Genomic DNA, 84220 nt, shown 5'->3' on the forward strand with positions numbered 1-84220 from the left:
CGGGGCGCCAGCTGGGCTGCACCCAGCCGGCCGTCAGCCAGCAGATGAAGGCCCTGGAAACCTCCGTCGGCACCCCGCTGCTCGTCCGCGCGGGCCGCGAGATGCGCCTCACCCAGGCGGGCGAGGCCCTGGTGCGGCACGCCTCCGGCATCCTCGCCGGGCTCACCGCGGCCGAGGAGGAGGTCGCCGCCATCGCCGGTCTGCGCGCGGGCCGGGTCCGGCTGGTCTCCTTCCCCAGCGGCAGCTCCACACTGGTCCCCACCGCCCTGGCCGCCCTGCGCGCCGCCCATCCCGGCACCCGCGTCTCCCTGGAGGAGGCGGAACCCCCGAAATCCGTCGAACTGCTGCGCGAGGGCGACTGCGACCTGGCCCTGGCCTTCCGCTACGAGGGCGCGGCGGTCGCGGAGGACTGGGACGACCTCGTCGTACGGCCCCTGCTGACGGACCGCCTGGTCGCCCTGGTGCCCGAGCGGCACCGGCTCGCGCGCGCGGAGGACGTCGCGATCGGAGAGCTGGCCGCCGAACCGTGGATCGCGGGCTGCCCGCGCTGCCGGGGCCAGCTGGTCGAGGTGTGCGAGAAGGCGGGCTTCACTCCGCGCATCGACTTCGCCACCGACGACTATCCGGCGGTGGTCGGCCTGGTCGGCGCGGGTCTGGGGGTCGCCGTGCTGCCGCAGCTGGCGGTGGAGTCGGTACGGCCGAGGGGTGCGCGGACGGTACGGCTGGAACCGGCGGTACGGCGGGAGATCGTCGCCCTCACCCTGCCCGACCTGGCACAGGTGCCGGCCGTGGCGGCGACGCTGGAACAACTGGCCCGCACGGCGCAGGCGGCGGCCGCACGCAGCTAGCGCGGCCGGTCACGTGCACGCGCGCGCTGTCCGCTGAGGGGTGGGTCGCCGCGATCCTTACAGAAACGTTCCTTCAGTGCTCGGTGCTCAGTGCTCGGGGGCGGTGTCGCCGTGGGTGGTCGACGCCGACACCAGGCGGTTGCGGGCCCGCCCCATCAACTCTTCGCGCTCGTCCTCGGTCAGGCCGCCCCAGACGCCGTACGGCTCGCGCACCGCCAGTGCGTGCGCGGCGCACTGGGCACGGACCGGGCATCTCATGCAGACCTCCTTGGCCGAGTTCTCGCGAGCACTCCGAGCCGCCCCGCGCTCGCCCTCGGGGTGGAAGAAGAGCGAGCTGTCCACGCCGCGACAGGCAGCCAGCAGCTGCCAGTCCCATAGGTCCGCGTTCGGTCCGGGAAGGCGGGAGAAATCTGCCATTACGTGACCCCTTGTAGCCGTTCTGGGCGGAAGCGGTGCCGACGACCGTACGTCTCCGGTCTAAGGAGATGAAAATATGACTCATTGCGAATCTAGTACCGGACACTGCGAAACGGGAAGAAAAGGGGCTGAATGGGTCATAGGTTGTGATGAAAACTTGAGAGTCCGACGGGCATGTCTGCACCGTGTCGATGCCCTCACATAGAGTGCCGAAGACGGCACGCGGCCCCGTAACTCTTTCGAGTGACCGTCGTTGAGAGTGCGGAGGCGGTTGAAAAAACAAGCGCTCGGGCAGGCGTCCGAGACGGTCGACCGCACAGGTGACGATTCCGTACCAGCCTGGAGGCTCAAGGTGACGCGCATCAGCTGCGGAGGGCGGTCATGACATCCGTCCTCGTCTGCGACGACTCCCCGCTTGCCCGAGAGGCGCTCCGCCGCGCGGTCGCGACCGTGCCCGGTGTCGAGCGCGTGACGACGGCGGCCAACGGCGAGGAAGTCCTCCGCCGCTGGGGCGCCGACCGCTCCGATCTCATCCTCATGGATGTGCGCATGCCCGGCCTGGGCGGCGTAGAGACCGTGCGCCGGCTGCTGTCCGCCGACCCGGGCGCGCGCATCATCATGCTCACCGTCGCCGAGGACCTCGACGGTGTGGCCCTGGCGGTCGCCGCGGGCGCGCGGGGCTACCTGCACAAGGACGCGTCCCGCGCGGAACTGCGGGCCACGGTCACCCAGGCCCTCGCCGACCCCACCTGGCGACTCGCCCCGCGCCGCCTGCGCTCGGCCGAGATGGGCGCCGCGCCCACCCTCACCGCGCGCGAGATCCAGGTGCTGGAGGGCATGAGCCACGGCCGGTCCAACGCCGAGATCGGCCGCGAGCTGTTCCTCTCCGAGGACACCGTGAAGACGCACGCCCGGCGCCTGTTCAAGAAGCTCGGCGCCTCCGACCGGGCCCACGCGGTGGCCCTCGGCTTCCGCTGGGGACTGGTCCGGTAGCGGGTGAGCGGCCCCGCGGGGCACCTCCTGCCGGGTCCCGCCCGGCAGCGCCCCGCCCCCGCCCCGCTCTCCGTTCCCCTTCCGGCTCCCTCGCCGCCGACCGGCCGACCCGACGGCGGAGGGGCCCCCGGGGAAGCGGAACCGGTGCCGCCCGGGTGCCGGACCGGTGCCGTCAGGTCGCCGGGCGTGCGGTGGAACGCCGGAGGCTGCGTCCGGCCGCCGCGCGTCGCTCCGGGCCGCCGTGAGTTCCTTCGCGGTGTTCCTTCGCGGTGCGGTGGGGGACGGGGGCGCCGTGCGGCGTCGGCGGGCCCGGCGCACACCGTGGTCCCCGGTCACCCGGATGCCGGGTCGGCGCGGCCGCTCCGGGCACCCGCGCCGCGCGGTCCGTACGGCGGGAACGCTTCCCGCGCCCACCGCGGGACCGCGTGCCGATCCCGTCCCGGGTGGGCGCCCGGTGTCCGGGCCCGTATGGTTTCCCGAGGTAAGGGCGGTCGGTGCGGTCGCTTCCGGCGTCCGGCCGGGGCACGCCCCGCGGCGCCCGTGGCCGTACCGGACGCGTGGGCGGCAACCGTCCGCGGCGCGCGCCGTGGGGCCGCGCGCTCCGGGCGTGCGCGCCCCGGAACACCAACCCGCCCCACCTCCCGACAGGCGAGGTGCAAGGCGGCCCGCCGGACGCGCGCTGCCCGTTTCGGCGCGGATGCCGCATCCTTGAGGGTGTGGAGTCTCTCGGGGACGAGTCGGTCGAGCGGAAGGGGAGGGCGCAGGGAATGAGTGCCGGCGCACCTGCTCATAACGCTTCGGTGCACAACCACGGACACGATGCGACGGACCGGACGGCCGCAAGGCACCATGGACCGATGCGCGACGACGAGGCGGGCACGGCCCACGGGGGGATCGGCGCGCTCGTGCACCGGGCCGTCGACGGCGACGCGCAGGCCACGCACGATCTCCTCGCCCATGTGCACCCGCTGGCGCTGCGCTACTGCCGCACCCGGCTGTCCCGGCTCCCCGGCGACGCGCGCCACTTCGTGGAGGACCTCGCCCAGGAGGTCTGCGTCGCCGTGCTCCTCGCCCTGCCCCGCTACCGCGACACCGGCCGCCCCTTCGAGGCGTTCGTCTTCGCCATCGCCTCCCACAAGGTCGCCGACCTCCAGCGGGCGGCCATGCGCCATCCCGGGTCGACCGCGGTGCCGTCCGACGAGATGCCCGAGCGGCCCGACGACTCCCTCGGCCCCGAGGAGCGCGCCCTGCTCAGCAGCGACGCCGAGTGGGCCAAGAAACTGCTGGCCAACCTCCCCGAGAACCAGCGCGAACTGCTGCTGCTGCGCATCGCCGTGGGCTTGACCGCGGAGGAGACGGGGCAGATGTTGGGAATGTCACCCGGTGCGGTCCGTGTGGCCCAGCACCGGGCCCTGAGCCGCCTGCGGGCGCTCGCCGAACAGTAATCCCCCCTGTGCGGGGCCCCCGTGGCCCGCCGCTGAACGGGCGCGCCGCCGATTCCGTACGAACGTACGAAGCCTGAAGCGACCCCGTACCGTGGAATTTGCTGACGATGCTTCCCGTTAGCATGGACATCCGCACCGAGCAAGGCCATTTGGGGAGGGTGTCATGACTGCCAACATCGACGGAGTGCCCGGAAAATTCGCGACACTCGGGCTGACCTACGACGACGTGCTGCTGCTGCCGGGCTCGTCGGACATGGCACCCGACGAGATCGACACCGCCTCGTACGTCTCCAAGAACGTGCGGGTCAACATCCCGCTGCTGTCCGCCGCCATGGACAAGGTGACCGAGGCCCGCATGGCGATCGCGATGGCCCGCCAGGGCGGCGTCGGTGTCCTGCACCGCAACCTCTCCATCGAGGACCAGGCCAACCAGGTCGACCTGGTGAAGCGCTCCGAGTCCGGCATGGTCACCGACCCGATCACCATCCACCCGGAGGCGACCCTCGCCGAGGCGGACGCGCTGTGCGCGAAGTTCCGCATCAGCGGTGTGCCGGTGACCGGCGGGGACAAGAAGCTCCTCGGCATCGTCACCAACCGCGACATGGCGTTCGAGAGCGACCGCAGCCGCCGCGTGCACGAGGTCATGACCCCGATGCCGCTGGTCACCGGCAAGGTCGGCATCTCCGGCCCCGAGGCCATGGAGCTGCTGCGCAAGCACAAGATCGAGAAGCTGCCGCTGGTCGACGACGAGGGCGTCCTCAAGGGCCTGATCACGGTCAAGGACTTCGTCAAGGCGGAGAAGTACCCGAACGCCGCCAAGGACGGCGAGGGCCGTCTGCTCGTCGGTGCGGCGGTCGGCGTGGCCGGTGACGCCTACGAGCGCGCCCAGGCCCTGGTCGAGGCGGGTGCCGACTTCATCGTCGTGGACACCGCGCACGGTCACTCCCGGCTGGTCGGCGACATGATCGCCAAGATCAAGTCCAACGCCGCCGGTGTCGACGTGATCGGCGGCAACGTCGCCACGCGCGACGGCGCGCAGGCCCTGGTCGACGCGGGCGCCGACGGCATCAAGGTCGGCGTCGGCCCCGGCTCCATCTGTACGACCCGCGTGGTCGCCGGCGTCGGCGTCCCGCAGGTCACCGCCATCTACGAGGCCGCGCTGGCCGCCAAGGACGCCGGTGTCCCGGTGATCGGCGACGGCGGCCTCCAGTACTCCGGCGACATCGCCAAGGCCCTGGTCGCGGGCGCCGACACGGTCATGCTCGGCTCGCTCCTCGCGGGCTGCGAGGAGTCCCCGGGCGAGCTGCTGTTCATCAACGGCAAGCAGTTCAAGTCGTACCGCGGCATGGGCTCGCTCGGTGCCATGCAGACCCGTGGCGAGCGCAGGTCGTTCTCCAAGGATCGCTACTTCCAGGAGGGCGTCGCCTCCGACGAGCAGCTGATCCCCGAGGGCATCGAGGGCCAGGTGCCCTACCGCGGCCCGCTGTCCTCCGTCGTCCACCAGCTGGTCGGTGGTCTGCGCCAGTCGATGTTCTACGTCGGCGGCCGGACCGTGCCCGAGCTCCAGGCGGGCGGCCGGTTCGTGCGGATCACCTCGGCGGGTCTGAAGGAGAGCCACCCGCACGACATCCAGATGACGGTCGAGGCGCCGAACTACAGCAGCAAGAGGTAGCTCTCCGGCAGTACGCACGCGCCTCCACGCGCGCGTGCCGACCGTCGACGGCGGCCCCGCGGCACGCGGGGCCGCCGTTGCCGTGCCCGTCGGCGATACTGGAAGACGCTGAAACGCATCAGGGAAAGGCCCAAGACGTGACTGAGATCGAGATCGGGCGCGGCAAGCGCGGCCGCCGGGCGTACGCCTTCGACGACATCGCCGTCGTCCCCAGCCGCCGTACGCGGGACCCGAAGGAGGTCTCGATCGCCTGGCAGATCGACGCCTACCGCTTCGAGCTGCCGTTCCTGGCCGCCCCGATGGACTCCGTGGTCTCCCCGGCCACCGCGATCCGCATCGGTGAGCTGGGCGGCCTCGGCGTGCTGAACCTCGAGGGTCTGTGGACCCGGTACGAGGACCCGCAGCCGCTGCTGGACGAGATCGCCGAGCTGGACGCCGAGACGGCCACCCGCCGTCTCCAGGAGGTCTACTCCGCCCCCATCAAGGAGGAGCTGATCGGCGCCCGCATCAAGGAGGTGCGCGACTCCGGTGTGGTCACCGCCGCCGCGCTCTCCCCGCAGCGCACCGCCCAGTTCTCCAAGGCGGTCGTGGACGCGGGCGTGGACATCTTCGTCATCCGCGGTACGACGGTGTCGGCGGAGCACGTGTCGTCCTCGCACGAGCCGCTGAACCTAAAGCAGTTCATCTACGAGCTGGACGTGCCGGTCATCGTCGGCGGCTGCGCCACGTACACCGCCGCGCTGCACCTGATGCGCACCGGCGCGGCCGGTGTACTGGTCGGCTTCGGCGGCGGCGCCGCGCACACCACGCGCAACGTCCTCGGCATCCAGGTCCCGATGGCCACCGCCGTCGCCGACGTGGCCGCGGCCCGCCGTGACTACATGGACGAGTCCGGCGGCCGGTACGTGCACGTGATCGCGGACGGCGGTGTCGGCTGGTCCGGCGACCTGCCCAAGGCGATCGCCTGCGGCGCCGACGCGGTGATGATGGGCTCCCCGCTGGCCCGGGGCACCGACGCGCCCGGCAAGGGTCACCACTGGGGCATGGAGGCCGTCAACGAGGAGCTGCCCCGCGGCAAGAAGGTCGACCTCGGCACGGTCGGCACGATCGAGGAGGTCCTCACCGGCCCGTCCCGGATCCCCGACGGCTCGATGAACTTCTTCGGCGCCCTGCGCCGCGCCATGGCCACCACCGGCTACAGCGAGCTGAAGGAGTTCCAGCGGGTCGAGGTCACGGTGGCGGACTCCCAGCACCGCCGCTAGTTCCCACGACGTTCCAGGGGCCGGTCACCCGATGGGGGGACCGGCCCCTCGCGTACGCCCGGACCGGCTCGGGTGCCGGTCGCCGGGTTCACAGCCGGTGCGCCGCACCCGTGGGCGTCGCGCCCCGCGTGTCCAGCAGCAGCTGCGCCTTCACCGACAGGCCCTGGAGGTCGTAGGTGCGGTGCTGCTGGAGCAGGATCGTGAGGTCGGCGTCGGCGGCGGCCTCGTAGAAGGAGTCCACCCGCGGGACCGGGCGGTCCAGGACGCTCCACGCGGGCACGTACGGGTCGTGGTAGCTGACGGCCGCGCCCAGCTCCATCAGCCGTACGGCGATCTCCTGGGCCGGTGTGCCCTGCTGGTCGGCGAGGTCGGGCTTGTAGGTGACGCCGAGGAGCAGGACGCGGGCGCCGCGCGCCGACTTGCCGTGCTCGTTGAGGAGGGTGGCGGCGCGCCGGACGACGTACCGGGGCATCCGGTTGTTGACCTGCTGGGCCAGTTCGACCATGCGCAGGGTGCGGGTCGCGTGGCCGGTCAGGTCCTGGGGGACGCCGTGCCCGCCGACGCCCGGACCGGGCCGGAACGCCTGGAAGCCGAAGGGCTTGGTCTCCGCGCAGCGGATGACGTCCCACAGGTCCACGCCCAGCTCGTGGCAGAGGACGGCCATCTCGTTGACGAGCGCGATGTTGACGTGCCGGTAGTTGGTCTCCAGCAGCTGCACGGTCTCCGCCTCGCGCAGCCCACGGGCGCGGACGACCTTGTCGGTGAGCCGGCCGTAGAACGCGGCGGCCGACTCGGTGCAGGCGGGGGTGAGGCCGCCGATGACCTTCGGCGTGCCGGCGGGGGTGTGGTCGCGGCTGCCGGGGTCGACCCGGCTGGGGGAGTAGGCGAGGTGGAAGTCGCGGCCGGCGCGCAGGCCCGAGCCCTTCTCCAGCAGCGGGCGCAGGAACTCTTCCGTGGTGCCCGGCAGCACGGGTGACTCCAGGATGACCGTGGTGTGCGGGCGGAGCCGCTCGGCCAGGGTGCGGGCCGCCCCCTCGACCTGGCCGAGGTCGAGCCCCCCGTCGGCGCCGCGCGGGGTGGGCGCGCAGATCACCGCGGTGCGCACCCGGCCGAGCTGGGCCGGGTCGGTGCCGGGCCGGAAGCCCGAGGCGTGCATCCGGCGCAGCTCGGCCGGGCTGAGCGAGCCGGCCTCGGGGCCGGTGGCGTAGCCGATGGTGGCGATGCCGGCGGCGACAGCGGCCTGGGCGAGCGGCAAACCGTAGGGGCCGAGTCCGATGACGGCGAGGTCTGCGGGCATGGCGTTGGCCGTCCTTCCCAGTAGCCGAAGCGGAACAGGTGCGCAACCGCTGTGGACAAGACGAGCGAGTGCAGTGTCAGACTAGGTACACATATGACCGTTATGTGTGATTGTGTTCGTGTGTCTTCCGGGGGTTCTGCGTGAGTTGTCCACAGGGTGTCAGCACGTGGTGGCCGAAGTCGGACGACGCGGAGAGAATTTGGGCATGAGGAGGGGATGAACCGGGCTTCGCCCACCGGGTGCGGCCGACGTGAGCACGTCTTGCGACTTCGGGAGGCAGCGGTGAGGACAGCGACTCTGGGGCCGGCGCAGCGCGCCGAGGCACTGGCGGCGATGGCGGAGCGCGAGCTGGACGTCCTGGTGATCGGCGGCGGAGTGGTCGGCGCCGGCACCGCACTGGACGCCGTCACCCGCGGCCTGTCCACCGGCCTGGTCGAGGCCCGCGACTGGGCGTCCGGCACGTCCAGCCGGTCCAGCAAGCTGATCCACGGCGGCCTGCGCTATCTGGAGATGCTCGACTTCGCGCTCGTCCGCGAGGCCCTCAAGGAGCGCGGCCTGCTCCTGGAGCGGCTCGCCCCGCACCTGGTCAAGCCGGTGCCGTTCCTCTACCCGCTCCAGCACAAGGGCTGGGAGCGGCTGTACGCCGGCTCGGGCGTCGCGCTCTACGACGCGATGTCCATGGCCCGCGGCCACGGCCGGGGCCTGCCCATGCACCGCCACCTGACCCGCCGTCACGCCCTGCGCGTCGCCCCCTGCCTGCGCAAGGACGCCCTCGTCGGCGCCCTCCAGTACTACGACGCCCAGGTCGACGACGCCCGCTTCGTGGCCACCCTGGTGCGCACGGCGGCGTCGTACGGCGCGAAGGTGGCCAACCGCGCGCGCGTGACCGGCTTCCTGCGCGAGGGCGAGCGGGTCGTCGGCGCCCGGGTCCGGGACGTGGAGGCCGGCGGGGAGTACGAGATCCGGGCCCGGCAGGTCGTCAACGCCACGGGCGTGTGGACCGACGACACCCAGGCCATGGTGGGCGAGCGGGGCCAGTTCCACGTCCGCGCCTCCAAGGGCATCCACCTGGTCGTCCCCAAGGACCGCATCCACTCCACCACCGGCCTGATCCTGCGCACCGAGAAGTCCGTCCTGTTCGTCATCCCCTGGGGCCGGCACTGGATCGTCGGCACCACCGACACCGGCTGGGACCTGGACAAGGCCCACCCGGCCGCGTCCAGCGCCGACATCGACTACCTCCTGGAACACGTCAACTCGGTGCTCGCGGTGCCGCTGTCCCGTGACGACGTGCAGGGCGTGTACGCCGGGCTGCGCCCGCTGCTGGCCGGCGAGTCCGACGCCACCAGCAAGCTGTCCCGCGAGCACACGGTCGCCCATCCGGCGCCGGGACTCGTGGTCGTGGCGGGCGGCAAGTACACGACGTACCGGGTGATGGCGAAGGACGCCGTCGACGAGGCCGTGCACGGTCTCGACGCGCGTGTCGCCGACTGCGTGACGGAGGAGACCCCGCTGCTCGGCGCGGAGGGCTACCAGGCGCTGTGGAACGCGCGAGCGCGGATCGCCGCCCGCGCCGGACTGCACGTGGTCCGCGTGGAACACCTGCTGAACCGTTACGGCTCGATGGCCGAGGAGGTCCTGGACCTCATCACCGCCGACCCGGCGCTCGGCGAGCCGCTGCGGGCCGCCGACGACTACCTGCGCGCCGAGGTGGTGTACGCCGCCTCGCACGAGGGCGCCCGGCACCTGGACGACGTCCTCACCCGCCGCACCCGCATCTCCATCGAGACGTTCGACCGGGGCACGCGCAGCGCCCGGGAGGCGGCCGAGCTGATGGCGCCGGTCCTCGGCTGGGACCAGGACCGGGTCGAGCGCGAGGTCGAGCACTACGAGAAGCGCGTGGAGGCCGAGCGGGAGTCCCAGCTCCAGCCGGACGACCAGACGGCGGACGCGGCCCGGCTGGGAGCGCCGGACATCGTGCCGCTCACCTGACCCCAGCCCCGTCACCGCCCTCGGCCGGGGAGTTTTCACCCGAACGAGTGTCACGAACGGGGATCTTCGTTCGGAACTGGCTCGTTTCACCGGGTGCGAGGGAGGAACTCGGACGTGTGCAGGGCCGTACGGGCGGAGCCGTACGGACAGGGCCGTATACACAGGGCCGTATGGAAGCGGTCCGGGCCGGCCGGAGCGGTGAGCGGCACGGGCGGCCGGGGAGGGGAGCGTGATGTGTGTGGCCTGAGGCGGGGTCAGCGGCGGTGTGGCTCCGCCGACTTCCGGGAGCCGGTCCGCCCGTCGGTGCGGGGGAGAGGACCGGGTTCGATGCGTCGCCGTCGGTGACATGGCGGTGGCGCAGTCCGGGCGGGCGCCGGTATGGCCGGGAGTGTCCGAAGCGTCGGCATCCCGGTTTCTCCCCTCTTGCGACTCATCATCCCGGTAAGCGGAACACCCGCTTCACCCGGGCCTCGAGGGCGCGGAGGGCGGACTTCGGCCACGGGCACCCTGGGCATCGGCCACTTGCGGGGTAAGAGACAATGGAGGCTCTGTCAGGGCGGGTTGTATGAGGGGACGCATGTCGGAGACGGAGCGGGCGGGAACATCCCGTCAGGAGACTCGTCAGGGCAATGGCGAGCGGCGTCTCCTCGCCGGGCGGTACCGGCTGGGAGACGTGCTGGGCCGCGGCGGCATGGGAACGGTCTGGCGCGCCGAGGACGAGACCCTCGGCCGGACGGTCGCCGTCAAGGAACTGCGGTTCCCGACGAACATCGACGAGGAGGAGAAGCGGCGCCTGATCACGCGCACCCTGCGCGAGGCCAAGGCGATCGCCCGGATCCGCAACAACAGCGCGGTGACGGTCTTCGACGTGGTCGACGAGGACGACCGGCCGTGGATCGTCATGGAGTTGGTGGAGGGCAAGTCCCTCGCCGAGGTCATCCGCGAGGACGGCCTGCTGAAGCCGAAGCGCGCCGCCGAGGTCGGGCTCGCCGTCCTCGACGTGCTGCGCTCCGCACACCGCCAGGGCATCCTGCACCGGGACGTGAAGCCGTCCAACGTGCTCATCGCCGAGGACGGCCGGGTCGTGCTCACCGACTTCGGCATCGCCCAGGTCGAGGGCGACCCGTCCATCACCTCCACCGGCATGCTGGTCGGCGCCCCCTCCTACATCTCCCCGGAGCGCGCCCGCGGCCACAAGCCCGGACCGGCGGCCGACCTGTGGTCGCTCGGCGGCCTGCTGTACGCGGCGGTCGAAGGCGTGCCGCCCTACGACAAGGGCTCGGCGATCGCCACGCTCACCGCCGTGATGACCGAGAACCTGGACGAGCCGAAGCACGCGGGACCCCTGCGGGACGTCATCTACGGCCTGCTCACCAAGGACCCGGCCCAGCGGCTCGACGACGCCGGGGCCCGGGCCATGCTCAACGCGGTGATCCACGCGCCCGAGCAGGAGCCGATGGACGCCACCCGCGTGGTCCCGCTGCCGGCGCAGCCGGGTCCGGCCGAGGGCAAGCGCGGTGAGGAGGCCGGGGAGAAGCTGCGCGGCGCACTGCGTTCGGTCCGCAAGGCGGCCGGGGCGGCGGGCGCGGCGGCGTCGCGGCCGAGAACCACGAGCGAGACGGCGGCCCCGGCCGCCGGTGGCGCGGCCACCGGAGCGCGGTCCGCCTCCACCGGACCCGCCTCCACCGGACCCGCCTCCACCGGACCCGCCTCCACCGGACCCGCGGGCACCGGCCCGGCCGGGAGGCCGGCCGTCCCGGCACAGGATTCCGGATCCGTCCCGGACTCCGGTCCGGCCAAGCGCAGTTCCGGCTGGCCCGTGGTGCCGCCGCCGGACCTGGACCTGCCGCCGCGGCCGGTCCCCAGGGCGCCGCTGACCGACGTGGTGCCCAGGCGCACGCTCGTCATCATCGCCGTGGTCGTCGCTCTCGCCGTGCTCGGCACCGTGCTCGCCCTCACACTGAGCGGCGACGACAAGAACGGCAGGAACAGCGGGAACGGCGGCACCAGGGCCGCCGCCAGCACCGGCGCCTCCACCAGGGAGGACAAGAAGACGGACGGCGGCACGGCCACCGGGAGGAAGACGGACGGCGCGACCGCGGCACCGACCGGCAGCGGTTCCGCGTCGGCCACCGTGCCGGACTCCGGCGCGAGCCCGTCCGCCGACGACTCCGGCACGTCCGGCGGGAAGGGCGGCGACAAGGACGGCGGGAGCGCTCCGGCGGTCACGACCCGCAAGAGCGGCCAGGGGTACTCGATCGGGCTGCCGAAGGGATGGCAGTACCGGTCCACCGGAGCCGCCGGAGACCGCTACACCGGGCCCGCCGGGCAGAAGCTGCTCGTCGCCTGGACCGACACGCCCAAGGGTGACCCGGTGGCGGACTGGAAGAACCAGGAGCGCTACATGGTGCGCTCCCACTACCACAGGATACGCATCGAGAAGGTCGACTACCGCCACTGGAACACGGCCGACTGGGAATTCACCTACGACGAGGGCGGCACCGGGTACCGGACGATCGACCGGGGCTTCGTGGTGAACGACCACCAGGGTTACGGGCTGATGTACACGGCGAAGGGCGCCGACTGGCACGGCGATCTGCGCAAGGACACCTGGAAGACACTCACGAAGTCGTTCACGCCCAAGTCGTAGGCGGGGCACGCCGGTTTGGTGCGCCGGAATCCGTCATCCGCTCGGTGCGGGTTGCCTCCGGCACGTATCGTGAATGGTCGCGGACCGTACGCAGCCGCATGCGTGTGCGAAACGGGTCGTACGACGAACGGAAGTGACGGATCTCGGGCGGCCGGGGGAGGCCAAGTGGACGACTACGCGGGTCGGGTGCTCGCCGACCGCTACCGCCTGCCACTGCCGCCGTCCGACGCCTACGAACTCACCGAGACCCGGGCCTTCGACACCTACAGCGGTCAGGAAGTACTGGTCCGGCAGGTCCCGTTGCCGGAGGTCGTCGAGGCCGAGGTCCTCGACGCGGAGGGGCTGCCCGAGGGGTTCACCGCACGGGAACGCGTGTCCCGCCGTACACCGGGAGCCGGAACCGCCACCCGTCGGCCCGCCGACCCGGCGGTGCGGCGCGCCGTCGAGGCCGCGCAGGCCGCGGCCCGTATCCCCGACCACCCGCGCCTCGACCAGGTCTTCGACGTGTTCGCCGAGGGCGGCTCACTGTGGATCGTCAGCGAGCTGGTGGCCGCGCGCCCGCTGGCGGCCCTGCTCACCGAGGCACCGCTGTCGCCGTACCGGGCGGCCGAGGTCGCCTCCGACGTCCTCATGGCGCTCCGGGTGCTGCACGCCCACGGCTGGGTGCACCGCAACCTCACCGCCCGCACGGTCCTCGTCTGCGACGACGGCCGGGTGATGCTGACCGGCCTCGCGGTCGGCGCGGCGGAGGAGGCACTGAGCGGGTACGACCCGGTGCCGGCTCCGGAGGGGCCCACGGGGGACACGACGGACGCGGGGGACACGGCGGACGCACGTGCGGGTGATCCTCCGGGAGGCCGGCCGGGTGTGGGAACCCCCGGCGCACCCGGTGTACCCGGCACGTCCGGCAGGCCCGAGGTCTTCGGCAGGACCGGGGTGTCCGGCGTTCCCGGGGCCTCCGGTGTGCCCGTGGTCCCCGGTGGTGCCGGGGGCTTCACCGGGGCCGGTCCGGGCGGTGGGCCGGCCGCGGGGACCGATCCCGAGGCCGCGCGCCGGGCCGCGATCCAGGCACGGGCGGCCGGCGGACTGCCGGCTGCGGGGACGGGAGAAGCGACCGGTGCCGGGGTGTCCGGGCCGGCGGGGCAGCGGGCCCTGGAGAGCGGGGCGGACGTCCGCGCCGCCCGGGCCGGGGCCGTCGCCGCGTACCGCGCGGGCGCCCGGGCCGCCGCCCGGGTGCAGGAGGCCCAGCAGAAGGGGCGCGCCGCCCTGCCGGCGGCCCGTCCACCGGCCGAGGACGAGGCTGGGGCCGGGGCCGGTGGCGACACCGGCCGAGGCGATGTCACGGCACCCTCGCCGTACGGCCCGCAGACGCGCGACGCGACACCGTCCGAGCGGGTGGCCGACCCGTACGGGCTGCGCGGCGCCCCGTGGCACGGTGCCGCACCGCGTACCGGACCGGACGGCACGGCACCGGCCCCGGACGGCGGAGCACCGGGACACGGCGCCGGTCGCCACGGGGAGCACCCCGCTGTTGCCGACCGGACGGGAGAGTCCGCCGGCGTGCCCGCGCCGTCGGCCGCCCGGTGGGACGAGGGCGGCACGGCGCGGCGGGGGCCAGGTACGGCGTTGGCCGCGGAGCGGGCCCGGCAGGTGCGGATGACCGTCGTCGGGCCGGTGACCGAGCGGTGGGCGCCGGAACAGGCCGGCCCCGTGCACGAGAACTGGCAGCTGGCGGCGCCGATCGGTCCGGCCACCGATCTCTGGGCGTTGGGCGCGCTGCTGTTCCGGGCGGTGCAGGGACACGCGCCGTACCCGGAGGAGTCGACGGCCGAGCTGGTCCAGCTGGTCTGCGCCGAGCCGCCCGCCTTCGCCGAGGAGTGCGGCCCGCTGCGGCCGGTCGTGGAGTCGCTGCTGCGTCAGGACCCCACCGAGCGGCCCCAGCCGGAGGAACTGAGCGGCTGGCTGCGGTCGCTGGTGCGCTCCGCGCCCGAACCGGACGCCGGCACCCACGTCGTGCCCGTGCCGCCCGCCGACCCGCGCCGGCTGCCGATCGTCCGGCGCCGCGGCGAGCTGGTGCGCCGGCGCCGCGCCGGACTGCCCGCGGCCCATCCGCACGGCCGGCACAAGCGGGCCCGGGAGGACGCCGGTTCGCCGCGCAGCCTGGGCCGCACCCTGCTCCTGCTGATCCTGCTCCTGCTGGCCGGCGCGGTCGCCTACGCGCTGCTCTTCATGCCGGAACAGGGCGAGAGCGGCGCGGCGGATCGTGGCCGTACCGGGGCGGCCGGGCGGACCGGCCCCGCGCCGTCCCACTCCGCGGCGGCGTCGGACGGGCAGGGCGCACCGGAGGACGACGCCTCCGCATCCGCCTCCGCGCCCGCGACCGAGACACAGACCGGCGGCGACCCCGCCGTCGCCGACGGTTTCACCCTGCGCAAGGACCCGGACGGCTTCCAGGTCGCCGTCGCCGAGGGCTGGCACCGCACCCCGAAGAACGGCAGCGGCCAAGTGGTCTATGCGCACGGGAACTTCGAGCTGATCGTCGTACCGGGACGCGACGGCACCGCGGCGTTCGGCAGCGATCCGATGGTCTACCAGCGGGACAAGGAGCGCGAACTCCAGCCGTACCGGGACTCCAGCTGGGCCACGGCGACCGGGCTGCGGACCATCGAGGTGGGCGGACGGACCATGGCGGAGGGGCAGTTCACCTGGACCGACGGGCAGGGGCGGGACCTGTTCGTGCGGAACATGGCGCTGCTGCTGAACGGGCGTTACCACGTCATCCAGGTGCGCGGCCCGGAGGCCGAGCGCGACGAGGTGACCCGGCTGTACGAGCAGGCGACCGCGACCTACCGGCTCCGCGGTTGAGCAGGTCACAGGGGCCTGCCGGCGTGACGGTGGAGCGGGTCCCGGGCGCCGCACGCGCCGTAGCCGGTGCGTCGCCGGGCGGGCCACCGCCACGTACCGCCACCGCGGTTGAGCGGTCCGTGTGACGGCCGGGCGGTGCGGAGCGGTTCGCGCACGCGTGCGGGGTCGTCAACCGTCACAGTGCTGTCACCTTGGCACCCCGCCGGTTCCCTGGGGGCAGACCGGTCCTTAGTCTGAGCCTGTCAAGAGCATTGCGGGGCAACGTGAATCAGATGCAGGGCCTGCTCATAGCGGGCCGCTATCGGCTCGCCGACTCCATCGGCAGAGGCGGCATGGGCCGGGTGTGGCGCGCCCACGACGAGGTGCTGCACCGGCAGGTCGCCGTCAAGGAGTTGACCGCCGCGCTCTACGTCTCCGACAGCGACCGGGCCGTCCTGCTCGCCCGTACCCGGGCCGAGGCGCGTGCCGCCGCGCGCATCAACCACTCCGCCGTCGTCACCGTGCACGACGTCCTGGAACACGACGGCCGCCCGTGGATCGTGATGGAGCTGGTCGAGGGCAGCTCGCTGGCCGACGCGGTCAAGGAACGGGGGCGCATCGAGCCGGCGGAGACCGCGCGGATCGGGCTGTGGGTGCTGCGCGCGCTGGGCGCCGCGCACTCCGCCGGAGTACTGCACCGGGACGTCAAGCCGGGCAACGTCCTGCTCGGCGAGGACGGCCGGGTCCTGCTCACCGACTTCGGCATCGCCCAGATCGAGGGCGACTCCACCATCACGCGCACCGGAGAGGTCGTCGGCTCGGTCGACTACCTCGCGCCCGAGCGGGTCCGCGGCCACGATCCCGGCCCGTCCTCGGACCTGTGGGCGCTCGGCGCCACCCTGTACACGGCCGTCGAGGGCCGCTCGCCGTTCCGGCGCACCTCGCCGCTGAGCACCATGCAGGCGGTCGTCGAGGAGGAGGTCGACGAGCCGCGCCACGCCGGTCCGCTCGGGCCGGTCATCGCCGCGCTGCTGCGCAAGGACCCGGCGCGGCGCCCGGGCGCGGGGGAGGCGGAGCAGATGCTCGTCGAGGCGGCGGAGGGCCGTCGGCCGCGCTCGGCACAGGCGTTCGTCCCGACCCAGGGCTCGGGCGTGCGCCCGGACGGCGGTCACGGCCCGGGCGGGCCTTACGACTCCGGTACCCCTGCGGGCGGCTACGGTCCCGCACCGACAGGTCCCGGCCACGGCTCCGGGGCGGGCCGTCCCGGCTACGGCCCGGGCGCGGACGCGGGCCGTTCCGTGACCGGCCCGACGGCGACGGCACCCACCACCGGCACACCCCTGTCCGCCGCGTCCACGGGCGGCACCACCACGCCCGGCGGGCCGACGGCGGGCGCGGTCACCATGGTGGGGCCCGCCGGAGGGGGCCGGGCGGGCGGCCGGCCCCGCCGCCGGCTGCGCACCCTCGCGCTGGTCGTGGCCGTCGCGGCGGTGCTCGGGGGTGGCGCGGCGGCGGGCATCCAGTGGTGGAACGGGCTGGAACAGGACAGCGGGACGGGCGACGACTCCGGCCCGGACCCGCGGCCGGCGGTGAGCGGCAGCGGCGCGCCCGGCTCCACCGGCACGGTCCCCGCCGGCTGGCGGACGTACCACGACCCGCTGGGCTTCAGCCTCTCCCTGCCCAAGGGCTGGACACGCAAGGTGTACGGCATCCAGGGCGACCTCAAGCAGATCGACTACACGCCCGACGGCGGCAGGCACTTCGTCCGCATCGCCATCGACACCGCGTCGGACTACGTCAAGCCCCTCTCCCATCAGGAGGACCTCGAGCGGCAGCTCCAGCGGCTGGTCGACTACCGGCGCGTCACCATGAAGGAGAACCTCTACCGCGACCGCGACGGCGCGTTGTGGGAGTACACCTGGACGGCGCTGAAGAAGGACCCGCCCTACGTCGCCGGGCCGCGCCACGCCGTGGAGGAGACGTACTTCTCGCCCAAGGGCACCGAATACGCGATCTACATGTCGTCGCCGGCCGCCGACTGGGCGAGGACCGCCAAGCAGTTCACGTGGGTACTGCGGAGCTGGCAGCAGCCGAACGAGGGTTGATCCGGGCGCGGCGGACGGCACAGACGGCCGAAACAGGCAGGTTGTGCGGGGTGGCTTGGCCGGTCGGCGCCCCGGAGGCCAGGCCCGTGGTGCGGCATGATGGGGCTCATGGGGACCGAGGGAGCCGGCTTCCGGCTGATCGCGGGCCGTTACCGCCTGGAGGAACGCATCGGGCGCGGCGGCATGGGCGTCGTCTGGCGGGCGAGCGACCGGGTGCTGGGCCGTCACGTGGCGGTCAAGGAACTCCTGCCGGACGACGCGCTCCCGGACGACGACGCGCGCCGCCGCCGGGACCGTACGTTCCGGGAGGCCCGCGCGGTCTGTCAGCTGCGGCACCCGCACATCATCGTGGTGCACGACGTGGTGGAGCAGGACGAACGGCCCTACCTGGTCATGGAGTTGATCGACGGCGGTTCGCTCGCCGACCGGATCGCCCGGCACGGCCCGGTCGACGCCGCCGAGGCCGCGCGGATCGGCATCGCCCTGCTCAGCGCGGTGCGTACGGCACACGAGGCGGGGGTGCTGCACCGGGACATCAAGCCCGCGAACGTCCTGCTCGAGTCCGGCACCGACCGGGTCGTCCTCACCGACTTCGGCATCGCCCAGGTCGAGGGCGCCACGACGCTCACCGAGACCGGCTCCTTCGTCGGCTCGCCCGAGTACACCGCGCCGGAACGGATGTCCGGGCTGCGCACCGGCCCGGAGTCCGACCTGTGGTCGCTGGGCGCGCTGCTGTGCACGGTCCTCAGCGGCGAGTCGCCGTTCCGGCGCGACTCGCTCGGCGGCATCCTGCACGCCGTCGTCACCGACGACATCCGGCCGCCGGCCCAGGCCGGACCGCTGCTGCCGGTCGTGCTGGGCCTGCTGGAGCGGGACCCCGACCGGCGGCTGGGCGCGGCGGACGCCGAGCAGATGCTGGCCGCGTACCTGGAGACGGGCCGCACGCCGGCCGCGCCGGGCGGCCAGGGGGCGGTGGGGAGCACGCACGGCAGCGGGCGGCTGCACCGCCTCGGCGGCGGCCGGACGCCGAAGCCCTCCGCGCACCACCCGCCGCCCCACTGGGACCTCCCGCACGGCGGGTCGCCGCCGTACGCCTCGCCCCGGCCGCCGGGGGAGGCGCTCCCGGCCCGGTCCTCGCCGCGCGGTGTGCTGGTCGCGGCGCTGCTCGTCGCCGCGCTGGCCGGCGCCGGCGTGTCGGCCGCGGCGCTGCTGCTGCACCGGGACGGGGGCGGGGGCGGCGGCACCCCGGGCGGTACGGCGACGAGCCCGGCCACCCGGACCGGTACGGGAGGCACGGGGCTGTCCCCGTCCCCGCCCGCCACCCGGCCGACACCGTCACCCACTCCCTCCCCCACCCCGTCGCACGCCCCGACGACCGCCTCCACCCCGCCCCGCCCGACCGCCGCCGGCTCGCACACCGCGCCCTCCGGTTACCGCGCGGCCCGGGACCCGGCCGGCTTCTCCCTCGCCGTACCGGAGGACTTCACCCGCAGCCCCGAGGGCGAGCGGGTCTTCTACCTCTCACCGGGAGACACCTTCCGCCTGGGCGTCAAGGTCGGCGCACCCCAGCCGGGCGGTCCCGCCGGGGTGATGAACCGGTCGGCCGCCGACGGCGCCTCCAGCAACCCCGGTTACCGCGACGGCCGGGTCACGCGCACCCGGCACGCCGGACACCCGGCCGCGCTCTGGGAGTTCACCTGGGACGGCTTCAGCGCGGCGGAGGGCCCGCGGCACACCTACGACCTGTGCTGGGAGGAGGACGGGCGGCTGTACGACGTGTGGGTGTCGGCGCCGGTCGGCAAGGTGCGGGAGGCGCGGGAGTACTTCGACGTGGCCGTCGACACCTTCTCGGTCACGGGCGCGTGAGCGCTCCGCGGTCGGGCTGCCGGCAGGGAACGCCGGACGCGCGGTTCCGGCCGCCCGCTTCGACAACGGCCTGGTGCGCACGGTACTCATGTGCCATGACCGAAGACGGCGAACTCCCGCTCGACGCACGCCTGATCGGCGGTCGCTACCGGCTGGCCGGACGTCTCGGCTCCGGACCGGCCGGCACCGTCTGGCGCGCCCGGGACGAACAGGACGAGCGCCTGGTGGCCGTCAAGGAACCGTTGCTGCCCGGCGATCCGGCCACCGACGAGGAGAGCCGGCGTGTCGCGCACCGGCTCCACCACGAGGCCCGGGCCGCCACCCGGGTGCGGCACCCCTCCGCCGTGACGGTGTACGACGTCGTCACCGAGGACGGCATCCCCTGGATCGTGATGGAACTGGTGGCGGGCGAGTCCCTGCGCGAGGTGCTGTGCCGTGGCCCCGTGCCGCCGCCCGAGGCCGCCCGCATCGGACTCGCCGTGCTCGGCGCGCTGCGCGCCGCCCACGCCGTCGGCATCGTGCACCGGGACATCAAACCGGCCAACGTGCTGCTGGAGTCCGGTACCGGGCGGGTCGTCCTCACCGACTTCGGCATCGGGGACGGGCACGCGGACGAGTCGCCCGCCGGGTTCGTCGCCCCCGAGCGGGCGGCGGGACCCGGCGCCGGCCCGGCCTCCGACCTGTGGTCCCTGGGCGCGCTGCTGCGCGCCGCCGTCGGGGACACGGACCCCGGACCGCTGGGGCCGCTGGGCCCGCTGCTGGACCGCCTGCACGCCGGTGAGCCGGCGTCACGGCCGGACGCCGAGGAGGTCGCCGCCGTACTCCACGACTACCTCGGCCTGCCCCCCGTACCGGAGCCCGCTCTGGCACCCCACGCCCCGGACCCGACCTCCGCCCCTGACCCGGCCCCTGAACCGGCCCCGGCCCCCGGCCCCGCCACCGACCCGGCCCCCGCGCCCGCTCCGTGGCGCGCGCCGCTGTCCGCGCTGGGGCTCCTCCTCGCGAAGAAGACCGGGACCGACTGAAGAGGACCGGGACCGACTGAAGAAGACCGGGACGGACCGAGGAGGGTCCGCTCCACGCCCTGATCAGTGCATTCGCTGCCACCGATCACTGGCAGGATGTGTGTACCGCGTGAATCCCCGTTACCGACGGGTACACAAAGCCGCCGCCGCGGCATACCCTGCGCGTCATGACGGACACGCAGGCCCCGGACATCGCCGGTACCAACCCGCTCGCGCCCGCTCCCGAAGGCGCCCGCACGGCCGCCGACGTGGTCACCCCGGAGCTGGTCGCCCAGCTCGTCAAGGGAGTCGCCGGCAGCGGCCGTACCGCCAACCACAGCCCCCTCACCGGCGAGAAACTGGCCGACCTGCCCGAGTCCGGCCCGGACGACGTCCGCGGGGCCTTCGAGGCGGCCCGTGCCGCGCAGGCCGTGTGGGCGAAGGTCCCGGTACGGCAGCGGGCCGCCGTCCTGCTCCGCTTCCACGACCTGGTGCTGGAGCGGCAGGCCGAGGTCCTCGACCTGATCCAGCTGGAGACCGGCAAGGCCCGCCTGCACGCACACGAGGAGGTGCAGGCCGTCGCCGTCGCCGCCCGCCACTACGGCCGCCGGGCCGCCGCCTACCTGCGCCCCAAACGGCACGCGGGTGCCGTGCCGGCCCTGACGCAGGTCACCGAACTCCGGCACCCTCGCGGCGTGGTGGGCCAGATCGCCCCCTGGAACTACCCGCTGGAACTGTCCGTCGGCGACGCCCTGCCCGCCTTCGCCGCAGGCAACGCCGTGGTGATGAAGCCGGACACGGAGACCTGCCTCACCGCCCTGTGGGCGCGTGACCTGCTCGTCGAGGCCGGGCTGCCCGACGGCGTCTTCCAGGTCGTCCTCGGCGAGGGCCCGGTTGTCGGACCGGAGCTGGTCCGGCACGCCGACTACGTCTCCTTCACCGGCTCCACCCGCACCGGCCGAGAGGTCGCCGTCGGCGCCGCCGCCCGCCTGGTCGGCGTCTCCCTCGAACTGGGCGGCAAGAACGCCATGCTGGTGCTGGACGACGCCGACATCGAGAAGGCCGCCGCCGGAGCCGTCCGCGCCTGCTTCTCCTCCGCCGGCCAGCTGTGCATCTCCATCGAGCGGCTGTACGTCCACGACTCCGTCGCCGACGCCTTCCTGGAGCGTTTCGCCGCCCGCACCCGGGCCATGCGGCTGGGCAGCTCGCTCGCCTACGGCGCCGACATGGGCTCGCTGGTCGGCGAGCGGCAGCTGAAGACCGTCGAACGGCATGTCGAGGAGGCCGTCGCCAAGGGCGCCAAGGTGCTCGCGGGCGGGGTGGCCCGCCCCGACATCGGCCCCTACTTCTTCGAACCCACCATCCTCGACGGCGTCGAGGACTCCATGGCCGTCTGCGAGGAGGAGACCTTCGGCCCGGTCGTCTCCGTCTACCGCTTCACGACCGACGACGAGGCCGTCGAACGCGCCAACGCCACCCCGTACGGCCTCAACGCGTCCGTCTGGACGAGGAACGCCCGCCGCGGCCGGGAGATCGCCTCCCGCCTGCGCACCGGCACGGTCAACGTCAACGAGGGCTACGCCCCCGCCTACGGCAGCGCCCAGTCCCCGATGGGCGGCATGAAGGACTCCGGCCTGGGCCGCCGCCACGGCTCCGAGGGCATCCTCAAGTACACCGAGGCCCAGACGGTGGCCCGGCAGCGGCTGCTGCCGATGGCGCCCTCACTGGGCATGACGGACGAGCAGTACGCCGCCTTCATGAGCACGAGCCTGCGGCTCATGAAGGCATTCCGGTTCCGGTGAGTCCGGCGCGGGGGCGCGGGGCCGCATCCGGCAGGCGCCCCCGTTCCCCCGCCGCGCGAGCGCGAGACACCGCGGACGGCCCGCACGCACACTCGACGAGGAGACACCCGTGCCCCAGGACGCTTACGACTACGACGTCCTCATCGTCGGCTCCGGCTTCGGCGGCTCGGTGTCCGCCCTGCGCCTCACCGAGAAGGGATACCGGGTGGGCGTCCTGGAGGCCGGCCGCCGCTTCGCACGCGAGGACCTCCCGCGCAACTCCTGGGACCTGAAGAACTACCTGTGGGCCCCCCGGATCGGCTGCTACGGCATCCAGCGCATCCACCTGCTGGGCAACGTCATGGTGCTGGCCGGCGCGGGCGTCGGCGGCGGCTCGCTCAACTACGCCAACACCCTCTACGTACCGCCGGCGGCCTTCTTCGACGACCCCCAGTGGCGGGACATCACCGACTGGCAGGAAGAGCTGAAGCCGTACTACGGCCAGGCCCAGCGCATGCTCGGCGTCCGGATCAACCCCACCATGACCCCCTCCGACGTGCACCTGAAGGCGGCGGCCCGGCGGATGGGCGTCGCCGACACCTTCCACCTCGCCCCGGTCGGCGTGTTCTTCGGTGACGGCAAGGACGCCGACGGCAAGGCGAAGGCCCGGCCGGGGGAGCAGGTGAACGACCCGTACTTCGGCGGCGCCGGCCCCGACCGGAAGGCCTGCACCGAGTGCGGCGAGTGCATGACCGGCTGCCGGCACGGCGCGAAGAACACCCTCAACGAGAACTATCTGTACCTCGCCGAGAAGGCGGGCGCGGTCGTCCACCCCATGACGACCGTCGTGTCCGTCACGGACGACTCGCGGGGCGGTTACGCGGTGACGACCCTGCCGACGGACCGGAAGAAGAAGGGCCCGGGCCGGACCTTCACCGCCCGCAGGGTCGTCCTCGCGGCCGGTACCTACGGCACCCAGACCCTGCTGCACCGCATGAAGGCCGGCCGCCAGCTGCCGTACCTGTCCCCCCGGCTCGGCGACCTCACCCGCACCAACTCCGAGGCACTGGTCGGCGCGCAGACCGACAACCGCCGCTACCACCGGGCCACCGGCGCGCCGCGGGCCGACTTCACCCGGGGCGTCGCCATCACCTCCTCGATCCATCCGGACGCCAGCACCCACATCGAGCCGGTCCGCTACGGCAGGGGCTCCAACTCCATGGGCAGCCTGTCGATCCTCCAGGTGCCGTACGCGGAGGGTTCCTCGCGCGTACTGGCCTGGCTGGCGAACGCTGCCCGGCACCCGATGCTGGTCGCCCGCTCCCTGTCCAACCGGCGCTGGTCGGAGCGGACCATCATCGGCCTCGTCATGCAGTCGCTGGACAACTCGCTGACCACGTTCCTGAAGCCCGGCGGTGTCGGCAAGGGGCTCCTCACCGCCCGGCAGGGGCACGGTTCGCCCAACCCCAAGCAGATCAAGGCCGCGACCGAGGCCGCCTCCGCGCTCGCCGCCGAGATCAACGGCTTCGCCGGCAGTAACGTCGGCGAGCTGATGGGCACCCCGCTCACCGCTCACTTCCTCGGCGGCTGCCCCATCGGCGACTCCGCGGAGACGGGCGTGATCGACCCCTACCACCGCCTCTACGGTCACCCCGGCATCTCGGTGGTGGACGGCGCCGCGGTCTCGGCGAACCTGGGCGTGAACCCCTCGCTGACCATCACCGCGCAGGCAGAACGGGCCATGTCCTTCTGGCCGAACAACGGGGAGGACGATCCGCGTCCGGCGCAGGGAGCGGCGTACGAGCGGCTGAAGCCGGTGGAGCCGCGGACCCCGGCCGTCCCCGCCGACGCGTTCGGCGCGCTGCGGCTGCCGTTCCTGGGGATACCGGCGGTGCCGCCGAAGAAGTGACCGGAAACGGCGCGGAGGAACGACGCAGAGGGACCTGCATCCCCCTCCGAAGGCAGGTCGCTCCGCGCCGTTTGTTGATCCCGCAGGTTTGATCAGCGAAGAGTCCGAAGGGTTGCTCCCGAACCGCGAGGTTCGCCTGTGACCTGAGTCACGTACGCGCCGGGCCGCGGTCGCGGGCAGGACGACGAAGCGGTGCGCGGACCGCTCACGCGCCGTACGGGTGAGTACGGGGCGAACTCAGACGCGACCCCGGCACAGTTCCAGCAGGGTCATGGCGAGGGAGGTGCCCGGCTTGCCGAGCGCGTCGCGGTAGCGGCCGAGGATCTCCATCTCGCGGGACAGGCTCACCCGCCGGCCGCCGGAGGCGATCCGGGTCTGCTGGACGACGGCGGAGACGGCCATCCGCTCCTGGACGAGGCCGATGATCCGGTCGTCGAGCACGTCGATACGCTCCCGGGCGTCGGCGATGGCCGCTTCCGGGCTGACGGCGGTCATGTGCGGGCTGTCGGCGGTCACGTGCGGGCTGGTGGTGGTCATGTCGGGCTCCTCGGTCGGGAAGACGGATGCCCTGGAACGGCAGAACCCGGAAAACGACAGGCGCCCCGGGCCTTGTCGGCCCGGGGCGCCTGGGAAGTCGCTTGGCGTCAGCTCAAGCAGCACGACCATGGCAGCCGGCGGGCCGGGTGCCATAGGTAAAGACAGAAGTCACGTGCTGGAGCATGGCCCCAGTATGCCATGGCCCGTGCAGAGGAAGCCTCCCCGCCCGCCCCGTTAGACTCGGTAGCACAGACCCCCGCCCGACCACCAGAAGGCACCCCGTGTCATCAGCGACTCACACTGCCGCCAACCCCGACACCGTTCTGGTCGTGGACTTCGGCGCGCAGTACGCCCAGCTCATCGCCCGTCGCGTCCGCGAGGCGCGGGTCTACAGCGAGATCGTGCCGAGCACCATGCCGGTCCGGGAGATGCTCGCCAAGAAGCCCGCGGCCATCATCCTCTCCGGCGGCCCCTCGTCGGTGTACGAGGAGGGTGCCCCCAGCCTCGACCGCGAGATCTTCGAGTCCGGCGTCCCCGTCTTCGGCATGTGCTACGGCTTCCAGTTGATGGCACAGAGCCTCGGCGGCACCGTCGACAACACCGGAGCGCGCGAGTACGGCCGCACCGACCTCCAGGTCTCCCGGGCGTCCTCCACCCTCTTCGAGGGCACCCCGGCCGAGCAGCACGTGTGGATGTCGCACGGCGACGCCTGCTCCGCCGCGCCGGACGGGTTCACGGTGACCGCGTCCACGGACGTCGTCCCGGTCGCCGCCTTCGAGAACGACGACAAGCGGCTCTACGGCGTCCAGTACCACCCCGAGGTCATGCACTCCACGCACGGCCAGCAGGTGCTGGAGCACTTCCTGTACCGCGGTGCGGGCCTGAAGCCGGACTGGACCACCGGCAACGTGATCGAGGAGCAGGTCGCCGCGATCCGCGAGCTGGTCGGCGACAAGCGCGTGATCTGCGGCCTGTCCGGCGGGGTGGACTCGGCCGTCGCCGCCGCCCTCGTCCAGAAGGCCATCGGTCACCAGCTGACCTGCGTGTACGTCGACCACGGCCTGATGCGCAAGGGTGAGACCGAGCAGGTCGAGAAGGACTTCGTCGCGGCCACCGGCGTCCAGCTGAAGGTCGTCGACGCCGAGGAGCGCTTCCTCACCGCTCTCAAGGGGGTCACCGACCCCGAGGAGAAGCGGAAGATCATCGGTCGCGAGTTCATCCGCGTCTTCGAGCAGGCCCAGGCCGAGATCATCGCCGACGAGGGCCCGGCCGTGGAGTTCCTCGTCCAGGGCACCCTGTACCCGGACGTCGTGGAGTCCGGCGGCGGCACCGGCGCCGCGAACATCAAGTCGCACCACAACGTCGGCGGCCTGCCCGAGGACCTCGAGTTCCAGCTGATCGAGCCGCTGCGCATGCTGTTCAAGGACGAGGTCCGCATGGTCGGCCAGGAGTTGGGCCTGCCCGAGGAGATCGTCCAGCGCCAGCCGTTCCCCGGCCCCGGCCTGGGCATCCGCATCGTCGGCGAGGTGACCAAGGAGCGTCTCGACCTGCTGCGTGAGGCCGACGCCATCGCCCGCGAGGAGCTGACCGCGGCCGGCCTCGACCGTGACATCTGGCAGTGCCCGGTGGTGCTGCTCGCCGACGTCCGCAGCGTGGGCGTCCAGGGTGACGGCCGCACCTACGGCCACCCGGTCGTGCTGCGCCCCGTCTCCTCCGAGGACGCCATGACCGCCGACTGGTCCCGGCTGCCCTACGACGTCCTCGCCCGCATCTCCACCCGCATCACCAACGAGGTGCGGGACGTCAACCGGGTCGTGCTCGACGTGACCTCCAAGCCGCCGGGCACCATCGAGTGGGAGTAGTCCTCCCCAGGTCCTAGCGGCGCCGGAGAGTGCGCACCGGCTCTCCGGGCTTCCATACCCGGGTGACCAGATACACGTCGTCCTCGACGGAGGTCCGTACGACCTCCGTCAGTTCGGTGCGGAAGAGGTGGAACGGCTGCGGCGGTTCCACCTCTTTCACGTAGGCGGCCTTCGCGGCGCCGTCCTCGACCTCGTACGCCCGCCCGCTGATCCGCACATCCCCGCCGCCCATGCCCGTCCCCTCCCCGGGGTTGGCCTGAAGGGCGAAGCGGGGGTCGCGGCGCAGGTCGAGGGACTTGAGGGAGCCCGGCATCATGCCGAACCAGAGTTCCCCGCCCAGGAAACGGACCTCGAGGCCGGACGTGCGGGGCGAGCCGTCCTTGCGGAGGGTCACCAGGACGTGGTGCCGGTACGCGCCGAAGCGCTGTTCGGTGGTCGCCGCCAGTTCGGGCGCGGCGTTGCTGAAGGCTGCCCAGTTCATGCGGACGAGTCTCGCCGAGAATGCCGACATCTTCTGTCGGGTATCCGCGGCATACGGCATCTTCACACAACGGCTCTGCTCTTTTGCGCCGGCCGAAGGTAACTTCCGCCCGTACCGCAATCCCAGTGCTGGAGGACCTATGCACGGGCCCAAACCGCCCCTGCCGCTGCCCACCGACCAGCTTCGGTTCGCCATGCCGCCCATGCACGAGACGGCCGAGGACGAACGCCGGCACCGCAAGGAGCGGCTCGCGGGTGCCCTGCGGATCTTCGGGCGGGCCGGTCTTGAGGAGGGGGTGTCCGGGCACATCACGGCCCGGGACCCGGAGTTCACCGACTGCTTCTGGGTCAACCCCTTCGGGATGCCGTTCCGGCACGTCACCGTCGGCGACCTCGTCCTCGCCAACCAGGACGGACAGGTCGTCGAGGGCCGCTACCACGTCAACCAGGCCGCCTTCACCGTCCACGCCCAGGTCCACGCCGCCCGCCCGGACGTCGTCGCCGTGGCCCACTGCCACTCCGTGCACGGCCGCGCCCTCGCCGCCCTCGGCGACCTCATCGACCCCATCACCCAGGAGAGCTGCGCCTTCTACGAGGACATCGCCCTGTACGACGCCTACACCGGTGTCACCGTCGACGCCGGGGAGGGCCGCCGGATCGCCGCCGCGCTCGGCTCCCGCAAGGCGCTCGTCCTGCGCAACCACGGGCTGCTCACCGTCGGCGACTCGGTGGACGCGGCAGCCTGGTGGTTCCTGTCCCTGGAGCGTTCCTGCCAGGTGCAGCTGATGGCCAAGGCGGCGGGCCGGCCGGTGCTCATCGACCACAGACTGGCCGTCGCCACCCGGGAACAGCTCGGTGGTGACCTGGTCGCCTGGATCAACTACCAGCCGTTGTGGCAGGACATCAGCCGCAGCGAACCGGACCTGCTCAGCTGAAGCCCCGGCACGGCCGCCTCCGTCACCACGGACTCCCTCCGCTGGATGATCCCGGCCGTACGGCAATGTGCGCAGCCAAGTCAACACGGCGGTCCGCGCTTCACCCGCGGCGCCTCCGAGCCGTGGCCCCCAAGGCCCTGATGTAGGGCACAATTCGCTGTCAACACTGGGCAGTTGCCGGGCGGTCGCGCGCACTGCGCCGGCCGGCGGCCACGACGGCAGGTCATGGGGAAGGCGGGCGTCGGGCATGGCGGTGCAGGAGGCCAGGGGCGACACGGGTGCCGAGGGCGGCGAGAGCGGCTGCACCTGCGGGGACTGCCCGCACGGCGCGGGGGAGGGACACCGGCGGGCCGTCGCCGCTTTCCTGCGCCGGCGCGACGAGTTCGCCGCCGGCCGGGGACTGCCGGCGGCCGTCGCGCACTCCGCCCCGGCGTCCCGCCAGTGGGTCTCCGAGGAACTGACCCAGCGGGCCGAGGCCGTCGCCGAACGCGGCCGGGCCGAGGGCGCCACCTGGCTGGCCCGGCTGTGGCTGCGGACCGTGTACACGGTGTGGGGCGCGTTCACCGCGCTGCTGCTCACCGAGGCGCTCACCGCGATCGGCGCGGGCTGGACCGGCGCCCGCACCGCCGCTCTGCTCGCCGCGCTCGCCGTCGCCGTCGCGCTGACCGCCGCCTGCTTCTTCCACCGGGCGCGCGGCGGGGCGCTCGCACCGGTGATCGGCGAGGACAACCGCATGTCCACCTCCCGTACCGTGGCCGTCTGCTGGGTGCTGTTCGTCGGATACGCCGTCCTGCTGCTGGCCGCCCGCCTGGCCGCGGCCTCCGATCCGGCCGAGCGCGACACCCTGGTCTCGGGCCTCGGCCTGGCGCGCGGCGCGGGTGTGCTGACCGTTCTCGCCGTGGTGTGCGGCATCGCCGTCCTGGTCCGCCGGGTGGTGGGCCTGCGCATCCTCGCCCAGCGGCTCCAGAAGGTGCCGGCCCACCGGCCGCGCGCCGCCGACCTGCTCACCGACGACTCCGGCCGGGGCGCCTTCACCGACATCCAGTACGTCGCCGTCAGCGCCGTCGCCCTGCTGTTCGCCGCCGTACGGCTGGCCCGCCGCCCCGACCGGCTGCCCGACCTGCCCTGGGGGCTGGCCGTGGTCGTGCTCATCTCGGCCGCGACCTACCTGGTCGGCAAGTACGCCGAGGGCGGCCGGCCCGTGATCCTCTCGGTGGTCCGCGCCCGCGAACCCGGCGATCTCGACGGACCCGTCCGTACCGGCGACGACATCGAGATCCGCGGCGCCGGTTTCGTCCCGCCCGGCGCCCAGACCGCCGACAACCTCTCCCGCATGGTGGTCCGCATCGGCGCGGTCGACGTCCACGTCCCCCTGGTCCCCGTCACCGGCGGCTTCCGCAACCCCACGGACACCACCCTGACCGTGCCCGTACCCGCCGACGTCGAGCCCGGACCGGTGGACATCCAGGTGGTGACCGCAGCCGGCACGGCGACCAACCGGTACCCGGTCCATGTGACGGAGTGAGCCGGCCCCGCCCACCCCGCCGTCCGCACGAACGCCGGAAATCCGGAGAATCGTCCGGGACAGGAGTGAACGGGCTCCCCTCGCCGTACGTATCGTCGGACGAGGGGTGCACGGTGGGCGAGAGGCGGCTGGCAGCGATGACTCACGGCATGCGGACGGACACGTACACCGACCGTCTGAACGGTTCCCGCCCCTGGCGGGACACCGCCACCCACTACGCCCTTCTGCCGCTTCGCGTCTTCCTCGGGGTCACCTTCGTCTACGCCGGCCTGAACAAGCTCACCGACAGCGCGTTCTTCCACTCCAGCGGCACCGGCTCGATCGGCGAGACCCTGAGCGGGGCCCGCGGATCCGCCGCCCTCCCGGCCCTGATCGACCTGGCCCTGAAGAGCCCGGTGGGCTTCGGCTACGCCATCGCCCTCGGCGAGGTGGCCGTCGGCATCGGCACCCTGCTGGGCCTGTTCGGCCGGCTGGCCGCGCTCGGCGGTGCGCTGATCTCGCTCAGCCTCTGGCTGACGGTGAGCTGGGCGACCACCCCCTACTACTACGGCAACGACCTCGCCTACCTGATGGCCTGGCTCCCCCTGGTCCTCGCCGGCGCCCCCTACCTGTCCCTGGACGCGGTGTGGCGGGCCCGGCGGGAGCGGGCCGGCGGTTACCGCTAGCCGCCCTCCGCACCTCCGCGTCTGCGTATCCCCCGGGTCAGGACGGCCGTGATGCCGGCCAGGCAGAGGCCGCCCACCACGAGCGGCACGACCGCGAACCACGGTGTGTCCCACAGACCGCCCGCGTCCCCCGCGAACATGGCACCGGTGGCGGTGAGGAAGAGTCCGGCGACCAGCTTCCCGGGCTGGAACTCATGACGCAGCACGGCTGACCTCCACCTGTCCCACACCGACGTCGAGCGTCAGCTCCAGCGTGCCCGCCTTCCCGGCACCGTCGGCCGGTGCCAGTGTCATGTCCTTGTGCCTGCCGGGTTTCACGTCCACGTCCTTTCCGCTGTCCCCGGGCAACCGGATGTCGCCCACCCCCACATCGATGCTCATCCGCACGATCGCGTCCGCCGGCACGATCACCTTCAACTGTCCCGCGCCCACCCGGGCGTCCGTCGTGACCGTCTGCCCCTCGGCCGGACGCACCCGGGTCAGATCCAGAGTGCCCCGGCCGGTGCCGAGGTCGTACGCGGACCGCAGCTGGGCCGTGGCCGCCGGCTTCCAGGACGTCTCCCGCCAGTGGCCGGTGATGTCCCGGGGCAGGGCCGCCGCCCCGGCGAGCAGGGCCGCCGTGACGAGCGCCAGGAACACCGTGCCCGCCCCGGTCCGGCCCAGGAACGCGCTGAACGCGATGCCCAGGCCGAACACCGCCAGCGCGCACGCCAGGCCGGTCTGGAGGCTGGTGCCCAGCGGGCGGCTGTCCCAGCCGACCCCGGTGCCCAGGCCACCCGCCAGCAGGGCCAGCAGAAACAGCCGGCCACCGATCCAGCGGGGGCCGCGCTGGGGCGGCGGTATCGGGGGCTCGGTGCGGGGCGGCCGTACGGTCCCCTGGTGCGTCCAGGGCGTGGCGATGCCGATGTCGAGGACCGAGGTCAGGTCCCGGCCCCGGGCGTCACCGGGCCCCCACAGATAGCCGGTGCCACCGACATGGGTGCCGTCCTTGACGATCGGGTCCCGCCACCAGGACGGGTACGTGATGACCGGCGGCGCCTGGGCCTCCGGCGGGGCGTCGGCGGCGGCCTGCGCGGCCAGCGGGTCGGGGTCGGGGGCGTCCCGGCGCCGCGACCAGTACCCGGCGCCGGCGAGCAGCAGTGAGAGCACCGCGGCGAAGGCCAGCACCCCGCCGTTTCTCAGCATCGTCAGGAAGATCCCGCAGCCGACCAGCGCGAACAGCACGGCGGCCAGCGCCTGGCCGTCGACGCGGCCCGTGAACAGCTTGCGGAGTTCGTTCTCCTCCTCGTTCGCGTAGGGCACCAGCAGCCAGGCGAAGCCGTAGAAGATGAGACCGAGGCCGCCGGTCGCGGAGAGCACGGCCAGGGTGATGCGGAAGATCACCGGATCCATGTCGGTCTGCCGTCCCAGCCCCGCGCACACGCCCGCGATCATCTTGTGTCCCCGGTCGCGCCGGAACCGCTCGGGGACCGCGGGCGTGTCCTGCCGCTCTTCCCGCTCGTCGGTCGCGCTGCCGCTGCCGCTGCCGCTGCCGCTGCCGCTGCCGCTGCCGCTGCCGCTCCCGCTGCCGCTGCCGCTGCCGTCAGCGGTGTCAGCGGTGTCAGCGGTGTCGGTGGGGGCGCTGGTGTGGGTATGGGTATGCGTGTGCATGCCGGGGCCGGCCGCTCCTGTCTTTCCCGTCGCGGCGGGCGCGGCATCCGTCGGCCCGGTGCCCGGGGCCGGGCGCGGGCCGGAGCCGGGTCCCGGACCCGTCGCGGCGTGCTCGTGATCCGTCATGCGTCCATGGTGACGGCCCGTCCGCCCCGGCGGCAGTCGGGACAACCCTGGGCCGACCCTGAAATCGGCCCCGAGACGGGCTGGGGAGGCGTTCGACCGGCACCGACCGCCGGACGGTCCGCCCACCCCGGCCGGCTCCGGCCGAAGATCAGGGGCGTCTCGGGGACCGACCCTGATGCCCCGCCCCACCGGCCGTGTGACCATCGATGCCATGCCGGAAGCCGCAAGCCCGCCCCTCGACGACCCGCGGCCACCGCGCAAGCTCTACCGCAGCAGCGACGGACGCTGGCTCGGCGGAGTGGCGCGGGGCCTCGCCGGGCATCTCGGGCTGCCCGTCGTCTGGGTGCGGCTCGTCTTCGTCGGCCTGTTCATGGCCGACGGACTCGGCGCCCTGCTGTACGCGGCGTTCTGGTTCTTCGTCCCGCTCGGCATCGGCGGTGTCGGTGGCGTCGGCGGCCAGAAGCCGTCGCTGGTGGGCACGGAGACCTCGCCGGACGGCCGGCGCAAGCTGGTGGCCCGCAAGCCGGACCGGGGGCAGATCGCCGCACTGCTCCTCATGGTCATCGTCTCCATGGTCTTCGTCGGCAGCGTCAACCTGGGTGGCCCGGCCAAGGCGTATCTGGTGCCCGCCGTGCTCGTCGCGGCCGGTGTCGCCCTCGTGTGGCGCCAGGCCGACAACGCCCGCCGGGCGCGCTGGGTCGAGGTCGGCCGCCGGCGCCGCACGCTGACGCTGCTGCGCGCGGCCGGCGGTGTCCTGCTCGTCACGGCCGGTGTCTCGGCCGTCTTCGTCCTCCAGGGCTCGGCCGCCCACCTCGGCGCGGTCCTCCAGGCCGCGCTCGCCGTGCTGGTGGGCATCACCCTGCTCGCCGGCCCGTATCTGGTCCGCATGACCCAGGACCTGTCCGAGGAACGCCTGATGCGCATCCGCGCCCAGGAGCGTGCGGAGGTCGCCGCCCACGTGCACGACTCCGTGCTGCACACCCTCACCCTGATCCAGCGCAACGCCGACAACGCGAGCGAGGTGCGCCGTCTCGCTCGCGCCCAGGAACGCGACCTGCGCGCGTGGCTGTACAAGCCGGAGGGCACCGGCAAGGACGAGACGGATGAACCGGACACGGTCGCCGAGGCGGTGCGGCGCAACGCCGCCGAGGTGGAGGACAAGCACGGCGTGCCCATCGAGGTCGTCATCGTCGGCGACTGCCCGCTGGACGAGAGGATCGGCGCGCAGATGCAGGCCGCGCGCGAGGCGATGGTGAACGCCGCCAAGTACGGTGGCGACGGCGGTGCCGTACAGGTGTACGCCGAAGTCGAGGGAAAGGCGGTCTTCGTGTCCGTGCGCGACCGGGGCCCCGGCTTCGACCTGGACTCGATACCCGCCGACCGCATGGGCGTCAGAGAATCGATCATCGGCCGCATGGAGCGCAACGGCGGTACGGCCCGGCTGCGGGCCGTGCCGGGGGGCGGGACCGAGGTCGAGCTGGAGATGGAGAGGGCGGAGAGGACGTCATGAGCGACGCTACCGAGGCGAACGGCACGGCGGGGGCGGCACAGGCGGCAGGGACCGAGCGGTCCGATGACGGCGGTGCGGGCGGGCGGCAGGTGCGGGTGGTGCTCGTGGACGACCACCGGATGTTCCGCACCGGTGTGCGGGCCGAGATCGGCCGGACCGCCGAGACCGGGGTCGAGGTGGTCGGCGAGGCCGCGGACGTCGACGAGGCGGTCTCGGTCATCACCGCCACCCGGCCCGAGGTGGTCCTCCTCGACGTCCACCTGCCGGGCGGCGGCGGGGTCGAGGTGCTGCGCCGGTGTGCGGCCCTGATGGCGGACCCCGAACGGCCCGTCCGCTTCCTGGCGCTGTCCGTGTCGGACGCGGCGGAGGACGTGATCGGCGTGATCCGCGGCGGCGCCCGCGGCTATGTCACCAAGACGATCACCGGCACCGACCTGGTCGACTCGGTCTTCCGCGTCCAGGAGGGCGACGCCGTCTTCTCGCCGCGGCTGGCCGGGTTCGTCCTGGACGCCTTCGCCTCCACCGACGCCCCGCCGGTGGACGAGGACCTCGACCGCCTCACCCAGCGCGAGCGCGAGGTGCTGCGCCTGATCGCCCGTGGCTACGCGTACAAGGAGATCGCCAAGCAGCTGTTCATCTCGGTGAAGACGGTCGAGTCCCATGTCTCGGCGGTCCTGCGCAAGCTCCAGTTGTCCAACCGTCACGAGCTGACCCGCTGGGCGACCGCCCGCCGGCTGGTCTGACCCCCCGCGGCACCGTCCGCATCACCCCGTCACCCGCCCCTGCCGCGGCCCCGTTCCGCCCCCCACGGGAGCCCGGGTCCCGACCCTCACGCCACGCGGGTCGCTCCCGCGAACGGCATCTGGTCGACCGGGGCCAGGCGGACCGGGGCCGACGGGTTCGGGGCGTGGATCATCTGCCCGTCGCCCACGTAGATGCCGACGTGACTGATCCCGGAGTAGAAGAACACCAGGTCGCCCGGCTGGAGTGCGGAGCGGGACACCCGCCGGCCCGCGTCGATCTGGGCGTAGGTGGTGCGCGGCAGGGCGACGCCGGCCGAGCGGTAGGCGGCCTGGACCAGTCCCGAGCAGTCGAAGGCGTTCGGACCGGTCGCGCCCCACACATAGGGGCTGCCGAGCTTCCCGTACGCGTAGGCGATGGCCGCCGCCGCGCGTGCGGTGGTGGCCGGTGAGGATCCGGCCCGCATCGGTTCCCGCGGGCCCGCGGCCGACCGGGAGACGCGCCGGTCCGTGCCGTCGGCGGCGCCGGTGACCTCGACCCGCTGCCGGGGCGTCAGTCGGGCGAGCAGCCGCCGGGCCTCGTCCAGTTTGCCGGTGACGGTCCTCTTCTGCCGGTTCAGCTCCGCCTGCCGTGCGCGCAGCGACGTCAGCTCGATGCGCGCGGCACCGCGCAGCCGCTCGATCTCCCGCAGTTGGTCGCGTACCCGGGACACGGCGGCGGCCTGCCGGTGACCGGCCCGTTCCGCGAACGCGGCGTCGTCGAGGTATCGGTCGGGGTCGCTGGAGAGGGCCAGCTGCCAGGCCGGGTCGACACCGCCGTCCCGGTACTGCGCCGCCGCGATCGAGCCCAGTGCGTCGCGGGCCGAGCTGAGTCTCTGCTGTCTGCGGGCGGCCTGGTCCTGGAATCCGGAAATCCGTTTCTGGGCCGCCTCCGCCTCCTCCTTCGCCCCGTCGTACTTCTCGGTGGCGGTCTCGGCCTCCCGGTACAGGTGGTCCACCTCGGCCTTCACCTGTCCGGGCGTCAGCCGGGGCTCGGCGTGGCCCGTCCCGTCGAAGCCCGTCGCGGTGGCCACGCCCGCCAGGGCGAGTGTGGCGGCTGTGCGGGCCGTACCACTGAGCGAGCGTTGCCGGGGCTTGCGGTGCGCTGCCAACTGGACCGTCACGTCCTTCCGTACGGCTCGTATGTCGAGCGGTCAGTGCGCCCGGCGGCGGTCCGCACAGGGGGAACGGGCCGCCGCCGGATCCTTCTCGGCGCGGGTGGCCGACTGCCACCCTGGAACGGGCGGCGTGGGGAGCCGGTCACCTGGGGGAGGACGCTAGGCCGAACGGTGACGAGTTGGTAACGCACTGTGCGGAACTGTCCGCGACGCGCCGGGATATGACCACATGTGATCTCGCTGCCCAGCCGGAGTCGTTCCCTTCACGCGGCGTGATGACCGAAGCGCGAGAAGTGGGGCAGGCGGGAGGAGTGGGGTGCTATGGCTCGCATATATGCGAGGTTCGTCGGTGCCCGTGACCCTCGCGCCGGGCGCTCGGGTGGGGCCGGTGACGGGAGGCCGGGACACCCCTGGTTAGGCTCCGGCCCCATGGACGTACTCATCCATCTCTTCGTCGGCCTGCACATCGTCGGTATCGCCGCGCTGCTCGGCGGTTTCCTCACCCAGATGAAGGCGATGGGCCGGGGCACGGCCCGGTTCGTGCCCGGAATGCTGCACGGCGCGCTGACCATGCTGGTCACCGGCGTGGCGCTGGTCGGCCTCAACCAGGCCGACGACCACCACATCAACACCGTGAAGATCGGCGTGAAGCTGGCCCTGCTGATCGTGATCCTCGGGCTGGTCTACGTCAAGCGCGACGAGGAGCGTATCGACAAGAGCCAGTTCGCGCTCGTCGGCCTGCTGACCACGGCGAACATCTTCATCGCCGTCCTCTGGACCTGATCGCCGGCCCGGTAGGCCGCCGGTCCGCGCCGGCCCGGTAGGCCGGCCAGGACCGGACCGGGGCGTCAGCCCGGCCGCACCACGCTGTGGACGGCCGACTCGCCGGCGGCGGAGATCGGCTCCTCACGGACGTACGCGCCCGGTCTGGGCGCGTGGATCATCATGCCGTCGCCCGTGCAGAGCCCGACGTGGCGGCGGTCGCCGTGGAAGAAGACGAGATCGCCGGGGCGGGCGTCGGCCGGCGGGACCGTGGTGCCGGCGGTGGCCTGGCCGCGGGCGGTACGCGGCAGGGTGACGCCGGCGGACTTCCAGGCGGCCTGGGTCAGGCCCGAGCAGTCGTAGGAGCCGGGACCGGCGGCGCCCCACACGCACGGCTTGCCGAGCTGGGCCCGGGCGAAGGCGACGGCCTTCCCGGCCTTGGCCGCGTCCGTGCCGGAGGGCGCGGAACCCTGGGCGGTCCGCCGTGCGAGCAGCACGCGCGCGTGGGCGAGCTTTCTCTGAACGGCGGCCTTCACCGCCTTCGGGTCCCGCGTGTCCCGAGCGGTGACCTCCGGCCGGCTGTCTCCGTGCGGTACGTCCGAGTCCGCGGGCGGTACGACGGCCATCCCCCGGCCCGGTGCGACCGCGTCCCTGGCCGCCGGTGCCGCCGGTGCCGACGGTGCGAGTGTGGTGATGTCTCCGGGGGCCGGTGCTACGGCGTTCCCGTTCCACCGGGGTGCCACCACATCCCGGCCCGCTGCCGTTGTCGCGGCGCCCACCCTCCCCCTGGGCACCACGGCGTCCCCGCCCCGCGGGGGCGGCAGGATGGCCGGGGCCGGGGCCGGGGCCGGGGCGGCGCCGCGGGGGCCCGGGACGGCACGGGCCCGGGCCGCGCGCCGGGCGACCTCGTCACGGAGCCGCTGGAGGCTGTCGGCCTGCCGCCGTGGGGCGCCGGCCGGTTCCTCGGCCGCCGCGGCCGTCCCGGTCGCGGAGTCCGCCCGGCGGTAGAGGTCGTCGATCTTCCGCTCGACCTCCTCCGGGCTCGGCCTGCCGTGACCGGCCTCGGGAACGGCCTCCGCGGTCTGGGAGAGCACGGCGAGGGAGGTGAGGGCGGCGGTGGCGAGAGCGGGGGTGCGGACGCCCGCTCCGGGGGTTCCGCCGGGGCGCGGCTTGCGGTGCGACGCCAAGGGAGGCGACTCCTTCCTAGCTGCCGCCTACCGGGTTAGCTGTCGGGTTCGGGCGGACGGAAGGGTTGCCCTACGGCGTCGTCCCGGGCGGGAGTCGGCCGATTCACCCCGGGATTCGGTGGGTCCCCGGCTCCGGGCGCCGCGCAGGGGGCACGCCGGACTCGGCGGAGGCCGCGCGGCCCGGCGACGTTCGCCGGAGGGGGGTCGTGCGGCCTGACGGCAACCTAGCCAACTCGTGTGGCTTCTGTGAAGGTTGGTGCGCAATATGTCCGATACATTTCCGTGACCTCGGGACGGGTTCACGCGGAGGTGACCAGGCGCTTCCGATGCGTGAGGGGTCGTGAGGCACCCGTGTGGCGAAGATCGACTTGCGGGACGGTGACCGGTTGTCGGTGGGGCGCCCTAGACTCGGAGAGCGATGAGCAGCCTCTTTGACGACAGCTTCCTGGCGGACCTCCAGCCCCCGCGTGGGCACGACGAGGAGCTCCCGCCGCCGCCCGAGCACGACCACGCTCCGGAGCCCCTTCCGGACGATCTGTTCGGCGGGAAGTTCGACGTGCCGCCGGACCGGGACTCCCACTACCGCGACGGCGCCCCGCGCCCCGTGATCGACGCGGCGGCGCTCCTGGAGGGGCTGAACGAGAACCAGCGCGCCGCGGTCGTGCACGCCGGCTCCCCGCTGCTCATCGTCGCCGGCGCCGGTTCCGGCAAGACCCGGGTGCTCACCCACCGCATCGCCCACCTGCTCGCCGAGCGGAGCGTCCACCCGGGGCAGATCCTCGCGATCACCTTCACCAACAAGGCCGCCGGCGAGATGAAGGAGCGCGTCGAGCAGCTCGTCGGCCCGCGCGCCAACGCGATGTGGGTGATGACCTTCCACAGCGCGTGCGTGCGCATCCTCCGCCGCGAGTCGAAGAAGCTCGGTTTCACCTCGTCGTTCTCGATCTACGACGCGGCCGACAGCAAGCGTCTGATGGCCCTGGTCTGCCGTGATCTGGAACTCGACCCCAAGCGCTACCCGCCCAAGTCCTTCAGCGCCAAGATCAGCAATCTGAAGAACGAGCTGATCGACGAGGAGGACTTCGCCGCCCAGGCCGCCGACGGGTTCGAGAAGACCCTCGCCCAGGCGTACGCGCTCTACCAGTCGCGGCTGCGCGAGGCCAACGCCCTCGACTTCGACGACCTGATCATGACGACCGTCAACCTGCTGCGCGCCTTCCCGGACGTCGCCGACCACTACCGCCGCCGCTTCCGGCACGTCCTGGTCGACGAGTACCAGGACACCAACCACGCCCAGTACGCCCTGGTGCGCGAGCTGGTCGGGACGGGCGAGCAGGCCGCCGACGTACCGCCCGGTGACGGTGACCTGCCGCCGGCCGAACTGTGTGTCGTGGGTGACGCCGACCAGTCGATCTACGCCTTCCGGGGCGCGACGATCCGCAACATCCTCCAGTTCGAGGAGGACTACCCGAACGCGACGACGATCCTGCTGGAGCAGAACTACCGCTCCACGCAGACGATCCTGTCCGCCGCCAACGCGGTCATCGAGCGCAACGAGTCCCGCCGCCCGAAGAACCTGTGGACCAACGCCGGCCACGGCGCCCGGATCACCGGTTACGTCGCCGACACCGAGCACGACGAGGCCCAGTTCGTCGCGGACGAGATAGACCGGCTCACCGACGCGGGCGACGCGCGCGCCGGGGACGTCGCCGTCTTCTACCGCACCAACGCCCAGTCCCGTGTCTTCGAAGAGGTCTTCATCCGCGTCGGCCTGCCGTACAAGGTCGTCGGCGGTGTCCGCTTCTACGAGCGCAAGGAGGTCCGGGACGTCCTGGCCTACCTGCGTGTCCTCGCCAACCCCGAGGACTCGGTGCCGCTGCGCCGCATCCTCAACGTGCCCAAGCGGGGCATCGGCGACCGCGCGGAGGCCATGGTCGACGCCCTCGCCCAGCGCGAGAAGATCAGCTTCCCGCAGGCCCTGAAGCGGGTCGACGAGGCGTACGGCATGGCCGCGCGGTCCACGAACGCCGTGAAGCGGTTCAACACGCTGATGGAGGACCTGCGCACGATCGTCGAATCCGGCGCCGGACCGGCGACCGTCCTCGAAGCCGTGCTGGAACGCACCGGCTATCTGGCCGAGTTGCAGGCCTCCACCGACCCGCAGGACGAGACCCGCATCGAGAACCTCCAGGAACTCGCCGCCGTGGCACTCGAGTTCGAGCAGGAGCGCGGCGAAGGGGAGGCCGGCACGCTCGCCGACTTCCTGGAGCAGGTCGCCCTGGTCGCCGACTCCGACCAGATCCCCGACGAGGAGGGCGGCGACGGCGTCATCACGCTGATGACGCTGCACACCGCCAAGGGCCTGGAGTTCCCGGTCGTGTTCCTGACCGGCATGGAGGACGGCGTCTTCCCCCACATGCGTGCCCTCGGCGAGGCCAAGGAGCTGGAGGAGGAGCGGCGCCTGGCCTACGTCGGCATCACCCGCGCCCGGGAGCGGCTGTACCTCACGCGGTCGGCGCTGCGCAGCGCCTGGGGTCAGCCGTCGTACAACCCGCCCTCCCGCTTCCTGGAGGAGATCCCGGCCGCGCACCTGGAGTGGAAGCGGACAGGGGCCGCGGCGCCGGTGTCGTCCGGGCCGGTGTCCGGGATCGCGGCCTCGCTGTCCTCGTCCCGCTCGCGTTCCTCGGTGTCGGGCGCGTCCGGGTTCGCCACGCGGCGCACGGCCGAGAAACCGGTGGTCGCGCTGGCCGTCGGCGACCGGGTCACCCACGACCAGTTCGGGCTGGGCACGGTCGTCGGGGTGAAGGGCACGGGCGCGAACGCGGAGGCCACGGTCGACTTCGGGGACACCAAGCCGAAGCGGCTGCTGCTGCGGTACGCGCCGGTGGAGAAGCTGTAGGGCAAAGAAAGGGCCCCCGCCGCTCGGCGGGGGCCTGCCGGTCCTACGTCGGATCGAGTCCGTGGCTGCGCAGCCACGGCAACGGGTCTATGGCCGCCCCGCCCGCCGGACGCACCTCGAAGTGGAGGTGCGGGCCCGTGGAGTTGCCGGAGTTGCCCGAGTAGGCGATCGGCTGGCCGGCCTTGACGGTCGTACCGGAGGCGACGCGGTAGCTCGACAGGTGGCAGTACCAGGTCTGCGTGCCGTCCTTCGACGTCAGGATCAGCATGTTGCCGTAGGCGCTGTTCCACTGGGTGGTGACCGTGCCGTCGGTGGCGGCCATCACCGTCGTGCCGTACGAGACGGGGAAGTCGATGCCGGTGTGCACCGACATCCAGTTGACGCCCGCCTGGCCGAAGTAGGCGCTGAGGCCCCGCTGGGTGACCGGCAGCACGAACTTGGGCCGCAGCCGCTCCTTGAGCGCGGCCTCCGCGGCGGCCTTCTTCTTCTCCAGCGCCTGCTGCGCCACGAGGTCGATCCGCTCCTGGGTGCGGCTCGCCCGGTCGGCGAAGTCGTGGGCGCCGTCGGAGAGCGTCCTGAGCTGGGTGTCCAGCTTGCTGTTGGCGATGGACGGCTTGACCACCTGTACATCCGGGGCGGAGGCGGTGGTGTCCTCGGAGCTGTCGCCGAGCGCGCCGACCGAGGCCGCGGCGATCCCGGCGACCCCCATCACGCAGGCCGAGGGCACGGCGACGGTCAGCAGCGCCGAGCGCTTGGCGGGCGTACGGCGCCGGGAGCGCGCCGCGCCGCGTGAGCCCGCGCGGGTCTCCGGCGCCGGGCCGGTCTCCTCCTGGTCGTCCAGCAGGCCGGTCACGGCGGGCAGTTCACCGGTGGAGTCCGGCTCGCCCTCGCCGGGAGGCTGTTCGTCGTAGGCGGTGTCCTCGTACGCGGTGTCCTCGTACGGCGCCTGCTCGAAGGCCGCGGCCCGCGCGTCGCCGACCGCCTCGAACGTGGCGGTGGCCTGCTGGTCGAACGGCTCGCCACCCTGCTCGGGTTCCGCCGTCCCGGCCTGCTGCCCCGCGGAGTTCCACTGCGTGGCGTCGTACGCGCCCGTGTCGAAGGTCTGGGTGCCCCACTCCCACTGCTGGGTGGGGTCGGCGCCGCCGGGCCGGTCGGACGGGAGCCAGGCACCCGTGGCCCACTGGCCGCTGACGTCGTTGCCGGTGGCCTGCGCGGGGATCGTCCAGGCGGTGCTGTCGTAGCAGCCGGAGTCGTAACCGGCATGCTGCTGGGCCGCGTACGGGTCGTAGTCGGAGGACCGGTCGCTGCCCGGCTGCCACTGGGCCGTGTCGTACGCGCCGGTGCTCTGCTCGCCGCCAGGGAAACTGCCGAAGAGCGGGTCGGTGTCGAAGGCCGTGGTGCCCGCCGAACCACTCGTGAAACCGGTGGCGTCATAGCCACCGTAGGTGGTGAGGTCGTCGTAGGGGACTTCCTGTGCCCCGTACGGCGCGCAGTGCGCGGGGGAGGCGTCGGAAGCCGGGGCCGGGGTGGTCATGGTCCCCGACGGGTGACGATCGTTCACCAACTTCTCTTTCGCCTCGACAACAGGGGCTGCCAGAGCAGTGCGGCGACTGTACCCGGCGGTATGCGGGCACGACAATCTTCGGCTTGTTTCCCGTAGGCCGGAAACGGGCATTCGGACGTGTTTCGGGGGAGGCGGAACGGGACCTTGGCGTTTCGTTCGAAGTCTGTTCGATGTGGAGTGACTCTGAGTCAGCTGTGCGCGGCCTCCACGCTCCCGGGCCGAGGCCGGTCTCAGGCCACCGTCAGGCCCTCGCCGACCCGTTCCCCGGGCTGCGGAGCGTCGAGGACCTCACGTATGCCGGCGGCCACGGCGGGGTGCACGGGCAGGGCGAGATGACCGATGCCGGTCACCCGGACGTTGCGCGCGTCGAGATCGGCATGCTCCAGACAGGCCGTCTCCAGCGGGTCCATCATGGAGTCGAGGTCGCTCCAGAAGCTCACGAAGCGCGTACGGCAGCCGGGCGCGGGCCGGGCCAGGTCCTTGATGACCGGGGATCCGGGCCGCATCTGCCGCACGATCGGATGGGCGTCGGCCAGCGGCGCCACCCTGGTCCCGGAGTGCGGTGTACCGAGCGTGACCAGGGTCCGTACCCGCAGGTCACCACCCAGGCACTGGACGTAGTAGCGGGCGATCAGACCGCCGAGGCTGTGTCCCACGATGTCGACCCGGGCGCTGCCGGTGCGCTCGCAGATCTCCTCGATGTGCCGGCCGAGCAGGTCGGCCGCGGCCCGTATGTCACAGGTCAGCGGGGAGTAGTTCAGCGACTCGACCCGCTGTCTGCCGTGCTGGGCCAGGGTGCGGCGCAGCAGGACGAACACCGAGCGGTTGTCGATGAAGCCGTGCAGCAGCACGACCGGGGTGCCGGGGTGGGCCGGCAGCCGGGTGGCGCCCTCCGCCGCGGCCAGGGCCGCCGAGCGGCGCTCCTGGGCGAGGCCCGTCGGATACAGCAGGAGATGCCCGGCGAGGATCGCCGCCTCGAGGGCGGTCGCCTTGAGCAGCGCCATGGACAGTCCGGTCAGTCTGCCGGGCCACAGGCGGCGGCAGACCGGGAGGAAGAGTGGCAATACCCCGGTGACCTTCATGGCCGACCTCCTGTCGGCACGCCGGGGGGCGGCTCGATCCCCCGTGTGCCCTCATGTCCCACCATGTGATTTCCCCCTCCCCGCGCGCCGTAAAACCGCGGGGTGCGGGATGCTGTGGATAACGTTCGTTCACTTCGCGACAATGGCGGGACGCGCCAAAAGTGCGGTACTTGTCGGTACGGACGGAAGCGATCGCTTCCGTGGTCGCTTGATGGAGGCAGTGATGGGTGTGGCAGCCGGTCCGATCCGCGTAGTGGTCGCCAAGCCGGGGCTCGACGGCCACGACCGTGGGGCCAAGGTCATCGCGCGCGCGTTGCGTGACGCCGGTATGGAGGTCATCTACACCGGGCTCCATCAGACCCCGGAACAGATCGTCGACACCGCGATCCAGGAGGACGCCGACGCGATCGGCCTCTCCATCCTCTCCGGCGCCCACAACACGCTGTTCGCGGCGGTCATCGAGCTGCTCAGGGAGCGGGACGCGGCGGACATCCTCGTCTTCGGGGGCGGCATCATCCCGGAGGAGGACATCGCGCCGCTGAAGGAGAAGGGCGTCGCGGCGATCTTCACGCCGGGCGCCACCATGACGTCGATCGTGGAGTGGGTACGGGAGAACGCCGGTCAGCCGGCCGCGTCCGGCGGCTGAGGGGCTGCCTGCGCCGGGTGACCGGGCGTGGGCAGTGGCGCCGGCGCCTGTGGCGGCCGAGCGGGTGCCCGCGGCGGTCGGGCCGAGGCGTCGGCGGACACCGGCGCCAGCTCCTGTGCCATCACCGCCCGTAGCCGCAGCGTCGTGACCAGGCGCTGGAACGCCTCCGCCCAGTACCCGCCGGCCCCCGGCGCGGCGTCCTCCCGCTCGTCGGGTATCGCCAGCAGTGCCTCCAGCCGTACGGTCTCCGCCGGGTCCAGGCAGCGTTCCGCCAGCCCCATCACCCCGCTGAAACTCCACGGGTAACTGCCCGCGTCGCGCGCGATGTTCAGGGCGTCCACCACCGCCCGGCCCAGCGGGGCGGCCCAGGGGACGGCGCACACTCCGAGCAACTGGAACGCCTCCGACAAGCCGTGTGTCGCGATGAACCCGGCCACCCACGCGGCCCGCTCCGCCGGGGCCAGCGCTGCCAGCAGTTTCGCCCGTTCCGCCAGGGACACCGCGCCCGGGCCGCCCGCCTCCGGCGCCGACGGCGAGCCGAGCAACGCCCGGGACCACGTGGCGTCCCGCTGCCGCACCGCCGCCCGGCACCAGGCCGCGTGCAGCTCGCCCTGCCAGCCGTCCGCCACCGGCAGCGCCACGATGTCCCGGGCCGCCCGCCCGCCGAACCGCCCGGCCCAGGTACCGAGCGGGGCCGCTTCCACCAGCTGCCCCAGCCACCACGATCGTTCCCCTCTGCCCGAGGGCGGTGTGGCCACCACACCGTCGCGTTCCATGCCGGAGTCGCACTCGGGCGGCGGCTCCACCACGATCACGGCCGAGTTCCCCGTCCGGTCCAGGGCCACACATGCGGCGGCCCGCGCGGCCATCCGCGTGGCGAGGGCGGAACCCGGCAGCGCCGACAGCAGGTCCGCCGCGGTCGCCCGGACATTGCGGCTGCGGTCGCCCAGCGCCTGCTCCAGGAACGGCTCGTCCGCGTCCGACAGGCCGGTACGCAGCGAGTCGAGGAACATGAGCCGGTCCTCCGCCCGCTCCGTCGTCCAGGTCGACGCCAGCAGGTCGCGCCCGAGCGCCGGTGTACGGGCGCGCAGGGCGCCCAGCAGGGCCACCCGCTCGGCGAACAGTCCTTCCGACCACAGCCGGCGCACCGCCGCGGCGTCCTCGGGGCCGGGCAGGTCGGCGCCGCCGCCGGGGGCCGCGCGCAGGGCGAAGCGCCAGTCAGGGTTCAGCCGGGCCAGCCACAGCGCGCGCGGTCCCGCGAACGCCAGCGCCGCCGGCCGCAGGTCCGTACGGCCCCGGGCCGCGTCCAGCAGCGCGGGCAGCGCCTGCGGGGGCGCCGCGTACCCGTGCGCGTTGGCTGCCGCGAGCCACTGCGGGAGCAGCTCCATGAGGTCCGGGGAGCTGCCCCGCCGGCCGCCCGCCCCGCCGGAACGGTCGGCGAGCAGCGTGGTGAGCCGGCGCGCCGCCGCCGCGGGCAGGGCGGGACGCCGGTCCGCGGGCGCTCGCTCAGGCCGCCGTGCCGCCCGCGCGGGCCGCAGTCCGGCCCGCCGTCGTACGGTCGCCACGGCAGCCGCGTCCAGCAGCGCGACCGGCGCGGCGCGCCCGGGCGCGCCGTACGCCGGTGCGCGCCGGTCGGTGCCGAGAAGCGCGGCGGTCACCAGGTCCTCCCAGGAGCCGCCGGGATCCCCGGATGCCATGTGGTCCGGCGCGGCGTTGACCGGCCCTCCGCTCCGGTCCGGTACGGCGCTGACCGCCCCCGCGCTGCGGCCCGGCACGGCGTTGACCGCCCCTCTGCTCCGGTCCGGTACGGCGTTGACCGTCCCCGTGCTGCGACCCGGCGCGGTGTGGCTGTCCGGTACGGAACCGTCGGCCGGGTTCTCGTCGGCATCCGGTGTGCCGGCGCTCAGGGTCCCCCCGCCGGTGTCCTGGGTCCTGCTCCTGGGCCCGGTCGCGGGGTTGTCCGGTGTCTGCTCGTGGGCCGGTGTCTCTCCGTCGGACGGTGTGTCCCGGCCGGGCGGTGTCCCGTTCATCGTGTCTCCGTTCCGTTCGGCTGGCGGGGTGTCCCCCGGGGGCTCTGCGCGCGCGGTCAGCACAGGGGCACCGCGTCGCCCGATCCCTCCGCCCAGGCGGTGAGCGGGGTGAAGCCGCGGTGGCCGGACTCGCCGAAGACCGTGACGGGGGCGCCGCCGGAGAGGGCGACCAGCCGCCACAGGCCGGGGCGGGAGCGGGCGGCCCGGGGCAGGGGCAGGGCCGTGTCCGTGTCGGCGTCGGCCAGCTGCCACCGGTCGCCGTCCGGGACCGGTATCACCCGGCCCAGTGTCACCGGGACCGACTCCAGCCAGGGATCGTCGCGCAACGCCGCGCCGTACCGGGCCGCCGCCTCCGTGGTGGTCACGCCCGGCGGGCGGAACGCGGCCGGGACCGGGGCGGCGAACCGTTCGCCCAGGGCGGCCCGGGTCCGGCCGGCACCCGGGTAGGCGGACAGCTCCGCGTCCAGGACCAGCCCGACCGGCAGCGCCGTCTCCGGCGCCCGTCCGGCCGCGCCGTAGGACAGCAGCAGCCGGGTGTGGCCGGACTCGGCGCCGTACAGCCATATCCGGCGGGTCGTCAGTTTCGTGTCGGCCGTGTCGTACTGGGCGAGGACCAGCCAGCGGTCGCGCACCGGCGGGCCGGCCGGCGTGGCGGGCAGGCCGAGCCGGGAGCGGACCGTGGCCGCGAGGGCGTCCGGCAGCGTGTCCCGGCGCAGCCAGCCCTGGTCGAGGAGGTGCAGCAACGCGCACTCCTCCAGCAGCCGGGCGGGCCAGCCCGCACCCGAGGCCGGTATCGCCCCCAATTCCCGCACCCGGGCGGCCAGTCCGGGGGCCTGTGCGTCGACCATGCGGGCCGCCGTCTCCTCCCACAGCCCGTACCCCGCCTGTCCGGCCGCGGCCAGGCCGCCGCGCAGCAGGTCCGTCAGGCGCTGTTCCAGTTCCGTCGCGCCCGCCGTGACCCGCTCGGCCCGGCGCTCGGCCCGCCGGCGGGCCGCCTCCGGACCGGCTGACCCGGCCGGCGCACCGCCGTGGGCCCGGGCCGCTCTCGAAGCCTCGCGTCCGCGCCGGCCCGCGAGCCACTGCTCCGCCCAGTCCGGCGGCTGTGCGGAGACCGGCACCGCGTCGTCGCCGCCCGCCCAGAGCAGGAGCAGGCCCAGCGCGTGCTTGCACGGGAACTTACGGCTCGGACAGCTGCACCGGTACGCCGGCCCGGCCACGTCCGCCAGGTCCACCACCGTCCGGTACGGCCTGCTGCCACTGCCCTTGCACTGCCCCCACACCGACCCCTCTCCGCTCCCCGCCCCGGACCACGGCCCGGCCGCGCCGAGTCTGCTCCCCGCTTTGCGTGACGCGGCGTCAGGCGCCAGTGCCAGCACCTGCTCCGCGGTCCAGCGCACCCCCTGCTCAGTCATGTCACCGACGGTAGGTCCCCCCACTGACAATCGACCCGGCGGGCGCGTTTGCACAGGTCAGAGCGATTGTCAGTGGCGTGGTGCACGGTGGGTGCCAGATCCGAACCGGCCGAGCTGGAGGGGGCCTCAGCCATGTCTGTGTCCGTGGAGTCCGTGAAGTCCGTGGAACTGACGACCGCCGCATCCGAGCGCGACGAGACCGGGCAGGTGCTGCGCCCGCACGCCGAACAGACCTTCGCGGCCGAACTCGCCGCGCTCGCCGCGCAGGACGACCGCCCGCGCCCGGCCCGCTGGAAGCTGTCGCCGTGGGCGGTGGCGACGTACCTGCTCGGCGGCACGCTGCCGGACGGCACGGTGATCAGCCCCAAGTACGTGGGGCCGCGCCGGATCGTCGAGGTCGCCGTCACCACGCTCGCCACCGACCGGGCCCTGCTCCTGCTCGGTGTGCCCGGCACCGCCAAGACCTGGGTGTCGGAACATCTGGCCGCCGCCGTCAGCGGGGACTCGACGCTGCTGGTCCAGGGCACGGCCGGCACCCCGGAGGAGGCGATCCGCTACGGCTGGAACTACGCGCGGCTCCTCGCGCACGGCCCGAGCCGGGACGCCCTCGTGCCCAGCCCCGTGATGCGCGCCATGGCGGAGGGCATGACCGCGCGCGTGGAGGAGCTGACCCGCATCCCGGCCGATGTGCAGGACACGCTGATCACCATCCTGTCCGAGAAGACCCTGCCGGTCCCCGAGCTGGGCGAGGAGGTCCAGGCGGTCCGCGGCTTCAACCTCATCGCCACCGCCAACGACCGTGACCGCGGCGTCAACGACCTCTCCAGCGCGCTGCGCCGCCGCTTCAACACCGTGGTGCTGCCGCTGCCGGAGAGCGCCGACGCCGAGGTCGACATCGTCACCCGCCGGGTGGAGCAGCTCGGCCGCTCCCTGGAGCTGCCGGCCGCGCCCGACGGCATCGACGAGATCCGGCGTGTCGTGACCGTCTTCCGGGAGCTGCGCGACGGCGTCACCGCCGACGGCCGCACCAGGCTGAAGTCACCCAGCGGCACGCTGTCCACGGCGGAGGCGATCTCCGTCGTCACCAACGGCCTCGCCCTCGCGACCCACTTCGGTGACGGCGTGCTGCGCCCGGGGGACATCGCCGCCGGCATCCTCGGTGCCGTCGTCCGCGACCCGGCGGCCGACCGGGTGATCTGGCAGGAGTACCTGGAGACGGTGGTCCGCGAGCGCGACGGCTGGACGGACTTCTACCGCGCCTGCCGGGAGGTGAGCGCATGACCGGCACCGGCGCGGGCCCGGTGTACGGCTCGGGGCCCCTGCTGCTCGGCGTGCGGCACCACGGGCCCGGCTCCGCGCGCGCGGTGCGGGCCGCGCTGGACGCCGCCCGGCCCGGCGTCGTCCTGATCGAGGGCCCGCCCGAGGCCGACGCGCTGATCCCGCTGGCGGCCGACCCGGGGCTGCGGCCTCCGGTCGCCCTGCTCGCCCACGCCGTGGAGGAGCCCGGCCGTTCGGCCTTCTGGCCGTTCGCCGAGTTCAGTCCGGAGTGGGTGGCCATCCGCTGGGCCGTCGAACACGGCGTCCCGGCCCGCTTCATCGACCTGCCCGCCACGCACACGCTCGCGTGGCAGGAGACGGACGAGGGCGGCGGGAGGGGCACGGAGGACGAGGAGGGCGAGGTGGACGGTCCGGCGTCCGCCTCCGCCGGGGACGACGCTCCCGCGTCCGCTCTCGCCGCCGACGGCGACCAGGTCCGCGTCGACCCCCTCGCCGTGCTCGCCGAGTCCGCCGGGTACGACGATCCGGAACGCTGGTGGGAGGACGTCGTCGAGCACCGGGGGCCGGGCGGCCGGGACCCCTTCGCGCCGTTCGCCGCGGTGGCGGAGGCCATGGGCGTGCTGCGCGAGCGGTTCGGCGCCGGCGGGCGTCCCAGGGACCTCGTCCGCGAGGCGCACATGCGGCTGCGGCTGCGCGACGCCCGCAAGGAGGCGGGGGATGCCGTGGCCGTCGTGTGCGGGGCCTGGCACGTGCCCGCGCTGCGTGAGAGGCCCACCGTCGCCGCCGACCGGGCGCTGCTCAAGGGGCTGCCCAAGGTGAAGGCGGACCTGACCTGGGTGCCCTGGACACACCGCCGGCTGGCCCGGGCCGGCGGGTACGGCGCGGGCATCGACTCGCCCGGCTGGTACGCGCATCTGTTCCACGCCTCCGACCGGCCGGTCGAGCGGTGGCTGACCAAGGTGGCGGGGCTGCTGCGCGAGGAGGACCGGATCGTCTCCTCCGCGCACGTCATCGAGGCCGTGCGGCTCGCGGAGACCCTGGCGGTGCTGCGGGGGCGTCCGCTGCCCGGCCTGGGGGAGACCACCGACGCGGTCCGCGCGGTGCTCTGCGAGGGCTCGGACGTGCCGCTGTCCCTGGTGTACGACCGGCTGGTGGTCGGGGACGTCCTGGGCGAGGTGCCCGAGTCGGCGCCCGCGGTGCCGCTCCAGCGCGACCTGGCCCGGCAGCAGCGCGCGCTGCGGCTCAAGCCCGAGGCGCTGGAGCGCGAGCTGGAGCTGGACCTGCGCGGGGACACCGACGCGGGCCGCAGCAGGCTGCTGCACCGGCTGCGGCTGCTCGGCGTCGGCTGGGGCGAGCCGGCCCGGTCCCGGGGGAGCACGGGAACCTTCCGGGAGACCTGGCGGCTGCGCTGGGAGCCCGAGCTGTCGGTGCGGGTCGCCGAGGCGGGCGTGTGGGGGACGACCGTGCTCGCCGCGGCGCAGGCCAGGGCCGAGGCCGACGCGACCGCCGCGCCCGCCCTCGCCGACGTCACCGCGCTCGCCGAACAGTGCCTGCTGGCCGGCCTGCCGGACGCGCTGCCCGTGGTCATGCGGGCACTGGCCGACCGGGCCGCCCTCGACAGCGACGTCGCTCACCTCGCCGAGGCCCTGCCCGCCCTGGTCCGCGCCCTGCGCTACGGCGACGTACGCGGCACCGGCACCGGTGCGCTGGCCGAAGTCGCGGCGGCCCTCGCCGAGCGCGTCTTCGTGGGCCTGCCACCGGCCTGCGCCGGGCTGGACGCGGACGCGGCGGAGGAGATGCGCGGCCACGTGGACGCCGTGCACACCGCGGTGGCACTCCTGGCGGAGAGCCTGCCCGCCCCGGACACCCGGGCCCCTGCGGGCGACGGGGGGCGCGAGCAGCGTGGGGACCATGCCGGGTTGCGTGATCGCTGGCGGGGCGTGTTGCGGGCTCTGGCGCTGCGGGATACCGCGGCCGGGGTCATCCGGGGGCGGGCCGTGCGGCTGCTGCTGGACGACGGGGCGCTGCGGGCGGAGGAGGCCGCCCGGCTGATGGGGCTCGCGCTGTCGTCCGGCACGCCGCCCGCCGCAGCCGCCGCCTGGATCGAGGGGTTCGCCGGCGGTGGGGGCGGACTGCTGCTGGTGCACGACGAGCGGCTGCTCGGGCTGCTCGACACCTGGCTGACCGGCGTGCCGGCGGCTGCCTTCACGGACGTACTGCCGCTGCTGCGGCGCACGTTCGGTGCGTACGAGCCGGGGGTGCGCAGAACCCTCGGCGAACTGGTCCGGCGCGGCCCCGGAGGCGGTCGCGGAGACGGGCGTGGCGGGACCGCCGCCCGGACGGTCGCGGTGCCCGGGTTCGCCGCCGAACCGGACGCCGGGCGCGCCGAGGCCGTGCTGCCGGTGCTGCGGCTGCTGCTCGGCCTGGACACCGACCGTGACACGACGTACGACACCGGCTTCGCGGGAGTGGGCGCATGACGAACCGGACGACCGACCCGACAGCGACCGACCCGACCGTGAGCGAACCGGCGGCGACCGACCCGACCGTGAACGAACCGGCGGCGACTGACCCGGCGGCGAACGAACCGGCGGCGACCGAAGCGACCGTCCACGAACCGGCCGTGAACGAACCGGCCGCGACTGACCCGACGGCCACCGAACGGGCGGCGACCGGACCGCCAAGGACCGACCCGACAGTGAACCAACCGACGGCGACCGACCCGACCGCGCTCGCAGGGGCCGTGACCGAAGCGGCCGTGACCGTGGCGCTCGACGCGCGGGAGCGGTTGCGGCGGTGGCGGCTGGTGCTCGGCGGGGACCAGGCCGACGGCACGGGCTGCGTGCTGTCCGGCCGGGACGCGGCGATGGACGGCGCGCTGGCCGCCCTCTACGGCAGGAGCGACACGGCACAGGCGGGCCGGGACCGCTCGGCGGGGCTCGGCGGCTCCGCGCCGTCCGTGGCCCGCTGGCTCGGGGACATCCGCACCTACTTCCCGTCCTCCGTCGTCCAGGTCATGCAGCGCGACGCCATCGACCGGCTCGGCCTGGCCGCCCTGCTGCTGGAACCGGAGATGCTGGAGGCGGTGGAGGCCGACGTGCACCTGGTCGGCACGCTGCTCTCGCTCAACAAGGCGATGCCGGAGACCACCCGGGAGACGGCCCGCGCCGTGGTGCGCAAGGTGGTCGAGGACCTGGAGGGACGGCTCGCGAGCCGCACCCGGGCCGCCGTCACCGGCGCCCTGGACCGCAGCGCGCGGGTCAGCCGGCCGCGCCACCACGACATCGACTGGAACCGCACGATCGCGGCCAACCTGAAGCACTACCTGCCCGAGTACCGCACGGTCGTACCGGAACGGCTCATCGGCTACGGGCGGGCCGCGCGGTCGGTGAAGAAGGAGGTCGTCCTGTGTGTCGACCAGTCCGGGTCGATGGCGGCGTCCGTGGTCTACGCGTCCGTGTTCGGGGCGGTCCTCGCCTCCATGCGGTCGGTCGGTACCCGGCTGGTCGTCTTCGACACGGCGGTCGTCGATCTCACCGACCAACTGGACGACCCCGTCGACGTGCTCTTCGGTACGCAGCTCGGCGGGGGTACGGACATCAACCGGGCGCTCGCCTACTGCCAGTCACGGATCACCCGTCCGGCGGAGACCGTCGTCGTGCTGATCAGCGACCTGTACGAGGGCGGTATCCGGGACGAGATGCTGAAGCGGGTCGCGGCGATGAAGGCGTCCGGGGTGCAGTTCGTGACGCTGCTCGCGCTGTCGGACGAGGGGGCGCCCGCCTACGACCGTGAGCACGCGGCGGCGCTGGCCGCGCTCGGTGCGCCGGCCTTCGCCTGCACGCCCGACCTGTTCCCCGAGGTGATGGCGGCGGCGCTGGAGAAGCGCCCGCTGCCGATACCCGACACGGTCTGACGGACGGGGTCGCCCACGGTCTCACCGGGTCGGCGCCGGTCCGGTGAGACCTGGCAGATCGCCTGTCCGGGGCCCATACCGGCCCGGGTGCCGGCACCCCGTGCCAGGAATCCCGGCATCATGTGACAGGTATCACCGCTCAGGTGTGACCCGCGATTTAGGGGGCCCCCGTAAGCAGCGATAACCTGCGAGACGGACATGCCGCGCGCTCGGACACCGTGTGCGCTTCCCTAGTGACAGCGGACGTCACGTTGCCCTTCGCGGCACGCCCACGCATCCAACGAACCGCGAGATCACTGATAGGGACGGAAGCGCGTGGACCTGTTCGAGTACCAGGCGAGGGACCTCTTCGCCAAGCACGATGTACCGGTGCTGGCCGGTGAAGTCATCGACACGCCTGAGGCGGCGCGCGAGATCACCGAGCGGCTGGGCGGCAAGTCCGTCGTCAAGGCGCAGGTGAAGGTCGGTGGTCGTGGAAAGGCCGGCGGCGTCAAGCTGGCCGCCACCCCGGACGAGGCCGTCGCCCGCGCGACGGACATCCTCGGCATGGACATCAAGGGCCACACGGTCCACAAGGTCATGATCGCCGAGACCGCTCCGGAGATCGTCGAGGAGTACTACGTCTCCTTCCTCCTCGACCGTGCCAACCGCACCTTCCTCTCCATCGCCTCCGTCGAGGGCGGCATGGAGATCGAGGAGGTGGCGGCCACCCGTCCGGACGCCGTCGCCAAGATCGCGATCGACGCCATCGACGGCGTGGACGAGGCCAAGGCCCGCGAGATCGTCGAGGCCGCCAAGTTCCCGGCCGAGGTCGCGGACAAGGTCGCGCACGTCCTGATCAAGCTGTGGGACACCTTCATCAAGTCGGACGCCCTCCTCGTCGAGGTCAACCCGCTCGCGAAGGTCGCCTCCGGTGACGTCCTCGCCCTCGACGGCAAGGTGTCGCTGGACGAGAACGCCGAGTTCCGTCACCCCGAGTACGAGGAGCTCCACGACAAGGAGGCCGCCAACCCGCTCGAGGCGGCCGCCAAGGAAAAGGGCCTGAACTACGTCAAGCTCGAGGGCGAGGTCGGCATCATCGGCAACGGCGCGGGCCTCGTCATGAGCACCCTGGACGTCGTCGCGTACGCCGGTGAGAAGCACGGCGGCGTCAAGCCGGCCAACTTCCTGGACATCGGTGGCGGTGCCTCCGCCCAGGTGATGGCGAACGGCCTGGAGATCATCCTGGGCGACCCGGACGTCAAGTCCGTCTTCGTGAACGTCTTCGGCGGCATCACCGCCTGTGACGAGGTCGCCAACGGCATCGTGCAGGCCCTGAAGCTCCTCGAGGACCGCGGCGAGAAGGTCGAGAAGCCGCTCGTCGTCCGCCTGGACGGCAACAACGCCGACCTGGGCCGGAAGATCCTCACGGACGCCGACCACCCGCTGGTGCAGCGCGTCGACACCATGGACGGCGCGGCCGACAAGGCCGCCGAGCTGGCCGCCGCCAAGTAAGCACGAGGACGAGGACTCACACCACCATGGCTATCTGGCTCAACAAGGACAGCAAGGTCATCGTCCAGGGCATGACCGGCGCCACCGGCATGAAGCACACCAAGCTCATGCTCGGTGACGGCACGAACGTCGTGGGCGGCGTCAACCCGCGCAAGGCGGGTCAGACCGTGGACTTCGACGGCACCGAGGTACCCGTCTTCGGGACCGTCAAGGAAGCCGTCGAGAAGACCGGCGCCGACGTCTCCGTCATCTTCGTGCCGGAGAAGTTCACCAAGGACGCGGTCGTCGAGGCCATCGACGCCGAGATCCCGCTGGCCGTCGTCATCACCGAGGGCATCGCCGTGCACGACACGGCGTCCTTCTGGGCGTACGCCGGCAAGAAGGGCAACAAGACCCGGATCATCGGTCCGAACTGCCCCGGCATCATCACCCCGGGCCAGTCGAACGTCGGCATCATCCCGGGCGACATCACCAAGCCGGGCCGCATCGGTCTGGTGTCGAAGTCCGGCACGCTGACGTACCAGATGATGTACGAGCTGCGGGACCTCGGCTTCTCGACCGCCGTCGGCATCGGTGGCGACCCGATCATCGGCACCACGCACATCGACGCGCTCGCCGCGTTCCAGGCCGACCCCGACACCGACCTGATCGTCATGATCGGTGAGATCGGCGGCGACGCCGAGGAGCGCGCGGCCGCGTTCATCAAGGAGAACGTGACCAAGCCGGTCGTCGGTTACGTCGCGGGCTTCACGGCGCCCGAGGGCAAGACGATGGGCCACGCGGGTGCCATCGTCTCCGGTTCCTCCGGCACCGCGCAGGCCAAGCAGGAGGCCCTGGAGGCCGCGGGCGTCAAGGTCGGCAAGACGCCGACCGAGACGGCCAGGCTGGCCCGGGAGATCCTCAGCGCCTGATCTCCCAGCCGCATGCCGGCAGGCCCGTTCCCGTCGTCCGGGGCGGGCCTGCCGCCGTTTCCGGGTCCGGCTCGTGAGGCCGGCGCCGCTCGTGAGGCCGGCGCGGCTCGCGGGGACGGCGCCGCTCGTGAGGACGGCGCGGCTCGTGAGGACGGCGTTGTGAGGACGGCGGGGGACCGGCCCGCGTTCAGCGTGGCTGCGGCATGACTCTTTCCGGGCCGCCCGCCTCCGACCGGTGCAGCTTCGCCCGCAGCACCAGCTCGCTCCGGGACAGCGGGCCCATTACCGCCGGTGGCGGGACTCCCTGGACCGCCTGCGCCGGGGCGACCGGTGCCTCGTACCGGGTCGGTGCCGTCCGCAGCGTGAGCGTCGTCGCACCGATGATCGTCACGGTGAAGGCGATGGCCGCCCGGGTCCAGAACACGTTCCGGCGTTCGCAGCCGGTCCGTACGGTCGTCGGCCGGGGGGCGCGCAGCCGCTCGGCCGAGGCCAGTTCGAGCAGGCGGCGGTGGAGTGCGGCCGTGTCGGCCAGTTCCGGCAGCAGCGCCACCACCGCCTGGCGGGCGTGGGTCAGCCGCTTGGCGGCGGCCGGTGTGCTCGCCTCCGTCTCCGCCGCCGTCTCCGGCAGGTCGAGGCCGACACCGTCGTAGAGGACGAGCGTGCGCCGGTACGTCGGCGGGAGTTCGAGCAGGGCGTGCAGCAGCGCACGGTCGGCGGGGTCGGCGGGCGGGGGTTCCGGTTGCCGGTAGCGGGGGCGGAAGCGGTGCCAGGGGGAGAGCGCGCAGTCGTACGCCACCGCCCGCACCCACCCGGCCGGGTCGCGGTCCCGGGCCACCTCGGACCAGCGCTGCCAGGCCAGCTGGAAGGCGCGCTCCACGGCCTCCCGGGCCAGTTCCCGGCGCCCGGTCAGCAGATACGTCTGGCGTACGAGGGCGGGGGCACAGAAGGCGTACAGCGCGTCGAAGGCCTGAGAGGGTGTCAGGGGCTCGGATCGGGGGGTGAGGGGCGCGAGGGCGGGACCGCCCGGGTCCCCCTTTCCGGACGCCTGGGGCGCCGCGGCGAGCTGAGCCCGTGTCAGTGACCGGCGTCGGCGCAGGCGTCGGCGTCCGTTCGGCGGTGGCAGCGGGCTGGCAGGGCTCTGCGTCGTCACCGTGCACCCTTTCGTACGAAAAAGAACATAAACGTATATTGAGCGACACAGCGGAGGTTCGCCTGTTACGACGGGAAAGCGCGTGTCGTTGGGAGCATGGCGTGCGTGATCCAGATGACCGCGCGCCGTTCGTCGTTGCCACCCCTGCGCACCCGGATGCGTGACCGTTCACCCGGCCTGGCCGCGAGCCTGCTCGGCGGGGCCGTCGCGGCCGGACTCGGACTCGGTTCGTTCGCCGTGCTGGTGATGGTCCTGTGGGTCAGCTCGCCGTACCCCGACAGCGGGCCGGACGGTGCGCTCCACATCGCCGCCGCCCTGTGGCTGCTGGCGCACGGCGTGGAACTGGTCCGCACCGGCACCCTCTCCGGCGCGCCCCTGCCTGTCGGCGTCACCCCGCTGCTGCTGCTCATGCTGCCGGTGTGGCTGGTGTACCGGGCGGCGCGGGACGCCACCGACGCGTCGGCCGAGCCGGACGGCCCGCCACCGGTGCCCGCGCGTACGGCGTGGACCGGCGTGGTCCTCGGCTACCTGACCGTCGGCGCCGCGGCGGCGCTGTACGACGCCGGCGGCGAACTCCGTCCCGAGTGGCCGTGGGTGACGGCGTGTCTGCCGCTCGTCGTGGCCGGCGCGGCGGCCCTCGGAGTGTGGTCGGCGTACGGCTGTCCGCGTGAACCGGTGCTGCGCGCGCTGGCGGTCGTGCCGGGTCCGGTACGGCGGCTGGTGGCCGGTGGCGACGCGTGGGCGCGGCTGGAAGCGGCCGTACGCGCCGCCGGTGCCGCGACGGCCGTGCTCCTCGGCGGCGGGGCGCTGCTGGTCGGCGTGTCTCTGGTGTGGCACGGCGAGCCGGCACGGGCCGCCTTCGTACAGCTGACGGACGGCTGGACGGGACGGTTCGCGGTGCTGCTGCTCGGCATCGCGCTGATTCCCAACGCGGCGGTGTGGGCCGCGTCGTACGCCCTCGGCCCCGGCTTCGTCCTCGGCGCCGGGCACCTGGTCCACCCGTTCCTCTCCGATCCCGCCCCGCTGCTGCCGCCCTTCCCGCTGCTGGCGGCGGTGCCGGACCCGGGCCCCGGGACGCAGCTGAACTGGGCGGCCGGGCTGGCCCCGGCGGTGGCCGGGGCGACGGCGGGGTGGTTCGTGGCCCGGGCGGCCGTGGGGCGGCCCGGCCCCGGGAGACCGGCACCGGCCCGCTGGCCGGCCGCCCGGACCGCCGGGGTGGTCCTGCTGACGGCGACGGTCTGCGCGGTGACGCTCGCCCTGCTCGCCGCGCTGTCCGGCGGCCCGCTGGGCGTGGCCCTGCTGGCCCGTCTCGGCCCGGTGTGGTGGCGGACCGGGGCGGCGGCCGGGCTCTGGACGGTGACGTTCGCGCTGCCCGTGGCGCTGACCGCGCGGGCCTGGCGGCTGCGGGGCCGGCGCGGTCGGGGCGAGGCGCTCCCGGCGCCGGGCGCGCAGCCGGGGGTCGCGGCGGCGACGGACGGCAAGGGCTCCGGGAAACCGGCGGAGGCGGTGAAGGCGGCCGGGACGGCGGACGCGGATGAGGGAACGGTGCCGGTGCCGGACGCGGGCTGGACCGACCGGGCGGCGTCCTCCGACGGGGAGCCGGTCCAGGCGGGCGGGGCCGGAGCCGGGTTCTGGGCCAGGGCCAGGGGGGCCGGCAAGGAGGAGGGCACGGAGCAGCGGAAGAGCGCCCGCGGCCAGAAGAAAGCGCACGAGGAAGAGCGGGGACAGAAGGCCAGGCCGTCCGCGCGCGGGGCGGCCACGCCCCGTACGGCCGCAGCCGCCGAGGAGGACCTCTACGACTTCCTCCCGGCCGACGACCCGTTCCCGACGCCGTTCAGGGAACCCTTCCCCACGGAATGGCACGACGACGTCGCCCGTGCCTCCCGATGGGCGGCCCTGAAGGAGGCGGCCACGGCCCGGCACGTCCCCGAGGACACCGAGACCGACGCCGACACCGGTACCGGCACCGGCACCGGCACCCGCACCGGCACGGGGAACGCGGCGGGCTCGGGCGGCGCGGACGGCGCGGGAGGCGCGGACGAGCTGCCCCCGGCCCGCCGTGCCGACACCCCCGAACCGTGAGGTGCCCGCGCCGGCCCGCTACCGGTGCCGACGCTGCCGCGGACTCAGCTGTTCTCCACGCCCAGCACGCCGCGCAGCTGATGCGGCAGCAGGGTCTCGCAGGACTGCTTGGCCTCGTGGGTCAGGGCGTCACCGACGCAGGTGTAGTAGTCGCGGTAGACCAGCTGGACGGTGAACGTCGAGGCCACCAGGATCAGCGCCAGGGACGCAGTGACCAGGCCGCTGACGGCCGCTGTCGTCTGGGGCCGGCCGTTGGGCGCCGCCGGTGCGTCCGGTGCGTCCGGCGCCGGGCGGCTCGGCTTGGCGCGCAGGGCGCTGCTGCCCCAGTACAGGGCCAGCGCGGCCAGCAGCAGGGCCACGTACGGCCAGCTGAACAGGACGAAGAAGACCGCCCACATGCCGGACAGCAGGGCGTACCGCGCGCGGCGCTGGGCCGGGTCCGCCGGGTCCCAGCGCATGCCGGGGCCGGCCGGTCCGCCGGGGCCCTCGGGGCCGCCGCCGGGCCGCTCGCCGAAGCTGCCGGGGGAACGGCCGGGCTGGTGGTCGCTCCACTGACTTCCCGAGGAGGGATCCGGACCGTGACCCTGTCCGTGGCCGGACGGGCCTCCGGGGTGCCGCGGCTGCCACGGCCGGTCCGGCGCGCCCTCCGGCGGCGGCGCGAACGGATTGCCGTCCTGCGGCCCGCCGTCCCGCCCGGAACCTTCCTGCCCGGAACCTTCCCGCCCGGAACCGGAACCCTCTCGCCCGGAGTCGCCGGAACCGGAACCGTTCCGCCCGGAGTCGCCCTGTCCGGGACCACTCCGTCCGGGACCACTCTGCCCTGGACCACTCTGCCCAGGACCGCCCGGCCCGGCATCACCGCGCCCGGAACCGCCCCACCCGGGACCGCCCTGCCCGGAACCGCCCCACCCGGGACCGCCCTGCCCGGGACCGCCCTGCCCGGAACCACCCCACCCGGAACCGCCCTGCCCCGAGTCGCCGTGGCCGGAACCGTTGTGCGGTGTGCCCGTCGGCGGCGGGGTCGGCAGGTCCCGCAGCAGTGCGGCGCCAGCCACGCCTCCCTGGACCGGGCGCGGCGGGAACGTGAGGAGTCGCAGGCTGCGAGCGGGCATCAAAAGAGCGTCTTCCCCTAGATGACTACGGCTGTCCGACGTGAGCTTCCACCCCGTGAACGCACCGCACGACGACCGCGTTCCCGGGGCTGCTCCCTCGTGACTTGCTGCGAACGCTACCGCCCGCCCCGCCCCCCGTCCCGAGGGGCCCTTCCGGAGTGCCGGTATCGTTGCTGGCGGTCGGCCGCTTCGTAGACTTCCCCGTATCCGGGGGCGCGAAGCATTCGTACGACCGTACAAACCGTCCGGCCGGGAACGGCCGGACCCGTCGCTTCCCGAGAAAGGGCCCCACCGTGGCCGCCACCACTCCCGGCCCAGCTCCCGGACCAGCGGTCAGGCGCCTCGTCGTGCTGGTCTCCGGGTCCGGTACCAACCTCCAGGCGCTGCTGGACGAGATCGAGCGCACCGGAGCCGAGGCGTACGGTGCCCGGATCGTCGCCGTCGGGGCCGACCGCGGCGGCATCGAGGGGCTCGCCCGGGCCGAGCGGGCCGGACTGCCGACCTTCGTGTGCCGGGTGAAGGACTTCGGTTCCCGCCAGGAGTGGGACGCCGCCCTGGCCGGGGCCGTGGCATCGTACGAGCCCGACCTCGTCGTGTCCGCCGGGTTCATGAAGATCGTGGGGAAGGAGTTCCTCGCGAGGTTCGGCGGGCGGTTCGTGAACACCCACCCCGCCCTGCTGCCCAGTTTTCCGGGGGCCCACGGGGTCCGCGACGCGCTGGCGTACGGCGCCAGGGTCACCGGCTGCACCGTCCACTTCGTCGACGACGGCGTCGACACCGGCCCGATCATCGCCCAGGGCGTGGTCGACATCCGGGACGAGGACGACGAGAGCGCGCTGCACGAGCGCATCAAGGAAGTCGAGCGAAGGCTGCTCGTCGAGGTCGTGGGGCGGCTCGCCCGCAACGGCTATCGCATTGAGGGACGAAAGGTAGTTATCCAGTGACCGCGGAGAGCAACAAGCGGGCCATCCGTCGCGCGCTCGTCAGCGTCTACGACAAGACCGGTCTCGAGGACCTCGCGCGCGGGCTGCACGAGGCCGGTGTGGAGCTGGTCTCCACCGGGTCCACGGCCGGCCGGATCGCCGCCGCCGGTGTCCCCGTCACCAAGGTCGAGGAGCTGACCGGCTTCCCCGAGTGCCTGGACGGCCGGGTGAAGACCCTGCACCCGAAGGTGCACGCGGGCATCCTCGCCGACCTGCGGCTGGACAGCCACCGCGAGCAGCTCGCCGAGCTGGGCGTGGAGCCGTTCGACCTGGTGGTCGTCAACCTCTACCCCTTCCGCGAGACGGTCGCCTCCGGTGCCTCGCCCGACGAGTGCGTGGAGCAGATCGACATCGGCGGCCCGTCGATGGTCCGCGCCGCCGCCAAGAACCACCCGTCGGTGGCCGTGGTCACCAGCCCGCAGCGGTATGCCGACGTGCTCGCCGCGGTGCGGGACGGCGGCTTCGACCTCGCCGCCCGCAAGCGGCTGGCGGCCGAGGCGTTCCGGCACACGGCGGAGTACGACACCGCCGTCGCGTCCTGGTTCGCGTCCTCCTACGCCCCCGCCGACGACTCGCCGTTCCCCGGCTTCCTCGGTGCCACCCTGGAGCGCGCCCACACCCTGCGCTACGGCGAGAACCCGCACCAGCCCGCCGCTCTCTACACGTCCGGCGAGGGCGGGCTCGCGGCTGCCGAGCAGCTGCACGGCAAGGAGATGTCGTACAACAACTACACGGACACGGACGCCGCCCGCCGTGCCGCGTACGACCACGACGAGCCCTGTGTCGCGATCATCAAGCACGCCAACCCGTGCGGCATCGCGATCGGCGCGGACGTCGCCGAGGCGCACCGCAAGGCCCACGCCTGCGACCCGGTCTCCGCGTACGGCGGTGTGATCGCCGTCAACCGCCCGGTCAGCAAGGAGCTGGCCGAGCAGGTCGCGGACATCTTCACCGAGGTCATCGTCGCGCCCGACTACGAGGACGGCGCGCTGGAGGCCCTCACCAAGAAGAAGAACATCCGCGTGCTGCGCTGCCCCGACGGCCCGGGCCACCCGGTCGAGGTCAAGCCGATCGACGGCGGCGCGCTGCTCCAGGTCGCCGACCGGCTCCAGGCCGACGGCGACGACCCGGCCAACTGGACGCTCGCCAGCGGCGAGGCGCTCTCCGCCGAGGAGCTGCGGGAGCTGGCCTTCGCCTGGAAGGCGTGCCGTGCGGTGAAGTCCAACGCGATCCTGCTCGCCAGGGACGGCGCCTCGGTCGGCGTCGGCATGGGCCAGGTCAACCGCGTCGACTCCTGCAAGCTGGCCGTGGCACGGGCCGGCGAGGAGCGGGCCCGCGGCGCCTACGCGGCCTCGGACGCCTTCTTCCCCTTCCCCGACGGCCCGGAGATCCTCATCGGCGCCGGCGTCCGGGCGATCGTCCAGCCGGGCGGCTCGATCCGTGACGAGCAGGTCGTGGAGGCCGCGAAGGAGGCGGGCGTGACCATGTACTTCACGGGCACGCGCCACTTCTTCCACTGACCCGCCGCCCGGCACCGCGCGGTACCCCGGACGCATCCGGCACCGCGCGGTACCCCGGACGCACCCGGCACCGCGCGGTACCCCGAGCACCCGCCGCTGCCCGTCCGATCCCGCCCGTCGTCCGACGGGCGGGATCACGCGTATCCGGACCCGGACCGTCCGCAGCGGTGGCCGGCACAACGGTCAGCAATGTTTCAGTCCCTCGTCAGCGGTGGACGCGAGGGTGGTGGGCATGACGTCGATCGTGGCAGTCTCCAGCTGTCTTCCCGACACCATCCCGATCGCCGGCTTCCACCGCGAACTCGGCCTCACAGACGTACAGTTGCGGCGCTACCAGCGCTTCTACGGGCTGTCCGAGGTGTGTCGCGACCCGCAGGCCGACGAGACGCGGCTGCTGCTGCGCGCCGTCGCCAAGCTCGCCGAGCTGCGCGGGCAGGAACAGCGGGTCAAGTACGTGGTGCAGGCGCGCACCATGCCCGCGCCGCTGCCGTACCCGCTGACCTCGCTCGGTCCCATCCAGGACGAGCTGGGGCTGCGCCACGCCACCGCGTTCGTCGTCTCCCAGCACGCCTGCGCCTCCGGCATGCTCGCCGTCGACCTGGCCGGCACCCTGCTCGCCGCCGACCCCGACCCGGACGCCCTCGCCCTCGTGCTTACCGGCGAGAAGGCCGGCACCGGCCACAACCAGTCGATCCCCGACGTCACCGTCATGGGCGAGGGCACCGCCGCGCTGCTGGTCAGCGCCGACCGCACCGGCCGCAACCGGATGCTCGGCTACGCCGCCCGCACGCACAGCCGGTTCGGTGACCGGTTCATCATGGACGACGAGGCCGCCGCCGACTTCCAGGACCGGTACGGGCCCGGCCTGTGCGAGGTGATCACCGCGGCCCTGGACGAGGCGGGCTGCGCCCTCGGCGACCTGGCCCTCGTCCTGCCGCACAACGTCAACCGGCTGTCCTGGATCGGGGTGTGCCGCACCCTCGGGCTGCCCCTGGAGCGGGTCTTCCTCGACCTGGTGCCGCACACCGGGCACTGCTTCTGCGCCGACCCCTTCATCAACCTCCAGCACGCCTGCGAGCGGGGCCGGCTGCGCCCCGGCGACCGCTACCTGATGACCAGTGTCGGTCTCGGCGCCACCTTCGCCGCCATGGTCTTCGAGCACTGAGCCCGCGAGCCCGCGCCGCACCGGGGTGCCCGCCCGACGCCGGCCGGTGCCCACCCGAGAGATCAAGAGGTCGATATGCAATCACCGCCCCCCGGCTTCACCGGCCGCCTCAAGCGCGCGGTCACCGGTGACGCCGGCACGCCGCTGGTGTTCCTCGGCAACTTCGAGGTGGAGAACCAGTGGGCGCTCGGGGAGCCCGCCCTGCCCCGGGTCGCCGCGCACGCGGGCAGCGCCCTCGTCAACCGCATGGACGAGTTCGCGCTGCTGCTCGGCGGCAAGGACGACCACGTCGTCCTCAAGACCGCCCTGGACGACGGCTACCGCGCCTACCTGGAGGGACTGGGACTCGCCCTGCCCACCGTGCACGTGGTCGCCGGGCAGCGACCGCGGCGCACCGTCAGCGAGGACGCCCTCGCCGACCCCGGGCTGCTGCGCACGCTGACCGATCTGGCCGCCGACGGCGCCCGGCTCACCGCCCACGGCATCTCCACGGTGGAGGAGGAGCTGGCCGGGCGGACCGGGCTGCGGCTCGCGGCACCGTCCGCCGACCGGTGCAAGCACGTCAACAGCAAGGTGTACAGCCGCCGGCTCGCCGACGAGCTGGGCATCCGCCAGGCGCGCGGCTGGGCCTGCGAGACCCTGGAGGAGCTGGCGGCGGCCGTCGCCGCGGCCGGTGAGCTGCTGGCCGCCGGGCACCGGGTCGTCGTCAAGGACGCGTTCGGGGTGTCCGGCAAGGGCATCGTCGTGGTCGACAACGAGCGGACGCTGGCCCGGCTGCACCGCATGGCCGCCGCCCAGGCCGAGCGCACCGCCCGGGCCGCGGGCACCGCCGTACGCACCGCGCTGGTCATCGAGGAGTGGGTGGCCAAGCGGGCGGACCTCAACTACCAGTTCACCGTGGGCCGCGACGGCGGTGTGCACTTCGACTTCGTCAAGGAGCTGCTCACCGAGGGCGGTGTCCACAAGGGCCACCGCATGCCCGCCCGGCTCGGCGAGGACCAGATCGCCGTGATCCGGCAGAGCGCGCACCGGATCGGCGAACGCCTGGCCGCGGACGGGTACTTCGGGGTCGTCGGGGTCGACGCGATGGTCGACCCCGACGAGGGCCTCTACCCGGTGGTGGAGATCAACGCCCGCAACAACATGTCCACGTACCAGGCCGTGGTGCACGAGGTGCTGGCCGGTCCGGACGACGTCGCCGTCGCCCGCCACTTCCCGGTCCGCCTGCGCCGCCCGCTGCCCTTCACCGAACTGCGCGAGCTGCTCGGGCCGTCGCTGCTCACGCAGCCCGGCGCAGGCCCGCACGGCCTTTTCGTGAACAACTACGCCACGGTCAACGCCGCCGCCGCGGAGGGCGCCGGCGCCGGCGAGGGCGGCTTCGAGGGCCGGCTGTACGGCGTGCTGCTCGCCGGCTCCGACGAGCGGATCGAGGCCCTCGCCACGGACATCACCCGCCGCCTCGCGGCCCTGACGGAACGGGACTGAACATGAGCGTCGCCTTCGAGGTGCAGGGCCTGAGCGTCACCCGGCTCGCCGAGGAGTTCGGCACCCCGCTGTACGTGTACGACGGCGAGGAGATCACCGGCCGCTTCCGTGACCTGCGCGAGCGCCTGCACCCCGCCCTGGAGGTCTTCTACTCCCTCAAGGCCAACCCCAACATCTCCGTGTGCGCCCTGCTGCACCGCAGCGGCGCCCGCGCCGAGGTGTCCTCGCTCACCGAACTGGTCACGGCCCGGCGCGCCGGTGTCGCCCCGCACGACATCATCTTCCTCGGCCCCGGCAAGAGCGCCGCCGAAGTCGCCGCCTGCCTGGACGCGGACATCCACGCCATCGTCTGCGAGAACCTCGGTGAACTCGCCCTCATCGACGGGGCGGCCCGTGAGCGGGGCGTCACCGCGCGGGTGATGCTGCGGGTCAACCCCGCCTTCTCGGTCAAGGGTTCGGGCCTGACGATGGGCGGCAAGCCCCGCCAGTTCGGCATGGACGAGGAGCAGCTGCTCGCCGCGGGACCCGAACTCGCCACCCGTTACGAGGCCGTACGCCTCATGGGTGTGCAGGTGTACCTGGGCACGCGGATCCTCGGCGAGGACACCGTCGTGGACAACACCCGGCGCATCCTCGACCTCGCCGAGCGGCTCGCCGAACGGATCGGCTTCCCGCTGGAGACCGTCGACGTCGGCGGCGGCCTCGGCATCGCCTACTTCGACAACGAGAAGGACCTGGACCTCGCCGAGCTGACGGTCCGGCTCGACCCCGTCGTGGACGCCTTCCACAGCCGGCACCCCGGCACCCGCATGATCATGGAGCTGGGCCGGTACCTGGTCGCCGCGTCCGGCACCTATGTCACCCGGGTGCGCTACACGAAGACGTCGATGGGCGAGAACTTCGCGGTCACCGACGGCGGCACCAACCACCACATGGCGGCGGTCGGCATCGGCTCGTACGTCAAGCGCAACTTCCCGATGGCCGCGCTGGAACGCCTGGACGAGCAGCCCACCGAGCCGTGGAACATCACCGGGCCGCTGTGCACCCCGAACGACGTCATCGGCAAGAAGGTGCCCATGCCGCCGCTGCGCGCCGGTGACCTGGTCGGCGTGCAGCGCTCCGGCGCGTACGGGCCGACGGCCTCGCCCGTGCACTTCCTCAGCCACGGCTACCCGGCCGAGGTCCTCGTCCTGGACGGCACCGCCCGGCTGATCCGGGAACGCGACGACACCGAGACCATGCTGGCCCGCCAGCGGCTGTACGACGCCGCTCCCGGCGTCCGCTGAACTCCCACCACCCACAAGGAGAACGACATGACCGAGAACACCGCGGCCACCCTCACCGACCGCGCCCGCTACCTGGACGCGGTCCGCCAGGGCCTGACGGAGGTGCTGAACAAGGACGTCAGCGGCGCCGAGGAGGGCGCCCGCCTCTTCGACGACCTGGGCCTGGACTCCAGCAGCGCCCTGGAACTGCTCATCTCCGTCGAGGAGATCCTCGACGTGCAGTTCGACGCCGACGAGCTGGAGATGACCCACTTCGAGACGGTCGGCTCCCTCGCCGACTTCGTGGCGGCGGAAGCGGGCGCCTGAGCATGTTCCGCGCGACAGCGCCCGTACGGCCCGCGGCCCCGGCGGCGGACGGTACGACGGGTGACGCGGCGGGCGGTCGGGCGCACGGCCCGGCCGGTGTGCCGCGGCTGGTACGGGCCGGCCGGTACGCCCCTGCCGGGCCCGGCACGCCGTACGTACCGGCAGCGGACCGGGAGAGGTTCTACCGGCAGCTCGGCGACCCGCACGGGGTGCCGTTCGACCGGGCCGGGTTCGCCGGCGCGCCCCGCCGCACCTCCGTGGAGCTGGCCCGGGGCGCGCTGGCGGAACTGGGGCCGCTGACCGGTGAGGACGGCCCCGAGCTGGTCGTCGTGGCGTACGCGGCCCCGGACTTCGAGCACAGTCAGCTGGTGGCGTCCTGCGTGCAGGAGCTGCTGCCCGGCGAACCGCTGGCGTTCGCCCTGTCCGACCAGGGGGCGCTCGCACCGTTCAGCGCGCTGAGGACGGGGGTGGAGTACGCGCGGCGCTGCGGGTTCCGCCGGCTGCTGGTGCTGGCCGTCGACCAGAGCAGCCAGCCGTTCGCCGTGCCGGCGGAGCATCCGGGCGCCGTCCGGGCCGACGCGGCGGTCGCCCTGCTGTTCGAGTGGAGCGGCGCGGCGGCACCCGTGCGCGGCATGGGGCAGCAGCCCTGGCCGGCGCCCGGACCGGTGGCGCCGTGGGACGCGGAACTGCCGCTCGTGGCCGGCGCCGGGGTGCGGACCGCCGTACCCGGCGTGTGGCCCTGGGCGACCTGGGCCGGGCCCGGCCAGCCGGCCACGGCGGTCTGGTCGGCGCTGGCGGGCCTCGTGGGCGGCGGACCGGCCCGGGTGGTCGTGGCCGACCACGATCCGGAACGCGAGACGCTGGCGCACTGCACGCTCGACCTCGGCGCGCCGGCCCGGCGGACGAGTACGGGGGAGTGAGGAGACGATGACGGTTCCGCCCGAGGTACGGCAGCACTGCCGGCAGGCCCGGACGAGCGCCCGCACGGACGGCCTGGTCCCCGCGCTGACCCTGCTGCTGCGAGCCCTGTCCCCGAAGACCCCGCCCCGCGGCCCGCGCGGCCACGCGATCCTGCCGAAGGAACTCCTCGCGGAGTTCGCGGCGGAAGAAGCGGAGGCGGAGGCTGCGGCGCGCGCCGACGAAACCCGCCACGCCGGGGACGCCGAGCAGGTCGGTGATACGGGGGACACCGAGGGCGCCGGGTCCGCCGAGCGGCCGGAACGCGCCGAGGACGACAGCACGGCGGACACCCCTGGCACGCTGCCGGGCGAGGGCGGCCCCGGTGCCGGCGGCGCCCGTGCCGCCCGCGTCGAGACCGCCGGGCTCCTTCCCGGGCTCGCCCTGACGCGGTCGGCCGGGGCCGAGGAGGCGGCGCCCGAGTGGGGGTGGGCCGTGGCCTGGCTGCGGCTCGGGATGTCGGAACGGTTGCGGGACGCCTGTCTGGCCCATCTCGCCTCCCGGCACACCGACGGCGCCCCGCTGCTGATGCAGCAGATGGTCAAGGGCACGCTGGCCGAAGTGCTGCTGGAGCACGTGGAGATCGAAGGGGTCCTCGACGACCTCACCGCCGGCCGGACCGGGCCGCTCGGCCCGCTGCGGCCCACGGACGACCGTCATCTGGCCGCGCTCCAGGAGCAGATCACCCGGGCCGACCGCACCCTGCTGCGGCTGCTCGGCGCCCACGGTTTCACCGCGGACGGCCCGGGCGCCGGCGCGCACGCCTCGGAACTGCTCGCCGACGCCTACGGCCCGCCGGGCCCCCGCACCGGACCGGAGGACGCGTGACCGGCCTGCCCGCCTCCCTGGCCACGGCCCACCGGGTGGTGGCCCACTGGGCCGACGACCTCCGCCAGGGTGCCCTGGAGCTGGACCGGGACCCGGACGCCATCCACCGCTACCTGGACCTGCCCGCCGTACGGTTCCTCGCCGGACACGAGGTGCCGCCCGACTGGGACCGGGCGGGCACGGCACCCGGCAGCGGGCCCGCGCACGGGCTGGCCACCCTGGAGCGGGTGCTGGTCAGCGAGGAACTGGCCCGTGGTGACGCCGGGATGATGCTGGCCTCGCCGGGCCCGTCGATGTGCGGGGTGCTGCTCGGCGTGCTGGGCGGTCCGGAGCAGCGGGAGTGGTTCCACGGCCGGCTCGCCGAGCGGCCCCGCTGGACCTGCTTCGCGCTGACCGAGCCGGACCGGGGTTCGGCCATCGGGGAGATGACGAGCACGCTCACCCCGGTGGGGGACGGCTCCTACGTCCTGGACGGCGAGAAGCGGTACGTCGGCAACGCCGCGCGGGCCGACCTCGGTGCCGTGTTCGCCCGGGTCGCCGGCACCGAGCGGCTCGGCGTGCTGGCGGTGCTCGTGGACACCGCCGACCCCGGCTTCCGTGCCGAGCCGCTGCCCACGCTGGGGCTGCGCGGTGCCCAGCTCACCCGGATCCGGCTGGACGGGGTGCGGGTGCCGGCCGAGCGGGTGCTCGGCACGCATCTCCCGCCGACCCGCCGGGGCATGTGGAGCATCGTCAGTGTCTTCAACCAGCTCCGGCCGAGTGTCGCCGCCATCGCCCTGGGCATCGCCCGGGCCGCCCACGACTACGTCGGTGAGCACCGGCCGCTGCTGCGCGGGCCGGAGCGGGACACGTACGAGGAGCTGGGCCGCCGGATCGACGCGGCCCGGTCGCTGACGTACCGGGCGGCCATCGCCGTGGACCGCAGGCCGGCCGCCGGCCATCTGGCGTCGGCGGCGAAGGCCAGGGCCTGCGAGGTCGCCGAGGAGGTGACGCTGCGCGCGCCGGGCTTCTTCGGCCCGGGGGCCCGGCTGGACCATCCGCTGCTCGACAAGTGGGCCCGTGACGCGCGGGGTGTGGAGTTCATGGAAGGCACCCGGAACATCCAGAAACTCAACCTGTTCCAGGGTTTGCACACGGGAAAGGTGGGCCGGAACTGACGACGTCGATCCGCGTTACGGATGCCGACGAGGTGGAGATCTGGCGCATTCCGCTGGACTCCGGCGCACAAGCGTATCCGGAGGGATATCCGCCGGAACTCGAGGACATCCTGGACGAAGACGAGAGGGAACGCGCGCGGCGGGGGCGGGAACCCGGAATGCGGCGGCGTTTCGTCGTCGCGCACGCCGCGGTGCGGATCATTCTCGGGGCACGGCTGGACCGTGCCCCGGCATCGCTGTGTCTCACGCGGGGCCGCTGGGGCAAACCGCGGCTCGCGCACGTGCCCGGGCCGCACTTCAGCCTGTCGCACTCGGGTGAGCTGGCCCTGCTCGCCCTGGCGCCCCGGCCGGTGGGCGTCGACGTGGAACTCCCCCGCGCCGGGCTGGACACGACGCGCCTGGCCACACGGTTCTTCCCGGCCGAGGAGAGTGCCTGGGTGGCCCGGGACGGCCACCGTGCCTTCGCCCGCCTGTGGACCCGGAAGGAGGCGTGCGTGAAGGCGGCCGGCGGTCGGCTCACCCAGGGAATGGCGCTGCCCGTCGCCCGGGGCGCGGGACAGCGCACCGTCCGGGATCCCACGGGCTGTCTCGCCGGTCCCTGGCGCGTGCAGGACGTAGGCCTTCCCGATCCGTACGCGGGGGCCGTCGCCCTTCTCGGCGACGGCCCCTTTTCCGTGTCCGGCCGGATGTGGTATTACATCCGGCCAGAAGAACCCGACTCCATGTGGAACACGCTGGGTGTCAAGTAGAGGAAACTCCCCCCCACATCGGAGTACTTGTACCCGTGATCGCGCTCCGGGCCGTCACTAGTTTTCTGTGAGCGAGGAGTGCGCCCATGTACCGGCCGGACGACGAAAGCCCCGGCCCGTTTCCCGTGATCCGGGTATTTTTTTCGAGAAGGGGAGAGCAGACGTGGCAGGCAGGAACCTGATCACCAGGGCCGCCCGGTGGAGCGCCGTCCACCCGTGGTGGGCGATGACGCTCTGGGTGGTGTTCGTGCTCGGCGCCCTCACGGTGGGCGGTATGACGGGCACCCGGTCCGCCACCGACTCGGATCTGGCCATCGGGCAGTCGGGCCGGGCCGCGGCCCTGTCCCGCAGCGGCGGCCTGGAGAGCCGCGCGGTGGAGAACATCCTGGTCACCCCCTACCGGGGCGAGCTCGACCGGTCCGCCGCGAACCGGGCGCTCGGCGAGGCCGTCGACGCCGTGAAGGGCGTCGAGGGTGTCGCGGCCGTCGGCCGGCCCGTGCCCGCCCCCGACGGGTCGGCGCTGCTCGTGCCCGTGACCCTCGCGGGCGACCCGGAGACCGCGGCCGACCGGGTCGGGCCGCTGCTGCGGAAGGTGGCCGCCGTCCGGGACGCGCACACCGACGTACGTGTGGAGCTGGTCGGCGCCGGCTCCATCAAGGCCGGTCTGAACGACATGCTCGACCGGGACCTGAGCAAGGCCACCGTACTGAGCCTGCCGGTGACGCTGCTCGTGATGGTCTTCGTGTTCGGGGCGATCGTCGCCGCGAGCGTCCCGGTGCTGCTCGGCATCTCCTCGGTGCTCGCCGGGCTGGGCCTGTGGGGTGTCGCCTCGCAGCTCGTGCCCGACCCCGGTCCGGTCACCCACATCATCGTCCTGATGGGCATGGCCATCGGCGTCGACTACTCGTTGTTCTATCTCAAACGCCAGCGCGAGGAACGGGCGTTGGGCGCGAACAACATCGACGCCATCGAGATCGCCGCCGCCACCTCCGGGCACTCGGTGATGATCTCGGGCCTGGTCGTGATGGCGTCCATGGGCGCCCTCTACCTCGCCGGGCACATCGCGTTCGAGTCGATGGCCACGGGCGCGGTGCTGGTGGTCGGCATCGCGATGCTCGCCTCGTTGACCGTGCTGCCGGCGATGCTCTCCAAGTTCGGCCGCTACCTGGACAAGCCGCGGGTGCCACTGGTGTGGCGGCTCACCCAGAAGGGCGGCGTCAAGCCCCGGCTGTGGTCGGCGATGCTCAAGCCGGCCCTGCGGCACCCGGCCCTGGCGCTGATCCTCTCCGTCGGCGCCCTGCTCGCCCTCGCCGTGCCCGCCCTCGACCTGCGCCTGAAGGCGACCGGCATCGACGACCTGCCCCGGTCGATCCCCGCGATGCAGGCCAACGAACGGCTGACACGGTCCTTCCCGAGCCAGGCGGACACGCACCTGGTCGCCGTCCGGGTGCCCGCGGGCCACGGCGGGGAGCTGGCGCGGGGGATCGACGCCCTCGTCGGCCGGGTGCGGCACGACGCCCTGTTCGTGCACACCCCGGCGCCCGAGGTGCGGACCTCGCGGGACGGACGGGTGGCGACGATCGCCGTCGGCACCCGCTTCAACAGCAGCTCCCGGCAGGCCCAGGACTCCCTGTTCCGGCTGCGTGACGACATCGCCCCGGCCACGCTCGGCCGGATCGGGGGCGCCCGGTACGCGGTGGGCGGCAGCGACGTCGCGTACGACGTGGACTACCGGGCGAACGTCGTGGACAAGATGCCGTGGGTGCTGCTGGTGGCCCTGGTGTTCACCTTCCTGGTGATGGCGGCCGCCTTCCGCTCCCTGGTGCTCGCCGCGATCACCGTGGTGCTGAACGTGCTGTCCGCGGTGGCCTCGTTCGGGCTGCTCGCACTGATCTTCCAGCGGACCTGGGCGGAGAAGATCCTGGACTTCGAGTCCACCGGGCGGGTGGTGGCGTGGCTTCCGCTGCTGCTGTTCGTGATCCTGCTGGGCCTGTCGATGGACTACCACGTGTTCGTGATCAGCCGGATCCGGGAGGCGGCGCGCGGCGGGCTGAACATCAGGGAGGCGGTGGAACAGGGCATCACCCGCACGGCCGGTGTCGTGACGAGCGCGGCGGTGGTGATGGTCTGCGTGTTCGGGCTGCTGGCCTCGCTGAACTTCATCGAGATGAAGCAGCTGGGCGTGGGCATGGCCTGCGCCGTGCTGCTGGACGCCACCCTCATCCGGATCGTCGTGCTGCCCTCGGTGGTCATGCTGCTGGGCTGGAAGACCTGGTGGCCCTCGCGCCTGGCCCACCAGGACGAGACCCGGCCGGTGTCTGTGCCGGCCCCGCTGGCGGAGCTGGCCGTTCGCCGGTGACCCCGGGGGCCGGAGCCGGGGCCGGGCCACGGGTCCCGGCCCCGGCTCTTCCACGTGTCACCGGCACCCGCCGGCGCTGAATTCCGGCGAGGAAGTCCATTCCCTACGACGGCGGTTGTGAGAGCGCTACACTCGGTCCCGCGTTCGACGGAATCAAGCCGACCGAAGGGATTCCGGCGCGCGTTGACGGGGGAAGCGGGGCGATCACGGGGAGTGGCCCTATGCACGGTGACGACGGCCTGCCGTCGACTCGTTGGCACTACCAGCTCACCCAGGTGGAGTTCCTCTCGGAGCGGGAGAGGCAGGTCTTCTCACTGCTCGGAGCGGGCTTATCGAATCGTGCCATAGCGTCCAGGTTGCGGGTGACCGAACGGACCGTGAAGGCGCATGTCGCGAATATCCTGGCGAAGCTGAAAGTGGAATCCCGTCTTCAGGTGGGTCTTGTCGCCCAGGCCCATCTGCTCATGTACGAAGGTACAGTGCCTAACCGGCCAGACGTGATTGATAATTGATCAGTTCTGACTCCCAGATGTTTCCCTGTGCGGGCGCCGCGGCATAGCGCTGCCCTCTCACGGTCCCGTGGCCGCCCCGTAGGTCGCGAGGCGGGAGCTTTGTGACCGGTTTTTCTGAGTAGGGACGGGAATTTGGTGCACATCTCCATACTGGGTCCGCTGCTGATCGGGGACGGTCAAAAAACCATCGGTGTGCGGGCGAAGAAGATTCGCGTGATGCTGACCATGCTCGCGCTGAATCCGGGTCAAGTGGTGGCCTTCGACGAACTGATCGACGAACTCTGGGGCGAAGCCCCCCTGAAGAACACCCGGAACGCTCTCCAGGCGAATGTCCGCCGGATGCGGAAGTCGCTGGCGGAGCTGGGTTTCGCGGACGGTGAGGACGGGCTCATCCGCACCGTCGACAACGGCTACACACTGGACGTCGCGGAGGACGCCCTGGACGCCTACCGCTTCCTGCGGCTGGCCGAGCGGGGCGCGAGCCTGGTCAGCCGGGAACCGGACGAGGCCATCGGGCTGCTGCGGCGGTCCCTCGCCATGTGGCGCGGGCCCGCCCTGCTCGACGTGAGCGACGGGCCGCGCTGCCGGGCCGTGGCCCTGCGGCTGGACGAACAGCGCAAGAGCGCACGGGAGGACCTGATCCAGGCGCAGCTCCAGGCCGGCGAGGCGGGGGTCGTCGTTGCCGAGCTGAAGCAGCTGCTGGCTCAGTATCCCGAACGTGAGCGGTTCAGCGAACAGTTGATGATCGCGCTCTACCGGTGCGGACGCCAGTCCGAGGCCGTCGACATCTTCCACCGCACCCGCAAGTGGCTCGACGACGAGCTGGGACTCAAGCCGAGCCAGCGGCTGCACACCCTCTACCAGGCGATCCTGATGCAGGACCCGTCACTGCTGTGACCGGGTGAAGGACGGTGAAGCGCCGACGGCCTCCCAGGGCCGCCGGCGCTTCTTCCGTGCCCGCGTTCACGCCTCCCGCAGGGCGCTGTCGGTGAGCGCGCCGATCCGCCGTACCGCCGTGCCGCCCAGCATCTCCTCGTGGCCGCAGGCGATGTCGTGCACGGTGAGCGGGCCGTCCAGGTGCGGCCGCCAGCGCGCGGCCAGTTCCGCGGTGGGCGCCGGCTGTCCGTGCACCGCCACGAACAGCGTCAGCGGGCCCGCGAACCGGCCGGGGGTGAACTTCCGGGCGATGTCGGTGTGATGGCGCATGACCGTCATCAGCCGGTCGAGATCCCCCTCCGTGATCGCCGTGCCGCGCGCGTGGTGGGCGAGGAAGGCGGACCGGATCTCCTCGTCGGTGGGGTCGGGGTCGCCGGGAGCCACCGGGAAGGCGTCGAGGGCCGCGAGGAACGCCACGCGCTCGCCGGCCGCCTGGAGCCGTACGGCCATCTCGTGCGCGACCAGCCCGCCGAAGGACCAGCCCAGCAGGTGGTACGGCCCGTGCGGCTGGACCTGCCGCAGCCGCTCCACGTACAGCGCCGCCAGCGAGGGCACGTCCGCCGGCCGGTCCCAGGTCCCCGGTCCCGCCGCGACGCCGTCGGACTGGAGGGCGTACACCGGCCGGCCGGCATCGAGGTGGGCGGCCAGTTCCGCGAACGGCAGTCCGAAGCCGACCCCGCCGTGCACGCAGAACAGCGGCGCGGCCGTCCCGTGCGGCCGGATCGCCAGCAGCGGCACGGCGGCCGGCGCCCGCGGCCCGGCCGGGACCGAGGCCGCCGCCAGCGCGGCCGGCGTGCGGTGCGCGAAGACGTCGGACAGGGCCAGGGTCAGCCCCGCCTTGGCGGCCCGGCTCACCACCTCCACCGAGCGCAGACTGTCCCCGCCCAGCGCGAAGAAGTCCCCGTCGGCGTCGACCTCGTCCAGGCCGAGCACCTCGCAGAACACCTCGGCGAGCGCCTGCTCGGCCGGGGTGCGCGGGGCGCGGCCCGCACCGGACGGCACCGGAGCCCCGGGCGCGGGCAGGGCCCGCGTGTCGAGCTTGCCGTTCGGGGTCAGCGGCAGCGCGGGCAGCGACACCAGCGCCGTGGGCACCATGTGCGCGGGCAGCGACTCGGCGAGGTACGCCGTCAGCACGGGCACGTCCACGGCGGTCACCCCCGGTACGGGGACGACGTACCCGGTGAGCCGGCCGCCGCCGTCCGCGGGGGTGAGCACCACGGCGGCCTGCGCGATCACCGGGTGCCGGGTGAGCGCGGACTCGATCTCGCCCGGCTCGATGCGGAACCCGCGCAGCTTGATCTGCTGGTCGGCCCGGCCGGCGTAGTCCAAGGTGCCGTCCGCCCGCCAGCGCACCAGGTCCCCGGTGCGGTACATGCGGGTGCCGGGCGGCCCGTAGGGGTCGGCGACGAACCTCTCGGCGGTGGTGGCAGGCCGCCCCCGGTAGCCGTGCGCCAGGCCGGCGCCGGCGACGTACAGCTCACCGGTGACCCCGTCCGGCACCGGCGCGAGGGCCGCGTCCAGGACGTACACCCGCACGTTGTCCAGGGGCCGTCCGATCGGCGGCCGGCCGCTGCCGGGGGTGAGCGGGGCGCTGAGGGTGGCGGCCACCGAGATCTCGGTCGGGCCGTAGGCGTTGCGCAGCGTCACCCGGCCGGCGGTGCGTTCCACGACGGCGGGCGGGCACGCCTCCCCGCCGACCACCAGGCACAGACCGCCGGGCAGGGCGGCCGGATCCGGGAACCGGCCGACGACGGTCGGCGGCAGGATCGCGTGGTCGATGCGCTGCTCGGCGAGCAGTCCGGCGAGCAGCGGCGCGGACAGCCGGCTCTCCGCCGTGGCCGGCACGAGGGTGCCGCCGGAGAACAGCGAGGCGGCGAGTTCCCACACGCTCGCGTCGAAGCTGAACGAGGCGAACTGGAGCACCCGCGTGCCCGGTCCGGTCCCCAGGTGCTCCCGGTGGTGGGCGGCCAGGTTGGCCGCGCCCTCGTGCGGCACCGCCACCCCCTTGGGCCGGCCGGTCGAGCCGGAGGTGTAGATGACGTACGCGGTGTCCCGTGCCGACAGCGGGCGGACCCGCTCGGCGTCGGTGAGGTCGGCACCGGACAGGGCGCCGGTGAGGCCGGCGGTGGCCGGGTCGTCCAGCACCACCCGTGCCAGGCCGTCCGGCACCCGGCCGGCGGCCTCCCGCGTGGTGAGGACGGCGGCCGGGCCCGCGTCGCCGAGCATGTACGCGATGCGCTCGGCCGGGTAGTCGGGGTCGACGGGCAGATAGGCCGCGCCGGTCTTCAGGACCGCCAGCAGGGCGGTGACCGTCAGCGGGGAGCGGGGCAGGACGAGGGCGACCACGCCACCCGGGCCGGCCCCGCGGCCGAGCAGCAGCCGGGCGAGCCGGTTGGCGTCGGCGTTCAGCCGCCCGTACGACACCTCGCCCGCACCGGGCACGTCGAGCGCCGCACGCTCCGGTGCCGCCGCCGCGTGGGCCTCGAACAGCGCCGGGAGCGTACGGTCCGGGCGGACCCGGACCGTGCCGTGCCGCCCGGTCACCAGAGTGCGGTGCTCCTGCGGGGTGAGCAGGGCGAGGGCGCTGAGGGGGGCGCCGGGCGTACGGGCCGCGTCGGCGAGCAGCACGGCGAGCGCGCCGGCGAGGCGGTCCGCCGTCGCCCGGGTGAACAGGTCCGCGCTGTACTCCAGACGGACGTCGAGCCCGGCCGGACGCCCGTCCGCGGTGACGCGCTCCGTCACCTCGAACGCCAGGTCGAACTTGGCCGTCTGCGAGGGCACCGGTTCCGGTCCGGCCGTCAGACCCGGCAGCGAGGGCAGCGGATCGCCGCCCGGGGTGACGGACAGCACCACCTGCACCAGCGGGTGCCGGGCCAGCGACCGCTCCGGCTTCAGCTCGTCCACGAGATGCTCGAACGGCAACTCCGCGTGCGCGTACGCGGTCAGGTCCGTCTCCCGGACCCGGTCCAGCAGGGCCGCGAACGACGGGTCGCCGGAGGTGTCGGTGCGCAGCACCAGCGTGTTGACGAAGCAGCCGACCAGATCGCGCACCGCGTGGTCGGTCCGCCCGGCGACCGGGCTGCCCAGCGGCAGGTCGGTGCCCGCGCCGAGCCGGGTCAGTACGGCCGCCAGAGCCGCGTGGACGGCCATGAACAGGCTGGCACCGGCGCCCCGGGCCAGCTCGGCGAGCCGGGCGTGGTCACCGGCGGGCACCGTACGGGTGACCGTGCCGCCGCGCTGCGAGGAGCGGGCCGGGCGGGGGAAGTCGGCGGGCAGCTCCAGCTCCTGCGGCATGCCCGCCAATGTCCTTCTCCAGTGGGCGAGTTCGGCCGACAGCAGGCTGCCCGGGTCGTCCTTGGCGCCGAGCAGCTCGCGCTGCCAGCGGGCGTGGTCGGCGTAGCGTACGGGCAGCGGCTCCGGCTCCGGTGCGCGGCCCGCCCGCCGGGCCGCGTAGGCGCCGGTGAGGTCACGGGCCAGCGGTCCGAACGACCAGCCGTCCGCCGCGATGTGATGCAGCGTCAGCGCCAGTACGTGCGTCTCGTCGCCGAGCGCGAACAGCTTGGCCCGCAGCGGGACACGGGCGGACAGGTCGAACGGCTCGGCAGCCTCCGCCGCCAGCGCCGCCGCCAGGGCCGCCTCGTCCGCCACCGGCACCACCTCGAGGGCGGCGCCCGCACCGGCCGCCTCCTCCGAGGAGAGCACCAGCGGCGCCACCCCGGCGCCGGCCGCCACGAACAGCGTCCGCAGCGTCTCGTGCCGGGCGGCCACGTCCGCCACCGCCGCGCCCAGCGCACCGGTGTCCAGCGGACCGCGGAGCCGCACCGCCAGGGGGATGTTGTAGCCGGCCCCCGCGCCCATGCGGTCCAGGAACCACAGCCGCTCCTGCGCGTACGACAGCACCGTCGCGGCCTCGCCGGGCGCCGCCGCACGCAGCACGGGCCGGGCCGGCTCCCGGGTACCCACCGCCGTCGTGGCGCCGGCCGTGGCGTCCGCCGCGATGTCCGCCGTACCGTCCGCCGGCCCGGGCAGGGTGCGGGCCAGCGCCTCGGCGGAGCGGGCGTCGAACAGGGCGCGCACCGGGACCTCCACGCCCAGCTCGGCCCGCAGCCGGTTGGTGACGCGGATCGCCGACAGCGAGTGGCCGCCGAGCGCGAAGAAGTCGTCGTCGGCACCCACCCGGGCCACCCCGAGGACCTCGGCGAAGACACCGCACAGCAGCTCCTCGCGCGGCCCGGCGGGCGGCCGGCCCGTCCCCGCCCGCCGCTCCGCCGGAGCGGGCAGCGCCTTGCGGTCCACCTTGCCGTTGGGAGTCAGCGGCAGCTCGTCCAGGAACACGTACACGGCGGGGACCATGTGCGTGGGCAGCACCGCGGACGCGCGCTCCCGCAGCCGGTCGCGGTCGGTCCCCGCCGGTACGACATAGGCGACCAGACGGGTGTCCCCGCCCTGGTCGGTACGGGCGGTGACCACCGCCCGCTCGACGCCGGGCTGCGCGCCCAGCACGGACTCGATCTCCCCCAGCTCGATCCGGTGCCCCCGGATCTTCACCTGGTGGTCGGTACGCCCGCCGTACTCCAGGGCCGTGCCGTCCGGCGACCAGCGCACCACGTCACCGGTGCGGTACATCCGGGTGCCGGGCGGACCGAACGGGTCCGCGACGAACCGCCCCGAGGTCAGACCCGGGCGGCCCAGATAGCCGCGGGCCAGCCCCGACCCGGCGAGATACAGCTCGCCGAAACAGCCGTCGGGCACCGGGCGCAGCGCCGCGTCCAGGACGTACACCCGGGTGTTGGCGATGGGCCGGCCGATCGGCGGCGGGCCGTCCGGTACGGCGGGCACGGGCGCCGCCGTCGACCAGATCGTCGTCTCCGTGGGGCCGTAGACATTGGTCACCGACGCGCAGTGCGCGGCCAGCGTACGGGCCAGCGGCTCCGGCAGCGCCTCCCCGCCGACCAGCGCGCGCACTCCGGCGAGGACCGGGGCGTGGCCGGCGGTGAGCGCCTGCCACAGGCTCGGCGTGGCCTGGAGCAGCGTCGCACCGCAGGCCGACACCAGGGCGGCGAGGGCGGCCGGGTCCCGGACCGTCTCCCGGCCGGCGACGACCAGCTCGGCGCCCGCCGCGAGCGGTACGAACAGTTCCAGGTTGGCGATGTCGAACCCGAACGTGGTGACCGCGAGGAACCGGTCCGCAGGGGTCACCGCACAGCGCCGGCCCATGTCCGCGACCAGGTTCACCAGGGCGCCGTGCGGAACGACGACGCCCTTGGGCCGGCCGGTCGAGCCGGAGGTGTGGATGACGTAGGCCGGGTGATCGGCGCCCGGCGCAACGGGCACGGCCGGCGCGGGGAGCACGGTGCCGGGTGGTGTCGCGGGGTGCGGCCGGGCCGTCCCGTCCAGGACCCACAGGCCGCCGGTGAGCGCCGTGCCCATCCCGTCGAGCAGGGGGTGGATCCGGCGGTGGGTGAGCGTGACCACGGGGGTGGCGTCCGACAGCATGTTCCGCAGGCGCTCGGCTGGATGGTCCGGGTCCAGGGGGAGGTAGGCCGCGCCCGACTTCAGCACGGCCAGCACCGCGATCACCAGGTCGGCGGACCGGTCCAGGGCGAGCGCGACCAGCCGCTCCGGGCCGGCGCCTGCGGCGGCCAGCTCCGCCGCCAGCCCGTCCGCCCGGTCGTGCAGCTCCCGGTAGGTCAGCCGCTCGTCGCCGCAGGTCAGCGCCGGGGCGTCGGGCGTGCGCCCCGCCCACTCCGCCAGCAGCGGGGCCAGCCACGGCCCCGGCACCTCCGCGTCCGTGCGGTTGCGGTCCGCCACGACGCGGGCGCACCCGTCGGCGTCCAGCAGGTCCAGCCGGCCGCACGGCTCGTCCGGCCGGCGCACCGTCTCCGCCAACAGCCGCAGGAGACACCGCCCGACCCGGCGGGCCTCGGCCTCCCGGACCAGCGCCGGCACATGGTCGACGGCCAGCCCGAACGGCTCCCCGGGGAACACCGTCACGGTCAGCGGGTAGTGCGTGGCGGACCTGATGTCCACACCGGTCACCCGGGGTCCCGCCGCGCCCGGCTCCGGCTCGGGGCCGCCCATCGGATAGTTCTGGAACAGCAGCACCGTGTCGAACAGCTCCCCGCGCACCGCCGTCCCCTGCTGGATCTCCGCCAGCGGCAGATGCTCGTGCGCCAGCAGCTCGGTGCGGGCCCGCTGCACCCCGGCGAACAGCTCCGCCGGGGTCAGCCGGGGATCGACGTCGACGCGCACCGGCAGGGTGTTGGCGAACAGCCCCACCATCCGCTCGACGTCCGGCAGTTGGGCAGGCCGCCCGGAGGCGACCGTCCCGAACACCACGGTGTCCTGCCCCGTCAGCCGGGACAGCAGCAACCCCCAGCAGCCCTGCACCACCGCGCTGACGGTCAGCCCGCGCGCACGGGCGAAGCGCGCGAGGCCGGCGGCCAGCTCGGAGTCCACCTCGACCTCGAGCCGCCGCGGCAACGCCGCATCACCGGCCACGTCCGGGACCGGGGCACCGTCCTGCGTCCCCCCACCGCCCGTGCCCCCGGCGACACCCCCCGCCGCTGCCAGACGGGTCGGTTCGGTCACTCCGGTCAGCGCGTGTCGCCAGGCCTCGCGGGCGGCCTCCCGGTCCTGGGTCCCGAGCCAGGCGAGGTACGCCTGGTACGGAGGACCGGCCGGTCCCTCGGGGGCGGTGCCCGTGCGGAAACCGGAGAACAGCCCGGCCAGTTCCCGGGTCAGCGTCGCCATCGACCAGCCGTCCACGAGGATGTGGTGCACCGTCCACAGCAGCCGGGCCCGTCCGTCGTCCGCCCGCAGCAGTGTGAAGCGGTGCAGCGGCGGCCGGCCCAGGTCGAAGCGGCGCGACCGCTCCTCGCCCGCCACCCGGTCGAACTCGGCCACAGGCAAATGCTGTTCCCGCCACGGCAGCTCCATGGTGCGGGGCAGCACCTGCACGGCCTCGCCGCTCCTGCGGTGCCGGAAGCACGCCTTCAGGTTCGGGTACCGGTCGAGCAGCGCGTCCGCCGCGCGACGGAGCGCCGCCGCGTCGGCGTCGGTCACGTCCGCGAGGTCGAGCACCAGTTGCAGGGCATAGACATCCGTGGCGTCCCGGTCGTACGCGGAGAGGAACAGCAGACCCTGTTGCAGCGGCGACAGCGGGAGGACTTCACTGATGGCGGATTGCCGGTTCAAGCCGTGCTCCTCACGGAAGAGCGGGACGGGCGCGGGGGCTTCCTCGGCCCGCGCGATGCCAACCGGACGACGATTTCACGAGCACGCTGACGGACAACTGACCGTCAGCTGACGGTTCTTGCCGCAGCGGACGGCACGGGTGCGTGTCAGCAAACCGTCAGTCCACGGTCAGCGCACGCCGACAGGCTTGCCGGCGACGCCCATTCGCTGCCGTAGGCCAGGAGTGCCAGTGCCGGTCATCACCGCGTCGCATGAATTCGATGTCAGCGACCTCTTCGTGAATCTTCAGCCGCTGTTCGGGCGCCGGCTGTTCCTCAAGGTCGAGGGCTTCAACTTCGCCGGATCCATCAAACTGAAGGCCGCCCGGGAGATGGTCGCCCAGGCGGAGGCCGCGGGACTGCTCCGCCCGGGCTCCACCCTCGTGGAGTCCTCCTCGGGCAACATGGGCGTCGCCCTCGCCCTGCTCGCCGCGAGCCGCGGCTACCGGTTCCTGTGCGTGACCGACACCCGCTGCAACGCGGTGACCCGGCGCACCATGGAGTCCCTCGGCGCCGAGGTCCACGTCGTCACCGAGCCGCACGAGAGCGAGGGCTTCCTCGGCGCGCGGATCCGCCACGTCAGGGCCCTGCTCGCCGCCGACGACTCCCGGGTGTGGCTGAACCAGTACCTCAGCCCCGGCAACTGGATGGCCCACTACCGCACCACGGCCCCGGCCATCGCCCGCCAGTTCCCCGACCTGAACGTGCTGTTCGTCGGCGCGGGCACCACCGGCACCCTGATGGGCTGCGCCCGCTGGTTCCGGGAACGGCGGCCCTCGGTACGGGTGGTGGCCGTCGACAGCATCGGCTCCGTCACCTTCGGCGGGCCCGCCGGCACCCGGCACATCCCCGGCCTCGGCACCAGCGTGCGGCCGGCGCTGCTCGACGAGAGCCTCGTCGACGCCGTGGTCCACGTCCCGGAGGCGGCCACCGTGCGCACCTGCCGGGACCTGATGCGGCACGGCTTCCCGGTCGGCGGCTCCACCGGCACCGCGGTGACCGGTGCCCTGCGCTGGCTGGAGGAGCACTACGGCGACGGCACGGGCGGGGTCCGCGAGCAGGTCACCGCGGTGACCATCTCGCCGGATCTCGGCGACCGCTACATGGAGACCGTCTACCGCGACGAGTGGGTGCACGGCGCCTTCGGCCCCGACCTGCTGGCGGAGCCGGCGGCGGACCGGGCGGAGCAGGACAGCGTGAATGATCCGACGCCGGCCGCGGCAGCCGCCGCCGCGGACTGAACGAGCCGGTCGCGGTGACTCCCGCAGTGGTCCGGGCGAGCGGTTGCGGTGACTGCCGCCGTGGGTCCGGGCGAGCCGGTCGCGGTGACTCCCGCAGTGGTCCGGGCGAGCGGTTGCGGTGACCACCGCCGTGGTCCGGGCGAGCCGGTCGCGGTGACCACCGCCGTGGTCCCGACGAGCCGGTCGTGGCAAGCACCGCCCCAGACCGGACGAAGCCGGTCGCGACGACCGGCGCCCAGTACCGAACGAGCCGGGCGCGGCCGAATTCGAGAATGACGGAGAGCAAAGCGATGACGACAAACCGAGGCGCCGTCCTCCCGCTCACCGCGGCGCAGGCCGAGATCTGGTTCGACGAGCAGTTCGCCACCGGACCGCTCGCCTACAACATGGCCGACTACATCGACCTGCGCGGCCCGCTCGACACCACGCTGCTGGAGCGGGCGCTGCACCGCTTGGGGTACGAGGCCGAAGGGCTCCGCGTGCAGTTCGTGGAGGAGGCGGGCGCCCCGGGCCAGATCATCCGGCCACTCGCCCGACTGCCGCTCAGGACAATCGACTTCAGCGCCCAACCCGACCCTTCGGCCGCCGCTCTGCGGTGGATGCGCGCGGACCACGCCGAGCCCCTGACGATCAACGACTTCCCGCTGTTCCGCGGCGCCCTGCTCACCCTCGGCCCCGAGCACCACCTGCTCTACCTGTGCATGCACCACATCCTGGCCGACGGCTTCAGCCGCGCCCTGCTCTACCCCAAGCTCGCCGCCCTCTACGCCCGGCTGGCCGCCGGCCACGACGACGCGGCCCTGGACGCCGACGCCATCCCGGCCTTCCACCACATCCTCGACGGCGAACGCCGCTACCTGGACTCCGGGCAGGTCGAACGGGACCGCGCCTACTGGACCGGGCGCCTCGCCTCCTCCGGGCACGGCCCGGCCCCCGAACTCGTCTCGCTCTCCGACCGCGACCCGGCCCCCGGCCGCAGCGCCCTGCGCCACACCACCCGGCTCACCCCGGAGGCCACCGACGCGCTGCGCGGCCTCGCGCGCACGGGCAAGGTCACCCTGCCGGTCCTCATGGTCGGTGCCATGGCCGCCTACACCCAGCGGGTCACCGGTGTCAGCGAGCCGCTGCTCACCCTCCCGGTGACCGGCCGCACCGGCGCCGTCACCCGCGCGATCCCGGGCATGCTCGCCAATTATCTGCCGCTCGCCGTGCGCGTCCGCCCCGGCCTGACCGCCCCGCAGCTGCTCCGGCAGGCCTGGAAGGAGGTCTCCGGCGCGCTCCGGCACCAGCGCTACCGCGGCGACCGCATCCGGCGCGACATCGGCCTGCGCACCGACGACCGCCGGGTGTTCGGCCCCTTCATCAACGTCCTCGACCAGGATCCCGCGCTGGTCTTCGGCGACTGCCGGGGCACGGTGGTCAACCTGTCCACCGGCATCGTCAACGATCTCATCGTCACCGTCCTCAACACCGTCGACGGCACCATGGAGATCCACCTCGACGGCAACCCCGAGCTGTACACGGACGCCGAACTCGCCGCTCACCTGGCCCGGTTCGAGGCGTTCCTCGCCGGCCTGGCGGCACTCCCCGCCGACCGGCCCCTGGCCCACGTAGGTCTGGGTGCCCCCGGTGAGCCGGTCGGCCTGCTGGGCGCCTGGGACCCGCACGCCGAGCGCGCCGGGTACGAGGGGATGGTGGAGCGGGTGCGCGCGGTGGCGGCCCGCACCCCCGACGCCGTCGCCGTCGCCGACGGCACGGAGCGCGTCACCTACCGGCAGCTGCTGACCCGCGCCGCCGGTGTCGCCGCCCGTCTGTCCGCGGCCGGTGTCGGCACGGGGTCGGTGGTGGCGATGCTCGCCGATCCGGGGGTGCCGTTCGTGGCGGGTGTGCTGGGTGTGCTGGGTGCGGGCGGGGCGTATCTGCCGCTGGACCCGGCGGCTCCGGCGGCCCGTAACGCCTCCTTGCTGACCGACAGCGGCGCCCGCTACGTGCTCACCGGGGACGCGTACGAGGCCCCGGCAGACGAGGGCCCCACCGTCCTGCCGCTCACCGACCCCGCCGACCTCACCGGCACCGCCGAACTGCCGAGCGTCGGTGGTGGCCTGGACCTGGCGTATGTGATGTTCACGTCGGGGTCGACGGGTCGTCCCAAGGGGGCGATGGTGCAGCGCTCGGGGATGGTGAACCACCTGTGGGCGAAGGTGGGTGACCTGGACCTCGTCGCCGGGGAGTCGGTGGTGCAGAACGCGCCGCTGACTTTTGATGTGTCGGTGTGGCAGATGCTGGCTCCGCTGCTGGTGGGCGGGTCGGTGCGGGTCGCGGGGGAGCTGGCGGCGGATCCGGTGGGGTTGTTCGCGATGGTCGCCGGTGAGCGGGTGGCCGTGCTGGAGGTGGTGCCGTCGTTGTTGCGGGCCGCGCTGGACGCCTGGGACATCGAGGGCGGGGCTCCGGAGCTGGTGGAGCTGCGGTGGCTGATGGTGACGGGTGAGGCGTTGCCCGCCGATCTGTGTCGGCGTTGGCACGAGCGGTATCCGCGGGTGCCGTTGATGAACGCCTACGGCCCGACGGAGTGCTCGGACGATGTGACGCACGCGGTGATCCGGGCGGGCGACGAGCTGGGTGCCCGCGTCCCGATCGGTGCGGCGGTCCGTAACACGCGGCTGTACGTCCTGTCGGACGAGTTGCAGCCGGTGCCGGTGGGTGT

The 84220-nt window shown here is 73.6% G+C and carries 57 protein-coding genes, 1 pseudogene and 1 riboswitch (1 of these 59 only partly in view); of the genes and pseudogenes, 43 read left to right on the top strand and 15 right to left on the bottom strand.

All coding sequences use genetic code 11. The features are described 5' to 3' along the window. Positions 1–848, top strand: partial view of a LysR family transcriptional regulator gene (locus AB0F03_RS17300; RefSeq protein ID WP_361992042.1) — the 3' portion only. 64 nt of this gene lie to the left of the window's left edge; only the last 848 of its 912 coding nucleotides appear in the window; its start codon lies off the left edge, out of view; it ends in the stop codon at positions 846–848. Positions 849–935: 87 nt separating this feature from the next. Here the strand turns inward: AB0F03_RS17300 and AB0F03_RS17305 are convergent, their stop codons facing one another. After that, positions 936–1265 carry a WhiB family transcriptional regulator gene (locus AB0F03_RS17305; RefSeq protein WP_361992045.1) on the bottom strand — a complete coding sequence of 110 codons (330 nt, stop codon included), beginning with the start codon at positions 1263–1265 and terminating at the stop codon, positions 936–938. Between the two features lie 381 nt (positions 1266–1646). On the opposite strand from AB0F03_RS17305, the gene AB0F03_RS17310 reads away from it, so the two are divergent. The 4 genes from AB0F03_RS17310 (at position 1647) to AB0F03_RS17325 (ending at position 6637) form a co-directional block, all read left to right on the top strand. Then, positions 1647–2258, top strand: coding sequence for a response regulator transcription factor (locus AB0F03_RS17310; protein ID WP_003948568.1), 612 nt, complete (start codon positions 1647–1649; stop codon positions 2256–2258). A gap of 857 nt (positions 2259–3115) precedes the next feature. Then, positions 3116–3703, top strand: a complete 588-nt coding sequence (locus tag AB0F03_RS17315) for a sigma-70 family RNA polymerase sigma factor (RefSeq protein ID WP_356818645.1) — start codon at positions 3116–3118, stop codon at positions 3701–3703. 163 nt (positions 3704–3866) lie between these two features. Continuing rightward, positions 3867–5375 carry an IMP dehydrogenase gene (guaB, locus tag AB0F03_RS17320; protein WP_361992048.1) on the top strand — a complete coding sequence of 503 codons (1509 nt, stop codon included), beginning with the start codon at positions 3867–3869 and terminating at the stop codon, positions 5373–5375. 137 nt (positions 5376–5512) lie between these two features. Then, on the top strand, positions 5513–6637 hold the full coding sequence (locus tag AB0F03_RS17325; protein WP_361992051.1) for a GuaB3 family IMP dehydrogenase-related protein: 1125 nt from the start codon (positions 5513–5515) through the stop codon (positions 6635–6637). Positions 6638–6725: 88 nt separating this feature from the next. Here the strand turns inward: AB0F03_RS17325 and AB0F03_RS17330 are convergent, their stop codons facing one another. Next, a complete protein-coding gene (locus AB0F03_RS17330; protein ID WP_361992054.1) occupies positions 6726–7934 on the bottom strand; it encodes a nucleotide sugar dehydrogenase in 1209 nt (402 codons plus the stop codon). A gap of 282 nt (positions 7935–8216) precedes the next feature. On the opposite strand from AB0F03_RS17330, the gene AB0F03_RS17335 reads away from it, so the two are divergent. The 8 genes from AB0F03_RS17335 (at position 8217) to AB0F03_RS17370 (ending at position 24085) form a co-directional block, all read left to right on the top strand. Beyond that, on the top strand, positions 8217–9926 hold the full coding sequence (locus AB0F03_RS17335; RefSeq protein WP_361992057.1) for a glycerol-3-phosphate dehydrogenase/oxidase: 1710 nt from the start codon (positions 8217–8219) through the stop codon (positions 9924–9926). 577 nt (positions 9927–10503) lie between these two features. Next, entirely contained in the window at positions 10504–12576 is a 2073-nt protein-coding gene (locus AB0F03_RS17340) for a serine/threonine-protein kinase (RefSeq protein WP_361992060.1), read from the top strand. Positions 12577–12741: 165 nt separating this feature from the next. Beyond that, positions 12742–15441: a protein kinase gene (locus AB0F03_RS17345; RefSeq protein ID WP_361992063.1), complete on the top strand. Its 2700-nt coding sequence runs from the start codon at positions 12742–12744 to the stop codon at positions 15439–15441. Between the two features lie 272 nt (positions 15442–15713). After that, complete coding sequence (locus AB0F03_RS17350; RefSeq protein ID WP_361992066.1) at positions 15714–17525, top strand: serine/threonine-protein kinase; 1812 nt, start codon at positions 15714–15716, stop codon at positions 17523–17525. A gap of 108 nt (positions 17526–17633) precedes the next feature. Continuing rightward, a complete protein-coding gene (locus AB0F03_RS17355; protein WP_361992068.1) occupies positions 17634–19391 on the top strand; it encodes a serine/threonine-protein kinase in 1758 nt (585 codons plus the stop codon). 95 nt (positions 19392–19486) lie between these two features. Beyond that, entirely contained in the window at positions 19487–20416 is a 930-nt protein-coding gene (locus tag AB0F03_RS17360; RefSeq protein ID WP_361992071.1) for a serine/threonine-protein kinase, read from the top strand. 167 nt (positions 20417–20583) lie between these two features. After that, on the top strand, positions 20584–22197 hold the full coding sequence (locus tag AB0F03_RS17365; RefSeq protein ID WP_361992074.1) for a succinic semialdehyde dehydrogenase: 1614 nt from the start codon (positions 20584–20586) through the stop codon (positions 22195–22197). Positions 22198–22306: 109 nt separating this feature from the next. Further along, on the top strand, positions 22307–24085 hold the full coding sequence (locus tag AB0F03_RS17370; protein ID WP_361992077.1) for a GMC family oxidoreductase: 1779 nt from the start codon (positions 22307–22309) through the stop codon (positions 24083–24085). Between the two features lie 237 nt (positions 24086–24322). Here the strand turns inward: AB0F03_RS17370 and AB0F03_RS17375 are convergent, their stop codons facing one another. Further along, positions 24323–24580 carry a chorismate mutase gene (locus AB0F03_RS17375; RefSeq protein WP_361992211.1) on the bottom strand — a complete coding sequence of 86 codons (258 nt, stop codon included), beginning with the start codon at positions 24578–24580 and terminating at the stop codon, positions 24323–24325. A 323-nt stretch (positions 24581–24903) separates the two neighbouring features. On the opposite strand from AB0F03_RS17375, the gene guaA reads away from it, so the two are divergent. Next, on the top strand, positions 24904–26484 hold the full coding sequence (gene guaA, locus AB0F03_RS17380; RefSeq protein WP_361992080.1) for a glutamine-hydrolyzing GMP synthase: 1581 nt from the start codon (positions 24904–24906) through the stop codon (positions 26482–26484). Between the two features lie 13 nt (positions 26485–26497). Here the strand turns inward: guaA and AB0F03_RS17385 are convergent, their stop codons facing one another. Further along, positions 26498–26965 carry a pyridoxamine 5'-phosphate oxidase family protein gene (locus AB0F03_RS17385; protein ID WP_361992083.1) on the bottom strand — a complete coding sequence of 156 codons (468 nt, stop codon included), beginning with the start codon at positions 26963–26965 and terminating at the stop codon, positions 26498–26500. 139 nt (positions 26966–27104) lie between these two features. Between AB0F03_RS17385 and AB0F03_RS17390 the strand changes: the two genes are divergently transcribed. The 3 genes from AB0F03_RS17390 to AB0F03_RS17400 all read left to right on the top strand — a co-directional run bounded on the left by AB0F03_RS17390 (position 27105) and on the right by AB0F03_RS17400 (position 30089). Next, positions 27105–27899 carry a class II aldolase/adducin family protein gene (locus AB0F03_RS17390; RefSeq protein WP_361992085.1) on the top strand — a complete coding sequence of 265 codons (795 nt, stop codon included), beginning with the start codon at positions 27105–27107 and terminating at the stop codon, positions 27897–27899. 247 nt (positions 27900–28146) lie between these two features. Beyond that, positions 28147–29424, top strand: coding sequence for a hypothetical protein (locus AB0F03_RS17395; RefSeq protein WP_361992088.1), 1278 nt, complete (start codon positions 28147–28149; stop codon positions 29422–29424). A gap of 137 nt (positions 29425–29561) precedes the next feature. Beyond that, positions 29562–30089 carry a DoxX family protein gene (locus AB0F03_RS17400; RefSeq protein WP_361992091.1) on the top strand — a complete coding sequence of 176 codons (528 nt, stop codon included), beginning with the start codon at positions 29562–29564 and terminating at the stop codon, positions 30087–30089. On the opposite strand, the gene AB0F03_RS17405 is transcribed toward AB0F03_RS17400, so the two are convergent. Together AB0F03_RS17405 and AB0F03_RS17410 are read right to left on the bottom strand one after the other, a co-directional pair. Further along, positions 30086–30295 carry a hypothetical protein gene (locus tag AB0F03_RS17405; RefSeq protein WP_361992093.1) on the bottom strand — a complete coding sequence of 70 codons (210 nt, stop codon included), beginning with the start codon at positions 30293–30295 and terminating at the stop codon, positions 30086–30088. The two genes, AB0F03_RS17400 and AB0F03_RS17405, sit on opposite strands and share 4 nt — an antisense overlap. Further along, positions 30282–31865, bottom strand: a complete 1584-nt coding sequence (locus AB0F03_RS17410) for a PspC domain-containing protein (protein WP_361992097.1) — start codon at positions 31863–31865, stop codon at positions 30282–30284. The genes AB0F03_RS17405 and AB0F03_RS17410 overlap by 14 nt, the downstream gene beginning before the upstream one ends. A 211-nt stretch (positions 31866–32076) precedes the next feature. Here AB0F03_RS17410 and AB0F03_RS17415 point away from each other — a divergent pair, with 211 nt between their 5' ends. After that, on the top strand, positions 32077–33375 hold the full coding sequence (locus tag AB0F03_RS17415; protein ID WP_361992100.1) for a PspC domain-containing protein: 1299 nt from the start codon (positions 32077–32079) through the stop codon (positions 33373–33375). Next, a complete protein-coding gene (locus tag AB0F03_RS17420) occupies positions 33372–34118 on the top strand; it encodes a response regulator transcription factor (protein ID WP_361992103.1) in 747 nt (248 codons plus the stop codon). The genes AB0F03_RS17415 and AB0F03_RS17420 overlap by 4 nt, the downstream gene beginning before the upstream one ends. Before the next feature lie 86 nt (positions 34119–34204). On the opposite strand, the gene AB0F03_RS17425 is transcribed toward AB0F03_RS17420, so the two are convergent. Continuing rightward, positions 34205–35266, bottom strand: coding sequence for an NlpC/P60 family protein (locus AB0F03_RS17425; protein WP_361992214.1), 1062 nt, complete (start codon positions 35264–35266; stop codon positions 34205–34207). A 435-nt stretch (positions 35267–35701) separates the two neighbouring features. Here AB0F03_RS17425 and AB0F03_RS17430 point away from each other — a divergent pair, with 435 nt between their 5' ends. Further along, positions 35702–36055, top strand: coding sequence for a hypothetical protein (locus tag AB0F03_RS17430; RefSeq protein ID WP_361992106.1), 354 nt, complete (start codon positions 35702–35704; stop codon positions 36053–36055). 65 nt (positions 36056–36120) lie between these two features. Here the strand turns inward: AB0F03_RS17430 and AB0F03_RS17435 are convergent, their stop codons facing one another. Then, positions 36121–37221: a C40 family peptidase gene (locus AB0F03_RS17435; protein WP_361992109.1), complete on the bottom strand. Its 1101-nt coding sequence runs from the start codon at positions 37219–37221 to the stop codon at positions 36121–36123. Between the two features lie 8 nt (positions 37222–37229). Beyond that, positions 37230–37398: riboswitch (cyclic di-AMP (ydaO/yuaA leader) on the bottom strand. Positions 37399–37639: 241 nt separating this feature from the next. Between AB0F03_RS17435 and pcrA the strand changes: the two genes are divergently transcribed. Then, positions 37640–40120, top strand: coding sequence for a DNA helicase PcrA (pcrA, locus tag AB0F03_RS17440; protein ID WP_361992112.1), 2481 nt, complete (start codon positions 37640–37642; stop codon positions 40118–40120). Positions 40121–40163: 43 nt separating this feature from the next. Here the strand turns inward: pcrA and AB0F03_RS17445 are convergent, their stop codons facing one another. After that, positions 40164–41681: a M23 family metallopeptidase gene (locus AB0F03_RS17445; protein WP_361992114.1), complete on the bottom strand. Its 1518-nt coding sequence runs from the start codon at positions 41679–41681 to the stop codon at positions 40164–40166. Positions 41682–41914: 233 nt separating this feature from the next. After that, entirely contained in the window at positions 41915–42766 is an 852-nt protein-coding gene (locus AB0F03_RS17450) for an alpha/beta fold hydrolase (protein WP_361992117.1), read from the bottom strand. Between the two features lie 223 nt (positions 42767–42989). Here AB0F03_RS17450 and AB0F03_RS17455 point away from each other — a divergent pair, with 223 nt between their 5' ends. Continuing rightward, complete coding sequence (locus AB0F03_RS17455) at positions 42990–43412, top strand: cobalamin B12-binding domain-containing protein (RefSeq protein WP_361992120.1); 423 nt, start codon at positions 42990–42992, stop codon at positions 43410–43412. Here AB0F03_RS17455 and AB0F03_RS17460 read toward each other — a convergent pair. Then, positions 43388–45109, bottom strand: coding sequence for a DUF5691 domain-containing protein (locus tag AB0F03_RS17460; protein WP_361992217.1), 1722 nt, complete (start codon positions 45107–45109; stop codon positions 43388–43390). The two genes, AB0F03_RS17455 and AB0F03_RS17460, sit on opposite strands and share 25 nt — an antisense overlap. 389 nt (positions 45110–45498) lie before the next feature. Next, entirely contained in the window at positions 45499–46854 is a 1356-nt protein-coding gene (locus AB0F03_RS17465) for an SWIM zinc finger family protein (protein ID WP_361992122.1), read from the bottom strand. A 132-nt stretch (positions 46855–46986) separates the two neighbouring features. On the opposite strand from AB0F03_RS17465, the gene AB0F03_RS17470 reads away from it, so the two are divergent. From AB0F03_RS17470 to sucD, 5 genes are all read left to right on the top strand, one after another. Next, the gene (locus tag AB0F03_RS17470; protein WP_361992125.1) at positions 46987–48135 is read left to right on the top strand and encodes an AAA family ATPase; all 1149 of its coding nucleotides are present in this window, start codon (positions 46987–46989) and stop codon (positions 48133–48135) included. Continuing rightward, the gene (locus AB0F03_RS17475) at positions 48132–50612 is read left to right on the top strand and encodes a DUF5682 family protein (RefSeq protein WP_361992128.1); all 2481 of its coding nucleotides are present in this window, start codon (positions 48132–48134) and stop codon (positions 50610–50612) included. Before AB0F03_RS17470 ends, AB0F03_RS17475 begins: the two co-directional genes overlap by 4 nt. After that, positions 50609–52048 (top strand): VWA domain-containing protein, encoded by a 1440-nt coding sequence (locus AB0F03_RS17480; RefSeq protein ID WP_361992131.1) that lies wholly within the window; start codon positions 50609–50611, stop codon positions 52046–52048. The genes AB0F03_RS17475 and AB0F03_RS17480 overlap by 4 nt, the downstream gene beginning before the upstream one ends. Positions 52049–52363: 315 nt before the next feature. After that, positions 52364–53542, top strand: coding sequence for an ADP-forming succinate--CoA ligase subunit beta (sucC, locus tag AB0F03_RS17485; protein ID WP_356944786.1), 1179 nt, complete (start codon positions 52364–52366; stop codon positions 53540–53542). Positions 53543–53568: 26 nt separating this feature from the next. Then, positions 53569–54453: a succinate--CoA ligase subunit alpha gene (gene sucD, locus AB0F03_RS17490; RefSeq protein ID WP_361992134.1), complete on the top strand. Its 885-nt coding sequence runs from the start codon at positions 53569–53571 to the stop codon at positions 54451–54453. Between the two features lie 187 nt (positions 54454–54640). Here sucD and AB0F03_RS17495 read toward each other — a convergent pair whose 3' ends face one another. After that, entirely contained in the window at positions 54641–55603 is a 963-nt protein-coding gene (locus tag AB0F03_RS17495) for a sigma factor-like helix-turn-helix DNA-binding protein (RefSeq protein ID WP_361992137.1), read from the bottom strand. 96 nt (positions 55604–55699) lie between these two features. Between AB0F03_RS17495 and AB0F03_RS17500 the strand changes: the two genes are divergently transcribed. Further along, on the top strand, positions 55700–57685 hold the full coding sequence (locus tag AB0F03_RS17500; RefSeq protein ID WP_361992139.1) for a DUF6350 family protein: 1986 nt from the start codon (positions 55700–55702) through the stop codon (positions 57683–57685). Positions 57686–57729: 44 nt separating this feature from the next. Here AB0F03_RS17500 and AB0F03_RS17505 read toward each other — a convergent pair. Continuing rightward, positions 57730–58377, bottom strand: a pseudogene (locus AB0F03_RS17505) (hypothetical protein); the annotation flags it as partial. Between the two features lie 713 nt (positions 58378–59090). Here AB0F03_RS17505 and purN point away from each other — a divergent pair. The 13 genes from purN to AB0F03_RS17570 all read left to right on the top strand — a co-directional run bounded on the left by purN (position 59091) and on the right by AB0F03_RS17570 (position 73001). Then, a complete protein-coding gene (gene purN, locus AB0F03_RS17510) occupies positions 59091–59741 on the top strand; it encodes a phosphoribosylglycinamide formyltransferase (protein ID WP_361992142.1) in 651 nt (216 codons plus the stop codon). Then, positions 59738–61300 (top strand): bifunctional phosphoribosylaminoimidazolecarboxamide formyltransferase/IMP cyclohydrolase, encoded by a 1563-nt coding sequence (purH, locus tag AB0F03_RS17515; protein WP_361992145.1) that lies wholly within the window; start codon positions 59738–59740, stop codon positions 61298–61300. Before purN ends, purH begins: the two co-directional genes overlap by 4 nt. A gap of 223 nt (positions 61301–61523) precedes the next feature. Continuing rightward, positions 61524–62465: a ketoacyl-ACP synthase III family protein gene (locus AB0F03_RS17520; RefSeq protein ID WP_361992148.1), complete on the top strand. Its 942-nt coding sequence runs from the start codon at positions 61524–61526 to the stop codon at positions 62463–62465. Positions 62466–62540: 75 nt separating this feature from the next. Further along, positions 62541–63950: an ATP-grasp domain-containing protein gene (locus tag AB0F03_RS17525; protein WP_361992151.1), complete on the top strand. Its 1410-nt coding sequence runs from the start codon at positions 62541–62543 to the stop codon at positions 63948–63950. A 2-nt stretch (positions 63951–63952) separates the two neighbouring features. Beyond that, positions 63953–65236 carry a type III PLP-dependent enzyme gene (locus AB0F03_RS17530; protein ID WP_361992154.1) on the top strand — a complete coding sequence of 428 codons (1284 nt, stop codon included), beginning with the start codon at positions 63953–63955 and terminating at the stop codon, positions 65234–65236. A gap of 27 nt (positions 65237–65263) precedes the next feature. After that, the gene (locus AB0F03_RS17535) at positions 65264–65542 is read left to right on the top strand and encodes an acyl carrier protein (protein ID WP_361992156.1); all 279 of its coding nucleotides are present in this window, start codon (positions 65264–65266) and stop codon (positions 65540–65542) included. 2 nt (positions 65543–65544) lie between these two features. Then, positions 65545–66462, top strand: coding sequence for a hypothetical protein (locus AB0F03_RS17540; protein ID WP_361992158.1), 918 nt, complete (start codon positions 65545–65547; stop codon positions 66460–66462). 7 nt (positions 66463–66469) lie between these two features. Continuing rightward, positions 66470–67327, top strand: a complete 858-nt coding sequence (locus tag AB0F03_RS17545) for a hypothetical protein (RefSeq protein ID WP_361992161.1) — start codon at positions 66470–66472, stop codon at positions 67325–67327. Further along, on the top strand, positions 67324–68484 hold the full coding sequence (locus tag AB0F03_RS17550) for an acyl-CoA dehydrogenase family protein (protein ID WP_361992164.1): 1161 nt from the start codon (positions 67324–67326) through the stop codon (positions 68482–68484). Before AB0F03_RS17545 ends, AB0F03_RS17550 begins: the two co-directional genes overlap by 4 nt. Before the next feature lie 32 nt (positions 68485–68516). Beyond that, the gene (locus AB0F03_RS17555) at positions 68517–69233 is read left to right on the top strand and encodes a 4'-phosphopantetheinyl transferase superfamily protein (protein ID WP_361992167.1); all 717 of its coding nucleotides are present in this window, start codon (positions 68517–68519) and stop codon (positions 69231–69233) included. A 163-nt stretch (positions 69234–69396) separates the two neighbouring features. Beyond that, entirely contained in the window at positions 69397–71592 is a 2196-nt protein-coding gene (locus tag AB0F03_RS17560) for an MMPL family transporter (protein WP_361992170.1), read from the top strand. A gap of 221 nt (positions 71593–71813) precedes the next feature. Then, complete coding sequence (locus tag AB0F03_RS17565) at positions 71814–72104, top strand: helix-turn-helix transcriptional regulator (protein ID WP_361992173.1); 291 nt, start codon at positions 71814–71816, stop codon at positions 72102–72104. 135 nt (positions 72105–72239) lie between these two features. Beyond that, positions 72240–73001, top strand: a complete 762-nt coding sequence (locus tag AB0F03_RS17570; protein WP_361992176.1) for an AfsR/SARP family transcriptional regulator — start codon at positions 72240–72242, stop codon at positions 72999–73001. Between the two features lie 66 nt (positions 73002–73067). Here AB0F03_RS17570 and AB0F03_RS17575 read toward each other — a convergent pair whose 3' ends face one another. Then, complete coding sequence (locus AB0F03_RS17575; protein ID WP_361992179.1) at positions 73068–80237, bottom strand: amino acid adenylation domain-containing protein; 7170 nt, start codon at positions 80235–80237, stop codon at positions 73068–73070. A 229-nt stretch (positions 80238–80466) separates the two neighbouring features. Here AB0F03_RS17575 and sbnA point away from each other — a divergent pair, with 229 nt between their 5' ends. Together sbnA and AB0F03_RS17585 are read left to right on the top strand one after the other, a co-directional pair. Next, positions 80467–81516: a 2,3-diaminopropionate biosynthesis protein SbnA gene (sbnA, locus tag AB0F03_RS17580; RefSeq protein WP_361992182.1), complete on the top strand. Its 1050-nt coding sequence runs from the start codon at positions 80467–80469 to the stop codon at positions 81514–81516. 290 nt (positions 81517–81806) lie between these two features. Next, positions 81807–84220: AMP-binding protein (locus AB0F03_RS17585; RefSeq protein ID WP_361992185.1), on the top strand; the 2414-nt coding region annotated here is incomplete at its 3' end.

This window comes from Streptomyces sp. NPDC028722 (assembly GCF_040637655.1).
GTDB lineage: Bacteria > Actinomycetota > Actinomycetes > Streptomycetales > Streptomycetaceae > Streptomyces.

What these genes read in the sequence shown, in the direction of transcription:
- AB0F03_RS17565 (WP_361992173.1), top strand. Translation starts at nt 71,814, where the DNA reads ATGCACGGTGACGACGGCCTGCCGTCGACTCGTTGGCACTACCAGCTC.
- AB0F03_RS17340 (WP_361992060.1), top strand. Translation starts at nt 10,504, where the DNA reads ATGTCGGAGACGGAGCGGGCGGGAACATCCCGTCAGGAGACTCGTCAG.
- AB0F03_RS17545 (WP_361992161.1), top strand. Translation starts at nt 66,470, where the DNA reads ATGACGGTTCCGCCCGAGGTACGGCAGCACTGCCGGCAGGCCCGGACG.
- AB0F03_RS17330 (WP_361992054.1), bottom strand. Translation starts at nt 7,934, where the DNA reads ATGCCCGCAGACCTCGCCGTCATCGGACTCGGCCCCTACGGTTTGCCG.
- AB0F03_RS17400 (WP_361992091.1), top strand. Translation starts at nt 29,562, where the DNA reads ATGACTCACGGCATGCGGACGGACACGTACACCGACCGTCTGAACGGT.
- AB0F03_RS17355 (WP_361992068.1), top strand. Translation starts at nt 17,634, where the DNA reads ATGGGGACCGAGGGAGCCGGCTTCCGGCTGATCGCGGGCCGTTACCGC.
- AB0F03_RS17410 (WP_361992097.1), bottom strand. Translation starts at nt 31,865, where the DNA reads ATGACGGATCACGAGCACGCCGCGACGGGTCCGGGACCCGGCTCCGGC.
- AB0F03_RS17465 (WP_361992122.1), bottom strand. Translation starts at nt 46,854, where the DNA reads ATGACTGAGCAGGGGGTGCGCTGGACCGCGGAGCAGGTGCTGGCACTG.
- AB0F03_RS17450 (WP_361992117.1), bottom strand. Translation starts at nt 42,766, where the DNA reads ATGAAGGTCACCGGGGTATTGCCACTCTTCCTCCCGGTCTGCCGCCGC.
- pcrA (WP_361992112.1), top strand. Translation starts at nt 37,640, where the DNA reads ATGAGCAGCCTCTTTGACGACAGCTTCCTGGCGGACCTCCAGCCCCCG.
- guaB (WP_361992048.1), top strand. Translation starts at nt 3,867, where the DNA reads ATGACTGCCAACATCGACGGAGTGCCCGGAAAATTCGCGACACTCGGG.
- AB0F03_RS17375 (WP_361992211.1), bottom strand. Translation starts at nt 24,580, where the DNA reads ATGACCGCCGTCAGCCCGGAAGCGGCCATCGCCGACGCCCGGGAGCGT.
- AB0F03_RS17395 (WP_361992088.1), top strand. Translation starts at nt 28,147, where the DNA reads ATGGCGGTGCAGGAGGCCAGGGGCGACACGGGTGCCGAGGGCGGCGAG.
- AB0F03_RS17475 (WP_361992128.1), top strand. Translation starts at nt 48,132, where the DNA reads ATGACCGGCACCGGCGCGGGCCCGGTGTACGGCTCGGGGCCCCTGCTG.
- AB0F03_RS17480 (WP_361992131.1), top strand. Translation starts at nt 50,609, where the DNA reads ATGACGAACCGGACGACCGACCCGACAGCGACCGACCCGACCGTGAGC.
- AB0F03_RS17365 (WP_361992074.1), top strand. Translation starts at nt 20,584, where the DNA reads ATGACGGACACGCAGGCCCCGGACATCGCCGGTACCAACCCGCTCGCG.
- sucD (WP_361992134.1), top strand. Translation starts at nt 53,569, where the DNA reads ATGGCTATCTGGCTCAACAAGGACAGCAAGGTCATCGTCCAGGGCATG.
- AB0F03_RS17530 (WP_361992154.1), top strand. Translation starts at nt 63,953, where the DNA reads ATGAGCGTCGCCTTCGAGGTGCAGGGCCTGAGCGTCACCCGGCTCGCC.
- AB0F03_RS17540 (WP_361992158.1), top strand. Translation starts at nt 65,545, where the DNA reads ATGTTCCGCGCGACAGCGCCCGTACGGCCCGCGGCCCCGGCGGCGGAC.
- AB0F03_RS17390 (WP_361992085.1), top strand. Translation starts at nt 27,105, where the DNA reads ATGCACGGGCCCAAACCGCCCCTGCCGCTGCCCACCGACCAGCTTCGG.
- AB0F03_RS17315 (WP_356818645.1), top strand. Translation starts at nt 3,116, where the DNA reads ATGCGCGACGACGAGGCGGGCACGGCCCACGGGGGGATCGGCGCGCTC.
- AB0F03_RS17420 (WP_361992103.1), top strand. Translation starts at nt 33,372, where the DNA reads ATGAGCGACGCTACCGAGGCGAACGGCACGGCGGGGGCGGCACAGGCG.
- AB0F03_RS17415 (WP_361992100.1), top strand. Translation starts at nt 32,077, where the DNA reads ATGCCGGAAGCCGCAAGCCCGCCCCTCGACGACCCGCGGCCACCGCGC.
- AB0F03_RS17470 (WP_361992125.1), top strand. Translation starts at nt 46,987, where the DNA reads ATGTCTGTGTCCGTGGAGTCCGTGAAGTCCGTGGAACTGACGACCGCC.
- AB0F03_RS17500 (WP_361992139.1), top strand. Translation starts at nt 55,700, where the DNA reads ATGGCGTGCGTGATCCAGATGACCGCGCGCCGTTCGTCGTTGCCACCC.
- AB0F03_RS17455 (WP_361992120.1), top strand. Translation starts at nt 42,990, where the DNA reads ATGGGTGTGGCAGCCGGTCCGATCCGCGTAGTGGTCGCCAAGCCGGGG.
- AB0F03_RS17430 (WP_361992106.1), top strand. Translation starts at nt 35,702, where the DNA reads ATGGACGTACTCATCCATCTCTTCGTCGGCCTGCACATCGTCGGTATC.
- AB0F03_RS17360 (WP_361992071.1), top strand. Translation starts at nt 19,487, where the DNA reads ATGACCGAAGACGGCGAACTCCCGCTCGACGCACGCCTGATCGGCGGT.
- AB0F03_RS17525 (WP_361992151.1), top strand. Translation starts at nt 62,541, where the DNA reads ATGCAATCACCGCCCCCCGGCTTCACCGGCCGCCTCAAGCGCGCGGTC.
- AB0F03_RS17310 (WP_003948568.1), top strand. Translation starts at nt 1,647, where the DNA reads ATGACATCCGTCCTCGTCTGCGACGACTCCCCGCTTGCCCGAGAGGCG.
- AB0F03_RS17460 (WP_361992217.1), bottom strand. Translation starts at nt 45,109, where the DNA reads ATGGCATCCGGGGATCCCGGCGGCTCCTGGGAGGACCTGGTGACCGCC.
- AB0F03_RS17385 (WP_361992083.1), bottom strand. Translation starts at nt 26,965, where the DNA reads ATGAACTGGGCAGCCTTCAGCAACGCCGCGCCCGAACTGGCGGCGACC.
- AB0F03_RS17535 (WP_361992156.1), top strand. Translation starts at nt 65,264, where the DNA reads ATGACCGAGAACACCGCGGCCACCCTCACCGACCGCGCCCGCTACCTG.
- AB0F03_RS17305 (WP_361992045.1), bottom strand. Translation starts at nt 1,265, where the DNA reads ATGGCAGATTTCTCCCGCCTTCCCGGACCGAACGCGGACCTATGGGAC.
- AB0F03_RS17350 (WP_361992066.1), top strand. Translation starts at nt 15,714, where the DNA reads ATGCAGGGCCTGCTCATAGCGGGCCGCTATCGGCTCGCCGACTCCATC.